Here is an 83223-nt window from a genome sequence, read left to right as displayed (position 1 = left end):
CGCCAAGATGACCGCCGCTCTGCTCGACAGGCTCACACACCATTGCGAGATCGTGGAAACCGGGAACGAATCCTGGCGCTTTAAAAACCGCTCTCAAAGCTAAAGCCGAAAAGACAAACAACCCGCGCCCGCAGGCCCCTGCGCTAAATGGAGAGCTCCGGGCCTACGCGCGCTGACCCGATGCAACCAGAGGCAGGGGTCCCTTTTGGGAGCCGATAAGGGGTCCCGTTACGACGCCGATTGACAAATTGCCGCACCAGCGTTGAGATGATCGAGAAATTCTACGCGGCCCACATCAAGACCACATTGGACGCTTCCGTGATCAACGCCCGCAAGCCCAAGCAGCGGGCCAATCGGGCACGGAAGATGCCGAGGGCGGCGGCACCGCCGCCCCTCCACGGACACGAGGCTCCACAGCCTCGTAAAGACACCCGAACGGGTGTCCAAACGAACCGCTTGCCGGTTCGAAGCGCCCGCTTGGCGGGGCGCTCATAGAAGGTTTAGCCTTCTTGTCCGGTCACTTTGATTCCGTTTTCATCGTGGCCGGGCGCCTATTTAGAATAAAGAGAAAGTATCAATAGTTGATAACAGTTGTTAATTTTGATTTCCTGGCCTATAATGGACCTATCAGGAGGTTATATGTCATGGCGAGTTTTGCACTCAACGCACACTACGAAAAGTTCATCAAGAAGCAGCTGGAATCCGGCCGTTACAACAATGCCAGCGAGGTTGTTCGGGCTGGGCTGCGTTTGTTGGAAGATCACGAAGAAGCGCGTGAGCGGTGGCTGAACCAGGAAATTCCGGGGCGCTATGCGGAGTTGAAGCGCGATCCTTCCAAGGGCGTTCCCCTTGATGATGCCTTTGCTCGCCTTGAGGCCGAACATCAGGCCCAGCTGGCGAAAGCCAAGTAGGGAATGAAATACAAGATCATCCTGCATGAGCGGGCCGAGGCTGAATTGCTCCAGCTTTACCGCGATCTCGCCAATATCGAAAAAGCCGGGCCTGTCGTTGCCTGGAACTACATCAGCGGTATCCGCCAGTTCATTGCAGAACTGGCGACGTTCCCCAAGCGGGGAACTGTCAGAGACGGCCTTGTTCCCGGCCTTCGGATCATCGGTTATCGCCGAAGCGTAAGTATCGCCTTCGTGGTCGAAGAGGCGCACGTTCTGGTGTTGGGTGTATTCTACGGCGGGCAGGACATCACGGTTGAGGTTCTTGAGGGGCGACTATGAGCGATATGGGAGACCAGCAGGACGGCATTATTGAAAGAGCGGGCCAGGCGGGGGGCGGAGGATGAGCCGTCGTTATGGAAAAAGGTGCCGTATCCTTCATAATCTGAATTTGGGCTTGCCCTATGGGGCGAGTATGACTAACAGGGTGGCGCGGGATGGAGCAGCCCGGTAGCTCGCAAGGCTCATAACCTTGAGGTCGTTGGTTCAAATCCAACTCCCGCAACCAAACGCCTGATGGCGTTGAGTTCTTTGCCCTTCATCGTCATCGTTTCTACTGTACCCGGCAACGGGCTTTTTATGTTGCCTATGGCGCGAGCGTGCGCAGGGATTTCCTTGCAAACCGCGCGCAGCGCGGTCGCGTTGGTATTATGATAGACAGACCGCGCCGAGATAACTCGGCAGCACGAGCGGCAACGCAAAGAGCAGGATGCCACCGATCGCGAGGCTCATGCCGTTCGCGCTCCTCCCAACGATACTACCCATATAATGACCGGATGCAGGTGATGAGGGCGCCCACGCAGCGGGCCGCTCATTGTGCGGTCCATAGGCGAGTGCCCCTGATTTCGTGCCGATCGTGCAAGCTGGCGTGCTTTCTTTGGCTCAGCTTTTCTGTCGTTCTCCGCTACCGTTCGCGCACACACGGCCGGAACGGTCGGGTGTGCGCCCGGTTTCTGCCGCCGGCAATCGGCTGCCCGCTCCATTCGCTGCGCTCCCGTGTTGCCGTTGCCTGCGGTCGCCTTCGGCTCAGAATCGCGGTCGCAAAAATCCCCCGACCGGCCGCGATAGGCGCAGCCGGATAACCAACGGGAGAACCGATCATGAAACCGACCCAAAAAAAAGCAAACCCGACTACGCCGTTTACGTTGTCGAAGGCGAGGGCGACAAAGCCCACTGGACGAAAATAGGCGCGGGCTGGTCCCACAGCGACGACGACGGGTTCAACATCACGCTTGCAGCCGTGCCGCTCAATGGCCGCCTGACCATTCGCAAGCCCAAAACCGAACGGGACGACGCGTAATGCGCCCCGTTCGCAATACTGTCCTCTACGGCGACTGCATCTCCCTGATGCAGCGCCTGCCGGGCGGGTCGGTGGATTTCATCCTGACCGACCCTCCGTATCTTGTCCGCTACCGTGACCGTCATGGCCGCACGGTTGCCAACGACAACAATGCCACGTGGATGAAACCCGCGTTTGCTGAAATGCATCGGGTCCTCAAACCCGGAGGGTTCGCGGTCAGTTTTTACGGCTGGAACCATGTCGATACATTCATGGACGCTTGGCGGGATGCCGGCTTGCGTGTCGTCGGTCATCTGGTGTTTGTGAAGCCCTACGCTTCCTCTCGACGGTTTTTGCAACATACCCATGAGCAGGCTTATGTGCTTGCAAAAGGCGATGCCGCTCGGCCAGCCCATCCGATGACGGACACCTTGCCATGGGATTACACCGGCAACCGGATGCATCCGACCCAAAAGCCATTGCGTCCGCTGGAACAGATCATTCGCTCGCTCACCCGGCCGGGTGACCTCGTTCTTGACCCGTTTTGCGGGTCGGGAAGCACCCTCGTTGCAGCGCGGCGTTGCGGACGTGATTTTCTTGGCGTTGAGTTGGAGAAGCATCACCATATGACTGCCAGCTTGCGGGTTCACGCCGCGCTCCCGTAAGGGGGGGCGGTGATGAATATTGACAATATGTGCTACGCTCCCCACAATAGAAGAAGAACGAAAGGATACGCCGATGGCATCGGGAAGCATTCATGTGAAGGTGGGCGGGCAATTGCAGGCCCATATTCAGCAGCAAATTGGCGAGGATGGCCTCTATGAAAATGCCAGCGAGTATATTCGCGCCTTGATCCGTCACGATTTGCAGAGCCGTACTGAAGCATGGGACGAATTGCAAAAAGAGCTGGCCCCTGCCATGCGCGCCGATGACAGTGAATTCGTCACCGTTACGGCCGAGGATGTAATCCGCCGAAACCAGCGCCGCTAGTATGGTCGGGTATCGTTTTTTCCCCCGAGCGGATGCCGCTCAGGATAAGATTTGGCACGACACTGTTGAGGCGTGGGGCGAGAAGCAGGCGGTGACTTACATCACCGGCCTGCACGCCCATTTGCAGCGGTTGTGCGATGATAGGGCGATATGGCGTAAGCTCCCGCAGAAGCTTGCGGTGCCCGCCGTGCACTTGCCGGCGGACGTGGGGATGGCGGCCTGATTTCGGCAGGCACTCTGTTCATGGCAACCGATGGCGATCTCCTGAACCGGGGCGGCACGCTTGCATCGGCAGGCGACATCGATCTGGCTAACTGATCAACGAAACCAGCGCTACACCCGCACCGTCGATTCCCAGGACGGTTGTGTCGGTAAGGCCTGCGGTATCGGCAAGTCGAAAGGCTATGATGAGACACTGACGAATGCGTCGATCACCGTCGCCGGCAGTGTCTCGCTGACATCGGGCCGCGATACGACGGGTGAGCTTGTGCGTATTTTTGCCAGTCCCCCGAGGGCTCTGATTCCGATGAGCTCATACCAACACTGAGGCAATTCCCCATGGCGGGGTTGGGCGAGATGATCGGGGATCTAAAGGGAGGTGATGCCCGAGGGTTTTTCGGATTTGTCTTTATCTGAACCGGCTGCATCGGTTCCCGGGATGGTCGAACTGATAAATCGGCCAGCGCCTTGGGAACGAGAACGCGCTGCCGATAAACAATCGGCTCCTGATGTTGCCATAGCCGTCGTTGTAAGTGCCAGACGGTGGCTACGAGTAAGCGTCTAAACTGGTTTCTTTCCGTGAATATTTATCGCCAGGTTCCTACGCTGCCGTACGAAATAGGCCGATTTTGCCGCCGCCCGTAAGAGATTTTAGTAAAGAATGGGGCGGTTGCGATGATCGCAAATAAAGATGAAAGCAGGCCCCCGCAACCAAATTAGCCCGCTTCATGCGGGCTCTTTTGTTGTCAACGGAAGATTTACGCCACGCTATTCAACAATAGCCGAGGACTATCATCCGGTGCGCCATAATAACACATTGGCGGTGGCTCCTCCGACTCCGAGGACTTCAGGCTTCGACAGGTTCGCTGACATCATCCAGGAGAAAGTGCACGATCACATAGCGCGTCGTGTATTTCTGACCACTATCGGAGACGCTCTCGACGCTGCCGCCGTCGGAGGGATGCCATTTCTGATAGTGGGGGTTGTTGGTAATCAGCGTGATCGCCTTGCCCGAGAAGCTACCATTCAGCCGATAGCGAGCCTCTGCCAGGCTCCAGATCTTCTCAAAATCCTCTTGGCTGATCCGGACTTTCAAGGCTTTTCTGGAGGTGGCTTTTCCAGGCGAGCCATCGTCGCTTGCCGCCGGTGGAACATGCAGGTCAACCTCTTCCGCACCATCAAGCAGAAAGGCAAATTCGTCTGGCCACATCCGTCTCACGTATCGCTCCTCCCAAAGCTTACCGCCCCACAGCACAATCATGATAGCGCGTCCGCCGCGAGAGGCAATGGCGGAAATGTACCTGCGTTTCGAATGCCCGGAACTTGAAATTGGCCGGGAGATCGTGCTTGTTCACGATCAGCAGGGCGCGTTTGCGTCCACCGTCAGTTGAGAACTGCATCGAGGAGTAAGGCATGAAGAAGCTCATCAACGATCCAGCCACCGTTGTGCGGGACATGCTTGAAGGGGTGGTGGCGCTTAGCCCTGCGACGGTCCTGCTAGCAGATGAGAATGTTGTGATCCGGTCTGGTCTTCCGGAAACGGAAAAGCGGAAGGTGGCGGTCCTGTCGGGTGGAGGCAGTGGACACGAGCCAGCCCATGCCGGCTATGTCGGTGCGGGCATGCTGACCGTGGCGGTGGCAGGCGATGTCTTCACTTCGCCCAGCACCGATGCGGTTCTTGCCGGTATCAAGGCTGCAGCCGGTCCCGCCGGCGCTCTGGTTATCGTCAAGAACTATACGGGCGACCGGCTGAATTTCGGATTGGCGGCCGAGCTGGCAAGGGCTGAAGGAATTCCGGTCGAGATTGTGGTCGTCGCCGATGATGTCGCGCTGAAGGACACGGTTCCGGCGGATCGCCGCCGGGGTATTGCGGGTACGGTGCTTGTTCACAAAGTCGCGGGCGCTGCCGCGGAGCAGGGACTTCCCCTTCAGGAGGTGGCCCGGATCGCCCGGGAAGCCACCGAAAAATTGTCCTCCATGGGAGTATCGCTGGGCTCCTGCACCCTCCCTGCTGTCGGCAGGCCGGGCTTCGTCCTTGGCGAAGCTGAAATCGAGGTCGGGCTTGGAATCCATGGCGAGCAGGGCGTGCGGCGGATGCCTGTCGCATCGGCGGACGAGCTTGTGAAGCTGGTCCTCGAAACGATCGAAGCCGATGGCAGGCTGAAGAGCGGAGACCGGGTGACGCTTCTGGTCAACGGACTGGGATCAACGCCGCCGATGGAGCTTGCGATCGTGGCGCGATCAGCGGTCGCACGCCTGGAGGCGAAGGGCGTCGTGGTCGAGCGGGCCTGGGCAGGCACCTTCCTCTCCGCTCTCGACATGCCGGGCTTTTCCCTGTCGGTCATGCATGTGGACGATGCAACGCTGAGCCTCATGGATGCGCCAACCGATGCCGGTGCATGGCCGCGCGGCGGTGCGGTGAACCGCATGCGGGTCCTGCCTTCGGCAGGCGTCGAGAAGAGCGCGACTGCGGAAAACACGATAACGGCAGCCGGTGAGCGATTGCGTGCCGCCGCAGAACTGGTTGCCGGAGCCCTGATCGCCGCGGAGCCCAAATTGACGCAGCTGGACAGTGTTACGGGCGACGGTGACCTCGGAACAAGCATGGTGCGGGGCGCCGAAGCAATCCTGGCGCTGCCCATGGAGAGCTTCGCAGATGTCTCCGGAGGATTGATGGCGATGGCAAACGCGATGCGCAAGGCAATCGGCGGAAGCTCTGGCCCCTTTTACGCCACGGGCCTGATGCGCGCCTCGCGCCATCTTGCCGGCATCGAAAAGCCGACGGCCCAGCAGATGGCGGAAGCATTCGTTGCCGCCGTTGCCGCGGTGTCTGAACTCGGTGGTGCGAAGCCGGGGGACCGCACGATGATAGATGCGCTTCATCCGGCGGCAGAAACCTTCCGGGATAAACTCGCAGGTGGAGCTTCGGCCGCGGAAGCCTGGCGATCCGCGGTGGCGGCAGGCGTTGCCGGCGCCGAGGCAACGGCCTCCATGAAGCCGAGGCTCGGGCGCGCGAGCTATCTTGGCGAGCGGGCTGTCGGACATCTCGATGCGGGAGCGGTCGCCGTCAGTATCTGGCTTGAAGCAATCAGGAACGATGAGCGCTGATGAGAGTGGGCCGGAACAGCCATGCCGTCGGCCGGACGCCCGTGAATATCTTGCGCCGGCTCCGCCGGCCTTGAAGCTCAGATGCGCCGCGCCTTGATCGTGTTCATGACGAAGCTGGTCTCGATGGTGTCGACGCATTTCAGCTTTGCAATCTTGTCCTTGATGAAGCGCTCGTAATCCTCCAGCCCACCGCACATGACCTTGAGCATGTAATCCCTCGGACCCGTGACGAGATGACATTCGAGAACCTCGTCCCAGTCAAGAACGGCCGCCTCGAACATGCGGATTTCGTCATCGTGCTGACGGCTGAGGCGGATGGAGGCAAGGGCGGTCATCGTCCACCCCTCGATTGCCGGATCGATGATTGCGGAATATCCTTTGATCGCGCCTATCTCTTCCAGGCGTCGAAGCCGTCGCAGGCACGCCGATGCCGACAGTCCGACCCGCTCGGCAAGTTCGTTGTTCGTGATCCGCGCATCGGCAGACAGTTCCTTGAGTATCCTGCTGTCGATCGGGTCTGCAATTTTCTGCGACATAAATGACCATTCTCCGCAATATATTGCTTAATGAGATAGCCCGACGCTTCAGAATGCAAGATATTTTGGTTTCACTGCGTGTAATCTGCAGGTAATTCAACGCCAGCTGAGGGATCATCGGAAATGACCGCGCCGCATCCATCCAAAACCCATATCGGCAACCACGCTCTCCATCCTGAAACCCAGATGCTCAATTATGGGTATGATCCAGAATTGTCGGAGGGCGCCGTAAAGCCTCCCGTGTTCCTGACATCGACCTTCGTCTTCAAATCGGCAGAGGACGGGCGCGACTTCTTCGACTACGTCTCCGGGCGCAAGGAGCCGCCGGAGGGCAGGGGCGCAGGCCTCGTCTATTCGCGTTTCAACCATCCGAACAGCGAGATTGTCGAGGATCGTCTTGCCGTTTACGAACGGACGGAGAGCTGCGCTCTCTTCTCCTCGGGCATGTCCGCCATTTCGACGACGCTTTTCGCCTTCGTCCGGCCGGGTGACACCGTGCTCCACTCCCAGCCCCTGTATGGCGGCACGGAGACGCTGCTGGCGAAGACCTTCCATAATTTCGGCGTCTCGGCAGTGGGTTTCGCCGACGGTGTCAGCGAGACCTCGGTGATATCAGCTGCAGAGGAGGCGATGGCGAAGGGGAGGGTGTCTGTCATCCTCATCGAGACCCCGGCCAACCCGACAAACAGCATTGTCGACGTCGCGATGATAGGCCGGGTTGCCGATGTTATCGGCGAAAAGCAGGGGCACAGGCCGATCATCGCCTGCGACAATACGCTTCTTGGGCCCGTATTCCAGCGGCCCATCGAGCATGGCGCCGATATCTCGCTCTATTCACTGACGAAGTACGTTGGCGGGCATTCCGACCTCATTGCCGGGGCAGCGCTCGGCCGCAAGGATGTCATGAAGCAGGTGAAGGCATTGCGTGGGGCAATCGGCACGCAGCTCGATCCGCATTCATGCTGGATGCTCGGACGTTCCCTTGAGACGCTGCAAATCCGGATGGAGCGGGCGAACAGCAACGCAAAGGTCGTGGCGGAATTCCTGAACGCGCATCCCAAGGTCGAAAAAATCCATTACCTGCCGTTCAGCGATCCGGCATCCGCGGTTGGCAAGGTGTTTGCCGCACAATGCTCCGGTGCGGGATCGACCTTCTCGTTCGACATCGTCGGCGGGCAGGCTGCCTCTTTCAAATTCCTCAATGCGCTCAACATATTCAAACTTGCGGTAAGCCTCGGCGGTACGGAGTCTCTTGCTTCTCACCCCGCGACGATGACGCATTCGGGTGTTCCTGCCGATGTCCGCCAGCGCATCGGTGTGCTGGATTCCACGATCCGGCTGTCAATCGGCATCGAACATCCCGATGATCTTGTCGCCGACCTGACCCTCGCCCTGGATCAGGCCTGACGACAGGTAGCCGACAATCTGTAACCGAGCGCGCCAGCGGCTATAAAGGTTGTCCTGTGCAGGTGGATCGATGTATCTGGGGGGAACTTCACTTGAACCTGCAGGCACATGGAAACGTCGCTTTATCTGCCCATCAAGGGCTTTCTCGAAAAGGCGGGTTACACCGTCAAGGGCGAAGTTGGCGGTTGCGACCTCGTCGGCCTGAGCGATGACGATCCGCCTGTCGTCGTGATTTGCGAGCTGAAACTGAGCTTCAATCTGGAACTCATCTTGCAGGCTGTCGATCGCGCAGCCATTGCGGACGAGGTCTGGATCGCGGCTCGGGTTTCAGCCAGGGGCAAAGGCCGCGAGGCCGACAGACGTTACCGCGATCTTTGCCGCAGGCTCGGGATCGGCATGCTCGGCATCTCCGATACCGGTGAGGTCAGCGTGATCGTTGGTTCCATATCACCGATGCCGCGAACCAATCCGAAACGGCGGTCGCGGCTGATGCGCGAACATCAGAGGCGACGCGGCGATCCGACGGCAGGTGGCAGCACGCGCGCGCCGATCATGACCGCGTACCGCCAGCAGGCGCTCGGCTGTGCCCTGGCGCTGGCATCAGGGCCGATGCGGGTGCGTGAAGTCGGATCCAGCGTACCTGATGCCGGGAAGATCCTGCTTTCGAATGTTTACGGCTGGTTCGAACGGCAGGACCGAGGAGTCTATGGTTTGACCCAGGCCGGCCGTGAAGCACTACAGCGATGGCCGCAGCAGGATACGCCGGCAACTGACACTGTTACCGGCTGATTTTTTCAGCAATGGAGGCTCGCGCCGCCACAGGATGCGACCGGCCACACGGCCGGCTCCACATCACTGCTTTGCTGCGATTGCTTCCTTTACCGCCAGCTCCGCCATGGCCAGTGCAGCATCGCGGGTTCTGGCCGCAGCCACAAACCGGCCGTTATGGCAGAAGGTCGCGCCTTCGACGCCACAAACCGCTTCGAGATCTTTGTCCGTCAGGCCGGCCCAAGCTGCCGGCAGGTCGGCACGCAGCTCAAAGCCCTCATCCGCGCGGCGGATACCGGTCAGACACCAGTCGCTGTTGCGCGGGTGAACGACAAAGAGCAGATGGTCGGCGCCTGCCTTCATGATGGCGGGTCGAAACGGCATTCCTACCGGCAGTTCCAGAATATGTCCCTCACCGGCATCCACGATAGCCCGGTTCACAAGCGCTTCGGCCCGCAATTTTGCAGCGCTGTTGGCAATCTTTGCCTCCACGAAGCTGCGGGCAACGGCCAGCGCCGCGTGGAAACTGCGATTGTCCGCTTCGGGATCGGTCTCGTCGAAAACAGGTTTCAGAGTTTCCAGCAGGACGGGCAGGGTCAGCCCAGCGAGCTGCCCGGCGATGGAGGGGCTGAGCGCACCATTGTCGACCAGATCGACCGGCAGCACGAAGCTGGTATCGAAAGAGGTGTGAATGGCTTCGATATGGTCTTCAGGAACGCCGGAGGCGGCAAGATAGTCGCGGCCGAAATGCTTCCAGATAAGGCCGAACGAGCTATAGGGCTGACCGTCGTCCCGTAGTGGTGCGCCGCGCTGGTGGTGATCAAATATTCCCGCCGATGGGTCATAAGCACCTCCGACGTCGTAGATGATGCGGTTCGCGCCGGGCGTAATCCATTCGGACGCCCTGCTGCGGATGAGGCGGGCCTGCGGGAAAAGCCGGGTGAGCACGACGCTGGATAGGAGTTCGTCGGCGTGGAAGCCACCGGAATGGGTGACGAGGAAGTCCGGGATCATGTCAGGATGCGCCTTGTTGCTTGCGGAATATCCGCCTGAGATTGAGGCACCTGATATCCTTTGCCGGGCGCTATCTCAACCCGCCATTCGTCACAGGGATCAAAAGCAATGCCATGCCGGACGTCGTCGGTGGATCGAACCAGCCGACGTCGTCAGCGCTGTCAGTCTCTGTGAGGATATCCCGGGCGCATCGTCCAATTATTCTGCGGCGATTGTTACTCTTTCAAACCGTGCTTTCACAAGCAAAGCAGCTTCTGCGATTGCCTGATTTACCCGCGCGTTTATGGCAGGCGAAAGCTCACCTTCTATGAAGTCCCGGCCGGAGGTGTAGATTGCGGTCGGTGCCACGAAGGCTTCGAAAAATGCAAATAGCGGTCTGAGCTGATGCTCCACCACAAGTGAATGCCGGTCTCCGCCACCTGTCGCCGTCAGGATGATCGGCTTGCCTCTGAGGTCGGCGGGGTCGAGAAGATCGATGACGTGTTTAAAGAGGCCGGTATAGCTTCCCTTGTAGGTCGGTGAGCCGATCACCAGAGCTTCTGCGTCGATGATCGTCTGGACAATCCGCCGCGCGTTACCATCGAGATCCGCCACGGATCGTGCCGAACTCAATGATGCCCCGAGATCCTCTATGTCGAAAACCTGATGCTGCAGGCCCAGTTGTCCGGCCAGCGCTTCGCTGACGTTTTCGACAAAGCGCTTCGTGCTGGATGGGCGCGATGTGTTGCCGGAGAAACCGACGATCAGATTGTTGCTCATTGACGTTCTTTCGAGTGATCTTGGGGAAGGGCGGTTTGCGCCAACGCGTCTTAAGCCGTCTTCAGGATTGAAAGGGCGGCCGGATGTGTCGATCGGTCATTCTCGCTGGTTTTCCAACGATCAAAGGCGGCACGTCCGAGAATGGCGACGGACGTATCTTCCTGGGGTGCATGGACGAGAACTGACTGGATATCGCGGAAATGCCGCTCCAGACCAAGATCGGCGTTGAGGCCGGGATTGCCGATGCCGCGAACAGCCAGTTGCACAGCTTCGCGGATCTGCCTGCCGGCGAGGAGCCGGGCCCTTATCAGGTGTTCGGCATCGCCAATATGGCCTGTGAGCGCGCCGAAGATGATCTGCCGGGCGCCGGAGACCAGAAGGTCGATCTCACCCGAAAGCGTGACAAAGCGTTCTGTCCGCGCAATGGGATGGCCCAGATTGGCGGGCACACGTTCATGCGCGAAGCGGATGAAGGCTTCCTGAGCCGCTTCGGCTGCGCCGAGATAGATTGCGGTCAGCGCAAGCGTCATTGCCGCATGGCTGCGATTATCCTGCTGGGCAACGGAGGGATCAACGAGTTCCAGCACATTTTCTGCCGGGATTTCAACCTCGGTATATTCGACATCGTGCGAACCGGTCGCCCGCATTCCGAGGCTCTTCCAGTTCTCGATAATCCTGATGCCGAGCAGGCCGTTAGGCACGACAAACGTGCCGACCCGCGCCTGAGCCTCGTCGGTGTGCGCCCAGACGAGAAAATGGGTGAGGCCGTGCGCGCCCGTCACGAAGCGCTTGCGGCCCGTGATCGACCAGCCATTTGCCGTCCGGCGCGCACGCGTGGCCGGCAGTCCGCCGCGCGCCGGCGAGCCCAGTTCCGGCTCCACACGGGCGGCGTTCAGCAGCAGTGGCCGATCTTTGGCTTTGGAAAGAAGGTCCCTGTAAAGACCGTCGGGCCAATGATCCTTCGCCGCCTGTCCCAGATGGGTGAAGATCGTCATTGCGCTGATGAGCGCCACGGAGGGATCGCCGCGCCCAAGTGCCGCCAGAATATGGGCCGCGGTGCTCAAGGTTCCTCCCGGGCCGCCGTAACGCGTGGCCACGGTGCTCTCAAGAAGTCCGGCCTGATGAACGGCGCGAATGCCGGTCCAGGGAAACTGACCGGTCTGATCCGCATCCGGTGCGGCTTCGGAAAGGGCGCGCACAGCGGCGTCAAGTGCGGTGGGATCGTAAGACATGCGGATAACGGCTTTCTGGAAGTCGAGAGGCGGGATCATCCGTTGCGGGCATGGATGATCCCGGTCTTGGAGGAAGAGGTGGGCAGGTCCGACGGCGTGGCCGGACTGCCGTGATCAGGCGGCTGCCTTCTTCTTTGCCTCTTCACGTTCGCGAATGCCCTCGCGGACGAGAGGCAGGATGTATCGTCCGTAGTCGACGGCATCATTGTAATTGTCATATCCACGGATCGAAATCAGATCGGCGCCGAGATCAATATAGTCGAGAATGGAGTCGGCGATTGTGCGCGGCGATCCGACCAGAGCGGTTGTTGCGCCGCTTGCATTGGTCGCGGTGACGGTCGGATACCAGAGCGCGCGGTCATGGACATCGCCGCGTTTGGCGATATCGAGCAGGCGCTGGGAGCCGATATTGGCGGGTGGTGTTGCGTTGACCGGCGCGCGCGAAAGGCCCCTCTGACGGTTCTCGTTCAGACGGTCGAGAACCCTGTGCGCCTTATCCCAGGCCAGTTCGTCTGTTTCAGCCACGATTGGCCGGAAGGTAACCCAGATGCGCGGGCGATCGGTTCGGCCTGCTTTTGCGGCTTCGGCATAGATGCGGTCAATCTGCTGCTTGGTTTCAGCCAGCGGCTCGCCCCAGAGCCCGAAAATGTCGCACAGCGAGCCACCGATACGATAGGCGGCATCTGACGAACCGCCGAGCGAAATCGGGATAAGACCGTTGGTGGGACGCACGGCGCTGCGAAACTGCTTGAACTGGTAATATTTGCCGTCGAAATCGAAGGGCTCGGTTGAACTCCAGGCAAGGCGGAGAATGCGGATATATTCTTCCTGGCGTTCGTAACGCTCTTCCTTGTTGAGGAAATCTCCTTCGCGCGCCTGCTCCTCGTCACTTCCGCCTGCGATGAAGTGGACGACGACGCGACCGCCGCTCAACTGGTCGAGCGTGGCGAGGGACTTGGCCGCAACCGTCGGATAAACGGTGTTGGGCCGGAGCGCGACGATGATCTTGATGTTCTTCGTATGCGCGAGCACGGTGGCGCCCAGCGTGAAGGGATCGAACGAAGAGGAGGAATAGGGAATGAGCGTGTAGTTGAACCCATAGTCGTCCAGTGCACGCGCATAACGTTCCAGGAACAGCGGATCGACCGGAGCATCAGGGATGGGGTTCAGATCATTGGACTCGTTGGGAAAGCTGACGCTGATGAATTCCGCAGCCATGGGAGCTCCTTGGTGTTTCTGAGTGTCGGGTAAAAGCTAAAGCCGGCGTGGCATATGAGGAAGACAGGTCTTTCTATTTCTATGGAATATGTAGAAAATATTGCCTGACTATCCTGATGGTCTAGAACCTTAGATTGCCGCCCGTTCCGGCCCTTCGTGATCGGGAGCAGGTTTCCACCCCAGAGATGGAGCAACTGTCGTCGCAAGATCGGTGAGCAGTCGTATGTTTTCGGACAGTCCGAAAGCGGGAGGCAAAAAAAGAACGAGCTCATCTGCGGCCGCCAGTCCCGGATCGCTCAAAACCGCCTCTATGACTTCTTCCGGTGTACCTTGAAAGACCGGGGAAATCTGCGCGCCAACAGGCGGGCCGGCAGGGGCCAGCGCACCCTTCGGGCGTGAGGCGGCAATTCCCACCGTGCGACGCTCAAGGTCGTAAGCCGCGTATTTCTCACGCAGCTCCGGGGTGGTGCCAACGAGAATGGAAGCGGCAACAGCGACCGGGGGTGGCGTCGTCTTCCAGATGCGGAGCCAGTGGGTGCGATAGGCATCAATGATCCGCGCCTGATATTGACCGAAAGTCTCGCCTTCTGCCTGATCGTGAAGGACGGTCCCGGAAATCAGGCCAATCCCAAGTTCGGCGGCCTGTATTGCTGAATCGAGGCTGGCGGAGCCTTGTCGGATACGGCTGCGCAAGGTTGGGCTATGAGGGGTCACCCGCAACTCGGCTCCCGGAGGTGCACCAATGTCCCGCTCGGTAACAGTGTGCAAAACATCACCGGCAATGGCGGCGAGGAAACGCGACTGGCGTCGCTTTGCCTCTGTGCGGGCATCGGTATCGACGGTTCCGAAAACGGCATCGAACGCGCCGTTGGTCCCGGTCGAAATGGCAAGTTCAAGCCGACCGCCGATCAAGAGGTCGGTTGTTCCCGCCGCCTCAGCCAGAAGGATGGGGTCCTGATAACGCATCGGGATGACGGCGGAACCAAGTGTGATGTGCCGCGTATGCTGGCCGACTGCCGCAAAGAAGGGTAACGGGGAAGAAAGATAGTGGTCGAAGTGACGCTGATAGGCCCAGCCTGACTGATAACCCAGCCTTTCCGCCTGCCTGAACAGCTCTATGCCCTGTCGCAGCCCCTGTGCCGGACCGTCATCGTCGTTGAACGACACGCGCGTATTGAAACCCAGCCGCTGTTTCGGCCGAAACAACGCGGGAAGGTCGCGGGAAGCTGCTGCAATATTCATGCGAGTTGCTCCTTCCGCAGAGCGCGCTGGACAGCGGGAGCGCGAACCGTTCCGGCAATGCCCGACGGGATAGAGTTCAGCAGCGACGCGGTATATTCGTGTCTCGGATTGGCGAATATCTCGGTGACGGCTCCATGTTCGACAATGCGTCCCCGCTGCATCACCGAAACGCTGTGCGCAAGTTGCCGGACGAGGGCGAGGTCGTGCGAAACGAAAACATAGGTCAGGCCGAGCTTCGCCTGTAGCGACAGCAGAACCTCGACGATATCCGCCTGAACGCTGACATCGAGTGCGGATGTGGGTTCGTCCAGCACGATCACATCCGGTTTGAGGACCAGCGAACGGGCGATTGCCACACGCTGACGCTGCCCGCCGGACAGGGCCGACGGTTTACGCTCCAGGAGGTGCTCGCTCAAGCCGACATTCGCGAGAGCTTCCTGTACGCGTTCGGATCGCTCTTTCGGCGTCCCGATCTCGAAGCGGTCGAGTGGTTCACGAACAAGCTGCCCCACCTTCCACGTCGGGTCGAGGGACGTAAACGGGTTCTGGTAAACCAGTTGAAGATGCCGCCATACGGACCGCAGCGAAGCGCGGTTTTTGTTCGTGACGGTCTCGTCGGCAACCGTAATCGTGCCGCTTTCCGGCTCTTCGAGCCCCAGCAGCAGGCGGATCGTCGTCGTCTTGCCGGAGCCGGATTCGCCAACGAGGGCATGGGTCGTGCCCGCCGGAACCGTAAACGAAATATCGTCCACCGCAGTCAGGGTTTTGCCATCGACAGTGAAGCGTTTGGTGACGCCGCTGACGGCGATCTTTGGCGATTTGTCGCCATCAAGGAGGCTGAACCCCGGATCGCGGAATTTGGCATAGCGCTCCGGGTTGAGCGCGGGGACGTCGCCATGGAGTTTTTTGGCATAGGGTGAGGAAGGGGAGGAAAAAACCGCGGACGTCCTGCCTTTCTCCTGCACGACGCCGTTCTTCAGCACGACGAGATTATCCGCCCTTTCGGCCGCTATTGCGAGATCGTGGGTAATGAGAAGGAGGCTGATGTTCAGCTCATCCCGAAGACGGGAGAGGAGATCGAGGATGCGCTTCTGGATCGTTACGTCGAGTGCCGAGGTCGGTTCGTCCGCCACCAGCAGTGCAGGGCGCGGCAATATTGCCAGAGCGATCAGCACGCGCTGCAGCATCCCTCCGGACAACTGGTGCGGATAGGAATCGTAAACCCGTTGCGGATTGTCGAGACCCACCTTGGCGAAGGTTTCGAGAATAAGTGTCCTGCGGATCGCTGGATTGGTCTCTTCCGTCAGCGCTGCCGCTTCCAGCGCCTGGGAGCCGATTGTTCTCACAGGATTGAGAGAGTTGCCGGGATCCTGCGGCACGAAGCCGATTTCACGGCCGCGAAACGGCCTGAAGCGGCGTTCTGGCAATGCGAGAATGTTCTGCCTGTCGAAAACAACCTGGCCCGTGGCGTTTGCACCGGTGGGGAGAAGCCTCAGCACGGCTTTCGCAATGGTCGATTTTCCAGAACCGGATTCTCCGATGAGGGCGAGGCTTTCACCACGTCCGATTTCGAAGCCGATATTGTGGACGACCTCCTGCCGTCCGTAGGACACGGCAAGATTTTCGACCTTGAGAAGGGGTGTTGCGTATTGTGGAGACGCAGCCACGATCTCGGGAAGGATTGGCGCTGTTTTCAGTGCGATTTGCGAAGCCATCGGCTGATCCTGTTGACAGAGAGGACGGTCACGATCGTAACGAACGCGGGCGCATAAACGAGCCAGGGCCATTTGAGGTAGTCCTTGCCGATTGAAATCAGCAGGCCCCAGTCGGAAGAAGGCGGAGGGTCGCCGTAGCCGAGGAAGGCGAGGCTGGCGATCACCAGAATGGACTCGCCGAATTGCAGCACGGCAAGCGGCAGCATCGAGCGGGATGCGTTTGGAAGGACGTGTCTGAGAACGATGTAGCCGCGCGAGCCACCCGAGAGAAAAGATGCCTCCACGAAGGTCGCCTGACGTGTCTTGATAACCTCGGAGCGCGCCACGCGGGCGAAGAAGGCGATGGCCGATATGCCTGTCGCAATCGCCGCATTGATCGTTTCGAAGCCGATGGCCGTGACGATGATGACCGCGAGCAGGAACTTCGGGATGGAGAGCAGCACGTCGACAAAACGCGCAAAGACGATATCCACCCAGCCGCCGAAAAATCCGGCGAGCAAACCGATCACACCACCGATGAAGACGCCGATGACGACAGCGACCAAAGCGCTCGATACGGATGAAGCCGTGCCATAAACGACCCGTGTATAGAGATCGCGCCCGAGATGATCCGTGCCGAACCAGTGCGCAAAACTGGGCGCAAGAAGCTTGTCGGCCGGGACACCGTTGATCGGGCTCTGGCTGGTGAACAGTTGCGGCGCAATCGACCAGGCGACGACGATTGCGATGACGAGGAGGGAAATGGCAACCGTTGAAGTAATGTTGAGAGCTCTCAGCTTCTCGAACGGGTTGCTGCCGGAAACCGGGCTGGAGATAAGGCTCATGGTTTGGCCCCCGTTTCAAGGCCAAGCGGCGTGTCGTCGATGGTTGCCAGACGGCGTTTCCGGCCAACGATAATTTTCACCCGTGGATCGAGCAGCGGATAGAGAAGATCGGCGATGAGGTTGACGACGACGAACACCACGGCTCCAAGCGAGACAATGGCCTGCAGGACGGGCAGGTCCTGCGTGCTGACGGAGCGCTGGACGAGACTGCCGATACCGGTACGGCCGAACACGGTTTCCGTGATCAGCGAGTTGCCCAGAAGCTCGCCCACGGTAAGGGCGATAACGGTCACCACCGGTAGCGAAGCGGGCTTGAGCAGATGTGTAGTGAAAAGCCGTTTCGGCCCGATGCCGCGGCTGCGGGCAACCGCCGCGTAATCCTGTTCCGCTTCATGATCGAGATTGGCGATCAGCACTTCCGCGATCTGCGCGGAAAACGGTATGCCGATGGTGATCGCCGCAAACAGCGTCGCCCAGAAGCTGTCGGGTTCGATGACCCGGAACAGCCGGAGCTGAAAACCGAAAAGGTGGATCAGAAACAGGCCGATGACGAAATTGGGCGTCGACAGGAACAGCGAAGGGAATGCCCGCAGCAGCCCCTGCCCATATCGTTTCGGCACGACCTGTGTGCCATAGGCAACGGCGAATGCGAGGATCAACGCAACCGTGAGCCCGGCGGAGGCCAGAACCAGCGTCGATGGCAGCACCTCGGCGATCAGGGTCGCGACGGGTCGATTGGAGCGCATGGAGATGCCGAGATCGCCCGTCAGGAATGCCGACAGGGAGTGCCAGAGCTGCACGATGATCGGCCTGTCCAGCCCCTGTGCAGCAATGATTTCGGCGATTTCCTGCTCGGTGAAACCGTTCTGCGGGTTGCGCAGAACGCTGGTGATCGGGTCGCCAGGCAGGACGCTGACGACCACGAAGGTGAAGACATAGGCCAGAAGGATGACGACGATCGCCTGGCCGAGCCGCTTTGCGGCGTAGGTTAGGTAGGCATTGCTCATGCCGTCACCTCCTTGACGTTACTTGGTGGGCGCTGGCCTCATTCGGCAATGAACGCTGTGTAGTAGCTGGCGTAAGCGACGCCGTTATAGACTTCGCCCTTCAGCTTCGGCGATTGCACGTAAATGCGCTGGACGATTTGGGTGCGTGGTATGAAATAGCCCTGTTCCAGCACGTATTTTTGCAGGCCGTCCAGAAGAGGCTTTCGTTCCTCGACCGAACCCGCGCCGGCGATTTTGTCACGCAGGTCGTTGAGCTTTGCATCACGCTCATCCAGCGCGAACCAGTTCTCGCCATTGTTGGCGTTGGTCAGGATGCTGGCGACCGTGCCGGCATCGATGAAGCTGCGCGTGACTTCATATGCGGGAACTGCGGCGCCGCCGAATTTGACCTTCTCGCCATAGGTCACGACATCATAAGCCCTGATGTTGACCTTCCATCCGAGCCTGCCAAGCTGCTGGGCAATCAGCTCATCGACGGATTTCGAAGTTGCCAGATAGGGATTGGAATGGATCGTCAATTCCAGCGGCTTGCCGTCTTTCACCCGAACGCCGTCCGCGCCCTTGGCCCATCCGGCTTCGTCCAGAAGCTTCTCCGCCCTGTCCGGATTGTAGGCGAGGAGATCGCTGTGATCGGTCGCGCCGGGGACGTTGCTCTGGATGAACGACGTCGCAAGCTTCCAGTCCTGCGTATAGACGGTGTCGATGATTTCCTGGCGATTGATGCCTGCCTGGAGTGCCTGACGCACCTTCGCATCATCATAGGGTTGAAGCTTGGTGTTGACCGCCCAGCCGTTGACGAAGCCGAGATAACGCGGCGTCGCGACGGTAAAGCCTTCCTCCTTGAGCGATTTCAGCTCCTGGGGCGAGGCGTTATAGGCGACGTCCGCCTGACCGGACTGAACCGAAGCGACGCGAAGGGATGGTTCCGACACCAGCTTGTAGGTGATGGTATCGAGATAGGCGGGTCCGGTATGGCCGACTACGGCGGGCCCCCAATTATAGTCCTTGCGCTTGACGAGAGTGACATGGTCACCCTCTTTCCAGGACTCCACCACATAAGGTCCGCTACCGGCGGTCTTGCTGAGGTCTGCCTGCTGGCTGGCAGGCTGGGCGATGCTTTTGGGGGAGACCAGGATGGAACCGTGATAGCCAAGGGTCGGAATGAAACCGAGCGTCGGCTTCTTGAAGAACACCTTGACCGTCGTGGCATCGACCGCTTCCGCGCGATCATAGGTCTTGGGGAAAAGGCCGATCGGGTTGATCCCCTCGTTCTTGCGGCCGGCATACCAGATGTCGAGATTGGCGACGACGGCCTTCGCATCAAGCGGTTCGCCGTCGGAGAAAGTCACGCCGCTTTTGAGGTGCAGGGTGAATTCCGTTGCGGTGTCGTTCTGCTCCCAGCGTTCGGCAAGCCAGGGGCTGACCTTGCCTTCGGCATCGACGTAAAGCAGCTTATCCGTAACATGACCCCAGATGTGGCCCTGGAAACTGGAGATGGCGCTGTTGTTGGGGATCCACGTGTCGCCCAGTGAATCGATCAGAAACGTGATGTCACCGCCATCGCGCGGCGTATCCGCCGCCACTGCGCTTAGAGGTGCCACTGTCGATAAAAACAGCGAGGCCGAGGCCGCCAAGGAGGCTGTGAAAAGCAGCCGGCGACGCGACAGGGAGAATGAGAAAGAACGTTTTGTCATGGTATGATCCTGATAAATTCAAAGTTTTTTTCGTTGCAATTTCTGCATCTCCTGCGGACGGACTACTGCTGCTGCCATCGGTACAACGCACGTCAAACCGTTGCCGCACCGGCTTTTCAGCCGGGCGGGAGAATGCTGGAGTTCATTGATGATCGGGTTGGGCGTCGCGGGGTTAGCGAGCGGCTTCTGGAAGCCTGCTTGGCTGAGGAGCGCGCCCGCTTCTACATATTCCAGTCATGACGCGGTCCCTCGTTGCGGTGTTCATCTTGCCCATAACCTAGCAGTCAGGCGTGAGGGAGAAAGACTGGTTGTTCTTTTTCTATCGATTTAGTGAATTATTTTATCGCCATTTTGCCGACAGTTTGGATTGGTGTTTCAGACGCCCTTAAATTGCCGTCTCACGCCGGTGATTGAGGATGGCCCGGCGCCGAAGATGCCGTGTCACGCAGGGCAAATGTCATGGCTTCGAAAATCCTGACCGGCGGCAAATCACCGGTAAAAAGCTCAATCTCCACCCTGGCGATCTGGCCGGTCGAACCCTGAGACAGTTTCGAAGTGCCGATGTCGCGGGTCAGGATATTGGGGTTGCCATGGATGCAGATGGCATTGTCGTCAGCGGAATCCTGCGGCTCGAACCATGCGCCGGTGGCAAGCTGCATCACCCCCGGCATGACGTCCTCACTGACGATGGCGCCAGCGAGGCAGCTGCCGCGCGCATTAAAAAGCCTGACGACGTCGCCGTCAGATATTCCGCGGGCCGCGGCATCGGCCGGATGGATGCGGACAGGCTCCCGATCCCTGATCTTGGTCGAACGGCTGAAATCGCCATAGTCCAGCTGGCTGTGCAGACGTTGATATGGCTGATTGCAGACGAGGTACAGGGGATGCAGGCGGGCGTCATCGGGCGTCTCCATTCTTGGGGGATACCAGCGCGGATGACCTTTGCAGTCCTCATAACCGAAACCCTCGACCGTTTCGGAATAGATCTCGATTTTTCCTGAGGGTGTCGGCAGCGGCTTCGTCCCGGGACCCTCAAGGAAAGCGCGCGCCGGGCCACCATCGTCGGGTTTAACCGGAAGAAGCAGTTCCCCCCGCTCCCAGAAGGTTTCAAAATCGGGCGCGTCGTGGCCGCCCGCCGCAAGCGCCTGACGGGTCGTTTCGTACAGGAAGGCGAGCCATTCTCTGCTGTTGCGGTTTTCGGTAAAGGCATCGGACCTGCCAAGTTCCCGCGCAATCCCAGCGAATATCTCATAATCGTCGCGTGCTTCGCCGACAGGGGCGATCAGGCGCTTCATGGCGATCATCAGGGGATCGCGATCGGCGGCGCCGATGTCGTCACGCTCAAGCGTGGTCGTGGCGGGCAGCACGATATCGGCATGTCGCGCGGTCGAGGTCCAGGCCGACTCGTGGACGATGATCGTTTCGGGACGCCGGAAAGCGGCCCGCAACCGGTTGATATCCTGATGATGGTGAAATGGATTGCCACCCGCCCAATAGACAAGCCGGATATCGGGATAGCGGAGTGCGTTTCCGTTGTAATGAAACTCGGTGCCGGGATTAAGCAGCATATCGGCGATGCGCGCACAGGGAATATAGTCCGGCACGGGATTTTTGAATTGCTGTAGCGTTGGCAAGGGAACGGCGAGAAGGTTCTTGCCGATATTGCCCAATGCGCCAAGGGAATAGGAAAATCCGCCGCCGTCCAGTCCGATCTGGCCAAGCATGGCGGCAAGGACAATGCCCATCCACACCGGCTGTTCGCCATAATCGGCCCGCTGCAGCGAATGGCTGACCGTGATCAGGGTTCTGGAACCGGCCATCTTTCGCGCCAGCTTGCGGATCGTCTCCGGGGCGATGTTGCAGATCGCGGCCGCCCATTCGGGGTTTTTATGCTGGCCGTCCTCCCTGCCAAGAAGATAGTTCTCGAACCGATCATATCCAGCCGTATAACGCTCCAGAAACGCCCGGTCGTGCAGTCCTTCCGCGACGAGGACATGAGCAAGCCCGAGCATCATCGCCACGTCCGTACCGGGAATAATGGGAAGCCACTCGGCATTCAAATCACCCGGAAAATCGTCTGCCAACGGACTGATGAATGTGAAATGTGCACCGCGAGCGCTCGCGCCGGCCAGTTTCTGCCGGACGGAATGCGTGCTGATCCCTCCACCGTGGACATCGGCGTTCTTGATCGCCATTCCACCGAAGGCGAGCACCAGCTCGCTGCTGCGTTCGATCGCGTCCCAGGTCACGCTCTTGCGGTCGAAGCTGTCATACGGTCCAAGCACATGGGGGATTATGACCATGGCAGCGCCGGAACTATACGTGTTGACGGACCGGACATATCCGCCAAGGACGTTCAAAAAGCGGTGAATCTGGCTTTGTGCGTGATGAAACCGGCCGGCACTCGACCAGCCATAGGAGCCGCCGAACACGGCGCTCGGGCCATGATCGTCATAGACCCGTTTCAGCTCATCCGCGACCAGCTTCGTCGCTTCGGCCCAGCTGACCTCGACGTAATCGTCAGCGCCGCGTCGCTGCGCGTGGCCGGTCTCGCGTTCAAGCCAGCCCCGCCGGACGGCAGGCCGTCTGATGCGAACGGGGCTGTCGGCAATCGCTGGAAGATTGCCCAGAAGCGGTGATGGATGCGGGTCACCGGGGTGGGGTTCTATCTCCAGTCGCCCATTTGCAAAGCGTCCGGAGAATGCACCCCAGTGGGAACTGTGAGTCTTGAAGGGATTCATCGCATGGCCTCACGATCATGGATTGCAACGTGGCAATTCTATTTCGGCAGGATTTTCCCCGGATTCATGATGCCGGCAGGGTCGACCGCATGTTTGATGAGCGCCATCAGATCAACCGCGTCGCCATGTTCCTCGCGCAGATAAGCGATTTTCCCGGTGCCGACGCCGTGTTCGCCGGTCGAGGTGCCGCCGATGGAGAGGGCATATTGCACCATCTTCTTGTTGATGGCCGCCACTTCGCCGAGCTCTTCCGCATTGTCGGGATCGACCGCAAAGACAACATGATAATTGCCGTCGCCGACATGGCCGAGGATAGCCGCCGGCACGCTGCAATCCTTCAGAAGTTCGCGGGTCTTTAATATGCAATTGCTGAGTTGTGAGACCGGGACACAGACATCCGATGACCAGCCTTTGGCGTTTGGCCTCTGCGATACGACGGCGTAAAACGCGTTATGTCTCGCTTTCCAGAGTCGATTGCGTTCTTCGGGTGCATTGGCCCACTCGAAATCCTTGCCGCCATGTTCCTCCACGATGGCGGATACCATGTCGACCTGTTCCTGAACGCCGGCGGGTGAGCCATGAAACTCGAAAGCCAACGTGTCCTCGATCTTCAGGTCCAGCCCGGAATAGGCGTTGACGGCCCTGATCAGGCCACGGTCCATAAGCTCCATGCGGGCGACCGGGATGCCCAGCTGCACGACCTGAATGGCTGATGCCACCGCCTGTTCGACGCTCTCGAAAGAGCAGAGCGCCGCCGAGATGGTTTCCGGTATTCCGTAGAGACGAAGCGTTATTTCGGTGATGATCCCCAGCGTTCCTTCCGAGCCTACAAATAACCGCGTCAGATCATATCCGGCGGAAGATTTTCTGGCGCGACCGCCGGTTCTGATGATCTGACCGGTCGGCAGCACCACAGTCAGCCCGAGCACGTTTTCCCGCATCGTTCCGTAGCGGACGGCATTGGTGCCGGAAGCGCGGGTTGCGGCCATGCCGCCAATCGAGGCGTTTGCGCCAGGGTCGATGGGAAAGAACAATCCCATGTCGCGCAGATATGTGTTCAACTGCTCCCGCGTGACGCCGGCCTCAACCGTGCAATCCAGATCCTCACTGCTGATACGGGTTATCGTCGACATCCGCGAAAGGTCGATCGAGACCCCGCCATTGACAGCCGTCAAATGCCCCTCGAGCGAGGTGCCGGCGCCGAAAGCGATGACGGGCACCCCTTCCGCTGCGCATAGCCGCACGATCTCGGATACTTCGGAGGTGGTTTCAGCGAAAGCGACCGCGTCGGGAAACACGGCTGCATGATGCGCTTCGCCGCGCCCATGCTGCTCGCGCAGTGCCAGGGAGGTTGAAAGACGCTCCCCGAGGAGGTACCCTAGGGATTGGATGAGAGAAGGGGACAGGTCAGGCATAAGAAGATTCCGTGGGAGACTGGCAGCGGAATGCTACGACAAACTTGCAAACATCAAGGGCGAAGCGCGCGCCCGGCGGAACGCCAGACTGTCTCCGCCATCTGGCGGTGATATCAGGCGGCGAGCTTTTCGCCCCTGAGATGACGCTCGAGGAATGGAAGGCTGTCCTGCCCCCAGTAGAGTTCATCCTGATAGCGATAGGTCGGCACGCCGAACACGCCGGCTGCCCTAGCGGCTTCGAAGCTGGCCTTTTGCAATGCTGCGACCGCATCACTTTGGCCGTGTTTGTCGAGCGCTGCAGCATCAAAGCCTGCAGCTGTCGCAATGGCCCGGCGGACATCTGCATTGCCGATGTCTTCACCACGAACCCAGAAGGCCTCCTGAAGCGCAACCGCCAGCTTGAGCCAGTCATCGCCCGTTTCAATCGCCGCCGCGACTATCAGGCCGGCGGGTGCGGGATCCGAGAGAGCGGCGCGATTGTCGAAATTGAGCACTTTTCCGCGCAATGCCGCCCAGCGCTTCAGATCCCTGATCCAGTAGGCGCGTCTGGCCTCCGGCCGGTTTCGTGAATAAATGCCGCCGTTCTCCTCGATCAGCGGAATGACATGAGGGCGGATCGTGGCACCCTGTTCTTTCGCCAGCACAGCAAACGGTTCAAGACCGATGAAGGCCCAGGGGGAGCCGATGCTGAAGAAATAATCGATCGTCTTTGTCATTATCTGCTGCTTTCAGTTGGGTTGATTGGTGGAGGCGGCGGCCGTGTCGAAGACGGAGAGAGCACAGTCTCGCGCAATCAGCACTGCTTTGGGATCGCGTCCGACGGCGACGGTTGCCAGTGCCCCTTCGTAGAGAAGCGACAGATGGGCAGAGGCAATCTCCACCGTGCTGCCGGCTCTTGCCAGGACAGCGGCAAACACGTCCCTGACCTTCGCCTTATGGGCACGCGCAACGACCACGACGCGTTCGGATTCGCCATGTTCCGCAACCGCAAGAGCGAAGGCGCAGCCGCGAAAATCCGGGCTATCGGCCTTTTCGTGGAGTTGCTCGAAGATCAACCGGATTTGCTCCTTCGGAGCCATGTCGGCATCCAGCACTTTCTGGAGCGAATGGATTACCCGCTCGTGACGCGCCTCCAGATAGGCTGCAACGAGATGATCTTTCGACGGGAAATGCCGATAGAGCGTCGCCTTCGCCACATTCGCTTCTTCGATGATACGATCTATGCCGACGGCCCGGATGCCCTCGCGATAGAAGAGTGTGCCAGCGGCGGTGAGGATATGGTCTGATATGGCTTCTCGCATTATCGTTTCACACTGTCGTTTCAAAAGTCGTGCTGATACGGATTGCCGGTCATGAAGTGACGGCAGGACTGGCATGCGCCGCCCGGTCCGGGGCGGCGATGAGAGACGTGATCGCATCGAGCGGCAGCGGCTTTGAAAACCCGCCCTGATGTGCCAGCTTTCCGGCAAGCGTTTGCACGGCTTCGTTATAGGGCGTCGGAACGCCGTGAATCCGGCCCAGCAGAACGATTTCGCCGTTGAGGAAATCCACTTCGCTCGAGGCTCCGCGCCTGAAGCTCTGCCAGGTCGATTGCTGGCCCGGGTGAATTCCGCTGTTCGGCGCAACCCGCCAGTTCGAGATGTCGAGGCTTCGCTCGGAAGGCGAGGCAAGGGTGTAGCCTGCCGCTTCCAGCACATGGCGGGCCTCATCCACCAAAGCCGCGCTGATCCTGTCGTTCAGATCGGCCGGACCGTCGAACAGTTCCAGAGCATTGCGAACGTTGTGAAGGAGCTTTGCTGCTTTCCATCGGCGGATATCGTCGCTTGGCTCGGCAAGATATCCCGCCCTGTTCAGGTCTGCCGTGACCTGCGCGGTCACGTCATCCTGCCCGAGCGGAAAGCGCCCGACTGTCACGATGCCCAATTGCGGCTCGCCGCCAACCACCACCTTGCCGGTTTCGGTGAACCGCGCCGGGGTCAGAATGCTTGCGCCATAGACCCTGGAAAATGTTCTCAGGGCATTTGCTTCGGTCGCCAGTCCATTTTGAAAAGTTACGATCGGAAGATTTGCCGCCGCCGGTGTCGTTGTGTTCGAGACGCTTTGCCAGGACCAGAAGGCGAGCGCGCTGACGGCATCCTGCGCTTTCACGGTGAGCAGGAGGACATCATCCGGGGTCAATTCCGGAATATCTGTCAGGTCGAAAACCCTCAAATCGATCTGCCGCGTCTCCGAGGGGCGCTGAAAGGTGAGGCCATGCTGCCTGATATGGCTGATCTGGGCGCCCCGTCCGAAAAGCGCATAGTCAATGCCGGAGAGTGCGAACTGCGCTGCAAGGCTCGCGCCCACCGCACCGGCGCCGATGATAACGTAACGTGGCATCTGTCGTTTCTCGTCTTGTCTTTTTCGCGCTCCGGATTTCCCGGAGAGCTTGGCTGCTGATAGGTTCGGCGCTCTGTGCGGATAGCAATTGAGGATCGCGGTAACACACGGTTCAAAAGCACTCTGGGACAGATCGTAAAGCCTGCGAGCAGTTTGAAGGAAGACCGGTCATTCTATATCTACTAATTTTGTAGAAAATCAGTTCCCGAAATCGGCGATTTCGGGAGAGATTGCGCTGCCCCTGGCAGGCGGTCCGTTATCGCCGAGCCAGGCGCGCGTCTGCGTTCGATGCCGGCAGCTGCAACACAGTTTATTTGATGCCGAAACCGAGACGGCGCAATGTCTGGCTCAGTTCCGCGCGGCCTTTGAGCGCGGCGGCGTTCTCGACACGCTGGGAAATGGGTGCTGTCCAGCCGTTTTGCGGCAGGCCCTGTTTTTCCTGAAACGTCTTCAAGACCGCGTCATAGGAATCAAGATCATCCCGTGCGGCCTCCGAATAGGTTTCATGAAACAGGATGGATGACTGGGGCAGGCGCGGTTTGACGTCGGTTTTCACGGCCGGGTCTGGATAACCCACGGTGAGGCCAAAGACGGCAATCGTTTCGGGAGGCAGGTTCAGTTCGCGGGATACGTCTTCCGGCCTGTTGCGAATGCCGCCAACGTAGCAGGAGCCGAGACCGAGTGAATCGATTGCGGCAACGGCGTTCTGCGCGGCCAGCGCCGCATCGATGGCGCCGATCAGGAAGCTTTCCAGATAATCCAGCCCTTCTCCGCTGTTGCCGTGGTTGGAAGCGACCGTTCGCAGCCGCTTCAGGTCGATAAGCCAGATGAGGAAAACAGGTGCATCCTTTATATGGGCGTTGCCGCCCGTGAAGCCCGCCAGACGTGCCTTGCGCTCCTTGTCCTGCACCGCCACCACGCTCCACGCCTGAAGATTGGAGGATGTGGGCGCAGATTGTGCGGCTGCGACCAGAAGTTCCAGGCTGCCCTCCGGCAGAGCTTTCGGCAGATAGGCGCGGGCGGTGCGATGGTTCAGCAAGGCGTCGATCGTGTCATTCCAGAAAGGCGGAGAAAAATCGGCCTGTGTTCCGTAGCGGGCCTCAACACGCTGCTGCGGGATTTCCAGTTTGGTGATCGGACTGGACAGGGTCATCGTGTGTAGCTCGGTAATGTTGGGAGTGGGGGCAGGCCCGGATGAAGGTCGGAAAGGTTGAGATGCCTTCCACTTGATATGCTTTGCCGGTGCCTGTGCCGAGCAATGTCTTACTCATTGGCGATTTTTCAGGGAAACAACATTTCCATAAGACGTCCGGGAGTCGTGCTGTCGAGATTTCCTTTTATCTCGCCATGTTGGGAAGAAACGCAAAGGCGGTCCAAGGCAGCGCAATTATTCAGCACAAATTTTGGTGCCTGGCTGCATACGTATTGGAATAAAATTCTGCAAGAAATGTTTTCTTTGATGGTCGAGAAGAATTTTCTTCTTAAGAACGTGCCACTTTGCCCCGATGCTTTCACTATCGAAACGACGTTTTCAAACGGGGATTTTCATGACGATAGGACGCCGCCAGTTCAACAAAATGCTTCTTCTGGCAACGGCAGGAACGGCCCTGCCGGGTTCGCTATTCGCCGCAAGTGGCGATGCGAGCCGGCCCCTCTCCGGCGGCCCGCTCAAGTTGCTCTATCGTGTCGATCCCGGCAACGCACTTTTCGCCATCAACACATCGTCAGGCACGGGGCAGGCGATCGGCCCGAAGATCGTTGAAGGTCTTCTGACATTCAATTTCGACCTCAATCCGCGGCCCTTGCTGGCAACGGAATGGTCCGTTTCGGATGATCACCTGCGCTATACGTTCAAACTCCGGCCGAATGTGAAATGGCATGACGGTGAGGATTTTACCTCGGAAGACGTCGCCTTCTCGATTTTCCGTCTGAAGGAAGCCCATCCGCGCGGCCGCATTACCTACCAGAACGTCGAGGCGGTGGAGACGCCGGATCCCCTGACCGCCATTATCGTGCTGTCCAAACCGGCGCCGTTTCTGATTGCCGCGCAATCGAGTTCGGAATCGCCGATCGTGCCGAAGCATATTTTCGAAAAGCTGAAACCGGCCGATGGCCAGACACTGCAGACCGCGATTGGCACCGGTCCTTTCAGGCTGACGGAGTGGACGCCGGGCAGTCATCTGATCTTCGAACGAAATCCCGATTATTGGGATGCCGGCAAACCTTATCTCGAACGCATCATTCTGCGCATCATCACCGACCCGGCCGCGCGGGCGGTGGCGCTGGAGACGGGGGAAGTCGATATTGGTGACAACCCGGTGCCGCTCGCAGACCTTGAGCGATTGAAGCAGAACCCCGATCTCGTCCTGGACACGAACACTTATGCTTATGCGGGGCCGCAGCAGCAGCTGTTCTTCAACTACGATAATGAAATCTTCCGCAAGAAAGATGTCCGCCTGGCCATTGCGAAGGCGATCAACCTCGATGAAATCGTCAATGTGGCGCTCTTCGGTTATGCGCAGATATCGCCGAGCCCCGTCAGCACCGCCCTGCCGAACTGGTATGACGCATCCGTCAAGGCTCATGCCTATGATCCCAGGGAAGCGGAAAAATTGCTCGATGCGGCGGGATATCCCCGCAAGGAAGACGGCAAACGTTTTCCCGTGCGGTTGACCTACAATTCCTATCTGACGCCCGGCTTTGCCGACGTCCTTCGCAGCCAGCTTGAAAAGATCGGCATTGCCGTCGAAATCCGCAAATACGACCTGCCGACCTATCTGAAGACGGTCTACACGGACCGCGCCTTTGATCTGGTTGTGGAATCCCTTTCCAACACGTTCGATCCGTCGCTCGGCATCCAGCGGGCCTATTGGAGCAAGAATTTCAAGATCGGACTGCCCTTTTCCAACGCGGCCAACTACGCCAATCCGGAGGCGGATGCGCTTCTGGAGGCGGCGGCCATCGAGCCCGATGCGAAGAAGCGCTGGGTGACCTGGAGCAGGTTCCAGCATCTCATCCATGACGACGTCGCCTCCGTCGATCTTGTGGCGGCGGGAAGCCAGATCGTGGCGCACAGGCGCGTCAGGAACTACGTCACCGGCGCGCAGGGGCTGAACTGGAGTTTCGGCGACCTATGGCTCGATCCGACCGCTTGAAACCCGATGTGGAAACCAGAATTTGTCAGGAGGATATGCAATGTCCGTACATGCTGTAACCAAAGACCGCCTCATCGAGTGGCTGACAGATGGCAAGGAACTTGCCGTTCTCGACATTCGCCCTGCAGAAGAGGTGGGATATGCTTCCCCATTGTTTGCGACCAACCTTCCGGCTGAAAGGCTGGATGCGGAAATCGACCGTTTCATTCCGCGCCCTGTCGTGCGAACCGTTCTGGTGGATGATGGCAAGGGAAGCGCAGAGCAGGGGGCGGAGCGGCTTGCCGCCAGGGGCTGGAGCGATATTCACTTTCTGCGCGGCGGAATTCCGGCATGGATCGAGGGCGGCCTTGACGCCCTGCCGACATTCGATATTCCCGGCGTTCCATTCGTCCAGAAGGTGAGAAGTGAAAAGAACACGCCAGTGGTTTTCGCCCGTGAACTGAAGGCGTGGCAGGAAGCCGGCGAGGATGTTGTCGTCATCGACACCCGCACAATAGCGGAATATGAAAAGGCGCACGTGCCGGGCGCCATCGGCGTACCCGGTGCCGAACTTCTGCTGCGTTTTTCCGACCTCGTGCCGTCACCCGACACAAGGGTTGTCGTTTCCTGCGCGGGCCTTCCCCGCGCAATCCTCGGGGCGCAGACATTGATCGACGCCGGTGTTGAAAACGATGTCAGCTATTTGCACGATGGCACGCGCGGCTGGACCGATGACGGGTTTGAGCTGGAAACGGGGCGTTCGCAAACATATCCGTCCGCCAGCGATGATGCGAAAAATATCGCGAAGGTGCGTCTGGAGACCTTCTCCCGGCAAGACGACCTGCAGTTCATCGATCGAGCCACGGCCGAGACATGGCTGCGGGACACAGCGCGAACGACCTATTTTCTCGATGTGAGAACACCGGAAGAATTCGCAGCCTCCCACCTTAAAGGTTCGATTTCCTCGGAAGGCGGCCAGCTTCTCGGCGTTGCCTATCGCACCATTGCCGTGCGCGGAGCACGGGTCATTCTGGTGGATGATCTGCTGGGCGCCCGCGCGCGTGTTGTTGCCCATTGGCTGAAACGCCGGGGCTTTGAAATCTCCCTTCATCTGCACGACTTCGAACAGGGTGTCGAGGCGGCGGCCGCATAGGTTTCCCAGACGGTAGATGTCACTCGATTGCCGCCGCGCCTCTCCCGTTTCACGAGGAGCCGATTTGAGCCTTCGGCAGGCGCGGCGATGAGATTGTCAGGGGCAGCGCTGTCACAACGACAGGCATGATCAGTGCGGACCATGCTGCCCCATAGCCGAAATGATCGACCAGAAGACCGAATATGTATGGGCCGATTGCCATGACCCCCAAACAGATGGTGGAGGCGAAGGCAATTGTCGATGCTATCGAACCTTTCGGCGCACTTTCGGCGATTTGCAGAAGGTAAAGCGGAAACCACCCGATCCCGAATATTCCGAGCACGGCGAGCACGAAGAGGACAATGGTTGGCGCAGTGCCGATGGGGAGAGCCGCGAGGATTGCGGCAGCGCCTGCGGCAATGACGGATACCAGGCCGAACGATTGGGTGCGCAGTCCGGGCCGGAAGCGGTCGCTGAGCCATGGCAGCAGAATCCGGCCGGGAATGCCGGCAAGCTGTGTTGCGGCAAACATGGACGATGCGGCAAAGAGGCCAAACCCCAGCCCATCCGCCATGAAGCCGATGATGTGTGCGGTGAGGGTGAATTGAAATGCCGACATGGCGATACCAAGCCGCAATACGGGCCAGAAGCTCGAATTCTGCCCGACCTCGTGGATAAGTTTTCCCAGGGAAAGCGGGCGCTCGGTTTTAGCGGCGACATCGCCTCCTTCGCGATAGAGGCCCCAGAAGAGTACGGCGCCCAGAACGGAAACACCGGCGCAGAGCCATGCCGCCGCGTGCCAGCCGTAACGGACCGCCATGAATGGCAGGAGGGCGGCTGCGATCATGGTTCCGAAAGGAACCGCGGCCTGCCGAAACCCTGTCGCTATGCCACGTTTGGCGGGGGGGAACCAGCGCATGATCGCCCGCGTGCCGCCCGGTTGGACCGCAGCATAGGTGCCGCCGAGAAATGCGATGCACAAAAGCAGCGCGGGCAGGCTGTTTGCGAATGCCGCCGCGCAAGCCATCGCGAGCGCCATGCCGAGCATGGCAATGCCGACGATGCGGCGCTCGCCGTGAATGTCGATGGCGCGGCCGAGCGTGAACATCGTCACGATCTGAACACCGTTCATGACGGTCACGGCCAGTGATGCGGATGCGAGGGAAATACCGAATGCTTCCCGCCAGAAGGGCACGAGAATGTAAATTCCCTGCGATACGAACGAGCCTGCGGTTTGCGTCGCGACTGCCACGGCAAGGACTGCCCAGATCCGGCTGTCGGTGGCGGGTGCGGGCGAGGAAATCTGTGACGACACGAAAAGCTCCTATCATGGGTTTTCGGGCAATAGCGCTCGCGACTATCAGATAGAATTAGGGGCTTGCACATTTCAGCGATAACAGCTTGTTATGCAAAACATGCGCTCATTGGATCCCGAGGCCGTCGAGGCTTTTCTTCTTGTTGCCGAACTGCAGTCGTTCACACGGGTTGCAGGCGTGATGAACACATCACAGGCCGCTATCTCCCTGCGCCTGCGCCGGCTTGAGGACATGCTGGGGCATCGCCTCGTCGAACGGACGCCGCGCCGGGTGCGTTTGACGACGGCCGGCGAACGCTTTCTGGAGCCCGCGCGTGCTTATGTCGCGGCCGGCCGCCGTGCGCTTGATGTCTTTGGGCAGGAGCCGACCCGTCTCGCGATCGGTTTCACGCATCATTTGATTGGAGCCGACCTGCCTCGGATACTCCGGGTGATCAGCGAGCGCGAGACGAGCGTTACGCTTCATCTGCGCACGGCCGGCACCCGGACCCTGCTTGAACTCTACGATGCCGGCGAGCTCGACGCGATCGTCGTGTTGCGGCATGATGATATCCGCCGGGATGGCGAGCTGCTGTTTCAGGAAAGCTTCGGCTGGTATTGCAGCGCGGATTTTGATCTGCCTTCGAACGCGCCGGTGCCGCTGGTGCTGCAACCCGAACCCTGCAATTTGCGGGCCATGGCCCTTCGGGCGCTGGAGGCGGCGGACATCGCATGGCGGGAGGTATTCGTTGGAACTGGGGCAACGGCGGTAGGGGCGGCTGCCGAAGCCGGGATCGGCGTCGCACTGCTGGCGCGGAGTGTTGCGCCTGCCGGTCTGCGGGAGGTGAGGGACGGCCTGCTCCCACAGCTCTCAAAGCTGGATGTGGTAATGATCTCCGCGGTCACGGGCGATCACGCGAACGCCGTGCTGCGACGGATCACGCGGGCATTTCAGTCGCCTAGAACCTGAAATTCCCATTGTCGAATTTCGGAAGAGGCGACCGTAAGGCGGCCTGAGATCACAGCGCCTGTATCCAATCGTGACCCGGGTGGAGGCGGGGGGGGCAGTCTTTGAGCCATTGTCGTTCCGAGAGCGGTAATCTTGGTTGGGCTCTCGCGAAGTCCTTCTCGTCCTTGGTGCGTCTGTGCTTCGCCTTGAACAGAAGCACGGCGGAGGGATTAAGGTGAGGAATGCCGTCAGCGCTCAGCGACACCATTTCGATACGGGGCCGCGTCATTTCCGGATTTCTCTTGTAAACCCAGGTGTCATTCGTTCCCGGCTCGATCATCATATCGGCGCGCCAGCATCCGGCAGCGCGATCGAAGCCCCAGATCTGGAAAATCTCGGGGGCCGGATCCCGATCCGCCGGTAGCGGTTCGATAACGCCATCGTTGACAGTGTAGAACGTCATGTCACCCAGCTGCTGGCGAAAGATGCCCAAATCTTCACGCAGGACCGTGAACTCAAGATCATCATGCTCGCGTGTCTTGCTGCCCAGCCACAGGTCGAGAGCCCAACCGCCAACAACGCACCATGGTTTCGATACACCGTCCAGTCGCCGGGACAATTCGGCAGGGCTCCAGGCGTTCCATGCATCCTCGTCCGGGTGATCATTCATAATATACGGTCACTTTCATTCAATTCTCGTGCTGTTGCTTTTTTCCTGATGGCGTCAAGTCCCGCGTTTCAGCAGCCCAGCCAGAAGCTTCAGCGCTTCCGTGAGATCGTCGAAGGACGGGCCGCCGAGGCAAAGGCGAATGCCGCTCGCCTGATCATCGGGATTAACAAGCATGGCTTCCGGAGGGGTCAACTTGATGCGCATTGCCGCAGCGGCGAATGCGAAGCGGTTGGCGGCGTCGTGTTCCATTGGCAGCCAGACGTTGTATGCATCGGGATGCGAGCCAAGCTGGTTCGTGCCGAGCAGGGAAACGGCCAGGCTGGAGCGCCGTTGGGCCTCGTGGCGCAAATCCCGCTGGATTGAAGAGATGATGCCGGAGGTCAGCCAGTCCTCAACCACCGCGCAGGAGAGCGCGGATGGGGCCATCGGCATGTCCTGCAGAAGGTCTTCGGCGGTTTCGTGCAGACCGGCTGGTAAAGCAAGGACGCCGATCTGCAAGCCGGGGCCAAGGGACTTGGAGAGCCCGTTCACATGAAACGAGATTTCAGGAGCCAATGACGTCAGCGGCGGCAAGGCTTCCGCGGATGCCGCATAAACACCGTCCTCGATGATCCATACGCCCGCCCGGCGGCAAATATCCGCAATGACCTGCCGCCGCGCCGCCCCCATGGTAACGGTTGTCGGATTATGCAGGGTCGGCGTCAGATAGATTGCTGTGCAGTCACTCGATGGGGTGCCATCCAGCGCCGCCACCAACGCTTCCGGCACCATGCCTTCGGCATCGATTTCGACGCCCTGCATCCGGTAACCTTTCCGCCGGGCCAGCACGATGGCGCCGGGATAGGTGATCCGTTCGGTCAGGAGCAGGCCCTTGGGGCCGCAGGCGAGATCGAAGGCCAGGACCAGCGCCTGACGGGCGCCGCTCGTCAGCACCAGATGGGACGGATCGATGGTGAGACCCTGCGTTTCGAGCCAGCGGGCGAGAAGGCGGCGGTGTTCCAGATGCCCCGCGGGCGGGGCATAAAGATTGATATGATCCGCATCGATCCTGCGCGCGATCCCCGTCAGCGTCTTTGCGAGAATGCGGGCGTTGAGCGTGGCCGGGGGTGCGTTGGACGAGAGATCAATCTGCCGGTCGTTATGCGCCTCCTGGATCGCCACGAATGTTCCCCGGCCCTTGACGCTGCGTGTCAGCCCGCGCCGTTCCAGAACGGAATAGGCTTTTGTCACCGTGCCAAGGCCCACTCCCAGTTTCCACGCGAGATCGCGATGGGCTGGCAGGCGGTCACCGCCCGCCAGCCGCCCCTCGATGATGTCGTCGGCGAGGGCAAGCACCAGCCGTTCTGCGGCATTCGCCTCAATGTCTGCAAGACGGGGAGTCCAGGGGGATTGCAGCAGCACGTTCATACCTTCGATAAAAGTGTCACGTTACACTATTTCAATAAACAGCAAGTGTAACATAGGCTATGACGAGGCTGATTGATATCCACACTTTACGGCGGCCGGCCTGCCATCCTGCCGGCGCGCTTAGAGGATCAAATGTTCAGCCATGTAACCGTCGGAACGCGTGATCTTGAGCGGGCGGAACGCTTTTATGACGCCGTGCTTGCCCCGCTCGGTCTGACGCGGCGAACCGTGAGCCCCGATGGCGGGCCTGCGGCGCTTTGCTGGGTGAGGGCGCAATCCCCGTTGCCCCGTTTTTATGTCTATCAGCCCTTCAATGGCGAACCGGCAACGGTTGGCAATGGCGGCATGGTTGCCTTTCTGGCGCCGTCGACAGAGGCGGTGGGTGTGGCCCATGCCAGCGGCCTTGCGCATGGCGGCACGGACGAAGGAGGCCCGGGGCCGCGTCCGCATTATGGAGAGGGCTATTTCGGCGCCTATCTGCGTGATCCTGACGGCAACAAGGTTCACATCGTGCATCGCGGAGACCTCCAGCAATAGTGCTTGGGGAAACCTGTCCTGTTTCCGGAGAAAGTCAGAATGATCGCCAGCCAGATCGCCCTCGTTTACGGCACCTATATCGTCGCCACCGCCAGCCCGGGCCCGAGCAACATGGCGATCATGGGAACGGCGATGCGTGACGGCCGTCTGCCCGCCCTTGCTTTGACGGCTGGCGTCATCACCGGCTCGCTGTTCTGGGCGATCCTGGCGGCGACGGGCATGTCGGCCGCGCTGGCCGCCTATGCCCAGGCGCTTTTCGTCATCAAGATATTCGGCGGCGTTTACCTGCTGTATCTGGCTTTTCGAGCGGGCAGGTCGGCCCTGAAGCCGGTCTCCGACTTTGTGAGTGTGGATACCGGGCGCGCGACGCCGCGCTACCGGGCGCTCTACCGGCAGGGTCTTCTCATGCATATCGGAAACCCGAAGGCCATCATGGCCTGGATAGCGATCATGTCGCTGGGGTTTCGCGAGGACGCGCCTGCGGGCATGTTGCCGGCGATCATTGGCGGCTGCGCCATTCTCGGCGTTATCGTGTTCGGCAGCTATGCACTTCTCTTTTCCACCGCCTCGATGATTGCGCTCTATACCAGATTGCGGCGCTGGATCGAATCCGTGCTTTCCGTGGTATTTGCCGCCGCCGGGCTGAAACTGCTTCTCTGGCAGAACTGACGGGCCGTCCGTCCGCGTTGCCGATTAATCCCAACTGAAAGAGCCATGTCATGAGTTTTGCTATCCATATGATCGATGTATTCGGCTCCGGGCCGCTTTCCGGCAATCCGCTGGCGGTCGTCATCGGTGCTGATGCCTTATCGACGGATGAAATGCAGCTGATGACGCGATGGTTCAACCTCTCCGAAACCACGTTCCTGTTGCGGCCCACCCATCCGCAGGCTGATTACCGGGTCAGGATATTCTCGCTGGACAGGGAGTTGCCCTTTGCCGGGCATCCGACACTGGGCAGCTGCCATGCCTGGCTCTCCGCCAATGGCATGCCCGGGAACGAAACGGCGATTGTTCAGGAATGCGGCGCCGGGCTGGTCACGATCCGGCGCTCGCATGGACGGCTTTCTTTTGCCGCTCCGCCGCTTATCCGTTCCGGCGCGCCGACGCCCGCCGAGCTGGAGGATGCGCGGCAGTTTTTGGGGATCGAGGCTTGCGACGTCATCGATGCGGCATGGATCGACAATGGTCCCGGCTGGCTCGGGATCAGGATGGCGTCCGCCGAAAAGGTGCTTGGCATCACCCCGGCCCGCAGCTGGACCCATCACATCGATATCGGCGTGGTTGGCCCCCATGCGAAAGGCGGCGAGACCGCTTTTGAGGTTCGTGCTTTCTTCAGCGATCATCTGGGCGCCATCGTTGAAGACCCCGTCACCGGAAGCCTCAACGCCTCATTGGCGCAATGGCTGTTCGCAACGGGCGTGGTTGGCGAAGACTATGTCGCGGCGCAGGGAACGCGCCTTGGCCGCCATGGCCGTATCTACCTTACCCGCGATGATGTCGGCCAGATATGGGTCGGCGGCGAAACGCGCACGCATGTCGAAGGCCGTTTACTCGGCCTTTGAAAGACAGATGAAAACGAGGTGACTTTGATGAATAGCAGTGTTTACCGCCCTATTTCCGAACGCGTATTGGCTGATGATTGGGGGCGGCTGACGAAGTATGAATATGAACTCCAGCTGAGGGACGGAAGCTGGCAACGGCAGACCCGGGAGGCATATGATCGCGGCAACGGGGCGACATGCCTGTTGTACAATCCTGCCAGCGACAATGTCCTGCTGACCCGTCAGTTCCGGTTGCCGGTTCTCCTGAATGGCGGCCTGGAATCGCTGATCGAGACACCGGCGGGGTTGCTGGAAGGCGCAGACCCGGCGACGCGAATGCGTGCGGAGTTGATCGAGGAAACCGGTTATGAGGTTTCCGAACTTATGCATCTGTTCGATATCTATATGAGCCCCGGATCGGTCACGGAATATCTCGCCTTTTTCTATGGCGAATATGCCGAGAAACATAAGGTCGGGGCAGGCGGCGGTTCAGCGGACGAGGGCGAAGACATCGATGTGCTGGAAATCGCCTTGCCTGAGGCTATGCGCATGATCACCCGCGGCGATATTCGCGATGCCAAGACGATCATTCTGCTCCAGCATCTCGCTATCCGACTTTTGCAGGAAAAGGCCACGGCACGCTGATCCTCGCCTCCGGATTTATCGATCCGGGACAGGTGCCGATCATCCTCTCATCGTTGGCCGGCAACAATGCTTCCGATCCGGCGCGACAGCGCCGGATCAACCCGATCATCGTTTTTGAAGTTCAAAAATACGAAGGAGTTTCAGCATGGATATTGCGCCGCTCAGCCCCGTTCACGCATCCACCGCATCGGCAATAGATACCTTGAAAATGCTGGTACGCTACAAAGCCTGGGCGAACGGGTTGACGTTCAGAAGCGTGATGGACCTGCCGGAAGGTGAAGCCCTTCGGCAGCGGCCGACGCGGTTCGGAAACATGGTGCATACGCTGAACCACGTTTATGTGGTGGATGATATTTTCAGGCATCATCTACAAGGAAAGAAACACAGCTACACCGCCCGCAACACCGACCATACGCCCGCAATTGGCGAATTATGGGAAGCCGTTCAGGAAATGGACCGCTGGTATGTCGATATGGTCGACACCTGGTCAGACGGGGATCTCGCGAAAGCCGTTCATTTCGAATTTGTCGGAGGAGGAGAAGGCGTCATGACCCGCGAGCAGATCGTGCTGCATATCGTCAATCATGGCACCTATCACCGCGGCTTTGTCGGCGACATGATGTATCAGGTGCCTTTTACGCCGCCGTCAAACGATCTTCCCGTCTTCATCAGGGATCACTATCGCGGCGCTTACTGAGCGTTTGCGCATCGTTTTATGCCCTTTGCCGTCGGTGCTATCACCGGGCGAAAAGATTGGCGGCTATATAGTCTACAAATGCTCTGACTTTTGGAGAAAGATATCGATTGGTCGGCCAGAGGACGCGGAAGGTCCCTGTGTCGGCCATATAGTCGTCCAGCAGCGATACCAGTTTCCCGTCAGCGACTTCGGACGTCACGGCGAATGACGGCAGGCATGTTATGCCGAATGAACGTTCCGCAAGGTAGATCAAGGGTTCCAGCGTGCTCGCAACGGTGGCGACCGGCAGATCGATCCTGATCTCGCGGCCTTCGTGAACCAGGGGCCACGGCTCAAGCTTTCCGGAATTGGCGAAGCGATGGTGAAGACAGCGGTGCCGGACAAGATCTTCCGGAATCTTCGGGCGGCCATGCGCCTCCAGGTAGCCGGGCGCCGCCACGATGCTGTGCCTGAACGTGCCGAGCTTGCGGCTCATCAGCCGTGTGTCCCTGATCTCGCCGGTTCGGATGACGGCGTCGAATCCCTCTTCGATGACGTCAACCAGACGGTCTGTAAAATCAAGGTCGAGGCTGATTTCGGGATATGCCTCCATGAAGGCGGATATCGTCGGCATCAGCAACATGCCTGCCAGCGGAAGGCTGACACGCAGTTGCCCGCGCGGAACGGCCTGCGATCTCGATAATTGCGCCTGCACGGTCTCATATTCCGACTGGATGCGCCGGCAGGTATCGAGGAAGAAACTCCCGTCCTCCGTCAGTGCCATGCTGCGTGTCGAGCGATTGAACAGTCTTACGCCCAGCTCCTCCTCCAGACGTGCAATGGCTTTTCCAACGGCGGATCCGGAGATGCCGAGACGATGCCCGGCGGCCACGAAGCTTCCCGCTTCCGCCACCTGAATAAATATGCCGAGGGTTCCGAGCTTGTCCATGATGTCGTGATTAAGGAATTTTTGTCCGGTATGTCGAGAATAGCAGCTCGTTTATCCGCTATTTTCCTTCCGATATCCAGATGTCGTCGCGGCTGAAATGGCCCGAAGCTTCAAATGGAGATAATTCATGGAAACGAAACCTATCGCAGCTTTTGCGGGCTCGCCCGCTCCCACGACCTTTGTTGTCAACGTCATTCATGCCCATCCGGGAAAGCAGGACGAAGCCTTCGCCATCATTCAGGATGTCGTCCACTATGTTGCCGAACGAAAGGAAGGGTTCCTCTGGAGCAGCCTTGCGAAAAGCACCGACGGAGAGACGGTCGTTAATGTCGAGGCCATTCAGGGAACCGGCAATGTCGACGAGTTCTTTTCCGATCCGCAATTCGTCGAAAAATTCCGGAAACTGGACACCGTCTCCAGAAGCGAGTTCCACACATATACGGTCGGCGATCTGGTCCTGCCAAAGCCCGTGGCTGTGTGACAGATAGAGCGACGTTCGGCTCTGAAAATGTGCCGGTCAGGCAGCGGCCGGGGGGCTTCCCCCGGCATTGGAGAGAGATGCCGTAGCCGGTCCGTGGTCGAAGCATTCGATCAGCATTTCAGTGAGCACCCGGATTTTCCTGACGGGATGTTGCCCCGGCGGTCTGACGACATATATCCCGGCCGGGGGCGGTGGATGACGTTTCATCACCTGCACCAGCTCGCCTGAGGCCAGATAATTTTTAACAAGATCGTATGGCAGCACGGCGACCCCCAATCCGGCTGCTGCGGCGACGGCAAGAGCGACCCCGTTATCGGCCTTGAACCGTCCCTGCGGGCGAAGAGTTATCACCTTGTCGCCATCCATCACCTGCCAGGTTTCCGTTCCCTGCATGAGAGCCTGATGGGTCACGAGTTCCTCCGGTGTCTCCGGAGAGCCGTGGACCTTGATATAGTCGGGGCTGGCGACGAAGATGCCGTAGAGGGGGCCGACGCGTCTGGCGACGAGGTTGGAGTCTGGAAGGGTGCCGACCCGGATCGCACAATCGTATCCTTCTGCAATCAGATCCACGAAACGATCAGTGTAACAGGTCTGTATCTGGAGTTGAGGATGACGGCGCGCCATCTGCGCAATCACCAGCGCGAAATGCGTTGGGCCGAAGGAAAGCGGCGCAGCAATCCGCAGGCGGCCACGGAGCTCACCAGCCGGAAGGATTGTCTCTCTGGCGACGTCGATTTCGGCTGAAATCCTCGCCGCATAGTCGCGGAAGGTTGCGCCCTCCTCCGTCAGGGAAGCACCGCGTGTGGATCGGGCCAGAAGCTGGACACCAAGCTCCGCTTCAAGCCGCACCAGCCGCCGGCTGACCATCGATTTGGAGATACCGAGCCGCAGCGCGGCGGCTGTGACGCCTCCCGCATCCGCAACTTCGACGAATGTCCTGATATCTTCGATATCCACTCAAGCGTTCCCCATTCTGCGACACAGCTTAGCACGGACAAGGACTACCGCATCAGAAACGGGAATGACAAGTTTCGTCCCGCGGCAACGCCCAAGAGGGTGCATGCCTTTTGCGCAAGCGCGCTTCAATAAACCACCAATATAGGATGAACCCATGACCTTTCGTAACGGCCTTGATTCACTTCTCCGTCCCGAAGACTCGGTCCTCGTTCTGATCGATCACCAGCCCTATCAGTTAGCAAACCTGAACAGCCATGATCCGCAAGCTGTGGTCAATCTCACGACCGCGCTGGCAAAGCTGGCTAAAGCTTTCAATGTTCCGACCGTTCTCACCAGCGTGATCGCGGCGCGCGGTGGCCTTCTCTTCAAGCAGATCACCGACGTGTTCCCCGGCCAGGAGGTCATCGACCGCACCTGGGTGAACACCTGGCAGGACGAGAATGTGGTGAACGTCGTCAAGGCGACCGGCCGCAAGCAACTGATCATTGCCGGCCTTTGGACCGAGGTCTGCGTCGCAATGCCCGTCATCCAGGCGGCCGGCGAAGGCTGGGACGTGACCGTGATCACCGACGCGTCGGGCGGGATTTCGAAGGAGTCTCACGAAGTTGCCATCCAGCGAATGATCGCTGCTGGCGCGAACGTGATGACCGTGATGGCGCTTGCTGGCGAATGGCAGCGCGATTGGGCGCGCACGGAGCATGTCGAGGAACTGACCGAGATTCTCATCCAGCACTTCGGGGGCAGCGGCATTGCTTATCTCTGGGAGCAGCAGCTTCTCAACACGCCGGCGCCGACCACAAAGGGCGGACACTAGAACCGGGCAGGGATGGCGGGCGTCTGTTAAGGCCCGCATCCCGTCCTCTCCGAATATGCGAATTGACCACTCTGAATTGAGCAAGGCGTGCGGCCGCGACGGTTCCACTGTTGCCTCGACGCTGAAGGGGCCCTCCATTCGCAGCTGCATGGCGCCGCCGGCGCGATCCCCATGAGAAAGGGAGGCGCCGGCGGTGATCCCTTGCTTATCGGCGCGCGCATCGGACATACTGCCTCCTGAACCAAAAAGGCCAAGGGCAAGACGAAGCCAGAGATGCAAAGCTGGATCGCGGAGCCATGCGAGGAGATGGACCCCATGAACACGCGATTCCTCGAAACTTTCCTCTGGGCAGCACGATTGAGCAGCTTTTCGGCGGCTGCGGAACGTTTGCACACCACGCAGGCGTCAGTCTCCAACCGGATTGCCGCGCTGGAGCGTGAGCTCGGTGTCGTGCTGTTCACGCGCGATGTGCGCTGCGTCAACCTGACGCCCGCCGGTCGTCTGGCGCTGCAGCATGCCGAAAAGATCGTCAACCTCACCGGCGAGTTCCGGCAGATCGTCAGTAACCGGGAAGCGTTGAGGGGCACCGTGCGCATCGGGGCTGCGGATACGATCGTGTACGCCTGGCTGCCGCTGCTCATCCGCCGCATGAACGAACAATATCCCGGTGTCAGCCTCGATCTGACCATCGATACCAGCCTGAAACTTTCCCAGCGCATCCAGAACGGCGAGGTGGATGTCGGTTTTATCATGGGGCCGATCATGGCGGCGGATATCTACAACTCACCGCTCTGTACCTTCGAATCCTGCTGGGTCGGCGCTGTCGAGCTGCCGCTGCCGGAAACGGGCGTCACGCTCGAAGATATCGCGCATTTTCCGCTGCTTACCTTCTCGACCGGGTCGCAGCCGCACCAGGCATTGCGCGCGCTTCTCGATTCCCATGGCCTGTCGGATAGCCGCATCTATAATTCCAATTCGCTGTCGATCATGACCCGGCTGGTGGCGACCGCCGTTGGCGTGGGCGCGCTGCCGCGCGTGCTGGTGGACGGCATCATCAAATCGGGCGAAGCGCGTATTCTCGACATCACGCCGCCGGTGCCGCCCCTTACCTTTCACACGGTTTACCAGGAGCGCGGCGACAATGCGCTCGCCCGAGCCATCGCCGACATGGCGACGGAAATCGTTAGTGAAACCACCACTCAATGGATGACCGCTGCAGCTTAAATTTTATGCTGCGGCGCAAAATGATTAATCCATAAGCTTATCTTATGGGTTTCGATAGAGTTTTTCCGTTTGTCAGGAAAACAGTTCCCGTTCTTAATTCTCCTCGCAACATGAGAGGAGAGCAACGTGAAAGTCTCACTTGTTCAAATGAATACCCAGAATGACAAGGCAGAAAATCTTAAGGTTGCTGCCGATTTGATTGAGAAGGCAGTGAAGTCTGATAGTCCAGACCTCGTTGTTCTTCCAGAATACTTTGCTTTTCTTGGGGATAACCCTCAGGAAATGCATGAGAGCGGGGAAGAATTCCCCGGTGGCGAGATTTACACGCTGCTTTCGGGGCTCGCAAAGAAACATGCGATCACGCTGCACGCCGGTTCCATCGTGGAGAAGGAAGGCAACCGCTTCTATAATTCGACACTCGTTTTCGGTCCTGATGGCAAGCAGATTGCCCGGTACCGCAAGATTCACCTGTTCGACGTCGATACGCCGAACGGCATCAGCTATCGCGAATCCGATTCCGTGGCCCGTGGCGAAGAGGTCGTGACCTATAAGGTCGGTGACAAGACGGTTGGTTGCGGCATTTGCTACGATATCCGCTTCCCGGAACTGTTCCGCGCCCTGCGGGACAAGGGCGCAGATGTCATCGTTCTGCCAGCCGCCTTCACGCTGATGACAGGCAAGGACCATTGGGAGGTGCTGGCTCGTGCCCGCGCCGTCGAAACCCAGACTTATTTCCTCGCTGTCGGCCAGATAGGCACTCACGCGGGTGGCAAGAAGGCCTGCTGGGGTCATTCCATGGTCATCGATCCCTGGGGCCACATCGTCGCCCAGTGCTCTGACACTGTCGGAACAGCGGGGGCTGCCCTCGATTTCGACTATTCGGCCAAGGTGCGCGCCAACGTGCCGGTGGCAAACCACCATGTGCTCTGATCGGAGAAAGACCTGATGTTTATCGTCAACCCCATGCCGGAACAGATCAGCGGCGACATTATCGAGCTTCTTGAGAAGGTCGAAGTCGCAACGATTGGTCATGTGCTTCACTCCGGCTTTGTCGATCCTGAAATCAGGGCCGTTCTTCCGGGCAAGCGCGTGGCGGGCACCGCCGTCACCCTGCGTATCCCGAACGCGGATTCGACCATGCTCCACTACCTGACGCAACTCGTGCGTCCGGGCGATATCGTCCTCATCGATCGTTGCGGTGATACCCGCCACGCCTGCTGGGGCGGTGTCATCACCAACACGATGAAGATGGCTGGCGTCAAAGCCGGCGTCGTTGATGGCCCGGCGACTGACTTCTCCGAGTTCACCAAGGTCGACATGCCCATGTGGTGCCGCGGCCCGTCGCCGATCACCACCAAGATCCTTGGTCTGGAAGGTGCGATCAACATCCCGATCAGCGTCGGCGGCCAGGTGATCAATCCGGGCGATGCGATCCTGTGCGATGAAAGCGGCGTCGTCGCCCTTCATCCGAGCCAGGCGCGCGCCATGGCGGAGCGCGCCATCGGCATGCAGGAAGCTGAACTCGTGCTTCTGGAACGCCTGCGCAACGGCGAGAAGCTGCCTGATATTTCCGGGGCCAATAAATTTGTCCAGGCCAAGCTCAGCGCCTGACACAATCTTACGGGTGGCGGATCCGTTCGCCACTCCCAATAACAATAGAGGAGAACAGGACAATGAAGAAAACGATACTTCTGAGTGGGATTCTCATGCTTGGTGCGGCCGCCCTGCCGGCGCACGCCCAGCAGACCGTAACGTTCCTCGGTTATAGCGGCCTTTTCCAGGAGCGTTACACCAAGGCCGTCATCGAGCCTTTCATGGCCGCCAACCCGGACATCAAGGTCGACTATTTCCCGCAGCAGGGTTCTGCCGCCATGCTTGGTTCGCTACGCGCCCAGAAGGCTGCGCCGCAGGCCGATATTGCGCTGATGGATGTTTCTGTCGCCAAGACCGGCACGGATGAAGGCCTGTTCGACAAGATCGATGAAAGCGTTACGAAGAATGTCGCCGACCTCTATCCGAACGCCCGTTTTGAGGGCGTCGCAGGCGTTGGCGTGACCTTCGACAACCTCGTTCTCATCTACAACACCGATGCAATCAAGACCGCACCGGACAGCTGGAATGCCCTGAAAGACAGTGCCTTCAAGGGCAAGGTCGCCATGCTGAGCGCTCCTGACATCGTCGGTATCGGCACGACCATCATCATGGACCACATGAATGGCGGCACCGACTTCATCAAGAACATCGATGCCGGCATCAATGCGATGGCGGAAGTCGCGCCGAACATTCAGACCTGGGAACCGAAGCCGGAAGTCTATCCGAATGTCGTCAATGGCCAGGTGTCGCTGGGCGTGGGCTGGAACGCCCGTAGCCAGGTGAATGCCGATGGTTCCAAGGGCAAAATGAAGGTGGTTCTGCCGAAAGAAGGCACCATCCTGCAGATCAACACGCTCAATCTCGTCAAGGGCGGCCCGTCGTCCGATGCGGCCCGCAAGTTCGTTGACTATGCGCTGAGCCCGGAAGCCCAGGCCGCCTTTACCGCCGCCATGTATTATGCGCCGACCAACGCCAAGGCCACGGTCGCTGCCGATGTGAGTGATCGCACGGTCGTCAAGGCGATGGACAAGGTTATCCCGGTTGACTGGATCGGCCTCTCGAAGGTTCGCGACCAGATCACGCAGGACTGGCGCCGCAAGGTCATCCCGCTCAGCCGCTAAGGCTTTCGCGCCCGGCGTGAAAAATGGCAAGACTTCCGCATCCCTCCGGGCTGGTGCGGAAACGGCATAGGCCTCGGCTCATTTCCTCCGTCGGTGTTGGGGTCGATGGAGGGGAGTGGTCCGAGGACCCGCATTAGGGAAAGCACCGCGCACAGCGCAGGTGAATTTCCGCCGTGATTGCATAGATCAAGGGACAGGACATGTCCGAGACCCCGCCGGGGTGGGACATGTTCTGGAGAAAGGCAAAAAGCCGGAATGGGAACTTCAGACATCATGCAGCCAGGATTTCTCTCGATTCGTTCACTGACCAAGCGCTACGAGACCATGGTCGCCGTGGATAATCTCAACCTCGAGATACCCAAGGGCGAGCTGGTTGCCTTCCTCGGTCCGTCGGGTTGCGGCAAGTCGACGTCGCTGCGCATGATTGCCGGCCTTGCACCCGTGACGTCAGGTTCAATCCTGATCAACGGCAAGGACGTGACGCAGCTTGCACCCTATAAGCGCGACATTGGCCTTGTTTTCCAGAGCTATGCGCTCTTCCCGCATATGACGGTCCTCAAGAACGTCATGTTCGGACTTGAAATGCGCAAGGTGCCGGCCGCCGAAGCGGAACGGCGTGCTCGCGAGGCGATTGCCATGGTCCACCTGGAAGGGCGCGAGGATCGCCGTCCCGCCCAGCTTTCTGGTGGCCAGCAGCAGCGCGTCGCACTGGCGCGTGCCCTCGTCATCCAGCCCTCCATTCTCCTGTTCGATGAGCCTCTTTCCAATCTCGATGCCAAGCTGCGCGACGAGATGCGCTCGGAAATCCGCCGCATCCAGAAGCAGCTCGGCATTACCTCCATCTTCGTCACGCATGATCAGGTCGAGGCGCTCAGCATGTGCGACAAGGTCGCCGTCCTCAATGGCGGGCGTCTGGAACAGCTCGGCACCCCGCATGATCTTTACGAGCGTCCGGCAACGGCTTTCGTCGCCTCCTTCGTCGGCCGCACCAACAGGCTGGTCGGAAACGCGGTCGGCGATCACATCACGGTCGGCGATGCGGTATTGCGGGCACCCGGTTCACACAATGGTAAGATCGACCTTATGGTGCGGCCGCACCGCATGGCCATGACGGTTGCTGATGACGCCGTGCCAGATTTCGATGGCGCGCCGGTCAACCGCATCACCGGTGAGGTTCGTGACGTCTATTATGCCGGTGATATCCTTCATTACGAGATCGCTGCGGGCGGGCAGACATTGTCGGTGGAGCGCGCCACCTCCGGCGGCGAAACGCCGGTTGCGGCCGGCAGTGCGGTCAGCCTCATCTGGCGCGTGGAGGACACGCTGGTCTTCGGAGCAGACCAATGACAGCTGCGGTCATGATCACGGCTCCCGGCAGCCGCACATCCTCCATGGTGTTTCTCGCAACGCTTCTTCTCGGGCCGATCATCGCGGTCAATGGTCTCGCCTTCGTGATGCCCGTCTTCAACCTGCTTTTGCTTTCCTTCCGTGAAAGCCTCGGCGGCGGCGGTCTTGGGGAAGCCCACACGCTCGACAACTGGTCGTCCACGCTGACCGACGGTTTTTATATCGAACTGATCGGCCAGAGCATCCTGACCAGTCTCCTGATCACCATTCTCACGCTCATCGCCTCCTATCCCATCGCCCTTTACCTTCACCGGGCGCAGGGCCGTTGGAAAACCCTGCTGCTGGTGCTGGTCATTTCGCCGCTTTTGACCTCGGCCGTGGTGCGCACCTATGGCTGGATCGCGATCCTTGCTGATGACGGCCTCATCAACAACATCCTCTTCGCACTCGGCGCCGAAAGCGGCGTGCGGTTGCTGTTCAACAAGGTTGGCGTCGTCATCGGCCTCACGGAAATCCTGATGCCCTATATGATCCTGGCGCTGCTTGCCGGTTTCGGCAGGCTTGATCCACGTGTCGAGGAAGCGGCCGAAACGCTCGGCGCGTCGCCCTGGAAGGTGTTCTGGCGGATCATCGTGCCGCTCACCATGCCCGGCGTCGCGCTCGGTTGCCTGCTCTCCTTCGTTCTGGCGGTCAGTTCGTTCATCACCCCCAAGCTGCTCGGCGGTGGGCGCGTCTTCCTTCTGGCGACGGAAATCTACGATCAGGCCATCGTGACGCTCAACTGGCCACTCGCTGCGACGCTGTCGATGATCATCCTCGTGATCTTCGGTGCGGCGCTGGTGCTTTATTCCCGGCTTCTGCGGGCCATTCTTTAAAGGAGATCGAAGATGGAAGAACGTCCCGCACCGCTGGCGCTGAAAATCGTCGCCTTCATCATGTTCCTTTTCCTGCTGGCGCCCGTGGTTCTCGTCGTGCCGATCTCGTTTTCGGCCGACAGCTACATGACCTTCCCGCCTTCCGGCTGGAGCCTGCGCTGGTATGTGGAACTCATGCATAATTCCAAGATGATGGCGGCGCTCGGCACCAGCACCCTTCTCGCGGTCATTGTCACCGTGCTGTCCATGCTGATCGCGCTGCCTGCCTCCTATGCCATCGTGCGCATGCGGGTGATCGGCGCGGATGCGCTTCTCGCCTTCTTCACGGCTCCGCTGCTCCTGCCCACCATCGTTCTCGGCCTCGCGATCCTGATCGTCTTCGCTGGCGCCGGCCTGCTCGCCACTTTCACCGGTCTGGTGATCGCCCATCTCATCATCGTGCTGCCCTATGCGCTGCGCGTCCTCACCACCTCGCTTGCGGGTCTGCCGCTGATCTTCGAGGAGGCTGCTTCGACACTCGGGGCATCGCCGCTCACGGTCTTCCGACGCGTGACGATGCCGATGATCGCGCCGGGCGTCGTTGCGACGGCCGCACTTTCTTTTCTCGTGTCGTTCGATGAAGCGGTGATTTCGCTGTTCCTCACCGGCCCGCGCATCACCACGCTTCCCGTCGCCATGTATCAGCATGTGGAAACGCAAGCGGATCCGCTTGTTGCAGCCATTTCCGTTCTTTTGATCGTGCTCACCCTTGCCGTCGTTCTCATCGTCGACCGCACGGCGGGCCTGACCAAGACTTTCGTGAAGTAACGGCGGGGCCACCGGCTGGTGCTGGCTGCCCCTACTGGCACAGGCGCGAATTTCACTCTCGTTTATGAACGCCGCTGCTGCATCGGCGCGATCCGTCGCGCCTGTTGATTTCGCTTTGAAGGACGAAGGCAAAGGGAAGCCCATGGCTCAGACCCCCTCCACGGAATTCGACGTTGCCGTCATCGGCGCCGGTGTGGTCGGTTGCGCGGTCGCCCGCCGTTTCGCGCTGGCCGGTGCGAAGGTGGTGGTCGTCGAAAAAGGCCCCGATATCCTCTCCGGCGCCTCCAAGGCCAACAGCGCCATCCTCCATACCGGCTTCGATGCGCCGGAAGGCAGTCTGGAACTGGAACTGGTGAAGGCGGGCCGGGCGGAATATCTGTCCATTCATGGGCAGATGGGTCTTAGCCTCGTCGAAACCGGCGCGCTCGTCTGCGCCTGGAACCCGGCTGAGGCGGAAAAATTGCAGGCGATCGCCGATCAGGGGCGGCGCAACGGCATTGCCGGACTTGAGCTCCTCGCGGCCGGGCAGGCCCGTGAAACCATGCCGGGCCTATCCGAGCGCCTTGTCGCCGCGCTCGACGTTCCGGGCGAACATATCATTGATCCGTGGTCCGCCCCGCTTGGCTATCTCACGCAGGCGGCGGCGCTGGGCGCGCCGCTGGTGCGAAACGCGGGGGGTCTGTCCGGTGTGTTCGACGATGCGTGGCGGATAGAGACGACGGCGGGCGCTATCCTTGCCACGAGCGTCGTCAATACCGCCGGTCTGTTCGGCGATATCGTCGATGCGCGTCTGGGGCTTCCGCCCGAATTCACCATCAAGCCCCGCAAGGGGCAGTTCGTCGTGCTTGATAAGGCTGCCCGCCGGCATGTGCCGCGCATCGTTCTGCCTGTTCCCACCGAAATCACCAAGGGCATCGTGGTGTGCCCCACCGCCTTCGGCAATGTTCTCGTCGGGCCGACGGCGGAAGAGCAGGACGACCGCGAACGCGCGACGGGCGGGACGGCGCCGCTGGAGGCGCTGCTGAAACGCGGGGCGGAGATCGTCCCGGCGCTGGCCTCTGTTCCCGTAACCGCCGTTTATGCCGGTCTGCGGCCGGCCTCCGAAAAGAAACATTACCGGATTTCCGCGCGGCCCGAGCGGCGCACCATCACGCTTGGCGGGGTGCGTTCCACGGGTCTCAGCGCAGCACTCGGGCTGGCGCAGCATGCTTTGACGCTCCACGAGGGTTTCGGTAGGGGTTTTGCCCCGCCGCCATCAGTCCCCGAAGTGACGATGCCCAACCTGACCGAAACCTGCGAGCGGGACTGGCAGCGCGCCGATCACGGCGAAATCGTCTGTCATTGCGAACTCGTCACCCGCCGCGAGATCGAGGCGGCATTTTTAAGCCCGGTGCCGCCCGGTGATTTCGGCGGGCTGCGGCGGCGCACCCGCGCCGGCATGGGCCGCTGTCAGGGCTTTTATTGCAATGCCCGGCTGGCCGCGATGACGGGCGACCGTCTGGCAACCCCGCTTGCCGTTCGGGAGGGAGACGACCGATGAGCGCCGTGGAGCACTTTCAACGAGAGCATCCAAACGCTGAGAATGCAGATGCAATCGTGGTTGGCGGCGGCCCGGCGGGCGTGGCTGCGGCGCTGGAGCTGAAAGCGCGCGGTATCGCCCGTGTGATGATCCTCGACCGCGAGCCGGCCCTTGGCGGTGCGACCCGGCATTGCCTGCACTCGCCCTTCGGCATGCGCGAATTCAGGCGGGTTTATTTCGGCCCAGCCTATGCACAACACCTGCAGCGGCAAGCACAGGAGGCGGGTGTCGATATCCGCACCGGTCATTCCGTGGTGGAACTGGGGCAGGATGGCGTGCTGCTGGTGACATCGGCGCGTGGCGTCGAGGCGTTGAAGGCCCGGCGTATCGTGCTGGCGACAGGTGCGCGGGAAAAACCACGCTCCGTGCGGCTTCTGCCCGGCGACCGTCCGGTGGGCGTGGTCACCACCGGCACGCTGCAATCCTATGTCGCCTTTCACGGCATCATGCCCTTTCGCCGGCCGTTGATCATCGGTTCGGAGCTGGTTTCCTTTTCCGCACTTCTGACCTGCCTCACCCATCGCACCCGACCGGTCGCGATGATCGAGCCGGAGCCTCATCCGCTGGCGCGGTCGCCTTTTCATTGGTTTCCGCGACTGGTCGGGGTGCCCTTTCATTGTGGTGCGACACTCACGGATATTCGCGGGCGTGACCGTGTCGAGGAGGCCGATATCCGTCTGGCGGATGGCCGCATCCTGACCGTTCAATGCGACGGTGTTCTGCTCACCGGGCGATTCACACCTGAGGCAGCGCTTCTCAATGCATCCCCCGTGGATGTTGCGGCAGGCAGTGCCGGGCCGCTGATCGATCAGGACGGACGGATGGCCAATCCGGTTTTCTTCGCCAGCGGGAATGTCTTGCGAGCCGTGGAAACGGGCGGCTGGGCGTTTCGCGAAGGCCGCCGCGTTGGCGCGTCGGTGGCTGACGATCTCGCCCGGGAACCCTGCAACGCGCCGGGGGTTCCCGTTGCCTTCGCCGATCCGCTCAAACTGGCGGTTCCAGCCATGTTGCGGCCGGGTGGACTCGATAGACCGGCATTTCGCGATTTTCAGCTTCGTTTCACCAGACGCGTTCAAGGCCGGCTTTCGCTTCGTCTCGACGGAACGGAAGTGTGGAGCAAGACCGGCCTGTGGCGCCCTGAACGCCGTGTGCTGGTGCCCATTCCCGGCGCTGCGTTTGAAGCGAGCCAGATTGCCTTTCACTTTCGGGAGACCAATTGATGCGCATTGCGGCGATCGATCAGGGGACGACATCGACCCGGTGCCTTGTGGTGAGCGATAGCGGCACGGCGGAGGTCGTGGCCAGCCGGCGTCACGCGCAATTTTACCCGGCCGCCGGCCATGTGGAACATGATCCGGAAGAACTGCTGCGCAATATTCGCGCGGTGCTGGCTGCCGCCGGACCGGTGGACGCCATCGCCATCGCCAATCAGGGCGAGAGTTGTCTGGCGTGGGATGCCGTGAGCGGCGAGGCGCTGTCGCCGGTCATCGTCTGGCAGGATGCCCGCACCGTCGAAGCGCTGGCCGCCCTGCCGCCTTCGGCAACGGATCGTTCGAAAGAGATTTGCGGGCTGCCGCTCGATCCCTATTTTTCGGCCAGCAAACTGGCCTGGCTGTTGAAGCACAATCCGGCAGTGGCGCAGGCAAGGGCCGCAGGGCGTTTGCGGCTGGGCACCACCGATGCTTTTTTTCTGGACCGGCTGACGGGCTCTTTCCGCACGGACCTTGCGACGGCGTCGCGCACGGGGCTGCTCGATCTTTCAACCGGAGACTGGAGCCCTGAACTCTGCGCGCTTCACGGCGTGCCGATGGATTGCCTGCCCATGATCGGTCCTGTCGATGGCGGTTTTGGCGCGGTCGAGGGAACGTCCATCCGCGTTTCCATTGTCGATCAGCAGGCCGCGCTTTATGGGCATGGCTGCCGCAAGGCCGGCGATTGCAAGATAACCTTCGGAACCGGGGCCTTTCTGCTGGCCGTTGCCGGTAACGGGCGTCCGTTGACGGGTGAGCTTCTGCCGACCATCGGCTGGCAGATGCAGGGCGCGCGCGCCGTCTTCGCCATTGAAGGCGGCGTCTATGATGCCGGCGCGGCGCTCGAATGGGCGAAAAAGATCGGCCTATACGCAGATAGTGCCGAACTCGACGGTTTCGAAGGACCCTCGGCCATTCGCCGCGGCCTTGTATTCGTGCCCGCCCTTTCGGGCCTTGCCGCGCCCTATTGGGACAGGCAGACCGTGCCGCTTTTCATCGGCATGGACCACACCACGGAACGAAGTGACATGGTGTGCGCCGTGCTGGAAGGCATTGCCCTGCTGACGGCTGGGCTGATCGAGGCGGCGTCGGCTGTCGCTCCCATAGGCGACATGATCTCCATCGATGGCGGCTTGTCGAACAGTCGCTATTTCGCCCGTTTTCTGGCCGCAGCCAGTGGCCGGACCATTCGCGTGCCGGCCATGCGCGAGTTGACGGCGCTCGGCTTGGCGGAGCTCTGCGGCATCGATGTAGCCGCCATGCGAAACGATGCCGAGATATTCACGCCTGACGGATCGGTCGGGGCCGCCGACCACGCCCGCTTTGCACGCGCCATAGACAATGCGCGGGGCTGGCGGGGCGGGTGAGGCGCTTGTTTACGAGATGGCCACGTCAGTCGCGGATGACGATAAACGGACCAAGCCTTGTCGCTTTCACGCCGAGCGCTTCCCTCACGAATGAAAGGGCGGCGTCGGTGTCGGCGATCGCGACTGTTCCACTCACGCGTCTGGCGGCGAGCGAGCTTCCGGCGATGACGATCCTGCCGCCGAAATGGCGGTTCATTTCTTCAACGACATAAGAAAGCGGCGCATTGTCGACGGCGATCTGTCCGCGCTTCCAGGCGAGTGCGACGAGACTGTCGACCGGCTGGACGCTTGTTTCGCCCTTCATTCGATCATAGGTCGCCTGCTCGCCCTGCTGGACGCGTCGGGAGAACGGTCCATCATTGTCCGGTTCAAGAAGGACCGCGTTTTCGGTTACGGTCACCTCCGTGTCGGTCTCGCCGTAGCGGACGTCGAAGGCGGTCCCGAGGGCCGTCACGCGCGTGGTTCCGGCTTCGACGCTGAAGGGTCGTTCCGGCGCATGGGCAACCTCGAAATAGGCCTGCCCGCGCAGAAGGTGGACCGTTCGCCGGGTCCGGTTGAAATCGATGGCGATTGCCGAGGAGGCGTTGAGCTGAACTCTGGAGCCGTCCTCAAGGTCGATGACCGGCATCTCATCTGTCCCGGCGATGACGTCCGCCTGAAGACGCATCGGGCCGTCGAGAAGGAAAAAGGTCGCGGTTGCCATGGCGAAAAGAACGACGGTGGTTGTGACGGGTTTCGCAAGGTTACGCGGCGTGGCTTTTATGCCGGCGAGCTTCGGGTCCGACTGGATGGCCTTGCGTGCGTCGCCCATCAGTCGCTCGGCGGCACTATAGGTGCGACAGTTTTCCGGATCGTTGAGCCAGTCCGTGAAGTGCGCCCTGTCTTCGGCCGATTGCTGAGGATCGCCGTTGCGGAGCAACCAGTCCGCAGCCTCGCGGTTGCGCTTTCGCTGAGCGTTCATCGCTTCGTTCTCACGCATTGGCGTCTCCAGCAGCTCCCTTGTCTTCTAGACGTTTGGCATCGCCGATTTGGGACGTTTAGCCGATCAGAAGCAGCCGGTCGAGGCAGTGGGCGAAGGCGTGGCGCAGATGCCTGTCCGCCATGTTTCTGGAGATGTTGAGTTTTGCCGAAATTTCATCCGGTGTGAGATGATGCAGCCGGTGCAGGATGAAGACGACGCGCCGGCGCGTCGGCAGTTCGGTGATCGCCTGACGAAGAATTGCGATGCGCGCTTCGATCTCCAGTGCATGATCCGGTGCCGGACCTGCGCTCGCCACCGCCATCGCCTCGCGCTCGGAACCGGAAAACAGCCGCGATTCCATGGTCTCCCGCCGCATCCTGTCGATGCCGAGATTGATCGCCGCGCGGCAAAGGAAAGCTTTCACCGATCGCTTGTTTTGCAGGATGTCAGGTTTTGCGGCGAGCCTGACATAAAGATCATGCACCACGTCCCGCGCCGTGGAGCGCGGATGCCCCCTGCGGTGAACCGCAGCCGTGATGTCGTGGTAATAAATCTCCATCGCCCGGTTCAGCAGGTCATTGCTGTCGGGAATGTCCCAGGAAGGCGGAGAAGATGAGGGGTTCGACATCGGCACTCAATTCGCAATAACCGGGCTCACCCGTGCGTTTGTTTCTCGGGTGCCAATGGTAAAATCGCTACCGGCTTCAAAGATTGCTTGCAAGTACAACAGGTTAGAACGATTCGAACGTTGAACTTACGGCAAGCTTTAAAGATGATATTAGTACTCATCTTTATGCCTGATTTTATTGCGGATTTCACTCTCAAATGTTTCGGCGGGAAGGAGGGTTCTCGTCTCCAGCTTCGTTTGAAAAGGTAGCTGGTGTGATAATTTTGTAACTGGAAAGCGGCCGAAAGCCGCGCCGCTTAAAGCGGGATGCAGAGCGGGGTTCCGGCGACCGGATCGCGGATCACCACAGTCTTGACGTTGAAGACGGTCTCGATGGTATCCGCCGAGATCACGTTCGCTGGTCGGCCGGCGGCGGTGATTTCGCCGTTCTTGAGAATGATGATGTGTTCGGCATAGCGGGCAGCCTGATTGATGTCGTGCAGCACCGCGACGACGGTCTTGCCATGGCGGCTGACCAGCCGCGTCACCAGATGCATGAGTTCAATCTGGTGCTCGAGGTCGAGGTAGGTCGTTGGTTCATCAAGCAGGATCACCTCGCTTTGCTGCGCAAGCGTCATGGCGATCCATGCGCGCTGGCGCTGGCCGCCGGAAAGGCTGTCGAGTGGGCGATCGGCACGCGTGTCCATGCCCGCCAGCATAAGCGCCTCGTTGACGGCCGCCTCGTCCTCAACCGACCAGCGGCCGAAGAGGGAGCGGTGCGGATAGCGGCCCTGGCGGACGAGATCGCGGACCGTCAGGCCTTCCGGCGCGACTGGCCCCTGTAGGAGCATGCCGACCCGGCGCGCCATATGCCTGGTCGACAGCGCCGCGATGCTTCGGCCGTCGAGCAGGATGGTTCCGCAAAGCGGCGTCATCAGTCCTGCAAGGCTGCGCAGGATGCTGGACTTGCCGCTGCCGTTGGGGCCGATAAGAGCGGTGAAGCAGCCGCCCGGAATGATGAGATCGAGATTCTCGACGACAGGGCGGCGGTCATAGGCGAGTGTAATGGCCTCGCCTGCCAGCTTTTCGGCGGCTTTTTGCTCATCCACGATCATGACGGCGTCCCCAGAGAAGATATGCGAAAAAGGGAGCTCCCACGAGCCCGGTAACGATCCCCGCGGGTAATTGCGCAGGCGCAATGACGGTGCGCCCCAGGAGATCGGCAGCGACGACGAGGCACGCACCGACAAGAGCCGCAACGGGGAAAATGCGGGCGTGAGACGCTCCGACCAGCCTGCGGGCGATATGCGGTGCGACGAGGCCGACGAAGCCGATGAGACCGGAGACGGCAACGGCCGCGCCGGAGATGATCGTGACGAGCACGATCATCATGCCGCGAATGCGATCGACCGGCTGGCCGAGGCTTTTTGCCGAATTATCGCCGAACCGGATGAGATCGAGTTCGCGTGAAGCCATCCATGCGAGTGTAGCAGGCAGGATGAGCCACAAGGCGAGAAGCCGCACCTTGATCATGGTGGCGTCGTAGACACTGCCGGCAAGCCAGACCATCGCCCGCTGGACGTCGCCGATCTCACCGAAGGCGGAGAGGAAAGTCGTGCCGGCGGCGGCGAGTGCGCCGAGCCCGATGCCGATCAGGATAATGCGAAGCGACGAGGCTCCCCCTCGCCAGGCAAGGAGATAGACCGCCGCCGCCATCAGGACCGCGCCGCCGAAACCGGCGGCCTGAAGCAGTGCCACCGGCGGGTCCCGCATGAGAACGATGACGGCCATGACGGCTGCGGCCGCGCCGCTATTGATGCCGAGCACTCCGGGCTCGGCAAGCGGATTGCGCATGATGGCGAGCGATATGGTGCCCGCGGTCGCAAGAGCCATTCCGACAAGGATAGAAAGCAGCACGCGCGGCAGGCGCAGGTCGAGGACGATGATCGCATCCTGCGGGTTTGCCGGTGATCCGCCGGCAAAAACATCGAACAGGGCCGGCCAGGATAACGAAATGTCACCCAATGCGAGGCTTGCGAGGACAAGGATCGCGAGCAACAGGGTAAGCGCAAGGAAAAGGCGGATCATGTTTCGCCTCTCATCCGGTTGCGTGCGAGCCATAGGAAAAACGGCGCGCCGACAAGCGCGATCGTCACGCCCACGGGAAAATTCTGGCTGCCGAATACCATGCGCCCGGCCATATCCGCCCCGACCACGAGCAGCGCGCCGCCAAGCGCCGAAAACGGAATGATCCAGCGATAGTCGGCGCTGACGGCCATCCGGACGATATGCGGGACGATGAGGCCGACAAAGCCGATCGGCCCCGCAAGCGCCACTGCGCCGCCGGCAAGCAGGATGACGGTGACGATCGCCACCCCGCGCCAGAGGGCCGTATTTTGCCCGACCGAGCGCGCGGTATCCGCGCCAAGGCTCAGCGTCGTCAAATGCCGACCGAGGAAAAGCGAGACGATGAGGCCAAAGGCAATATAGGGCGCGACAGTTGCTGCCTGCGCCATGGTTCTGCCCGTCACCGAGCCTGCCGTCCACATGCGCACGGCATCGAGCGTGCTTTGATCGAAGATGAGCACGGCGCTGGTGAGCGACGTGAGGAAGGCCGCGACGATCGCACCGGCAAGAATGAGCCCGACCGGCGAATGACGGATGGGGCCGAACGAGGAAAGCAAAGTAACGGCAAACGCCGCGATACCCGCGCCCAAAAAGGCGAACCAGATGTAGATATCGCCGACACCCGCACCGAAAAAGGTCATGATGGAGACAACTGCGAAGGCAGCACCCGCATTGATGCCGAGCAGGCCGGGTGAGGCGAGGGGGTTGTTGGTGATGGCCTGCATGATCGCCCCCGAGACGGCAAGCGCGCTGCCGGCCAGAAGGGCTGCGATGACACGCGGCAGGCGAACCGCCACGACGAGGAGGGGGTTTCGCGACCCGTCAAACCGGAAAATCGCGTCCAGAATCGTGGATAGAGGTATACGCACGGTGCCGAGCGCCACGGCAAGAAGCGACGCGGCGGCAAGTAGACACAGCAGTGCAGCAAGGGCGAGAGCCTTGCCGCTATCGGTACCGACAAAACGTCCGGATAGTTTGCGGTTCATCGATCCGCCAGAACATAACGCTCTATGTCGTCCAGTATCCGGTTTGCGGAAGCAATGCCGTGGAAGCTCTGCCAGGCAATGCGATCGACACGGTAGGCCCGCCCGTTGCGCGCGGCGGGCAGAAGCTGCCAGAGCGGGTTGCCGATGACCTCCTGCTCGAGCGCATCGTCCGGCCCGCTTTCGAAGCCGCTGGCGGAAACATAGAGGAGGATGTCACCATCGAGATTGGCCAATTCCTCCCAATCCGGCCGCTTGACGATGGTGCCGTCAGTCACCGTCTCATAGGCTGTGCGCTTTACCCCGGCTTCGCGCAGCACCGCAAACGGCGCATAGGCGGCAGGACCGTCCAGGAAGACGACGAACCGGCCGGGAGCGAAACGAACGGTCGAAACCGTCACATCCTTCATTCGCGCGCGGATCGACGTCACCCGCTTTTCGTAGGCGGCGAGCGCCTCCTGCGCGGCGCCCTTGCGTCCCGTCATTTCGGAGAGCAGCGCGAGATATTTCTTCCAGTCCATGTGGTTGACGAGGACGGTCGGTGCGATCTTCGACGCCGTCTCATAGATCGGCGAATGGCCTTCGGTGCTGCCGATGATGAGGTCAGGTTTCAGCGCCGCGATCCGCTCGAGGCTCGGCTCCTTCGGATTGCCCAGATCGATCATCTTCGCCTGCCTGACGACCTGAAGAACCGCAGGGTCCTGAATTGCCATATAGGGCGTGGCGACGACGGGAGCCTCAAGTTCGATGAGGAGCCCGAGCGTCAGCAGCGGATCGAGTGTTACGATCGTCTTCACTTCAGCCGGAACGCAGAAGGGCGGGTTATAAACGCCTTCGGTTATCTCCTTTCCCTGGCAGGCTGCGTGGGCAAGGGAGGCGGGCAGGATGAGGAAAAGAAAGGCAAGACAGAAGCGCAAGACCGGTACCCATTCAATGAACGTGGAGGCGTATTGCGGGGCTTTCGCCCCGCAACGCGGATTGTCAGAATTTCGCACGGAGATTGACACCGAACGACCGCCTTTGGCCGGCCTGTCCGAATGGCAGGGCCGCATCCGGATCGACAACGGTGAAGTATTTTTCGTCGGTGAGGTTTTCCGCAAAAGCAGTTATCTCCCAATTGTCCTTCTTGAAGCCGAGCTGGGCGTTGACGATGAAGCGGGAGTCGATTTCGTACATGCCGCGCGTGCCGAAGCGTGAATTATACTCCGTGGTGTATTTGGCGTCCGCGCCGACATAAACCCCGTTCTCGAACTCATAACGCCCGCCGAAGCCGAGGGTCCATTCCGGCGCTTCAGGGAAGGATTTTCCGGATTGCTCGCCCAGGCCGCCGTGATCGAACTCAAGGAATTTGGTGTTCAGATAACCGATTGAGGCGAAAGCCGAGAACTGGTCGGTCACCTGATAGGTCGGCTCGATTTCAAAACCCCATGCGCGCGATGACGCGGCATTTTCCGTTATGCGATATCCCGGAATGAGAGACGGGGGACGGATTTCGATCTGCTGATCTTCATATTTGGTATAAAAGAGATTGGCATTGAGGGTGAGCCGGTCGTCCAGCAGGGTTCCCTTGTAAGAAAGCTCGTAGCTCTGGGAATATTCCGGTTCGTAGGTCACGAGGGGGAAGGCCGGATCGCTGCGATTGACATAGGAGCCGCCCGAACGGAAACCCTGTGTGTAGGTGAAGCCGACCGTTTGATTTTCGCCGAATTCCCTGGAGAGGCCGATCTTGGGTACGAAATTCAACTCGTCAAAGGATGCGGGTCCCCCGGAAAAGAAGGGATCCATCCCGTAAAAGACGAAGGAATTCAGCTCCGTATTCGTTTCCTCGAGATAGTCCAGACGGCCGCCGGCGGTGATGAACCAGCTCGGTGCGAACTCATAGGTCGCCTCGCCGAAGGCGGCGAGGTTTGAGGTTTTGCGGTTCTGCTGGTCGTCGAGCTGTGCGGGCATGGGTATGCCCGGCACTTCCGCGACAAAACGCGACCAGCCGTCGAAGACCTGATGGCTGCCGAAAAGGCCGGCGACCCACTTCCACCGTTCTCCTTCGTAGTTCAGGCGAAATTCCTGGGTGAATATCGAATCGTCGTCCGTACCCCAGATGCCGGTGACCAGGCCGGGCGTGCCCGCATCGACGGAGCGGCGTGTGTTTATGCCGTATTGAAAGCCGGTCTGGGAGGTGAACCGCAGGCTGGAGGAGAAATCATGGGTGATTTCGAGACCGACATTATGGACCTCGGTCCAGCGGAATTCCGTATAGGTATCGGGATTGTTGTTGAAGTCGCCGCGCCCGTCATAGAGGCCGACCAGCCGGTCATTCGGGCGATCCTTCGAATAGGCGTAGGTCAGAAGGGCGCGCGTATCCGGCATCTCGGAAGGGGTTATGAGCACCTTCGCGCGAATGTTGCGGCTGATATCCGTGGTCAGGTCGTCATAACCGGCGTAGTCTCTGAAATTCGAATAGGAAACATCCGAACGGGAACGCTCGAAGGCACCGGAAATGCGCAGCGCCACCTGATCCTCGACGACAGGCGTATTGACGACGAAGCCGGAGCCGACCCGGTTATTGTTGCCGACGGTGCCGGACAGTTCCAGCTCCTTGTCGAAGGTCGGATCCTTCGACTTGATATAGATTGCGCCCGACATGGCGGCGCGGCCGGAGAGCGTCGATTGCGGGCCACGATAGACCTCGACCTGCTCGACGTCCCAGAGGCTTCTCGCACCGAAACGGGCATTGTAACGGGTCTGGAGAATGCCATCCACGTAAAGCGATCCGACCGGCGCCCCGCCGGGGACGAAGCCCTCGGAACTCATGCCGCGAATGACGAAGCCGGCATTGACCGTCGCGCTGTCGAGCACGTTGGCAAGCCGCCGGTAAGCGTCCTGCGTATATCTGATCTGGCCATCCTCGATTGCCTTGGCGGTGACGATGCCGACGCTCGCCGTCGTGTTGTTCAACGTCGTCGCGTCGCGCGCGCCGTAAATGGTGATGGCATCCAGCACCGTCGTGCCGTCCTGTGCGGTGCCTGCGGCCGAAAGGCCGGGGCCGCTCCACAGGGTCACCCGGTTGCTGCCGGCAAAGCGTGCATTGACATTGGTGCCTGCCAGCACTGCGTTCAGCGCCTTTTCGGGGGTGAGGGTGCCGCTGACTCCGGCGGTTCTCTTGCCTGCGGCAACAGATGCGTCGAAGAGAATCTGCAATCCCGTCTGTGCGGCAAGGCTGTTCAATGCCGGGGTAAGGGGTCCGGCAGGCACCGAGATTGTGCGTTCCGCCGATTGTGCCCTCGCCGCACTCACCATTGCCGGTATTGCCGGGCTCATGGCAATGGCAGTGCCAGCCAGAAGCGCCGCCCGCAGGCCCGCCTTGGCCCCACGCGAGACGGAAATTGTCTTACTCATCAAAACCCCCAAATCCTACGGTATTCGACACGCCGCAGCCCACCATCAAGCGTGGGTGAAACGCCCGCTTGTGAGGTAGACGTTTGGTTTTGGGGATTTGGGACGTTCGGCCAAAGAAAAATTTGCGGATCGTGAAATGGTTGGCGACCGCTTATCCGAAGGACGGCTTCTTCCGTTTTGACGAGGGCCTGTATCGAACCATGTCAGCCTGCGAGCATTTCTTTCAGGCAGAGTGTAATAAGATTGTGGTCTTCGACGTCAGGCAGTCCGCTGACGCCCACCGAGCCAATCAGTGTGCCTCCGCGGATGATGAGGGGAAATCCACCACCGCTGGCGACGAAATCGCTGACCGGCAGGCCGAACTTTGCGTTGAAGTCGTATCCCTTTCGCTCGGCTTCGAGCCGAACCTGAAGCGAACTGCGATGAAAACGATAAACGACCGCGCATTTGCGGCGTGTCCATCCAAAATTGTCGATAGTCGCACCCGGCAGCAGGCTGGCGAACACCACGTCGGCGCCGTGCCTTATCTCGATTGCGACGGGAAGCGCCTGTGCCGCTGCCCGCAGTCTTATCAGGCTGCCCAGCTTCCAGGCGAAGTCATAGTTGAAGGTGTTGAGCTGAAGGGCTGCTAGCTCTGCCCGCAGAGCGTCAAGCGAAGGCGTTTCGGTGGTCATTCATTGCTCCGGAATAAGGGTTGATCGTTTACCGACCGTAGGCGTTGGCCGGTAAACTACGATCCATTAGGGCGGAAGGGCAAGCGTCGCTGTTCCGGCTTGGCCGAACGCTGCCGGCCTTCGCGTTCGCCGGCATTGCAAACTCGACCCACCTCGCTCCTGCTGAGAAGAAATAATAGCGTATTTTGGAACGTTCCATCTTTCAATGGCAATCATGCCGAAACTTCATAGGGTTTCTGAAAATCATGGAAACCAAAAGAGATCATAATATCATTGAAATTAAAACATTATTGGCGATTTTAGACGGAGCCTTTCGTAGTTTTCGACTTTGCTACGGCGATGTCACTTGACAAAATTGGAACGTTCCAATTAATTACCCCTCGATCTTGATGGACGGCCTAGGAGGATTCAATGACTGGCGGACGGGTGACCGTTATAGATATCGCGCAGGCCGCAGGCGTGTCGAAATCGACAGTCTCGCTGGTGCTGCGGGGTTCGCCGCTCGTCAATGAGGGGACCCGGGCCAAGGTCAATGCGGCGATGCGCGAGCTTGGTTATGTCTATAACCGCGGCGCCGCGAACCTGCGCCAGACCAGCGCGAAATCGAAAATCATCGGTGTCGTCGTCAACGATCTGACGAACAGCTTCTTTGCGGAACTTGCCGTGGGCGTCGACACGGTCGTGCAATCGGCCGGCTATGTGCAGTTTCTTGCCAATACCAGCGAAAGCATCGACCGGCAGCGCGAGGTGATTGCCTCGATGCGGGAGCACGGCATCTCCGGGCTGATCGTATCGCCCGCCCGAGCGACCGATCCGCTCGACTTCAAGCCGCTGATTGCCGCCGGCATTCCCGTCGTGGTCGTTGTCCGCAGCCTGCCCGGTGCGAAAGTGTCGTCGGTTGCATCGGACAATCAGTCCGGCATGGCGCAGGCGGGTGGCCATCTTGCCCCGCTCGGCCCCTCCCGCCTCGCCCTCCTGGGCGGGTTTCCCGTACGGCGGGCTTCCATGAGCGGGTCGGCGGTTTTCGTGACGCCTTGGCTGTCGCCGGTCTGCCTTTTCAGGAGACGGCCGTTGTTCCCTGCGCGCCTTCGCGTGCCGGCGGTGTCGAGGCGATCGGGCGCGTGCTCGAAGCAAGCGATCCGGTCACGGCCGCCGTCTGCTTCAACGATGCCGTGGCTTTTGGCGTTTGCGACGGGTTACGTGCCCGGCACATGGAGGCAGGACGGGATTTCGCGGTTGTCGGCTTTGACGATGTTATCGAAGCCAAGACGACGGTTCCCGCTCTGACCACAATTGCTGTCGACCCCCAGGGGATCGGCAGACGGGCGGCACAGCTGCTTCTCAAACAGATCAATTCGGAGAAAGCCGATGCGGAGGCCGTGACAACGGCGGTTCGGCTCGTTGTGCGGGAGAGTTGCGGAGCGCAACGAAATGAAGTCGGGAGGACATTGGCATGACGGTGCGTTGGGGATTGATCGGCGCAAGCACGATTGCCCGCGAGTGGGTGATCGACGCGATCAGAAAAACCGGCGGTGAGGTTGTTTCCGTTTTGAGTTCCAACCCTGTTCGCGGGGCGGAATATGCGGCGGCAAACGGCATCCCGAACGTCGCGTCCGATCTGGCCTCGCTTCTTGCCGATCCGGCCATCGATGCGGTTTACATTTCGACGACGAATGATCTGCATTGCGAGCAGGCCCTTGCCGCTGCCAGAGCGGGAAAACACATTCTTTGCGAAAAGCCTTTGGCCCTGTCGCTCGAAGAGGCTCATGCGATGGCGAACGCGGCCCGCGAGGCAAACGTCGTTCTGGCGACAAATCATCATCTCCGCAATGCGCCCACTCACCGTGCGATGCGCGATGCAATCGCCGCCGGCAGGATCGGAACGCCGCTGAGCGCGCGCGTCTTTCATGCGGTTTACCTGCCGCCGCATCTGCAGGGCTGGCGGCTGGACAAGCCATCTGCGGGCGGCGGTGTCATCCTCGACATCACCGTGCACGACGTCGACACGCTTCGCTTTGTGCTCGGTGTCGATCCGGTCGAAGTCATCGCTTTTTCTCAGGCCGGCGGCATGAGCCGGGAGGGGCTTGAAGACGCTGTGATGGGTGTCATTCGTTTCGAAAACGGCCTTATCGCGCAGTTCCACGATGGCTTCACGACCAGATATGCCGAGACCGGTTTCGAGGTTCATGGCACCGAAGGCTCCCTGATCGCCAGAAATGTGATGACCCAGAAGTCGGTCGGTACTGTCGTGCTGCGTACCGAGGCTGGCGAGCAAGAAATCAAAACAGGTTCCGACAACCTCTATGAGGTCGCGCTCGAAGCGTTTCACTCGGCCATCACGGGCGGCAAACCTTCTGCGACTGCTGAAGACGGCATCTGGTCGCTGGCGACCGGGCTTGCCGTCGTCGAAGCTTCAAAAAGCGGAACCGCTGTTCGGGTCAAAACAGGAATCGAGAGCCGGTCATGAAAAAACACATCACTCCAGCGCAGGCAGCGGATCTCATTCCAGACGGCGCGATCGTTTCCGTTTCGTCGTCCAGCGGTCTGGGCTGCCCCGATCTGATGTTGAAGGCGATCGGTGACCGCTTCGATGCAACCGGACATCCGAAGAACATCACGACGCTTCATCCGATTGCCGCCGGTGATATGAGCGGTATCAAGGGCGTCGATCACATTGCTAAGAAGGGCCTGCTGAAGCGGATCATCGGCGGTTCATATCCGTCCGGTCCATCCAGCGCCGAGCCGCCGCTGATCTGGCAGATGATCACCGCCGATGAAATTCCGGCCTATAATATCCCATCCGGCATCATCTTCGACATGCATCGCGAGGCGGCGGCAAAGCGTCCGGGTGTCCTTACGAAGATCGGCCTCGATACCTTTGTCGATCCGGCCCGCCAAGGCTGCGCGATGAATGCTTCGGCAGCGGCCGAGCCGGTCGTCAAGCGCGTCACTTTCGAGGGTGAGGACTGGCTCTATTTTCCGGCGATCATTCCGCAGGTGACGATCATTCGCGCGACGACTGCCGATGAGCGCGGCAATCTCTCCTACGAACATGAGGGCGCTTATCTCGGAGGTCTAGATCAGGCGCTGGCCGCCCGAAACAATGGCGGCATCATCATTGCGCAGGTAAAGCGCATCACCAAGCAAGGCTCGCTCAAACCGCACGATGTGCGGGTGCCCGGCATGCTGGTGGATTACGTCGTGGTCGATCCCGATCAAAAGCAGACGACACAGACGGCCTATGATCCGGCGATTTCGGGAGAGGTCTTCCATCCGCTCGATTCATTCGAGGTGCCGGAATTCAATATCCAGAAAGTGATTGCCCGTCGCGTGGCTCAGGAGCTTGAGGCTGGCAGCTGCGTCAATCTCGGTTTCGGCATTTCCGCGAATGTGCCGAGAATTCTGCTGGAAGAAGGTCTGCATGGCTCGGTGACCTGGGTAATCGAGCAGGGGGCGGTCGGCGGCGTTCCCCTGCTGGATTTCGCATTCGGCTGCGCCTCGAACGCCGACGCCTATATGCCGTCGCCCTATCAGTTCACCTATTTTCAGGGCGCGGGCTTTGATGCATCGTTGTTGTCATTTCTCGAAATAGGCAAAGACGGTTCCGTCAACGTCTCGAAGCTTTCCTTCCGTCCACATGTGACCGCCGGGGCCGGAGGTTTTGTCGACATCACGGCGCGGGCGCGGAAAATCGTCTTTTCCGGCATGTTCAATGCGGGCGCAAAGCTGTCGATCAATGACGGCAAGCTGGTTGTCGAAAAAGAAGGAAAGCTCAAGAAGCTCGTCAATGAAGTCGAGCACGTGACCTTCTCCGGCCGCAGGGCGATCGAGCAGGGTCAGGACATCACCTATGTCACCGAACGCTGCGTGATGAAGCTGACGCGGCAAGGCGTCGTGTTGACCGAGATTGCGCCGGGCATCGATTTGCAGACCCAGATCCTCGATCAGTCCGAGTTCGAACTCATCGTTGCCGACGATCTCAAGGTGATGGACGCTTCGCTTTTTGCCGAAGCCAATATCGGCCTTGCGCTTCCGACAAAAAGCGCCCGCGTGCTGGAGGGAACCTTCTATGGCTAATGGCACGGTTCGCATCGAGATCGACGGGCATATTGCGATCATGACGGTGTCGCGGCCGGAAAAACGCAATGCGCTCGATCTGGGTATGCTCGGCGCGCTGATGGCGTCCGCCGATGAGGTCGAGGCGAACAGCGCGGTCCGTGTGGCGATACTGACGGGCGAGGGGCAGGGCTTTTCGGCCGGTGGCGATATCAAGGCATGGGGCGGCATGCAGCCTCAGGAATTTGGCCACGCTTGGGTTCGCCACGGTCACCGGGTTTTCGAACGTCTCGCGACCTTGCGGGTGCCGTTGATCGCCGCGTTGAACGGCCATGCGCTTGGCGGCGGCCTTGAACTGGCGGGTATCGCCGACATTCGCATTGCCGAAGAGCAGATCAAGATTGGTTTGCCGGAAACCAGCCTCGGAATGGTGCCGGGCTGGTCGGGCACGCAGCGGCTGGTCAAGCGGTTCGGCGCCCAGCCCGTGCGCCGGATGGCGCTTGGGGGCGAGGTGTTCAGCGCGCAGGAGGCCCTTGCGCTTGGAATTGTCGATGCCGTCACCACAACAGGCAATGCTCTGATCGCTGCGAAAGACTATGCGGAGCGCGTTGCCGCGCGTGGTCCGGCCGCGTCCGAGATCGTCAAACTGATGATCGCTTCGGCAAGCGGTGAAGACAATGGCACGGCGGTCGAAGCATTGGGTTCCATCCTGGCTGCCAAGACCGGCGACCTGAAAGAAGGCGTGGCGGCATTTAGCGCAAAGCGCCCGGCAATATTCAACGGAGAATGGTGATGACGGTTCTGATCAATCCGAAAATGCTGAGTGACCGGACGGCCAGAGATTTCAAGATGTTCATCGACGGCCACTGGGTCGAAGGCAATGTCGATCCGATCGAGCGGATAGCACCCGGCCATGGCTCCGTCGTCAGCCGTTTTCAAGCTGGAACCAAGGCCGATGCGGAACGGGCGATAGCGGCCGCGCGCACCGCTTTCGATACCGGGCCATGGCCCCGCATGACGGCCTCCGAGCGCTCGGCTATTCTGTTGAAGGCTGCGGACCTCATCGCCGCGCGATCCGAAGAACTTGCCTATCTGGACGCCGTCGAGGCCGGAAAGCCGATTACGCAGGTGCGCGGTGAAATCGCCGGTTCCGTCGATATTTGGCGTTATGCCGCCGCCCTCGCCAGAGATTTGCATGGCGAGAGCTACAACACACTCGGTGACGGCACGCTCGGCGTTGTCCTGCGCGAAGCGATCGGGGTCGTATCGATCATCACACCGTGGAATTTCCCTTTCCTGATCGTCGGTCAGAAACTGCCTTTTGCGCTGGCGGCGGGCTGCACCACGGTTGTCAAGCCCTCGGAACTCAGTTCCGGCTCGACGCTTGTTCTCGGTGAAATCCTGCAGGAAGCGGGTGTCCCGAAGGGTGTCGTCAATATCGTGACGGGAACCGGTGCCGAGGTCGGTTCGATCATGACCTCGCATCCGTCCGTCGATATGGTTTCTTTCACAGGTTCCACGGGCGTCGGCAAGCTGACCATGGTCAATGCCGCGCAGACCCTTAAGAAGGTCTCGCTGGAACTGGGCGGCAAGAACCCGCAGATCGTATTTCCGGACGCCGATCTCGATGCATTCATCGACGCGGCTGTCTTCGGGGCCTATTTTAATGCCGGCGAGTGCTGCAATGCCGGGTCGCGCCTCATTCTTCACAAAAGCATCGCGGCGGACGTGGTCAAACGCGTCGGCGAACTTGCCAGAAATGTCAAGGTGGGCGATCCTCTGGATCCGACGACACAGGTCGGCGCGATCATTACGCCTCAGCATCTTGAAAAAATCTCCGGTTACGTCTCAGATGCGAAAAACAGCGGCGCACAGATCGCTCATGGGGGAGAAAAACTGGACTTGGGAATGGGGCAGTTCATGTCGCCTACCATTCTTTCCGACGTCACGCCTGGAATGGCGGTTGCGCGTGAAGAGGTTTTCGGACCGGTCCTTTCGGTTCTGACCTTTGAGACAACCGCAGAAGCCATCGAGATTGCCAACTCTGTCGATTACGGCCTGTCCGCAGGCGTCTGGAGCCGCGATTTCGATACGTGCCTGACGATCGGACGCCGCGTGCGGGCCGGTACGGTGTGGATGAACACTTTCATGGATGGCGCGAGCGAGTTGCCGTTCGGAGGTTACAAGCAGTCCGGCCTCGGCCGGGAACTCGGCCGCCATGCGGTCGAGGACTATACGGAAACAAAGACCCTGAACATGCATATCGGCGGCCGAACCAGCTGGTGGATGCCGCGGACTGAAAAACCGGCGTAGATCATAGAATTAGAGCGGGATTTCAGGCGAAGACCGCACACACTTTTCGCCATCCCGCTCTAGCCGGTTAGACTGACTGCGTCCGAGGAGGACGGGTGACGGGGCGGGGTATTCCTCGCTTTAATTTGCGACAATGGGAGGAACATATGCGCAAATTTCTGACAGGCACTGCATTGGCAGTGTCCATGATGGCCGGCGCCGCACAGGCGACGGAGAGTGTTGAAGTCCTGCATTGGTGGACGTCCGGCGGCGAGGCTGCCGCGCTCGACGTCCTCAAGAAGGACCTAGAGGCGAAGAATATTTCCTGGACTGATATGCCTGTCGCCGGCGGCGGCGGCACGGAAGCGATGACGGTGCTGCGCGCCCGCGTTACCGCCGGCAACGCGCCGACCGCCGTCCAGATGCTCGGTTTCGACATTCAGGACTGGGCGAAAGAAGGCGCTCTCGGCAATCTCGATGAACTGGCGGCCAAGGATGGCTGGGACAAGGTCATTCCGAAAGCCCTGCAGCGCTTCTCGAAATATGACGGCCACTGGATTGCCGCACCCGTGAATGTGCATTCGACCAACTGGATGTGGATCAACAAGGCGGCGCTCGACAAGGCCGGCGGCAAGGAGCCCAAGAACTGGGACGAACTGATCGCCATGCTCGACAACTTCAAGGCGCAGGGCATCACGCCTATCGCCGCCGGTGGACAGCCATGGCAGGACGCAACGATCTTCGACGCGGTCGTGCTGTCGCTCGGCACGGATTTCTACAAGCAGGCGTTCATCGACCTCGACCCGGCAGCACTTGGCGGCGAGAAGATGAAGACCGCTTTCGAGCGCATGACGAAGCTTCGCTCCTACGTGGATGACAACTTCTCCGGTCGTGACTGGAACCTTGCTTCCGCCATGGTCATCGAAGGCAAGGCCGGCGTTCAGTTCATGGGCGACTGGGCGAAGGGTGAATTCGTCAAGGCGAAGAAGGTGCCGGGCACGGACTTTGTCTGCGTCCGTTATCCTGAAACGCAGGGTGCGGTGACCTTTAACTCCGACCAGTTCGCCATGTTCAAGGTCGCTGCCGACAAGGTGCCAGCGCAGATGGAAATGGCGGCGGCAATCGAAAGCCCGACCTTCCAGTCGGCATTCAATGTCGTCAAGGGTTCGGCTCCGGCCCGGTCCGACGTGTCGAATGAGGCCTTTGACGCCTGCGGCAAGAAGGCGATTGCCGACCTTGCCGAGGCTGACAAGAGCGGCAAGCTCTTCGGCTCGATGGCCCACGGTCACGCCAACCCGGCTGCCGTCAAGAACGCGATCTATGACGTCGTTACCCGTGAGTTCAACGGCGAACTGACGCCGGATGAAGCAATCGTCGAACTGCCGGCTGCCGTCGCAGCCGCAAAGTAAACGTGGAAAAATGCGGTGGGGGCACCCCCCACCGCACCAATGCTCGCATGAAATCGCAGTCGAACCGGTCCGGGCGCCTTGCAGGCAGCCTGTCGTCTTCGGCTACCCAACTGACGGAAACGGCAAGCGTCGGGCGCTGTTTCAAGGATCAAGGATATCTGTGCGATGACTGGTCGTAGTCGACTTCAGGAGCTGTTACCGAAGCTTGTTCTGGCTCCAAGCTTCGTCGTCATTGTCATTTTCGTATACGGCTTCATCGCCTATACGGGCTTCCTGTCGTTGACGGACAGTAAGATGCTGCCCTCCTACAATTTCGTCGGGCTTCTGAATTACCAGCGGCTCTGGGCGCTTCCACACTGGTGGCGGGCGATCAGCAACCTCGCGATCTTCGCGTCGCTTTACATCATCATCTGCTCGGTTCTCGGCCTGTTTCTGGCGATCCTACTGGACCAGAAAATCCGAGGCGAAGGTTTCCTGCGGCCGATCTATCTTTATCCCATGGCGCTGTCTTTCATCGTCACGGGAACGGCGTGGAAATGGTTTCTCGACCCCGGCATCGGCCTGCAGAACACCATGCATCTGTGGGGATGGGAAAGCTTCCAGTTTGCGTGGATCAAGGACCGCAACTACGCCATCTACTGCGTGGTGATCGCAGCGGTCTGGCAGTCCTCGGGCTTTGTTATGGCGATGTTTCTGGCCGGCCTTCGCGGTGTCGACAATGAAATCATCAAGGCGGCCCAGATCGACGGCGCTTCGACCGTCATGACCTACCGCCGAATCATTATTCCCCTGATGCGCCCGGTCTTCCTGTCCGCATTCGTCGTTCTCGCTCACCTCGCAATCAAAGCCTATGACCTTGTGGTCGCGTTGACCGGCGGCGGGCCGGGGCAGGCGACCGAGCTGCCGGCGACATTCATGTATTCCTACACATTCACGCGCAATTCCATGGGCATTGGCGCCTCCTCGGCGATCATCATGCTCATCATGATCTTCTCGATCATCGTGCCCTATCTCTATTCGGAAATTCGCGGAGGGAAACGCTGATGAGCGGCGCTCCAAACCAACAAAATGCAATCAGCCACGGCCATCTGACGCGCGGACTGATCTATCTGGCGCTTATATTCTTCGCCATCTACTACATGCTGCCGCTCTACGTAATGGCGGTCAATTCGCTGAAACCGCTGGACGAAATCCGGCAGGGCGGCATGTTGAATCTGCCGCAGGTGTGGACGATTGAGCCATGGCTCTCCGCCTGGTCCACGGCGCAGATCGGCGTTCAGCCGACAGGTCTCAAGCCCTTTTTCATCAATTCAATCCTGATGGTCGTTCCGGCTGTCGCGATCTCCACCATCGTTGGCGCGCTGAACGGTTATGTTTTGACCAAGTGGAGCTTTCGCGGTTCGAATGTCTTCTTCGGGCTGCTGCTGCTTTCATGCTTCATCCCGTTCCAGATCGTGCTGATTCCCATGGCACGCATCCTCGGCACGCTGGGTCTCGCCGGTTCGATCTGGGGCCTGATCATGGTGCATGTGATCTATGGCCTCGGCTTCACCACGCTCTATTTCCGCAATTACTATGAAGCTTTCCCGACGGAACTTGTCCGGGCAGCCCAGATCGACGGTGCGAGTTTCTTCCAGATTTTCCGCCGCATCCTGCTGCCGTCATCGGGACCGATCATCGTGGTCTCGGTCATCTGGCAGTTCACCAATATCTGGAACGACTTCCTGTTCGGCGCCTCGTTTTCGGGTGCGTCTTCGACCCCGATGACGGTGGCGCTCAACAATCTCGTGTCCTCGTCCACGGGGGTCAAGGAATACAACGTCCATTTCGCGGGCGCGATCCTGGCCGCCCTCCCAACCCTCATCGTTTACATCGTCTCCGGCCGCTATTTCGTACGGGGTCTCATGTCCGGCGCTGTGAAAGGATAAATCATGTCGTTTCTCGAAATCTCTCATCTGCGCAAGTCCTATGGCGCGCTGGAAATTCTAAAGGACATCAATATCGAAATCGAGGAGGGCGGTTTTCTGGTGCTTGTCGGGCCTTCCGGCTGCGGCAAATCCACCCTGCTCAACACGATTGCCGGTCTGGAGCCCATCACATCAGGCACGATCTCGATCAACGGGCGCAACGTTGCCGGTCTGCCGCCGTCGCAGCGCGACATCGCGATGGTTTTCCAGTCCTACGCACTTTACCCCAACATGACCGTCGCCGGGAACATCGCCTTTGGAATGGAGATCCGCAAGGTTCCGAAGGAAGAGCGCGAGAAGGCGATCAGGCAGGTTGCCGATATTCTCCAGATCGGCCATCTCCTCGACCGTAAGCCGAGCCAATTGTCGGGCGGCCAACGGCAGCGCGTCGCCATGGGGCGTGCGCTGGTGCGCAATCCGCAGGTCTTTCTTTTCGATGAGCCGCTATCCAACCTCGACGCCAAGCTGCGCGTCGATATGCGAACCGAGATCAAGCGGCTTCACCAGCGCATGAAGACCACGATCGTCTATGTGACCCACGACCAGATCGAGGCGATGACGCTGGCGACGAAGATCGCGGTGCTGAAGGACGGCGTTCTGCAGCAATTCGGATCGCCCGCCGAGATTTACAACAATCCGGCAAACATGTTCGTCGCCGATTTCATGGGCTCGCCCGCCATGAACCTTTTAACCGGCACCATCGAGCAGGATGCGTCCGGACTATCCGTTTCCCTTGCGAGACCCGATGGCGAGCCGATGCGTCTTCCCGTCGCGGCCGGCAAGGAGGCGCTGGCGTCCCATGCGGGCCGGCAGGTCATTTTCGGCATTCGACCCGAGGCTTTGACAGACCCGGAAGGGGCGGACCGGAACGCCAGAACGCTTGCCGAGGGAGAATGCCACATCGAGGTCGTGGAACCGGCCGGATCGGATACATTCGCCGTCACCAAGCTCGGCGGCAAGGAGGTCGTTGCCCGCCTGCGCGCCGATGCCCGCATTCACGCCGGCCAGAACGCCCGTCTTGCCTTCAACCTCGACAAGGCCGTGTTCTTCGATCCGACGAGCCAGGTGCGTATCGCCTGAAATATTTGGTAACAGCATGATGAACAGTCCAGACATTGTCATTATCGGCTCCGGTATCGGCGGCGCGACGATTGCCGCCGGGCTTGCGGCGACAGGTGCCCACATCCTGATCCTTGAAGCCGGCGATTACATCGCCGACAGCCCGGTCAATCGCGACCAGCGCGCCATCTTTCAAAAGGGCCATTTTCGCCCCAAGGAGAGCTGGTACGAGGCCAATGGCGCTGCGTTCAATCCCGGCAATTATTACAATGTCGGCGGAAATTCGAAATTCTACGGCGCGGTGCTGTCCCGTTATCGCAAGGAAGATTTCAGCGAGATCAGGCACAGGGAAGGCGTTTCGCCCGCCTGGCCGTTCGCTTACGAGGAGCTGGAACCCTGGTACAGCAAGGCGGAGGCAATGTATCAGGTTCGCGGCGAGCTGGGCGCGGACCCGACCGAACCCGAACATTCCGCCGCATATTCATTTTCTCCCGTTGCGGACGAGCCACCGGTGGCGGATGTGCGGGCGCGCCTGAAGGCGAAGGGTTTGCATCCGATCTCCCTGCCCTTGGCCATCGATATCGAAAAATGGCTCTTGAAAGGTCGGACGCCGTGGGATGCCCATCCGAATTCTCGCGATGGCAAGATGGATGCGGAGACCGCGGCACTTCTCAAAGCCCTTGAATACCCGAACGTCAAAATCGAAACATCCGCGAGAGTAACCAGACTTGAGGCCGGCGCGAGCGGCCGCATTGAGCGCGTCCATTATGAACAGCACGGCGAAGCCCGCTCGGTTACGGCAAAACTGGTGATCCTGTCTGCGGGAGCCGTGCAGTCGGCCGTGCTGCTGCTCCGCTCGGTGGATGAACGATATCCGAAGGGTCTTGCGAATTCCTCCGATCAGGTCGGGCGAAACTTCATGAACCACAATTCGTCGGCTGTAGTTGCCGTGTCGCCAAGCTTCCGCAACACGGCCGTCTATCAAAAGACATTCGGCTTCAATGATTTCTATCTGTCTGACGGTGAGGGCGGGCCGCCTCTTGGCAACGTCCAACTGCTCGGCAAGATTTCTCCGGCGATCTTGAAGGGGGCAATGCCCCGCGTGCCGGAATGGCTGCTCCGAAAACTGACCGGGCACGCGATCGATTTCTACGCGATGAGCGAAGACATTCCTCATCCCGACAGCCGGATAACGGTTGACGGAAATCGCATCGTCCTTCACTGGCGGCGAACCAACTGGGACGCTCATCTGGCGCTGGTTGCGAAACTGAAAGGCATCCTCAAATCGATCGGTTTCCCGATCGTCTTGTCGAAACCTTTCGATAAACGCACGCCATCGCATCAGTGCGGCACGATCCGCATGGGCAACGACCCGGCGGCTGCACCGCTCGACCCCTTCTGCCGTTCCTATGACCACCGCAACCTTTTCGTTGTCGATGCCAGCTTTCTGCCGACGTCGGCAGCCGTCAATCCGGCGCTCACCATTGCGAGCCAGGCGCTGAGGGTTGCCCATCATATCTCGACGGAGGACCTCGCCCCGTGAGGCTGACGCCCCCGCATTTCATGGCCGCGATGCCGCTTTATGCCGATGGCGGCCATCAGATTACTCAAGTGTAACAGGATAGTTCGATGCGTTTCGACTATATTATCACCGGTGCCGGCCCCGCAGGATGTGTGCTTGCAAACCGTTTGAGCGAAGACCCCGATGTCAACGTCCTGCTGCTCGAAGCCGGTGGAGGGGACTGGAATCCGCTTTTCCACATGCCGGCCGGTTTTGCCAAAATGACCAAAGGCGTGGCGAGCTGGGGTTGGGAGACGGTGCCGCAAAAGCACATGAAGGGCAGGGTGTTGCGGTACACCCAGGCCAAGGTGCTGGGCGGCGGCTCATCGATCAATGCCCAGCTTTATACGCGCGGCAATGCGGCCGATTACGACACATGGGTCTCCGAGGATGGCTGCGACGGCTGGAGCTATCGCGACATCCTGCCCTATTACAAGCGGGCGGAAGACAATCAGCGTTTTGCCGACGATTATCATTCCTATGGCGGACCACTTGGCGTCTCGATGCCGGTTTCGGCCCTGCCTATCTGCGATGCCTATATCAGGGCCGGCCAGGAACTTGGCATACCCTATAATCACGATTTCAACGGCCGGCAGCAGGCCGGCGTCGGCTTTTATCAGCTCACCCAGCGCAACCGCCGAAGATCTTCGGCATCACTCGCCTACCTCAACCCGATCCGTCATCGCAAAAACCTGACGATCAAACTCGGTGCACGCGTCTCCCGCATCGTTCTGGAAGGACAACGCGCCATCGGCGTTGAGGTGGTCGGAAAATCCGGTTCGGAAATCATCCGCGCCGAACGGGAAGTTCTCGTCTCTTCCGGCGCGATCGGCTCCCCCAAGCTCCTGCAGCAATCGGGTATCGGCCCGGCGGACCATCTGAAATCCGTGGGCGTGAAGGTGCTGCATGACCTGCCCGGCGTCGGCTCGAACCTTCAGGATCATCTCGATCTTTTCGTGATTGCCGAATGCACCGGCGACCATACCTATGACGGCGTCGCCAAGCTTCATCGGACGATATGGGCAGGGCTTGAGTATATTCTGTTCCGTACCGGCCCGGTTGCCTCCTCGCTGTTTGAAACGGGCGGTTTCTGGTATGCGGACCCGGACGCGCGCTCGCCGGATATCCAGTTCCATCTGGGATTGGGGTCGGGTATCGAGGCGGGCGTGGAGCGACTGAAAAACGCCGGGGTCACGCTGAATTCCGCCTATCTTCATCCCAGATCGCGCGGAACCGTGCGGCTGTCATCCTCCGATCCGGCTGCCGCGCCGTTGATCGATCCCAATTACTGGTCCGATCCGCATGACCGGAAGATGTCGCTGGAAGGTCTCAAGATCGCCCGCGAGATATTCCAGCAGGCGGCATTGAAGCCATACATCATGGCGGAACGTCTTCCCGGCCCCAAGGTCATGACGGATGATGAGCTTTTCGACTACGGCTGCGCGAACGCCAAGACCGATCACCATCCTGTCGGCACCTGCAAGATGGGCAACGGGCCGGAATCCGTCGTCGGCCTTGATCTCAAGGTACACGGTCTTGAAGGGCTGCGCGTCTGCGATTCCTCCGTCATGCCGCGTGTCCCCTCGTGCAACACCAATGCGCCGACGATCATGGTCGGAGAGAAAGGTGCGGACCTGATAAGAGGACTTGGGCCCCTTGCGCCTGCGATTTTCTCGCACGAACGCAATGAAACGCGTCCAAGGGCGCGAGCGCAGGTTCGGTAGTCATTCCGCGATCAGGCGGTCCTGATGCGAACCTAAGACAAAGCCTGAAAGGCAACACGAGGAGTAAAACGCTCATGGACGCGACCGTCCCGCAGCATATTCTTGACGCGCTCACGGATGTGAACATGCCGCGTTTGCCGAATGCGCCCGGCCCCAGGGAAATGATCGTGCTCGGCGGCATCGATGTTCCGGTTCATCGGGCTGGCTGTGTCGTTGTCGGCTCCGGTGCTGCCGGGCTGCGGGCCGCGGTGGAAATGAAGCGGCGCGGCGATGACGTCGTCATCCTCAGCCAGAGCGCGTGGGGCGGGACATCCGCCTGTTCCGGATCGGACAAACAAACGCTCCACACCGCGAACACGGCTGATCAGGGCGACAACTTCAAGGCGATGGCGCGCGCTATCCGCAGCGGTGGCGCCATGGACGAGGACACCGCCTATGTCGAGGCGGTCGGCTCCGCGCGCATGATGGCCTCGCTGCAATTCCTTGGGCTGCCCTTGCCGCAGGACCCGCTGGGCGGGACGCTGAGATATCAGACCGACCACGACGAAGTCGGCCGCGCGACCAGCTGCGGTCCGAGGACATCGCGGTTGATGGTCAAGGTGCTTGCGGATGAAGCGATCCGTCTGGATATCCCGTTTCACAATCATACCACCGTCGTCAAAATATTGACCGAAGGTTTGAGGCACGAAAGACGGGTCGTCGGCGTTCTCGCCATGCAGCCTCATGAGCGCAGCGACACCAATCCGTTCGGGATCGCTCTGTTCGTGTGTGCGGTGATCGTCCTTGCAGCCGGAGGACCGGGTGAACTTTATCGCGACAGCGTCTATCCCAATGGCTGCTTCGGCTCTCTGGGGCTGGCGCTGGAGGCAGGGATAGACCTCGTAAACCTCACGGAAAGTCAGTTCGGCATCGGCACGCGGCGGGAGGGGTTCCCCTGGAATCTATCAGGAACTTATGTTCAGGCCATTCCTCACATTTATTCGCTGGATGCCGAGGGCAAAGAGCACCATTTTCTGGCGGACTACTATCGCAATACGCAGGAAATGGCCTCCAACATTTTCCGAAAGGGCTACCAATGGCCCTTCCATTCGACCCGTATGCTCGATTTCGGCTCAAGTCTGGTCGACCTTGCGATCTTCCGCGAGTCGGCGGCCGGGCGACGGGTCTTTATGGACTTCAATCGCAATCCGCTGGCGGTGCCCGGCGATCTTCCGTTCAGCCTTGACCGTCTCGACGCAGACGTCAGCAGCTACATCGAAAACGCCGGGGCGATGACGGAACTACCCATCAACCGGTTGCGGCATATGAACCCGCTCGCGATCGAACTCTACCGGCGCTACAAGATCGACATCGCCAGCGAGCCGCTGGAATTTGCGGTGAACAACCAGCACATGAACGGCGGCATCATGGTCGATACCTGGGGGCGGACCAACCTGACGGGCTGCTATTCCGTCGGCGAGGCCGCAGGTACGCATGGTGTGACACGGCCGGGCGGTGCGGCGCTGAATGCCGGACAGGTGTTCGGCACACGCGCGGCCGAACACATCGGCGCAAGTCGCCGCGCGAAATCCCCGTCATCGGCAAATATTGAGGCGGCTGCGTTAACGGGCATCAATGACCTTCTCGCCATTCTGAAGGAGGATAGTCGCCTGTCCGCCAAGAACATCCGCACCGAAATCCAGTCCCGCATGAGTGATAAGGCGGGGATGATATGCGATGCCGAAAGCGTTTCGCAGGCGCTTGCCGGGGCGCGTTCGCTCAATGCGACGATCCGCTCGAACGGGATTGCTTACGGACGGGCTGCCGAGGCGGTTCGCGCCGTTCAGTGGCAACAGATGGCGATTGCGTCCGAGGCCGTGCTCACGGCGTTGGATTACTTCATTCGCGATGGCGGCGGCAGCCGAGGCGCACGCGCGATCTGCGATGCTGACGGTGAACTGGTTCCGAACGTTAATGCGGGACCCTTGCATCAATTCCGCTTTCGCAGGGAGAAAGACGATCATCGAAGCGAGCAGATCGTCGTCAGGCTCGAAGGTAAGGATATGGCGATATCGACGCGTCCCAACCGCGTCTTCGATGAAAGCCAGAAATCCTTCTTTGAACGGGACTGGCCCGCCTGGCTCACCGGACGCATCTATGATCTCGGCGAAAGAGAAGGATGCGCCGAAGACTGAATTCGTTTTGAATTATGTCCGGGCGGGACCCCTTCACGCCTTCGATACGGTCGATCAGCACCCTGTCCTCGCGCTCGCAAACCAAGCGCCTTTCGAGAGAAAAATGAAGAAGCGGATCAGCCTCTGCCCGTGGAGGTGTTTTCCTCATGGCTGGCCAGTTTGCCAATTCGAGGAGCCCCCGGCGGGATTGTCTTCGAAGGACCGGCGTCGCCCCCCGGTCACGCCGACGGCGCGCATCTAATTTCCCTAATTTAAAGAACAGGCGACAAAGGCGCCCGGATTTGATAAATTGCAATTTAGCCGGTTGCGGTTTGACGCGCAGATAAAGTCTCCAGGCGTTTCCACGCCGCCAGCCGGATCATGGCGCAGGAGGAGAAGTGCTATGACGGCATTCCATGTCATGGCCGGTGCGACCGGTGAATTTACTCGCCCCGAAGTCCGCAAGATTGGTTTCGCGGATATTGTCGATGCATTGAAGTTGGGACTTGATGACTTCAAAGAGAAGCCGTCCCATTATGTCTTTCTCTGTCTTATGTATCCGATTGCGGGTGTTTTTCTGGTCATGTGGAGTTCCGGCGCCAATCTGCTGCCGCTGATTTATCCCTTGATGTCAGGTTTTGCGCTGATCGGTCCGATCGCGGCCATCGGTCTTTATGAAATCAGCCGCCGACGCGAGCAGGGGTTGGATAGCTCCTGGCGTCATGCGCTGGAGGTTCGACACTCTCCGGCCCTGCCGTCGATTATCGCGGTCGCCGTCATGCTGTTCGTGCTTTTCGCCCTCTGGCTGATTGTTGCGCAGTACCTCTACACCACGACGTTCGATGCGGCCGGTCCGGCTTCACTCTCAACCTTTCTGTCAGACGTGCTGACCACCCCGGAGGGACTTTCTCTGATAATCTGGGGGAATCTTGCCGGTTTCGTTTTCGCGGTCATTGTGCTGGCGACAACGGTGGTGGCGTTCCCGCTGATGCTTGACCGGGATGTCGGCGCAGTCGCGGCGGTGGATGCGAGCATACGCGCCACGCTCGCCAATCCGGTTCCAGTTGCGCTTTGGGGGTTGATCGTCGCGGCGCTGCTCGTCGTCGGTACAATCCCGGTTTTCGTCGGCCTTGCAGTCATCATGCCCATCCTCGGACATGCAACCTGGCACCTCTACCGGAAATTGATCGTCCCCGTTTATCCAAACCGTATGCCTTGAACCCATAACGGAAATCTAGCTGTCGATCATCCTTCCCGCCGTTGCGGCTCTCCTGAGGGAGCCGTTGCGGCCGGGATGGCGATGGAGCGCGTGAGGATGCCATGTCGTATCGTTTTCTTGCCATCTGTCTGCTTTTCGCCACGACCCTTCCGCTTGATGCGCACGCACAGGAGGGGGACGCTGCCGCCGGCGCCACCGTTTTCAAAAAATGCGGCATTTGTCATGTCGCCGAAACCGACCAGAACAAGGTCGGACCTTCACTGAACGGCCTGTTCGGCAGAGCCGCCGGCACCCATCCGGATTTCGCCTATTCGCAGGCGATGCAGGATGCGGGCAAGGCCGGGCTGGTATGGGACGAGACATCATTTCGCGATTATCTGCACGACCCCAAGGCGAAGGTGAAGGGCACAAAAATGGCCTTTGTCGGGGTGAAGGACGACACCGACATCACCAATCTCATCGCCTATCTGAAGCAATACTCCAAGTAGCGAAATGATGCGAGCTGAAGAGCTGTTTCTCGCCGGGGTGGATCGGCAGGATAGGGCCGAATGAGGGGCGAACTGCTGCTGTTGCCGCAATTGCTCGCCCGAACTGTTCATGAGATAATGCTAATACGTTTCGCGATAGGATTGTAGAAATAGTCGCGGCCGTGTCAGGGGAGGAGACGATGGCTGTCGTTGTGGTTCTCGTTCTGCTGGTGGTGGGATCGATCGTATTCCACCTGCTGAGCCCTTGGTGGTGGACGCCGATTGCCTCCAACTGGAGCTATATCGACAATACGATCATCATCACCTTCTGGATCACCGGTTTCGTTTTTTCGGCCATCGTGTTGTTCGTCGCCTATTGCGTGTTCCGTTTCAGGCATCGCACGGGAAACCGGGCGGCATACCAGCCTGAAAACAAGCGCCTGGAGGGGTGGCTTGCTGGAGGAACCGGGGTCGGGGTGGCTGCCATGCTCCTGCCGGGCCTCTTCGTGTGGAACCAGTTCGTGACCGTGCCTGATGGCGCCAGCGAGGTGGAAGTCGTCGGTCAGCAATGGCAATGGAGTTTCCGGCTGCCCGGCGCGGACGGCCGGCTCGGACGGGCCGGCACGCGCGCCATTGCGCCGGACAATCCGCTCGGTTTGAACAGAAACGACCCCGCCGGAATGGACGATGTCATCGTTGAAGGCGGCGAGTTGCATTTACCCGCCGGCAGGCCGGTGAAGATGCTGCTGCGCGCGGTTGACGTGGTGCATGATTTCTACGTGCCGGAGTTCCGGGCCAAGATGGACATGATCCCCGGTTCGGTCACCTATTACTGGTTCACCCCGACGCGGACAGGAACCTTCGAGGTTCTCTGCGCGGAATTGTGCGGCGTCGGCCATCCGCAGATGCGCGGCACCGTCGTTGTCGATACCGAGGCTGACTATCAGGCCTGGCTACAGCAGCAACCGACTTTCTCGAAATCGCTGGCTTTGGCGGAAAAGTCGGCAGCCAGATGAGCGCCATGCGTCGTTGAAGGGAAAAGCCGCGTCGGAGGAAACAGGGAGGACGGAAGATGGTCGAGATTGGATCCGGCGCGGGGCAGGTCATCCAGCCCGCTGAGGTCGAGGATGTCGAGCTTTATCACCCGAAAAGCTGGTGGACGAAATATGTCTTCAGCCAGGATGCCAAGATCATCGCCATTCAATATTTCCTGACCGCGACGGCAATCGGCATGGTGGCGCTGGTGCTATCCTGGCTGATGCGCCTGCAACTCGGCTTTCCCGGTTATTTCTCTTTCATCGACGCGGAACATTATTACCAGTTCATCACCATGCACGGCATGATCATGGTGATCTATCTGCTCACCGCGCTGTTTCTCGGCGGTTTCGGCAATTATCTGATCCCGCTAATGCTCGGCGCGCGCGACATGGTTTTCCCCTATGCGAACATGCTGAGCTACTGGCTCTATCTTCTCGCGGTCATCGTCTTGGTCGCCGGTTTCTTCGCGCCCGGCGGGCCGACGGGTGCGGGCTGGACCCTTTATCCGCCGCAGGCGCTGCTGTCGGGAACGCCGGGCGGGCGCGACTGGGGCATCATCCTGATGTTGACCTCGCTGATCCTTTTCATCATCGGCTTTACCCTGGGCGGGCTGAATTACGTCGTCCCCGTGCTCCAAGGGCGCACGCGCGGCATGACGCTGATGCGCATGCCCCTGACGATATGGGGCATATTCACGGCAACCGCCATGGCGCTGCTCGCCTTCCCGGCGCTTCTCGTTGCCGCCGTCATGATGTTGTTCGACCGACTGCTCGGCACGAGCTTCTTCATGCCCGCCATCGTCGAGATGGGTGAACAGCTGAAACAGGAGGGCGGCAGTCCCATCCTCTTCCAGCATCTGTTCTGGTTCTTCGGCCATCCGGAAGTCTATATCGTGGCACTTCCGGCCTTCGGCATCGTCTCGGATCTCATCAGCACCCATGCACGCAAGAACATCTTCGGTTACCGGATGATGGTCTGGGCGATCGTCATCATCGCGGCGCTGAGCTTCGTCGTCTGGGCGCATCATATGTATGTCAGCGGCATGAACCCGAATTTCGGCTTCTTTTTCGCGACCACGACGCTGATCATCGCCGTGCCGACGGCGATCAAGGTCTATAACTGGGTGCTGACGCTCTGGCGCGGCGATATCCATCTGAACTTGCCGATGCTGTTTGCGCTCGCCTTCATAGTCACATTCATCAATGGCGGATTGACCGGTCTTTTCCTAGGCAATGTCGTCGTAGACGTTCCGCTTTCGGATACGATGTTCGTCGTCGCGCATTTCCATATGGTGATGGGGGTCGCACCGATCATGGTGATTTTCGGCGCGATCCACCATTGGTATCCCAAAGTCACGGGACGCATGCTGAACGTGGCGATGGGGCATATCCACTTCTGGATCACCTTTCTCGGCGCTTACGCTATCTTCTTCCCGATGCATTATCTCGGCCTGATGGGCGTGCCACGCCGCTATTACGAACTGGGCGAGGCCGCTTTCATTCCACCCTCGGCACACACCCTGAACATGTTCATCTCCGTTGCAGCACTGGTCGTTGGCGCCGCACAACTGCTGTTCCTGTTCAATCTCGCCTGGAGCCTTCGCTGGGGCAAACAGGCGGGTGGCAATCCGTGGCGGGCGACGACACTGGAATGGCAAACGCCGCAGACCCCGCCGGTTCATGGAAACTGGGGCAAGGAGCTGCCGGTCGTCTATCGCTGGCCTTATGACTACAGCGTGCCCGGCGCGGATGAGGACTTCTTGCCGCAAAACCAGCCGGCTGCGGCCGGGCCGTCGGAGAGGGCCCTGTCATGATCGCCATTCTCATCTTCATGGCGGGTATTGCCGGCATCATCGCCTGGTGGATGGCGGGGCAGCGGCTCACTTCAAAGCCATGGCTGGAGGTGGGGGTGGCAGGCGATGCGCCGCAGATGCAGGGATCGTCGGCGACAATAGCGAAACTCGGGCTCGGCATTTTTCTGGGTGTCGTCGGAGCGCTGTTCACGCTGCTTATCAGCGCCTATCTCGGCCGCATGGGTGGCGCGGACTGGTGGGGCATCCCCGTTCCCGGGCTGTTATGGGCCAATACTGCGGCGCTCGCCGCCAGCAGTCTGGCGCTGCAACGGGCGAAAACCGAAGCCGGCGCCGGTCGCCGCGACAGGCTGAATATGGCTCTCGCGGCAGCCTTTGCGACGGCCGTTCTCTTCGTCGCCGGGCAGTTTCTGGCGTGGTGGCAACTTACCTCCGCAGGCTATGTGCTGGCGGATAACCCATCCAACAGCTTCTTTTACATGATCACCGGGCTGCACGGCCTGCATATAGTGGGCGGGCTCTGTGTGCTTGGACGCACCGCAATCCGCGCCCGCAGCGGACCCCTGTCGGCAAGGATGCGCCTGAGCGTGGAGCTGTGCGCCATCTACTGGCATTTCATGCTGGTGGTGTGGCTGATCCTTTTTGCGCTCTTTGCCGGCTGGGCGAATAGTTTTGTCGATCTATGCCGTCAATTGGTCAGCTAGAGCGGCGGGAGATGAAACGGGGCGGGCGCCGCTCTAAGTTTTATCTAAGCATCAGATTTTCCGGACGCTACGCACTTTTACTGGAAATCCTCTAAGGAGTGGGTGTGGCAAGCGCATCCCAACGGAGGGTACACACCGACGACGCCGCCTACCATAAATCTACTATG

At 59.9% G+C, this 83223-nt stretch carries 74 protein-coding genes, 1 tRNA gene and 2 pseudogenes; 47 read left to right on the top strand and 30 right to left on the bottom strand.

What is annotated here, in order from left to right; genetic code table 11:
- The 7 genes and pseudogenes from ASB65_RS27355 to ASB65_RS29150 form a co-directional block, all read left to right on the top strand.
- Positions 1 to 103: ATP-binding protein (locus ASB65_RS27355; RefSeq protein WP_245301392.1), on the top strand; the 103-nt coding region annotated here is incomplete at its 5' end.
- 541 nt (positions 104 to 644) lie between these two features.
- Positions 645 to 911, top strand: a complete 267-nt coding sequence (locus ASB65_RS14545; protein ID WP_060724387.1) for a type II toxin-antitoxin system ParD family antitoxin — start codon at positions 645 to 647, stop codon at positions 909 to 911.
- 3 nt (positions 912 to 914) lie between these two features.
- Positions 915 to 1232 carry a type II toxin-antitoxin system RelE/ParE family toxin gene (locus ASB65_RS14540; protein ID WP_060724386.1) on the top strand — a complete coding sequence of 106 codons (318 nt, stop codon included), beginning with the start codon at positions 915 to 917 and terminating at the stop codon, positions 1230 to 1232.
- Positions 1233 to 1381: 149 nt separating this feature from the next.
- Positions 1382 to 1458 (top strand) — tRNA-Met (locus ASB65_RS14535).
- A 791-nt stretch (positions 1459 to 2249) separates the two neighbouring features.
- Positions 2250 to 2894 (top strand): DNA methyltransferase, encoded by a 645-nt coding sequence (locus ASB65_RS14525; RefSeq protein WP_060724385.1) that lies wholly within the window; start codon positions 2250 to 2252, stop codon positions 2892 to 2894.
- 73 nt (positions 2895 to 2967) lie between these two features.
- Positions 2968 to 3219 carry a ribbon-helix-helix domain-containing protein gene (locus ASB65_RS14520; protein WP_060724384.1) on the top strand — a complete coding sequence of 84 codons (252 nt, stop codon included), beginning with the start codon at positions 2968 to 2970 and terminating at the stop codon, positions 3217 to 3219.
- Between the two features lies 1 nt (position 3220).
- Positions 3221 to 3406: pseudogene (locus ASB65_RS29150) on the top strand (type II toxin-antitoxin system RelE/ParE family toxin); the annotation flags it as partial.
- A gap of 879 nt (positions 3407 to 4285) precedes the next feature.
- Here ASB65_RS29150 and ASB65_RS14510 read toward each other — a convergent pair.
- Complete coding sequence (locus ASB65_RS14510; protein ID WP_060724383.1) at positions 4286 to 4648, bottom strand: hypothetical protein; 363 nt, start codon at positions 4646 to 4648, stop codon at positions 4286 to 4288.
- Positions 4649 to 4851: 203 nt separating this feature from the next.
- On the opposite strand from ASB65_RS14510, the gene ASB65_RS14505 reads away from it, so the two are divergent.
- Complete coding sequence (locus ASB65_RS14505) at positions 4852 to 6546, top strand: dihydroxyacetone kinase family protein (protein WP_060724382.1); 1695 nt, start codon at positions 4852 to 4854, stop codon at positions 6544 to 6546.
- A 77-nt stretch (positions 6547 to 6623) separates the two neighbouring features.
- Here ASB65_RS14505 and ASB65_RS14500 read toward each other — a convergent pair whose 3' ends face one another.
- Complete coding sequence (locus tag ASB65_RS14500) at positions 6624 to 7082, bottom strand: Lrp/AsnC family transcriptional regulator (protein WP_003504223.1); 459 nt, start codon at positions 7080 to 7082, stop codon at positions 6624 to 6626.
- A gap of 123 nt (positions 7083 to 7205) precedes the next feature.
- Here ASB65_RS14500 and ASB65_RS14495 point away from each other — a divergent pair, with 123 nt between their 5' ends.
- A complete protein-coding gene (locus ASB65_RS14495) occupies positions 7206 to 8489 on the top strand; it encodes a cystathionine gamma-synthase family protein (RefSeq protein ID WP_003504226.1) in 1284 nt (427 codons plus the stop codon).
- A gap of 108 nt (positions 8490 to 8597) precedes the next feature.
- The gene (locus ASB65_RS14490) at positions 8598 to 9278 is read left to right on the top strand and encodes a DUF2161 domain-containing phosphodiesterase (protein WP_060724381.1); all 681 of its coding nucleotides are present in this window, start codon (positions 8598 to 8600) and stop codon (positions 9276 to 9278) included.
- A gap of 63 nt (positions 9279 to 9341) precedes the next feature.
- Here the strand turns inward: ASB65_RS14490 and ASB65_RS14485 are convergent, their stop codons facing one another.
- The 15 genes from ASB65_RS14485 to ASB65_RS14410 all read right to left on the bottom strand — a co-directional run bounded on the left by ASB65_RS14485 (position 9342) and on the right by ASB65_RS14410 (position 27650).
- Positions 9342 to 10271: an MYG1 family protein gene (locus tag ASB65_RS14485; protein WP_060724380.1), complete on the bottom strand. Its 930-nt coding sequence runs from the start codon at positions 10269 to 10271 to the stop codon at positions 9342 to 9344.
- Positions 10272 to 10469: 198 nt separating this feature from the next.
- The gene (locus ASB65_RS14480) at positions 10470 to 11030 is read right to left on the bottom strand and encodes an NAD(P)H-dependent oxidoreductase (RefSeq protein ID WP_060724379.1); all 561 of its coding nucleotides are present in this window, start codon (positions 11028 to 11030) and stop codon (positions 10470 to 10472) included.
- A gap of 50 nt (positions 11031 to 11080) precedes the next feature.
- Positions 11081 to 12262: an acyl-CoA dehydrogenase family protein gene (locus ASB65_RS14475; RefSeq protein WP_060724389.1), complete on the bottom strand. Its 1182-nt coding sequence runs from the start codon at positions 12260 to 12262 to the stop codon at positions 11081 to 11083.
- Between the two features lie 114 nt (positions 12263 to 12376).
- The gene (locus ASB65_RS14470) at positions 12377 to 13480 is read right to left on the bottom strand and encodes an LLM class flavin-dependent oxidoreductase (protein ID WP_003504237.1); all 1104 of its coding nucleotides are present in this window, start codon (positions 13478 to 13480) and stop codon (positions 12377 to 12379) included.
- Between the two features lie 129 nt (positions 13481 to 13609).
- Positions 13610 to 14722, bottom strand: a complete 1113-nt coding sequence (locus ASB65_RS14465; RefSeq protein WP_060724378.1) for an LLM class flavin-dependent oxidoreductase — start codon at positions 14720 to 14722, stop codon at positions 13610 to 13612.
- On the bottom strand, positions 14719 to 16437 hold the full coding sequence (locus tag ASB65_RS14460; RefSeq protein ID WP_060724377.1) for a dipeptide ABC transporter ATP-binding protein: 1719 nt from the start codon (positions 16435 to 16437) through the stop codon (positions 14719 to 14721). The genes ASB65_RS14465 and ASB65_RS14460 overlap by 4 nt, the downstream gene beginning before the upstream one ends.
- Positions 16416 to 17261, bottom strand: a complete 846-nt coding sequence (locus ASB65_RS14455) for an ABC transporter permease (protein WP_003504242.1) — start codon at positions 17259 to 17261, stop codon at positions 16416 to 16418. The genes ASB65_RS14460 and ASB65_RS14455 overlap by 22 nt, the downstream gene beginning before the upstream one ends.
- Entirely contained in the window at positions 17258 to 18268 is a 1011-nt protein-coding gene (locus tag ASB65_RS14450; protein ID WP_003504243.1) for an ABC transporter permease, read from the bottom strand. Before ASB65_RS14450 ends, ASB65_RS14455 begins: the two co-directional genes overlap by 4 nt.
- A 38-nt stretch (positions 18269 to 18306) precedes the next feature.
- Positions 18307 to 19962, bottom strand: coding sequence for an ABC transporter substrate-binding protein (locus ASB65_RS14445; RefSeq protein WP_060724376.1), 1656 nt, complete (start codon positions 19960 to 19962; stop codon positions 18307 to 18309).
- 398 nt (positions 19963 to 20360) lie between these two features.
- Positions 20361 to 22703, bottom strand: coding sequence for a molybdopterin guanine dinucleotide-containing S/N-oxide reductase (locus ASB65_RS14435; protein WP_060724375.1), 2343 nt, complete (start codon positions 22701 to 22703; stop codon positions 20361 to 20363).
- A gap of 38 nt (positions 22704 to 22741) precedes the next feature.
- Entirely contained in the window at positions 22742 to 24118 is a 1377-nt protein-coding gene (locus ASB65_RS14430; RefSeq protein WP_060724374.1) for an FAD-binding oxidoreductase, read from the bottom strand.
- A 113-nt stretch (positions 24119 to 24231) separates the two neighbouring features.
- Positions 24232 to 24834: a 2-hydroxychromene-2-carboxylate isomerase gene (locus ASB65_RS14425; protein WP_060724373.1), complete on the bottom strand. Its 603-nt coding sequence runs from the start codon at positions 24832 to 24834 to the stop codon at positions 24232 to 24234.
- Between the two features lie 12 nt (positions 24835 to 24846).
- Positions 24847 to 25419 (bottom strand): TetR/AcrR family transcriptional regulator, encoded by a 573-nt coding sequence (locus ASB65_RS14420; protein ID WP_060724372.1) that lies wholly within the window; start codon positions 25417 to 25419, stop codon positions 24847 to 24849.
- 49 nt (positions 25420 to 25468) lie between these two features.
- Entirely contained in the window at positions 25469 to 26497 is a 1029-nt protein-coding gene (locus ASB65_RS14415) for a ketopantoate reductase family protein (protein ID WP_060724371.1), read from the bottom strand.
- A gap of 310 nt (positions 26498 to 26807) precedes the next feature.
- Complete coding sequence (locus ASB65_RS14410) at positions 26808 to 27650, bottom strand: NADPH-dependent oxidoreductase (RefSeq protein WP_003504257.1); 843 nt, start codon at positions 27648 to 27650, stop codon at positions 26808 to 26810.
- Between the two features lie 394 nt (positions 27651 to 28044).
- Here ASB65_RS14410 and ASB65_RS14405 point away from each other — a divergent pair, with 394 nt between their 5' ends.
- Both ASB65_RS14405 and ASB65_RS14400 read left to right on the top strand, forming a co-directional pair.
- The gene (locus tag ASB65_RS14405) at positions 28045 to 29652 is read left to right on the top strand and encodes an ABC transporter substrate-binding protein (RefSeq protein ID WP_060724370.1); all 1608 of its coding nucleotides are present in this window, start codon (positions 28045 to 28047) and stop codon (positions 29650 to 29652) included.
- A gap of 40 nt (positions 29653 to 29692) precedes the next feature.
- Entirely contained in the window at positions 29693 to 30784 is a 1092-nt protein-coding gene (locus ASB65_RS14400) for a rhodanese-like domain-containing protein (RefSeq protein WP_060724369.1), read from the top strand.
- Positions 30785 to 30833: 49 nt separating this feature from the next.
- Here the strand turns inward: ASB65_RS14400 and ASB65_RS14395 are convergent, their stop codons facing one another.
- A complete protein-coding gene (locus ASB65_RS14395) occupies positions 30834 to 32078 on the bottom strand; it encodes an MFS transporter (RefSeq protein ID WP_060724368.1) in 1245 nt (414 codons plus the stop codon).
- A 91-nt stretch (positions 32079 to 32169) separates the two neighbouring features.
- Here ASB65_RS14395 and ASB65_RS14390 point away from each other — a divergent pair, with 91 nt between their 5' ends.
- Positions 32170 to 33027, top strand: coding sequence for a LysR family transcriptional regulator (locus ASB65_RS14390; RefSeq protein ID WP_060724367.1), 858 nt, complete (start codon positions 32170 to 32172; stop codon positions 33025 to 33027).
- 49 nt (positions 33028 to 33076) lie between these two features.
- On the opposite strand, the gene ASB65_RS14385 is transcribed toward ASB65_RS14390, so the two are convergent.
- Entirely contained in the window at positions 33077 to 33676 is a 600-nt protein-coding gene (locus ASB65_RS14385) for a nucleotidyltransferase domain-containing protein (protein ID WP_060724366.1), read from the bottom strand.
- A 54-nt stretch (positions 33677 to 33730) separates the two neighbouring features.
- On the bottom strand, positions 33731 to 35083 hold the full coding sequence (locus ASB65_RS14380; RefSeq protein WP_060724365.1) for a PLP-dependent aminotransferase family protein: 1353 nt from the start codon (positions 35081 to 35083) through the stop codon (positions 33731 to 33733).
- Positions 35084 to 35215: 132 nt separating this feature from the next.
- On the opposite strand from ASB65_RS14380, the gene ASB65_RS14375 reads away from it, so the two are divergent.
- From ASB65_RS14375 to ASB65_RS14355, 5 genes are all read left to right on the top strand, one after another.
- Positions 35216 to 35620: a VOC family protein gene (locus tag ASB65_RS14375; RefSeq protein ID WP_060724364.1), complete on the top strand. Its 405-nt coding sequence runs from the start codon at positions 35216 to 35218 to the stop codon at positions 35618 to 35620.
- Between the two features lie 39 nt (positions 35621 to 35659).
- A complete protein-coding gene (locus tag ASB65_RS14370) occupies positions 35660 to 36289 on the top strand; it encodes a LysE family translocator (protein WP_003504272.1) in 630 nt (209 codons plus the stop codon).
- Positions 36290 to 36339: 50 nt separating this feature from the next.
- Positions 36340 to 37185 (top strand): PhzF family phenazine biosynthesis protein, encoded by an 846-nt coding sequence (locus tag ASB65_RS14365; protein ID WP_060724363.1) that lies wholly within the window; start codon positions 36340 to 36342, stop codon positions 37183 to 37185.
- 27 nt (positions 37186 to 37212) lie between these two features.
- Positions 37213 to 37809 carry an NUDIX domain-containing protein gene (locus ASB65_RS14360; protein WP_035212736.1) on the top strand — a complete coding sequence of 199 codons (597 nt, stop codon included), beginning with the start codon at positions 37213 to 37215 and terminating at the stop codon, positions 37807 to 37809.
- A gap of 145 nt (positions 37810 to 37954) precedes the next feature.
- The gene (locus ASB65_RS14355) at positions 37955 to 38506 is read left to right on the top strand and encodes a DinB family protein (RefSeq protein WP_003504276.1); all 552 of its coding nucleotides are present in this window, start codon (positions 37955 to 37957) and stop codon (positions 38504 to 38506) included.
- Between the two features lie 40 nt (positions 38507 to 38546).
- Here ASB65_RS14355 and ASB65_RS14350 read toward each other — a convergent pair whose 3' ends face one another.
- Positions 38547 to 39434, bottom strand: coding sequence for a LysR family transcriptional regulator (locus ASB65_RS14350; protein ID WP_060724362.1), 888 nt, complete (start codon positions 39432 to 39434; stop codon positions 38547 to 38549).
- Between the two features lie 127 nt (positions 39435 to 39561).
- Between ASB65_RS14350 and ASB65_RS14345 the strand changes: the two genes are divergently transcribed.
- Positions 39562 to 39915: an antibiotic biosynthesis monooxygenase gene (locus tag ASB65_RS14345; RefSeq protein ID WP_003504280.1), complete on the top strand. Its 354-nt coding sequence runs from the start codon at positions 39562 to 39564 to the stop codon at positions 39913 to 39915.
- A 36-nt stretch (positions 39916 to 39951) separates the two neighbouring features.
- Here the strand turns inward: ASB65_RS14345 and ASB65_RS14340 are convergent, their stop codons facing one another.
- Positions 39952 to 40872, bottom strand: coding sequence for a LysR family transcriptional regulator (locus ASB65_RS14340; protein WP_060724361.1), 921 nt, complete (start codon positions 40870 to 40872; stop codon positions 39952 to 39954).
- Between the two features lie 154 nt (positions 40873 to 41026).
- Between ASB65_RS14340 and ASB65_RS14335 the strand changes: the two genes are divergently transcribed.
- The 11 genes from ASB65_RS14335 (at position 41027) to ASB65_RS14285 (ending at position 52849) form a co-directional block, all read left to right on the top strand.
- Entirely contained in the window at positions 41027 to 41686 is a 660-nt protein-coding gene (locus tag ASB65_RS14335) for a hydrolase (RefSeq protein ID WP_020813041.1), read from the top strand.
- 315 nt (positions 41687 to 42001) lie between these two features.
- Positions 42002 to 42910 (top strand): LysR family transcriptional regulator, encoded by a 909-nt coding sequence (locus ASB65_RS14330; RefSeq protein ID WP_003504286.1) that lies wholly within the window; start codon positions 42002 to 42004, stop codon positions 42908 to 42910.
- Between the two features lie 147 nt (positions 42911 to 43057).
- Positions 43058 to 43840 carry a carbon-nitrogen hydrolase family protein gene (locus ASB65_RS14325; protein ID WP_060724360.1) on the top strand — a complete coding sequence of 261 codons (783 nt, stop codon included), beginning with the start codon at positions 43058 to 43060 and terminating at the stop codon, positions 43838 to 43840.
- 15 nt (positions 43841 to 43855) lie between these two features.
- The gene (locus ASB65_RS14320) at positions 43856 to 44521 is read left to right on the top strand and encodes an RraA family protein (RefSeq protein WP_003504292.1); all 666 of its coding nucleotides are present in this window, start codon (positions 43856 to 43858) and stop codon (positions 44519 to 44521) included.
- 62 nt (positions 44522 to 44583) lie between these two features.
- Positions 44584 to 45624, top strand: a complete 1041-nt coding sequence (locus ASB65_RS14315; protein WP_003504294.1) for an ABC transporter substrate-binding protein — start codon at positions 44584 to 44586, stop codon at positions 45622 to 45624.
- 273 nt (positions 45625 to 45897) lie between these two features.
- Positions 45898 to 46971 carry an ABC transporter ATP-binding protein gene (locus tag ASB65_RS14310; protein WP_060724359.1) on the top strand — a complete coding sequence of 358 codons (1074 nt, stop codon included), beginning with the start codon at positions 45898 to 45900 and terminating at the stop codon, positions 46969 to 46971.
- Positions 46968 to 47846 carry an ABC transporter permease gene (locus tag ASB65_RS14305; RefSeq protein ID WP_020010153.1) on the top strand — a complete coding sequence of 293 codons (879 nt, stop codon included), beginning with the start codon at positions 46968 to 46970 and terminating at the stop codon, positions 47844 to 47846. Before ASB65_RS14310 ends, ASB65_RS14305 begins: the two co-directional genes overlap by 4 nt.
- A gap of 12 nt (positions 47847 to 47858) precedes the next feature.
- Positions 47859 to 48653 carry an ABC transporter permease gene (locus ASB65_RS14300; protein ID WP_060724358.1) on the top strand — a complete coding sequence of 265 codons (795 nt, stop codon included), beginning with the start codon at positions 47859 to 47861 and terminating at the stop codon, positions 48651 to 48653.
- A gap of 142 nt (positions 48654 to 48795) precedes the next feature.
- The gene (locus ASB65_RS14295; protein WP_060724388.1) at positions 48796 to 50193 is read left to right on the top strand and encodes an NAD(P)/FAD-dependent oxidoreductase; all 1398 of its coding nucleotides are present in this window, start codon (positions 48796 to 48798) and stop codon (positions 50191 to 50193) included.
- Positions 50190 to 51452: an NAD(P)/FAD-dependent oxidoreductase gene (locus tag ASB65_RS14290; RefSeq protein WP_060724357.1), complete on the top strand. Its 1263-nt coding sequence runs from the start codon at positions 50190 to 50192 to the stop codon at positions 51450 to 51452. The genes ASB65_RS14295 and ASB65_RS14290 overlap by 4 nt, the downstream gene beginning before the upstream one ends.
- A complete protein-coding gene (locus ASB65_RS14285) occupies positions 51452 to 52849 on the top strand; it encodes an FGGY family carbohydrate kinase (protein WP_060724356.1) in 1398 nt (465 codons plus the stop codon). Before ASB65_RS14290 ends, ASB65_RS14285 begins: the two co-directional genes overlap by 1 nt.
- A gap of 25 nt (positions 52850 to 52874) precedes the next feature.
- On the opposite strand, the gene ASB65_RS14280 is transcribed toward ASB65_RS14285, so the two are convergent.
- The 8 genes from ASB65_RS14280 to ASB65_RS14245 all read right to left on the bottom strand — a co-directional run bounded on the left by ASB65_RS14280 (position 52875) and on the right by ASB65_RS14245 (position 61597).
- Entirely contained in the window at positions 52875 to 53828 is a 954-nt protein-coding gene (locus ASB65_RS14280; protein WP_003504309.1) for a FecR family protein, read from the bottom strand.
- Between the two features lie 58 nt (positions 53829 to 53886).
- Positions 53887 to 54438 carry an RNA polymerase sigma factor gene (locus ASB65_RS14275; protein ID WP_060724355.1) on the bottom strand — a complete coding sequence of 184 codons (552 nt, stop codon included), beginning with the start codon at positions 54436 to 54438 and terminating at the stop codon, positions 53887 to 53889.
- A gap of 296 nt (positions 54439 to 54734) precedes the next feature.
- Entirely contained in the window at positions 54735 to 55532 is a 798-nt protein-coding gene (locus ASB65_RS14270; RefSeq protein ID WP_060724354.1) for an ABC transporter ATP-binding protein, read from the bottom strand.
- The gene (locus tag ASB65_RS14265; RefSeq protein WP_060724353.1) at positions 55519 to 56505 is read right to left on the bottom strand and encodes a FecCD family ABC transporter permease; all 987 of its coding nucleotides are present in this window, start codon (positions 56503 to 56505) and stop codon (positions 55519 to 55521) included. The genes ASB65_RS14270 and ASB65_RS14265 overlap by 14 nt, the downstream gene beginning before the upstream one ends.
- Complete coding sequence (locus tag ASB65_RS14260; RefSeq protein ID WP_060724352.1) at positions 56502 to 57530, bottom strand: FecCD family ABC transporter permease; 1029 nt, start codon at positions 57528 to 57530, stop codon at positions 56502 to 56504. The genes ASB65_RS14265 and ASB65_RS14260 overlap by 4 nt, the downstream gene beginning before the upstream one ends.
- A complete protein-coding gene (locus tag ASB65_RS14255; protein ID WP_060724351.1) occupies positions 57527 to 58444 on the bottom strand; it encodes an iron-siderophore ABC transporter substrate-binding protein in 918 nt (305 codons plus the stop codon). Before ASB65_RS14255 ends, ASB65_RS14260 begins: the two co-directional genes overlap by 4 nt.
- Positions 58445 to 58508: 64 nt before the next feature.
- Positions 58509 to 60923 (bottom strand): TonB-dependent receptor domain-containing protein, encoded by a 2415-nt coding sequence (locus ASB65_RS14250; protein ID WP_060724350.1) that lies wholly within the window; start codon positions 60921 to 60923, stop codon positions 58509 to 58511.
- Positions 60924 to 61126: 203 nt separating this feature from the next.
- The gene (locus tag ASB65_RS14245) at positions 61127 to 61597 is read right to left on the bottom strand and encodes a heme-degrading domain-containing protein (protein ID WP_060724349.1); all 471 of its coding nucleotides are present in this window, start codon (positions 61595 to 61597) and stop codon (positions 61127 to 61129) included.
- Between the two features lie 411 nt (positions 61598 to 62008).
- Here ASB65_RS14245 and ASB65_RS14240 point away from each other — a divergent pair.
- The 17 genes and pseudogenes from ASB65_RS14240 to ASB65_RS14160 all read left to right on the top strand — a co-directional run bounded on the left by ASB65_RS14240 (position 62009) and on the right by ASB65_RS14160 (position 83056).
- Positions 62009 to 63054, top strand: a pseudogene (locus tag ASB65_RS14240) (LacI family DNA-binding transcriptional regulator).
- Positions 63051 to 64064: a Gfo/Idh/MocA family protein gene (locus ASB65_RS14235; protein ID WP_060724348.1), complete on the top strand. Its 1014-nt coding sequence runs from the start codon at positions 63051 to 63053 to the stop codon at positions 64062 to 64064. Before ASB65_RS14240 ends, ASB65_RS14235 begins: the two are co-directional and overlap by 4 nt.
- The gene (locus ASB65_RS14230; RefSeq protein WP_060724347.1) at positions 64061 to 65674 is read left to right on the top strand and encodes an acyl CoA:acetate/3-ketoacid CoA transferase; all 1614 of its coding nucleotides are present in this window, start codon (positions 64061 to 64063) and stop codon (positions 65672 to 65674) included. The genes ASB65_RS14235 and ASB65_RS14230 overlap by 4 nt, the downstream gene beginning before the upstream one ends.
- A complete protein-coding gene (locus ASB65_RS14225) occupies positions 65667 to 66446 on the top strand; it encodes an enoyl-CoA hydratase/isomerase family protein (protein ID WP_060724346.1) in 780 nt (259 codons plus the stop codon). Before ASB65_RS14230 ends, ASB65_RS14225 begins: the two co-directional genes overlap by 8 nt.
- Positions 66446 to 67966, top strand: coding sequence for an aldehyde dehydrogenase family protein (locus ASB65_RS14220; protein WP_174014784.1), 1521 nt, complete (start codon positions 66446 to 66448; stop codon positions 67964 to 67966). Before ASB65_RS14225 ends, ASB65_RS14220 begins: the two co-directional genes overlap by 1 nt.
- Before the next feature lie 146 nt (positions 67967 to 68112).
- Positions 68113 to 69354 (top strand): ABC transporter substrate-binding protein, encoded by a 1242-nt coding sequence (locus ASB65_RS14215; protein WP_060724344.1) that lies wholly within the window; start codon positions 68113 to 68115, stop codon positions 69352 to 69354.
- A gap of 165 nt (positions 69355 to 69519) precedes the next feature.
- Complete coding sequence (locus ASB65_RS14210) at positions 69520 to 70398, top strand: carbohydrate ABC transporter permease (RefSeq protein ID WP_060724343.1); 879 nt, start codon at positions 69520 to 69522, stop codon at positions 70396 to 70398.
- Complete coding sequence (locus ASB65_RS14205) at positions 70398 to 71282, top strand: carbohydrate ABC transporter permease (RefSeq protein ID WP_060724342.1); 885 nt, start codon at positions 70398 to 70400, stop codon at positions 71280 to 71282. Before ASB65_RS14210 ends, ASB65_RS14205 begins: the two co-directional genes overlap by 1 nt.
- A 3-nt stretch (positions 71283 to 71285) precedes the next feature.
- Positions 71286 to 72401, top strand: coding sequence for an ABC transporter ATP-binding protein (locus ASB65_RS14200; protein WP_003504339.1), 1116 nt, complete (start codon positions 71286 to 71288; stop codon positions 72399 to 72401).
- A gap of 16 nt (positions 72402 to 72417) precedes the next feature.
- Positions 72418 to 73923, top strand: a complete 1506-nt coding sequence (locus tag ASB65_RS14195) for a GMC oxidoreductase (RefSeq protein WP_060724341.1) — start codon at positions 72418 to 72420, stop codon at positions 73921 to 73923.
- 86 nt (positions 73924 to 74009) lie between these two features.
- Positions 74010 to 75665, top strand: coding sequence for a GMC family oxidoreductase (locus ASB65_RS14190; protein WP_060724340.1), 1656 nt, complete (start codon positions 74010 to 74012; stop codon positions 75663 to 75665).
- 74 nt (positions 75666 to 75739) lie between these two features.
- Positions 75740 to 77839: an FAD-binding protein gene (locus ASB65_RS14185; protein WP_060724339.1), complete on the top strand. Its 2100-nt coding sequence runs from the start codon at positions 75740 to 75742 to the stop codon at positions 77837 to 77839.
- Between the two features lie 382 nt (positions 77840 to 78221).
- Complete coding sequence (locus ASB65_RS14180) at positions 78222 to 79037, top strand: DUF2189 domain-containing protein (RefSeq protein ID WP_060724338.1); 816 nt, start codon at positions 78222 to 78224, stop codon at positions 79035 to 79037.
- A 101-nt stretch (positions 79038 to 79138) separates the two neighbouring features.
- The gene (locus tag ASB65_RS14175) at positions 79139 to 79525 is read left to right on the top strand and encodes a c-type cytochrome (RefSeq protein ID WP_060724337.1); all 387 of its coding nucleotides are present in this window, start codon (positions 79139 to 79141) and stop codon (positions 79523 to 79525) included.
- Positions 79526 to 79704: 179 nt separating this feature from the next.
- Positions 79705 to 80520 carry a cytochrome c oxidase subunit II gene (locus tag ASB65_RS14170; protein ID WP_060724336.1) on the top strand — a complete coding sequence of 272 codons (816 nt, stop codon included), beginning with the start codon at positions 79705 to 79707 and terminating at the stop codon, positions 80518 to 80520.
- A 56-nt stretch (positions 80521 to 80576) separates the two neighbouring features.
- Positions 80577 to 82355 carry a cbb3-type cytochrome c oxidase subunit I gene (locus tag ASB65_RS14165; protein WP_060724335.1) on the top strand — a complete coding sequence of 593 codons (1779 nt, stop codon included), beginning with the start codon at positions 80577 to 80579 and terminating at the stop codon, positions 82353 to 82355.
- Entirely contained in the window at positions 82352 to 83056 is a 705-nt protein-coding gene (locus tag ASB65_RS14160; RefSeq protein WP_060724334.1) for a cytochrome c oxidase subunit 3, read from the top strand. Before ASB65_RS14165 ends, ASB65_RS14160 begins: the two co-directional genes overlap by 4 nt.
- Positions 83057 to 83223: the final 167 nt, after the last annotated feature.

This window comes from Agrobacterium tumefaciens str. B6 (genome assembly GCF_001541315.1).
GTDB classification, from domain to species: domain Bacteria; phylum Pseudomonadota; class Alphaproteobacteria; order Rhizobiales; family Rhizobiaceae; genus Agrobacterium; species Agrobacterium radiobacter.
The sequence above is the reverse complement of the archived record's forward strand: the minus strand, read 5'-3'. Positions and strand labels throughout refer to the sequence as shown.

What these genes read in the sequence shown, in the direction of transcription:
- ASB65_RS14330 (WP_003504286.1), top strand. Translation starts at nt 42,002, where the DNA reads ATGAACACGCGATTCCTCGAAACTTTCCTCTGGGCAGCACGATTGAGC.
- ASB65_RS14190 (WP_060724340.1), top strand. Translation starts at nt 74,010, where the DNA reads ATGCGTTTCGACTATATTATCACCGGTGCCGGCCCCGCAGGATGTGTG.
- ASB65_RS14250 (WP_060724350.1), bottom strand. Translation starts at nt 60,923, where the DNA reads ATGAGTAAGACAATTTCCGTCTCGCGTGGGGCCAAGGCGGGCCTGCGG.
- ASB65_RS14485 (WP_060724380.1), bottom strand. Translation starts at nt 10,271, where the DNA reads ATGATCCCGGACTTCCTCGTCACCCATTCCGGTGGCTTCCACGCCGAC.
- ASB65_RS14200 (WP_003504339.1), top strand. Translation starts at nt 71,286, where the DNA reads ATGTCGTTTCTCGAAATCTCTCATCTGCGCAAGTCCTATGGCGCGCTG.
- ASB65_RS14415 (WP_060724371.1), bottom strand. Translation starts at nt 26,497, where the DNA reads ATGCCACGTTACGTTATCATCGGCGCCGGTGCGGTGGGCGCGAGCCTT.
- ASB65_RS14300 (WP_060724358.1), top strand. Translation starts at nt 47,859, where the DNA reads ATGGAAGAACGTCCCGCACCGCTGGCGCTGAAAATCGTCGCCTTCATC.
- ASB65_RS14460 (WP_060724377.1), bottom strand. Translation starts at nt 16,437, where the DNA reads ATGGCTTCGCAAATCGCACTGAAAACAGCGCCAATCCTTCCCGAGATC.
- ASB65_RS14175 (WP_060724337.1), top strand. Translation starts at nt 79,139, where the DNA reads ATGTCGTATCGTTTTCTTGCCATCTGTCTGCTTTTCGCCACGACCCTT.
- ASB65_RS14205 (WP_060724342.1), top strand. Translation starts at nt 70,398, where the DNA reads ATGAGCGGCGCTCCAAACCAACAAAATGCAATCAGCCACGGCCATCTG.
- ASB65_RS14260 (WP_060724352.1), bottom strand. Translation starts at nt 57,530, where the DNA reads ATGAACCGCAAACTATCCGGACGTTTTGTCGGTACCGATAGCGGCAAG.
- ASB65_RS14335 (WP_020813041.1), top strand. Translation starts at nt 41,027, where the DNA reads ATGACCTTTCGTAACGGCCTTGATTCACTTCTCCGTCCCGAAGACTCG.
- ASB65_RS14320 (WP_003504292.1), top strand. Translation starts at nt 43,856, where the DNA reads ATGTTTATCGTCAACCCCATGCCGGAACAGATCAGCGGCGACATTATC.
- ASB65_RS14215 (WP_060724344.1), top strand. Translation starts at nt 68,113, where the DNA reads ATGCGCAAATTTCTGACAGGCACTGCATTGGCAGTGTCCATGATGGCC.
- ASB65_RS14375 (WP_060724364.1), top strand. Translation starts at nt 35,216, where the DNA reads ATGTTCAGCCATGTAACCGTCGGAACGCGTGATCTTGAGCGGGCGGAA.
- ASB65_RS14350 (WP_060724362.1), bottom strand. Translation starts at nt 39,434, where the DNA reads ATGGACAAGCTCGGAACCCTCGGCATATTTATTCAGGTGGCGGAAGCG.
- ASB65_RS14225 (WP_060724346.1), top strand. Translation starts at nt 65,667, where the DNA reads ATGGCTAATGGCACGGTTCGCATCGAGATCGACGGGCATATTGCGATC.
- ASB65_RS14265 (WP_060724353.1), bottom strand. Translation starts at nt 56,505, where the DNA reads ATGATCCGCCTTTTCCTTGCGCTTACCCTGTTGCTCGCGATCCTTGTC.
- ASB65_RS14295 (WP_060724388.1), top strand. Translation starts at nt 48,796, where the DNA reads ATGGCTCAGACCCCCTCCACGGAATTCGACGTTGCCGTCATCGGCGCC.
- ASB65_RS14470 (WP_003504237.1), bottom strand. Translation starts at nt 13,480, where the DNA reads ATGGCTGCGGAATTCATCAGCGTCAGCTTTCCCAACGAGTCCAATGAT.
- ASB65_RS14230 (WP_060724347.1), top strand. Translation starts at nt 64,061, where the DNA reads ATGAAAAAACACATCACTCCAGCGCAGGCAGCGGATCTCATTCCAGAC.
- ASB65_RS14325 (WP_060724360.1), top strand. Translation starts at nt 43,058, where the DNA reads ATGAATACCCAGAATGACAAGGCAGAAAATCTTAAGGTTGCTGCCGAT.
- ASB65_RS14540 (WP_060724386.1), top strand. Translation starts at nt 915, where the DNA reads ATGAAATACAAGATCATCCTGCATGAGCGGGCCGAGGCTGAATTGCTC.
- ASB65_RS14525 (WP_060724385.1), top strand. Translation starts at nt 2,250, where the DNA reads ATGCGCCCCGTTCGCAATACTGTCCTCTACGGCGACTGCATCTCCCTG.
- ASB65_RS14160 (WP_060724334.1), top strand. Translation starts at nt 82,352, where the DNA reads ATGATCGCCATTCTCATCTTCATGGCGGGTATTGCCGGCATCATCGCC.
- ASB65_RS14380 (WP_060724365.1), bottom strand. Translation starts at nt 35,083, where the DNA reads ATGAACGTGCTGCTGCAATCCCCCTGGACTCCCCGTCTTGCAGACATT.
- ASB65_RS14520 (WP_060724384.1), top strand. Translation starts at nt 2,968, where the DNA reads ATGGCATCGGGAAGCATTCATGTGAAGGTGGGCGGGCAATTGCAGGCC.
- ASB65_RS14270 (WP_060724354.1), bottom strand. Translation starts at nt 55,532, where the DNA reads ATGATCGTGGATGAGCAAAAAGCCGCCGAAAAGCTGGCAGGCGAGGCC.
- ASB65_RS14315 (WP_003504294.1), top strand. Translation starts at nt 44,584, where the DNA reads ATGAAGAAAACGATACTTCTGAGTGGGATTCTCATGCTTGGTGCGGCC.
- ASB65_RS14210 (WP_060724343.1), top strand. Translation starts at nt 69,520, where the DNA reads ATGACTGGTCGTAGTCGACTTCAGGAGCTGTTACCGAAGCTTGTTCTG.
- ASB65_RS14385 (WP_060724366.1), bottom strand. Translation starts at nt 33,676, where the DNA reads ATGAATGATCACCCGGACGAGGATGCATGGAACGCCTGGAGCCCTGCC.
- ASB65_RS14425 (WP_060724373.1), bottom strand. Translation starts at nt 24,834, where the DNA reads ATGACAAAGACGATCGATTATTTCTTCAGCATCGGCTCCCCCTGGGCC.
- ASB65_RS14490 (WP_060724381.1), top strand. Translation starts at nt 8,598, where the DNA reads ATGGAAACGTCGCTTTATCTGCCCATCAAGGGCTTTCTCGAAAAGGCG.
- ASB65_RS14435 (WP_060724375.1), bottom strand. Translation starts at nt 22,703, where the DNA reads ATGAATCCCTTCAAGACTCACAGTTCCCACTGGGGTGCATTCTCCGGA.
- ASB65_RS14195 (WP_060724341.1), top strand. Translation starts at nt 72,418, where the DNA reads ATGATGAACAGTCCAGACATTGTCATTATCGGCTCCGGTATCGGCGGC.
- ASB65_RS14360 (WP_035212736.1), top strand. Translation starts at nt 37,213, where the DNA reads ATGAATAGCAGTGTTTACCGCCCTATTTCCGAACGCGTATTGGCTGAT.
- ASB65_RS14235 (WP_060724348.1), top strand. Translation starts at nt 63,051, where the DNA reads ATGACGGTGCGTTGGGGATTGATCGGCGCAAGCACGATTGCCCGCGAG.
- ASB65_RS14185 (WP_060724339.1), top strand. Translation starts at nt 75,740, where the DNA reads ATGGACGCGACCGTCCCGCAGCATATTCTTGACGCGCTCACGGATGTG.
- ASB65_RS14365 (WP_060724363.1), top strand. Translation starts at nt 36,340, where the DNA reads ATGAGTTTTGCTATCCATATGATCGATGTATTCGGCTCCGGGCCGCTT.
- ASB65_RS14410 (WP_003504257.1), bottom strand. Translation starts at nt 27,650, where the DNA reads ATGACCCTGTCCAGTCCGATCACCAAACTGGAAATCCCGCAGCAGCGT.
- ASB65_RS14455 (WP_003504242.1), bottom strand. Translation starts at nt 17,261, where the DNA reads ATGAGCCTTATCTCCAGCCCGGTTTCCGGCAGCAACCCGTTCGAGAAG.
- ASB65_RS14285 (WP_060724356.1), top strand. Translation starts at nt 51,452, where the DNA reads ATGCGCATTGCGGCGATCGATCAGGGGACGACATCGACCCGGTGCCTT.
- ASB65_RS14345 (WP_003504280.1), top strand. Translation starts at nt 39,562, where the DNA reads ATGGAAACGAAACCTATCGCAGCTTTTGCGGGCTCGCCCGCTCCCACG.
- ASB65_RS14310 (WP_060724359.1), top strand. Translation starts at nt 45,898, where the DNA reads ATGCAGCCAGGATTTCTCTCGATTCGTTCACTGACCAAGCGCTACGAG.
- ASB65_RS14400 (WP_060724369.1), top strand. Translation starts at nt 29,693, where the DNA reads ATGTCCGTACATGCTGTAACCAAAGACCGCCTCATCGAGTGGCTGACA.
- ASB65_RS14500 (WP_003504223.1), bottom strand. Translation starts at nt 7,082, where the DNA reads ATGTCGCAGAAAATTGCAGACCCGATCGACAGCAGGATACTCAAGGAA.
- ASB65_RS14480 (WP_060724379.1), bottom strand. Translation starts at nt 11,030, where the DNA reads ATGAGCAACAATCTGATCGTCGGTTTCTCCGGCAACACATCGCGCCCA.
- ASB65_RS14165 (WP_060724335.1), top strand. Translation starts at nt 80,577, where the DNA reads ATGGTCGAGATTGGATCCGGCGCGGGGCAGGTCATCCAGCCCGCTGAG.
- ASB65_RS14475 (WP_060724389.1), bottom strand. Translation starts at nt 12,262, where the DNA reads ATGTCTTACGATCCCACCGCACTTGACGCCGCTGTGCGCGCCCTTTCC.
- ASB65_RS14305 (WP_020010153.1), top strand. Translation starts at nt 46,968, where the DNA reads ATGACAGCTGCGGTCATGATCACGGCTCCCGGCAGCCGCACATCCTCC.
- ASB65_RS14220 (WP_174014784.1), top strand. Translation starts at nt 66,446, where the DNA reads ATGACGGTTCTGATCAATCCGAAAATGCTGAGTGACCGGACGGCCAGA.
- ASB65_RS14510 (WP_060724383.1), bottom strand. Translation starts at nt 4,648, where the DNA reads ATGTGGCCAGACGAATTTGCCTTTCTGCTTGATGGTGCGGAAGAGGTT.
- ASB65_RS14180 (WP_060724338.1), top strand. Translation starts at nt 78,222, where the DNA reads ATGACGGCATTCCATGTCATGGCCGGTGCGACCGGTGAATTTACTCGC.
- ASB65_RS14505 (WP_060724382.1), top strand. Translation starts at nt 4,852, where the DNA reads ATGAAGAAGCTCATCAACGATCCAGCCACCGTTGTGCGGGACATGCTT.
- ASB65_RS14370 (WP_003504272.1), top strand. Translation starts at nt 35,660, where the DNA reads ATGATCGCCAGCCAGATCGCCCTCGTTTACGGCACCTATATCGTCGCC.
- ASB65_RS14430 (WP_060724374.1), bottom strand. Translation starts at nt 24,118, where the DNA reads ATGCCTGACCTGTCCCCTTCTCTCATCCAATCCCTAGGGTACCTCCTC.
- ASB65_RS14450 (WP_003504243.1), bottom strand. Translation starts at nt 18,268, where the DNA reads ATGAGCAATGCCTACCTAACCTACGCCGCAAAGCGGCTCGGCCAGGCG.
- ASB65_RS14545 (WP_060724387.1), top strand. Translation starts at nt 645, where the DNA reads ATGGCGAGTTTTGCACTCAACGCACACTACGAAAAGTTCATCAAGAAG.
- ASB65_RS14405 (WP_060724370.1), top strand. Translation starts at nt 28,045, where the DNA reads ATGACGATAGGACGCCGCCAGTTCAACAAAATGCTTCTTCTGGCAACG.
- ASB65_RS14275 (WP_060724355.1), bottom strand. Translation starts at nt 54,438, where the DNA reads ATGTCGAACCCCTCATCTTCTCCGCCTTCCTGGGACATTCCCGACAGC.
- ASB65_RS14290 (WP_060724357.1), top strand. Translation starts at nt 50,190, where the DNA reads ATGAGCGCCGTGGAGCACTTTCAACGAGAGCATCCAAACGCTGAGAAT.
- ASB65_RS14390 (WP_060724367.1), top strand. Translation starts at nt 32,170, where the DNA reads ATGCAAAACATGCGCTCATTGGATCCCGAGGCCGTCGAGGCTTTTCTT.
- ASB65_RS14170 (WP_060724336.1), top strand. Translation starts at nt 79,705, where the DNA reads ATGGCTGTCGTTGTGGTTCTCGTTCTGCTGGTGGTGGGATCGATCGTA.
- ASB65_RS14445 (WP_060724376.1), bottom strand. Translation starts at nt 19,962, where the DNA reads ATGACAAAACGTTCTTTCTCATTCTCCCTGTCGCGTCGCCGGCTGCTT.
- ASB65_RS14420 (WP_060724372.1), bottom strand. Translation starts at nt 25,419, where the DNA reads ATGCGAGAAGCCATATCAGACCATATCCTCACCGCCGCTGGCACACTC.
- ASB65_RS14355 (WP_003504276.1), top strand. Translation starts at nt 37,955, where the DNA reads ATGGATATTGCGCCGCTCAGCCCCGTTCACGCATCCACCGCATCGGCA.
- ASB65_RS14245 (WP_060724349.1), bottom strand. Translation starts at nt 61,597, where the DNA reads ATGACCACCGAAACGCCTTCGCTTGACGCTCTGCGGGCAGAGCTAGCA.
- ASB65_RS14465 (WP_060724378.1), bottom strand. Translation starts at nt 14,722, where the DNA reads ATGAATATTGCAGCAGCTTCCCGCGACCTTCCCGCGTTGTTTCGGCCG.
- ASB65_RS14280 (WP_003504309.1), bottom strand. Translation starts at nt 53,828, where the DNA reads ATGCGTGAGAACGAAGCGATGAACGCTCAGCGAAAGCGCAACCGCGAG.
- ASB65_RS14495 (WP_003504226.1), top strand. Translation starts at nt 7,206, where the DNA reads ATGACCGCGCCGCATCCATCCAAAACCCATATCGGCAACCACGCTCTC.